Annotated in this window: 89 protein-coding genes, 7 pseudogenes and 1 riboswitch (2 of these 97 running past the window's edge); of the genes and pseudogenes, 52 read left to right on the forward strand and 44 right to left on the reverse strand. The window is 52.1% G+C overall.

Annotated elements, in window-relative coordinates; genetic code table 11:
• The 4 genes from A0V43_RS17750 to A0V43_RS17765 all read right to left on the reverse strand — a co-directional run.
• Nucleotides 1–273, reverse strand: partial view of a LutC/YkgG family protein gene (locus tag A0V43_RS17750; RefSeq protein WP_063193709.1) — the start only. Its footprint begins 450 nt before the window's first position; only the first 273 of its 723 coding nucleotides appear in the window; its start codon is at nt 271–273; its stop codon lies off the left edge, out of view.
• Nucleotides 270–1,700 carry a LutB/LldF family L-lactate oxidation iron-sulfur protein gene (locus A0V43_RS17755; RefSeq protein WP_063193710.1) on the reverse strand — a complete coding sequence of 477 codons (1,431 nt, stop codon included), beginning with the start codon at nt 1,698–1,700 and terminating at the stop codon, nt 270–272. The genes A0V43_RS17750 and A0V43_RS17755 overlap by 4 nt, the downstream gene beginning before the upstream one ends.
• An 18-nt stretch (nt 1,701–1,718) precedes the next feature.
• The gene (locus A0V43_RS17760; RefSeq protein WP_063193711.1) at nt 1,719–2,438 is read right to left on the reverse strand and encodes a (Fe-S)-binding protein; all 720 of its coding nucleotides are present in this window, start codon (nt 2,436–2,438) and stop codon (nt 1,719–1,721) included.
• 110 nt (nt 2,439–2,548) lie between these two features.
• Complete coding sequence (locus A0V43_RS17765) at nt 2,549–3,274, reverse strand: FadR/GntR family transcriptional regulator (RefSeq protein WP_063193712.1); 726 nt, start codon at nt 3,272–3,274, stop codon at nt 2,549–2,551.
• Nucleotides 3,275–3,581: 307 nt separating this feature from the next.
• Between A0V43_RS17765 and A0V43_RS17770 the strand changes: the two genes are divergently transcribed.
• The 3 genes from A0V43_RS17770 (at nt 3,582) to A0V43_RS17780 (ending at nt 8,132) form a co-directional block, all read left to right on the forward strand.
• Entirely contained in the window at nt 3,582–5,255 is a 1,674-nt protein-coding gene (locus A0V43_RS17770; RefSeq protein ID WP_063193713.1) for an L-lactate permease, read from the forward strand.
• A gap of 103 nt (nt 5,256–5,358) precedes the next feature.
• Nucleotides 5,359–6,771 carry a glycolate oxidase subunit GlcD gene (gene glcD / locus A0V43_RS17775; RefSeq protein ID WP_063193714.1) on the forward strand — a complete coding sequence of 471 codons (1,413 nt, stop codon included), beginning with the start codon at nt 5,359–5,361 and terminating at the stop codon, nt 6,769–6,771.
• Nucleotides 6,768–8,132: a (Fe-S)-binding protein gene (locus A0V43_RS17780; RefSeq protein ID WP_063193715.1), complete on the forward strand. Its 1,365-nt coding sequence runs from the start codon at nt 6,768–6,770 to the stop codon at nt 8,130–8,132. The genes glcD and A0V43_RS17780 overlap by 4 nt, the downstream gene beginning before the upstream one ends.
• Nucleotides 8,133–8,246: 114 nt before the next feature.
• Here A0V43_RS17780 and mreBH read toward each other — a convergent pair.
• A pseudogene (gene mreBH, locus A0V43_RS17785) lies at nt 8,247–9,253 on the reverse strand (rod-share determining protein MreBH).
• A gap of 333 nt (nt 9,254–9,586) precedes the next feature.
• Nucleotides 9,587–10,039: a C40 family peptidase gene (locus A0V43_RS17790; protein ID WP_063193716.1), complete on the reverse strand. Its 453-nt coding sequence runs from the start codon at nt 10,037–10,039 to the stop codon at nt 9,587–9,589.
• Nucleotides 10,040–10,387: 348 nt separating this feature from the next.
• On the opposite strand from A0V43_RS17790, the gene A0V43_RS17795 reads away from it, so the two are divergent.
• The 5 genes and pseudogenes from A0V43_RS17795 to A0V43_RS17815 all read left to right on the forward strand — a co-directional run bounded on the left by A0V43_RS17795 (nt 10,388) and on the right by A0V43_RS17815 (nt 15,612).
• Entirely contained in the window at nt 10,388–12,841 is a 2,454-nt protein-coding gene (locus A0V43_RS17795) for a putative bifunctional diguanylate cyclase/phosphodiesterase (protein ID WP_063193717.1), read from the forward strand.
• A gap of 1 nt (nt 12,842) precedes the next feature.
• Nucleotides 12,843–13,214, forward strand: a complete 372-nt coding sequence (locus A0V43_RS17800) for a DnaJ family domain-containing protein (RefSeq protein WP_013144260.1) — start codon at nt 12,843–12,845, stop codon at nt 13,212–13,214.
• A gap of 205 nt (nt 13,215–13,419) precedes the next feature.
• Nucleotides 13,420–13,988, forward strand: a pseudogene (locus A0V43_RS17805) (hypothetical protein).
• A gap of 165 nt (nt 13,989–14,153) precedes the next feature.
• Nucleotides 14,154–14,794, forward strand: a pseudogene (locus A0V43_RS17810) (precorrin-2 dehydrogenase/sirohydrochlorin ferrochelatase family protein).
• Nucleotides 14,791–15,612, forward strand: a complete 822-nt coding sequence (locus A0V43_RS17815) for a PhzF family phenazine biosynthesis protein (RefSeq protein WP_063193718.1) — start codon at nt 14,791–14,793, stop codon at nt 15,610–15,612. The pseudogene A0V43_RS17810 and the gene A0V43_RS17815 overlap by 4 nt, the downstream one beginning before the upstream one ends.
• 180 nt (nt 15,613–15,792) lie before the next feature.
• Here A0V43_RS17815 and bshB2 read toward each other — a convergent pair whose 3' ends face one another.
• Complete coding sequence (gene bshB2, locus A0V43_RS17820) at nt 15,793–16,446, reverse strand: bacillithiol biosynthesis deacetylase BshB2 (protein WP_063193719.1); 654 nt, start codon at nt 16,444–16,446, stop codon at nt 15,793–15,795.
• A 13-nt stretch (nt 16,447–16,459) separates the two neighbouring features.
• On the reverse strand, nt 16,460–16,807 hold the full coding sequence (locus A0V43_RS17825) for a YojF family protein (RefSeq protein WP_063193720.1): 348 nt from the start codon (nt 16,805–16,807) through the stop codon (nt 16,460–16,462).
• Between the two features lie 165 nt (nt 16,808–16,972).
• On the opposite strand from A0V43_RS17825, the gene A0V43_RS17830 reads away from it, so the two are divergent.
• Complete coding sequence (locus A0V43_RS17830; RefSeq protein ID WP_063193721.1) at nt 16,973–17,740, forward strand: arginase family protein; 768 nt, start codon at nt 16,973–16,975, stop codon at nt 17,738–17,740.
• Nucleotides 17,741–17,906: 166 nt separating this feature from the next.
• Here A0V43_RS17830 and A0V43_RS17835 read toward each other — a convergent pair whose 3' ends face one another.
• The 7 genes from A0V43_RS17835 to A0V43_RS17870 form a co-directional block, all read right to left on the reverse strand.
• Complete coding sequence (locus A0V43_RS17835) at nt 17,907–18,191, reverse strand: acylphosphatase (RefSeq protein WP_013146356.1); 285 nt, start codon at nt 18,189–18,191, stop codon at nt 17,907–17,909.
• An 88-nt stretch (nt 18,192–18,279) separates the two neighbouring features.
• Complete coding sequence (locus A0V43_RS17840; protein WP_063193722.1) at nt 18,280–19,026, reverse strand: sirohydrochlorin chelatase; 747 nt, start codon at nt 19,024–19,026, stop codon at nt 18,280–18,282.
• Nucleotides 19,027–19,036: 10 nt separating this feature from the next.
• Nucleotides 19,037–19,813 (reverse strand): uroporphyrinogen-III C-methyltransferase, encoded by a 777-nt coding sequence (gene cobA / locus A0V43_RS17845; protein ID WP_015373929.1) that lies wholly within the window; start codon nt 19,811–19,813, stop codon nt 19,037–19,039.
• 148 nt (nt 19,814–19,961) lie between these two features.
• A complete protein-coding gene (cysC, locus tag A0V43_RS17850) occupies nt 19,962–20,573 on the reverse strand; it encodes an adenylyl-sulfate kinase (protein WP_015373930.1) in 612 nt (203 codons plus the stop codon).
• A 12-nt stretch (nt 20,574–20,585) separates the two neighbouring features.
• Nucleotides 20,586–21,746, reverse strand: coding sequence for a sulfate adenylyltransferase (sat, locus tag A0V43_RS17855; RefSeq protein ID WP_015373931.1), 1,161 nt, complete (start codon nt 21,744–21,746; stop codon nt 20,586–20,588).
• A 274-nt stretch (nt 21,747–22,020) separates the two neighbouring features.
• The gene (locus A0V43_RS17865) at nt 22,021–22,728 is read right to left on the reverse strand and encodes a phosphoadenylyl-sulfate reductase (protein ID WP_063193723.1); all 708 of its coding nucleotides are present in this window, start codon (nt 22,726–22,728) and stop codon (nt 22,021–22,023) included.
• 125 nt (nt 22,729–22,853) lie between these two features.
• A riboswitch (SAM riboswitch) is annotated at nt 22,854–22,958 on the reverse strand.
• A 129-nt stretch (nt 22,959–23,087) separates the two neighbouring features.
• Complete coding sequence (locus A0V43_RS17870; protein WP_011229922.1) at nt 23,088–23,312, reverse strand: DUF1128 domain-containing protein; 225 nt, start codon at nt 23,310–23,312, stop codon at nt 23,088–23,090.
• 348 nt (nt 23,313–23,660) lie between these two features.
• On the opposite strand from A0V43_RS17870, the gene A0V43_RS17875 reads away from it, so the two are divergent.
• A complete protein-coding gene (locus A0V43_RS17875; protein WP_013146347.1) occupies nt 23,661–24,149 on the forward strand; it encodes a low molecular weight protein-tyrosine-phosphatase in 489 nt (162 codons plus the stop codon).
• 51 nt (nt 24,150–24,200) lie between these two features.
• Nucleotides 24,201–25,034, forward strand: a complete 834-nt coding sequence (locus A0V43_RS17880; protein ID WP_063193724.1) for a YihY/virulence factor BrkB family protein — start codon at nt 24,201–24,203, stop codon at nt 25,032–25,034.
• A gap of 345 nt (nt 25,035–25,379) precedes the next feature.
• Here A0V43_RS17880 and A0V43_RS17885 read toward each other — a convergent pair whose 3' ends face one another.
• Entirely contained in the window at nt 25,380–25,526 is a 147-nt protein-coding gene (locus tag A0V43_RS17885; RefSeq protein WP_011229925.1) for a BH0509 family protein, read from the reverse strand.
• Between the two features lie 124 nt (nt 25,527–25,650).
• Nucleotides 25,651–26,784 (reverse strand): MFS transporter, encoded by a 1,134-nt coding sequence (locus A0V43_RS17890; RefSeq protein ID WP_063193725.1) that lies wholly within the window; start codon nt 26,782–26,784, stop codon nt 25,651–25,653.
• A gap of 146 nt (nt 26,785–26,930) precedes the next feature.
• Here A0V43_RS17890 and cax point away from each other — a divergent pair, with 146 nt between their 5' ends.
• Entirely contained in the window at nt 26,931–27,983 is a 1,053-nt protein-coding gene (gene cax / locus A0V43_RS17895) for a calcium/proton exchanger (protein WP_011229927.1), read from the forward strand.
• Between the two features lie 152 nt (nt 27,984–28,135).
• Nucleotides 28,136–28,924 (forward strand): YfkD famly protein, encoded by a 789-nt coding sequence (locus A0V43_RS17900; RefSeq protein ID WP_015373938.1) that lies wholly within the window; start codon nt 28,136–28,138, stop codon nt 28,922–28,924.
• A gap of 29 nt (nt 28,925–28,953) precedes the next feature.
• On the opposite strand, the gene yfkAB is transcribed toward A0V43_RS17900, so the two are convergent.
• The gene (gene yfkAB / locus A0V43_RS17905) at nt 28,954–30,078 is read right to left on the reverse strand and encodes a radical SAM/CxCxxxxC motif protein YfkAB (protein ID WP_015373939.1); all 1,125 of its coding nucleotides are present in this window, start codon (nt 30,076–30,078) and stop codon (nt 28,954–28,956) included.
• A 230-nt stretch (nt 30,079–30,308) separates the two neighbouring features.
• Here yfkAB and A0V43_RS17910 point away from each other — a divergent pair, with 230 nt between their 5' ends.
• The 4 genes from A0V43_RS17910 (at nt 30,309) to rlmD (ending at nt 35,306) form a co-directional block, all read left to right on the forward strand.
• Complete coding sequence (locus A0V43_RS17910; protein WP_063193726.1) at nt 30,309–31,856, forward strand: fumarate hydratase; 1,548 nt, start codon at nt 30,309–30,311, stop codon at nt 31,854–31,856.
• A 180-nt stretch (nt 31,857–32,036) separates the two neighbouring features.
• Nucleotides 32,037–32,828, forward strand: coding sequence for a delta-lactam-biosynthetic de-N-acetylase (pdaA, locus tag A0V43_RS17915; protein WP_063193902.1), 792 nt, complete (start codon nt 32,037–32,039; stop codon nt 32,826–32,828).
• 178 nt (nt 32,829–33,006) lie between these two features.
• On the forward strand, nt 33,007–33,873 hold the full coding sequence (locus tag A0V43_RS17920; protein WP_063193727.1) for a DNA-3-methyladenine glycosylase family protein: 867 nt from the start codon (nt 33,007–33,009) through the stop codon (nt 33,871–33,873).
• Complete coding sequence (rlmD, locus tag A0V43_RS17925; protein ID WP_063193728.1) at nt 33,870–35,306, forward strand: 23S rRNA (uracil(1939)-C(5))-methyltransferase RlmD; 1,437 nt, start codon at nt 33,870–33,872, stop codon at nt 35,304–35,306. Before A0V43_RS17920 ends, rlmD begins: the two co-directional genes overlap by 4 nt.
• Nucleotides 35,307–35,492: 186 nt before the next feature.
• On the opposite strand, the gene A0V43_RS17930 is transcribed toward rlmD, so the two are convergent.
• From A0V43_RS17930 to A0V43_RS20655, 3 genes are all read right to left on the reverse strand, one after another.
• A complete protein-coding gene (locus A0V43_RS17930) occupies nt 35,493–36,389 on the reverse strand; it encodes an ABC transporter ATP-binding protein (RefSeq protein ID WP_063193729.1) in 897 nt (298 codons plus the stop codon).
• Between the two features lie 75 nt (nt 36,390–36,464).
• On the reverse strand, nt 36,465–37,148 hold the full coding sequence (locus A0V43_RS17935; protein WP_063193730.1) for an ABC transporter permease: 684 nt from the start codon (nt 37,146–37,148) through the stop codon (nt 36,465–36,467).
• A gap of 26 nt (nt 37,149–37,174) precedes the next feature.
• Nucleotides 37,175–37,273 carry a helix-turn-helix domain-containing protein gene (locus A0V43_RS20655; protein ID WP_236931044.1) on the reverse strand — a complete coding sequence of 33 codons (99 nt, stop codon included), beginning with the start codon at nt 37,271–37,273 and terminating at the stop codon, nt 37,175–37,177.
• 779 nt (nt 37,274–38,052) lie between these two features.
• On the opposite strand from A0V43_RS20655, the gene A0V43_RS17940 reads away from it, so the two are divergent.
• Nucleotides 38,053–39,720, forward strand: a complete 1,668-nt coding sequence (locus A0V43_RS17940) for an IS1634 family transposase (RefSeq protein ID WP_015374097.1) — start codon at nt 38,053–38,055, stop codon at nt 39,718–39,720.
• On the opposite strand, the gene A0V43_RS17945 is transcribed toward A0V43_RS17940, so the two are convergent.
• The 6 genes and pseudogenes from A0V43_RS17945 to A0V43_RS17960 form a co-directional block, all read right to left on the reverse strand.
• The gene (locus A0V43_RS17945; protein WP_063193731.1) at nt 39,662–41,071 is read right to left on the reverse strand and encodes a hypothetical protein; all 1,410 of its coding nucleotides are present in this window, start codon (nt 41,069–41,071) and stop codon (nt 39,662–39,664) included. The genes A0V43_RS17940 and A0V43_RS17945 overlap by 59 nt on opposite strands.
• 11 nt (nt 41,072–41,082) lie before the next feature.
• The gene (locus tag A0V43_RS17950; RefSeq protein ID WP_063193732.1) at nt 41,083–41,529 is read right to left on the reverse strand and encodes an AAA family ATPase; all 447 of its coding nucleotides are present in this window, start codon (nt 41,527–41,529) and stop codon (nt 41,083–41,085) included.
• Between the two features lie 103 nt (nt 41,530–41,632).
• Nucleotides 41,633–41,811: pseudogene (locus A0V43_RS21080) on the reverse strand (IS1634 family transposase); the annotation flags it as partial.
• Between the two features lie 15 nt (nt 41,812–41,826).
• A pseudogene (locus tag A0V43_RS20660) lies at nt 41,827–42,006 on the reverse strand (IS1634 family transposase); the annotation flags it as partial.
• A 129-nt stretch (nt 42,007–42,135) separates the two neighbouring features.
• The gene (locus A0V43_RS21085; RefSeq protein ID WP_063193733.1) at nt 42,136–42,387 is read right to left on the reverse strand and encodes an ATP-binding cassette domain-containing protein; all 252 of its coding nucleotides are present in this window, start codon (nt 42,385–42,387) and stop codon (nt 42,136–42,138) included.
• Between the two features lie 117 nt (nt 42,388–42,504).
• Nucleotides 42,505–42,717: a hypothetical protein gene (locus A0V43_RS17960; RefSeq protein ID WP_063193734.1), complete on the reverse strand. Its 213-nt coding sequence runs from the start codon at nt 42,715–42,717 to the stop codon at nt 42,505–42,507.
• Between the two features lie 1,365 nt (nt 42,718–44,082).
• Between A0V43_RS17960 and A0V43_RS17965 the strand changes: the two genes are divergently transcribed.
• The 5 genes and pseudogenes from A0V43_RS17965 to A0V43_RS20035 all read left to right on the forward strand — a co-directional run bounded on the left by A0V43_RS17965 (nt 44,083) and on the right by A0V43_RS20035 (nt 47,651).
• The gene (locus A0V43_RS17965; RefSeq protein ID WP_063193735.1) at nt 44,083–44,442 is read left to right on the forward strand and encodes a lmo0954 family membrane protein; all 360 of its coding nucleotides are present in this window, start codon (nt 44,083–44,085) and stop codon (nt 44,440–44,442) included.
• 27 nt (nt 44,443–44,469) lie between these two features.
• Nucleotides 44,470–45,093, forward strand: coding sequence for a PspA/IM30 family protein (locus A0V43_RS17970; protein WP_206501615.1), 624 nt, complete (start codon nt 44,470–44,472; stop codon nt 45,091–45,093).
• A gap of 171 nt (nt 45,094–45,264) precedes the next feature.
• The gene (gene liaF / locus A0V43_RS17975) at nt 45,265–45,996 is read left to right on the forward strand and encodes a cell wall-active antibiotics response protein LiaF (protein ID WP_063193737.1); all 732 of its coding nucleotides are present in this window, start codon (nt 45,265–45,267) and stop codon (nt 45,994–45,996) included.
• Nucleotides 45,993–47,012, forward strand: a pseudogene (locus tag A0V43_RS20030) (sensor histidine kinase); the annotation flags it as partial. The gene liaF and the pseudogene A0V43_RS20030, both read left to right, overlap by 4 nt.
• 6 nt (nt 47,013–47,018) lie before the next feature.
• The gene (locus tag A0V43_RS20035; protein WP_063193903.1) at nt 47,019–47,651 is read left to right on the forward strand and encodes a response regulator transcription factor; all 633 of its coding nucleotides are present in this window, start codon (nt 47,019–47,021) and stop codon (nt 47,649–47,651) included.
• Nucleotides 47,652–47,844: 193 nt separating this feature from the next.
• Here A0V43_RS20035 and A0V43_RS17990 read toward each other — a convergent pair whose 3' ends face one another.
• Nucleotides 47,845–48,345, reverse strand: coding sequence for a DUF1640 domain-containing protein (locus tag A0V43_RS17990; RefSeq protein WP_063193738.1), 501 nt, complete (start codon nt 48,343–48,345; stop codon nt 47,845–47,847).
• Between the two features lie 180 nt (nt 48,346–48,525).
• Here A0V43_RS17990 and A0V43_RS17995 point away from each other — a divergent pair.
• The 8 genes and pseudogenes from A0V43_RS17995 (at nt 48,526) to A0V43_RS18035 (ending at nt 59,483) form a co-directional block, all read left to right on the forward strand.
• Nucleotides 48,526–49,988 (forward strand): annotated as a pseudogene (locus tag A0V43_RS17995) (protein adenylyltransferase SelO).
• A 517-nt stretch (nt 49,989–50,505) separates the two neighbouring features.
• On the forward strand, nt 50,506–51,837 hold the full coding sequence (locus A0V43_RS18005) for a putative bifunctional diguanylate cyclase/phosphodiesterase (RefSeq protein WP_063193740.1): 1,332 nt from the start codon (nt 50,506–50,508) through the stop codon (nt 51,835–51,837).
• The gene (locus A0V43_RS20745; protein ID WP_250637082.1) at nt 51,768–52,220 is read left to right on the forward strand and encodes an EAL domain-containing protein; all 453 of its coding nucleotides are present in this window, start codon (nt 51,768–51,770) and stop codon (nt 52,218–52,220) included. Before A0V43_RS18005 ends, A0V43_RS20745 begins: the two co-directional genes overlap by 70 nt.
• Nucleotides 52,221–52,303: 83 nt before the next feature.
• Nucleotides 52,304–54,010 (forward strand): ABC-ATPase domain-containing protein, encoded by a 1,707-nt coding sequence (locus A0V43_RS18015; protein WP_063193742.1) that lies wholly within the window; start codon nt 52,304–52,306, stop codon nt 54,008–54,010.
• Between the two features lie 158 nt (nt 54,011–54,168).
• Nucleotides 54,169–54,537 (forward strand): Na-translocating system protein MpsC family protein, encoded by a 369-nt coding sequence (locus tag A0V43_RS18020; protein ID WP_063193743.1) that lies wholly within the window; start codon nt 54,169–54,171, stop codon nt 54,535–54,537.
• A 358-nt stretch (nt 54,538–54,895) separates the two neighbouring features.
• Nucleotides 54,896–56,398 (forward strand): NADH dehydrogenase subunit 5, encoded by a 1,503-nt coding sequence (locus tag A0V43_RS18025; RefSeq protein ID WP_063193744.1) that lies wholly within the window; start codon nt 54,896–54,898, stop codon nt 56,396–56,398.
• On the forward strand, nt 56,391–59,015 hold the full coding sequence (locus A0V43_RS18030; protein WP_063193745.1) for a DUF2309 domain-containing protein: 2,625 nt from the start codon (nt 56,391–56,393) through the stop codon (nt 59,013–59,015). The genes A0V43_RS18025 and A0V43_RS18030 overlap by 8 nt, the downstream gene beginning before the upstream one ends.
• Nucleotides 59,016–59,165: 150 nt before the next feature.
• Nucleotides 59,166–59,483, forward strand: coding sequence for a DUF3870 domain-containing protein (locus A0V43_RS18035; RefSeq protein WP_033005473.1), 318 nt, complete (start codon nt 59,166–59,168; stop codon nt 59,481–59,483).
• An 83-nt stretch (nt 59,484–59,566) separates the two neighbouring features.
• Here A0V43_RS18035 and A0V43_RS18040 read toward each other — a convergent pair whose 3' ends face one another.
• The 3 genes from A0V43_RS18040 to A0V43_RS18050 all read right to left on the reverse strand — a co-directional run bounded on the left by A0V43_RS18040 (nt 59,567) and on the right by A0V43_RS18050 (nt 64,392).
• The gene (locus A0V43_RS18040) at nt 59,567–60,766 is read right to left on the reverse strand and encodes an acyl-CoA dehydrogenase family protein (protein ID WP_033009908.1); all 1,200 of its coding nucleotides are present in this window, start codon (nt 60,764–60,766) and stop codon (nt 59,567–59,569) included.
• Nucleotides 60,767–60,877: 111 nt separating this feature from the next.
• Nucleotides 60,878–62,059 carry a CaiB/BaiF CoA transferase family protein gene (locus A0V43_RS18045; RefSeq protein ID WP_015373961.1) on the reverse strand — a complete coding sequence of 394 codons (1,182 nt, stop codon included), beginning with the start codon at nt 62,057–62,059 and terminating at the stop codon, nt 60,878–60,880.
• Nucleotides 62,060–62,379: 320 nt separating this feature from the next.
• Nucleotides 62,380–64,392: a penicillin-binding transpeptidase domain-containing protein gene (locus A0V43_RS18050; protein WP_063193746.1), complete on the reverse strand. Its 2,013-nt coding sequence runs from the start codon at nt 64,390–64,392 to the stop codon at nt 62,380–62,382.
• Between the two features lie 180 nt (nt 64,393–64,572).
• Here A0V43_RS18050 and A0V43_RS18055 point away from each other — a divergent pair, with 180 nt between their 5' ends.
• Nucleotides 64,573–65,403 (forward strand): glycosyltransferase family 8 protein, encoded by an 831-nt coding sequence (locus A0V43_RS18055; RefSeq protein ID WP_063193747.1) that lies wholly within the window; start codon nt 64,573–64,575, stop codon nt 65,401–65,403.
• A gap of 109 nt (nt 65,404–65,512) precedes the next feature.
• On the opposite strand, the gene A0V43_RS18060 is transcribed toward A0V43_RS18055, so the two are convergent.
• From A0V43_RS18060 to A0V43_RS18070, 4 genes are all read right to left on the reverse strand, one after another.
• Nucleotides 65,513–65,698 carry a YfhD family protein gene (locus A0V43_RS18060; protein ID WP_011229952.1) on the reverse strand — a complete coding sequence of 62 codons (186 nt, stop codon included), beginning with the start codon at nt 65,696–65,698 and terminating at the stop codon, nt 65,513–65,515.
• A gap of 89 nt (nt 65,699–65,787) precedes the next feature.
• Entirely contained in the window at nt 65,788–65,916 is a 129-nt protein-coding gene (locus A0V43_RS19585) for a YfhE family protein (protein WP_013146323.1), read from the reverse strand.
• A gap of 279 nt (nt 65,917–66,195) precedes the next feature.
• A complete protein-coding gene (locus A0V43_RS18065; protein ID WP_063193748.1) occupies nt 66,196–66,750 on the reverse strand; it encodes a GNAT family N-acetyltransferase in 555 nt (184 codons plus the stop codon).
• Between the two features lie 153 nt (nt 66,751–66,903).
• Nucleotides 66,904–67,911 carry a TIGR01777 family oxidoreductase gene (locus tag A0V43_RS18070; protein ID WP_128578069.1) on the reverse strand — a complete coding sequence of 336 codons (1,008 nt, stop codon included), beginning with the start codon at nt 67,909–67,911 and terminating at the stop codon, nt 66,904–66,906.
• Between the two features lie 93 nt (nt 67,912–68,004).
• Between A0V43_RS18070 and recX the strand changes: the two genes are divergently transcribed.
• A complete protein-coding gene (recX, locus tag A0V43_RS18075) occupies nt 68,005–68,814 on the forward strand; it encodes a recombination regulator RecX (RefSeq protein ID WP_063193749.1) in 810 nt (269 codons plus the stop codon).
• A 169-nt stretch (nt 68,815–68,983) separates the two neighbouring features.
• Nucleotides 68,984–69,325, forward strand: a complete 342-nt coding sequence (locus A0V43_RS18080; protein ID WP_011229957.1) for a YfhH family protein — start codon at nt 68,984–68,986, stop codon at nt 69,323–69,325.
• Between the two features lie 75 nt (nt 69,326–69,400).
• Here A0V43_RS18080 and A0V43_RS19590 read toward each other — a convergent pair whose 3' ends face one another.
• From A0V43_RS19590 to fdhF, 5 genes are all read right to left on the reverse strand, one after another.
• A complete protein-coding gene (locus tag A0V43_RS19590) occupies nt 69,401–69,562 on the reverse strand; it encodes a YpzG family protein (protein WP_011229958.1) in 162 nt (53 codons plus the stop codon).
• Between the two features lie 67 nt (nt 69,563–69,629).
• Entirely contained in the window at nt 69,630–69,791 is a 162-nt protein-coding gene (locus A0V43_RS18085) for a small, acid-soluble spore protein K (RefSeq protein WP_011229959.1), read from the reverse strand.
• 107 nt (nt 69,792–69,898) lie between these two features.
• On the reverse strand, nt 69,899–70,882 hold the full coding sequence (locus A0V43_RS18090) for a metal-dependent hydrolase (protein ID WP_015373967.1): 984 nt from the start codon (nt 70,880–70,882) through the stop codon (nt 69,899–69,901).
• Nucleotides 70,883–71,393: 511 nt separating this feature from the next.
• Nucleotides 71,394–71,882: a helical membrane plugin domain-containing protein gene (locus tag A0V43_RS18095; RefSeq protein ID WP_063193750.1), complete on the reverse strand. Its 489-nt coding sequence runs from the start codon at nt 71,880–71,882 to the stop codon at nt 71,394–71,396.
• Entirely contained in the window at nt 71,875–74,838 is a 2,964-nt protein-coding gene (gene fdhF, locus A0V43_RS18100; RefSeq protein WP_063193751.1) for a formate dehydrogenase subunit alpha, read from the reverse strand. Before fdhF ends, A0V43_RS18095 begins: the two co-directional genes overlap by 8 nt.
• A gap of 262 nt (nt 74,839–75,100) precedes the next feature.
• On the opposite strand from fdhF, the gene A0V43_RS18105 reads away from it, so the two are divergent.
• The 4 genes from A0V43_RS18105 (at nt 75,101) to mutY (ending at nt 78,988) form a co-directional block, all read left to right on the forward strand.
• The gene (locus A0V43_RS18105) at nt 75,101–75,448 is read left to right on the forward strand and encodes a Na-translocating system protein MpsC family protein (protein WP_063193752.1); all 348 of its coding nucleotides are present in this window, start codon (nt 75,101–75,103) and stop codon (nt 75,446–75,448) included.
• Nucleotides 75,449–75,708: 260 nt separating this feature from the next.
• The gene (gene fdhD, locus A0V43_RS18110) at nt 75,709–76,500 is read left to right on the forward strand and encodes a formate dehydrogenase accessory sulfurtransferase FdhD (RefSeq protein WP_063193753.1); all 792 of its coding nucleotides are present in this window, start codon (nt 75,709–75,711) and stop codon (nt 76,498–76,500) included.
• 16 nt (nt 76,501–76,516) lie between these two features.
• Complete coding sequence (locus A0V43_RS18115) at nt 76,517–77,782, forward strand: L-lactate MFS transporter (RefSeq protein ID WP_063193754.1); 1,266 nt, start codon at nt 76,517–76,519, stop codon at nt 77,780–77,782.
• A gap of 105 nt (nt 77,783–77,887) precedes the next feature.
• The gene (gene mutY, locus A0V43_RS18120; protein WP_015373971.1) at nt 77,888–78,988 is read left to right on the forward strand and encodes an A/G-specific adenine glycosylase; all 1,101 of its coding nucleotides are present in this window, start codon (nt 77,888–77,890) and stop codon (nt 78,986–78,988) included.
• Here mutY and A0V43_RS18125 read toward each other — a convergent pair.
• Nucleotides 78,985–79,209: a hypothetical protein gene (locus A0V43_RS18125; RefSeq protein ID WP_011229968.1), complete on the reverse strand. Its 225-nt coding sequence runs from the start codon at nt 79,207–79,209 to the stop codon at nt 78,985–78,987. The two genes, mutY and A0V43_RS18125, sit on opposite strands and share 4 nt — an antisense overlap.
• A gap of 60 nt (nt 79,210–79,269) precedes the next feature.
• Here A0V43_RS18125 and fabL point away from each other — a divergent pair, with 60 nt between their 5' ends.
• From fabL to A0V43_RS18150, 5 genes are all read left to right on the forward strand, one after another.
• Nucleotides 79,270–80,019 carry an enoyl-[acyl-carrier-protein] reductase FabL gene (gene fabL / locus A0V43_RS18130; protein WP_063193755.1) on the forward strand — a complete coding sequence of 250 codons (750 nt, stop codon included), beginning with the start codon at nt 79,270–79,272 and terminating at the stop codon, nt 80,017–80,019.
• A 58-nt stretch (nt 80,020–80,077) separates the two neighbouring features.
• Complete coding sequence (locus tag A0V43_RS18135) at nt 80,078–80,269, forward strand: gamma-type small acid-soluble spore protein (protein WP_011229970.1); 192 nt, start codon at nt 80,078–80,080, stop codon at nt 80,267–80,269.
• Between the two features lie 228 nt (nt 80,270–80,497).
• On the forward strand, nt 80,498–80,707 hold the full coding sequence (locus A0V43_RS18140; RefSeq protein ID WP_063193756.1) for a YgaB family protein: 210 nt from the start codon (nt 80,498–80,500) through the stop codon (nt 80,705–80,707).
• A gap of 134 nt (nt 80,708–80,841) precedes the next feature.
• Complete coding sequence (ntdP, locus tag A0V43_RS18145) at nt 80,842–81,375, forward strand: nucleoside tri-diphosphate phosphatase (RefSeq protein WP_013146310.1); 534 nt, start codon at nt 80,842–80,844, stop codon at nt 81,373–81,375.
• Nucleotides 81,376–81,451: 76 nt separating this feature from the next.
• Nucleotides 81,452–81,805, forward strand: a complete 354-nt coding sequence (locus tag A0V43_RS18150) for an ABC transporter permease (protein WP_236930870.1) — start codon at nt 81,452–81,454, stop codon at nt 81,803–81,805.
• Nucleotides 81,806–81,818: 13 nt separating this feature from the next.
• Here the strand turns inward: A0V43_RS18150 and A0V43_RS18155 are convergent, their stop codons facing one another.
• Complete coding sequence (locus A0V43_RS18155) at nt 81,819–82,898, reverse strand: FUSC family protein (protein ID WP_013146306.1); 1,080 nt, start codon at nt 82,896–82,898, stop codon at nt 81,819–81,821.
• Nucleotides 82,899–83,026: 128 nt separating this feature from the next.
• Nucleotides 83,027–84,313 (reverse strand): glutamate-1-semialdehyde 2,1-aminomutase, encoded by a 1,287-nt coding sequence (locus A0V43_RS18160; RefSeq protein ID WP_013146305.1) that lies wholly within the window; start codon nt 84,311–84,313, stop codon nt 83,027–83,029.
• 157 nt (nt 84,314–84,470) lie between these two features.
• On the opposite strand from A0V43_RS18160, the gene A0V43_RS19920 reads away from it, so the two are divergent.
• The 8 genes from A0V43_RS19920 to perR all read left to right on the forward strand — a co-directional run bounded on the left by A0V43_RS19920 (nt 84,471) and on the right by perR (nt 90,184).
• Nucleotides 84,471–84,638, forward strand: coding sequence for a hypothetical protein (locus A0V43_RS19920; RefSeq protein ID WP_164834633.1), 168 nt, complete (start codon nt 84,471–84,473; stop codon nt 84,636–84,638).
• Between the two features lie 69 nt (nt 84,639–84,707).
• A complete protein-coding gene (locus tag A0V43_RS18165) occupies nt 84,708–85,712 on the forward strand; it encodes an ABC transporter ATP-binding protein (RefSeq protein ID WP_063193757.1) in 1,005 nt (334 codons plus the stop codon).
• Nucleotides 85,705–86,496, forward strand: a complete 792-nt coding sequence (locus tag A0V43_RS18170; RefSeq protein ID WP_015373977.1) for an ABC transporter permease — start codon at nt 85,705–85,707, stop codon at nt 86,494–86,496. The genes A0V43_RS18165 and A0V43_RS18170 overlap by 8 nt, the downstream gene beginning before the upstream one ends.
• 3 nt (nt 86,497–86,499) lie before the next feature.
• A complete protein-coding gene (locus tag A0V43_RS18175) occupies nt 86,500–87,285 on the forward strand; it encodes an ABC transporter permease (protein WP_011229978.1) in 786 nt (261 codons plus the stop codon).
• Nucleotides 87,286–87,430: 145 nt separating this feature from the next.
• Nucleotides 87,431–88,384 carry an L-lactate dehydrogenase gene (locus tag A0V43_RS18180; RefSeq protein ID WP_063193758.1) on the forward strand — a complete coding sequence of 318 codons (954 nt, stop codon included), beginning with the start codon at nt 87,431–87,433 and terminating at the stop codon, nt 88,382–88,384.
• Between the two features lie 169 nt (nt 88,385–88,553).
• Complete coding sequence (locus A0V43_RS18185; RefSeq protein WP_013146300.1) at nt 88,554–88,958, forward strand: potassium channel family protein; 405 nt, start codon at nt 88,554–88,556, stop codon at nt 88,956–88,958.
• A gap of 65 nt (nt 88,959–89,023) precedes the next feature.
• The gene (bcp, locus tag A0V43_RS18190) at nt 89,024–89,500 is read left to right on the forward strand and encodes a thioredoxin-dependent thiol peroxidase (protein WP_063193759.1); all 477 of its coding nucleotides are present in this window, start codon (nt 89,024–89,026) and stop codon (nt 89,498–89,500) included.
• A gap of 225 nt (nt 89,501–89,725) precedes the next feature.
• Nucleotides 89,726–90,184, forward strand: coding sequence for a peroxide-responsive transcriptional repressor PerR (gene perR, locus A0V43_RS18195; RefSeq protein ID WP_041470400.1), 459 nt, complete (start codon nt 89,726–89,728; stop codon nt 90,182–90,184).
• Between the two features lie 25 nt (nt 90,185–90,209).
• Here the strand turns inward: perR and A0V43_RS18200 are convergent, their stop codons facing one another.
• On the reverse strand, nt 90,210–90,563 hold the full coding sequence (locus A0V43_RS18200) for a YgzB family protein (protein ID WP_011229983.1): 354 nt from the start codon (nt 90,561–90,563) through the stop codon (nt 90,210–90,212).
• Between the two features lie 374 nt (nt 90,564–90,937).
• Between A0V43_RS18200 and A0V43_RS18210 the strand changes: the two genes are divergently transcribed.
• Nucleotides 90,938–91,814: the 5' portion of a nucleotidyltransferase-like protein gene (locus tag A0V43_RS18210; RefSeq protein ID WP_063193761.1), read on the forward strand. It continues 44 nt past the right edge of the window; only the first 877 of its 921 coding nucleotides appear in the window; the start codon lies at nt 90,938–90,940; the stop codon falls past the right edge of the window.

A 91,814-nucleotide genomic window follows, 5' to 3' on the forward strand; every position in this document is an offset into this window, starting at 1 on the left:
GATGACCGGACCGCCGCCGTAGGCGGCCACTTGCCGCTTCAGCGCGCCGGCAAGTCCGGCGCTTGTCGTCTCGATGTAATCAGTATGAATCAGTTTACATTGTTCGCGAAGCACTGCCAACAAGTCGTCTTGGCTATAGCCGGCAAACACTGTCCATTGCGGCGCACAGTCCCATTGCGGCCGGGAGACGCCGGACAGGCGCGGGCTTCTCCCAAGGCGCTGGGCGATGTTTTCTAAAAACGCGTCACGGTTGTGAATAGCACCACGCGTCATGACGGGTTTCCTCCTTTTTGGCGGTCGCGGAACCAGTCACGGAACCGCTCTTTGCTTGGCGCCGGAAATTCGCGGCTTTCCGTCCACGCTTTGAGCGGCCCGGGTCCTTTCGTAATGCGCCCGTCCTCCACAAACGGGGCGAAGGCGCTCGGTGCGAATTTCGTGCCGAAGCGGTAGAACGACGATGAGGCTGTCCCGAGGCGGAACGCTTTCATCGCCAGCTTTTCCGCGACCGGCGCTTTTCCTTCTCGCTCGACGATGATTTGGCGATGTTTGATGAGAAGCTCGTGAAGCGGGATTTTCACCGGGCATGCCTCCGTACAGGCCGCGCAAAGGGAAGACGCGTACGGAAGCTCCTTGTAGTCGTCGTAACCGCCCAACAGCGGCGACAAGACCGCTCCGATTGGGCCGGAGTAAATCGAGCCGTACGAATGGCCGCCGATATGGCGGTAGACCGGGCAGACGTTGACGCAAGCCGCGCAGCGGATGCACTGCAGCACCGGTTGAAACTCCGTGCCTAAAATTGATGAACGCCCGTTGTCGACGATGACGAGATGGAATTCTTCCGGACCGTCAGCGTCTCCTTCGTCGCGCGGACCGGTGAGAACGGTGATGTAGCTCGTCAGTTTTTGCCCGACAGCGCTTCGTGTGAGCATGCTCACCAGCACTTCCATCTCCTCAAACGTCGGCACGATCCGCTCCATCCCCATGACGGTAATTTGCGTTTTCGGCAATGCGGTCACCAAATCAGCGTTGCCTTCGTTCGTCACAAGCGTGATCGATCCCGATTCAGCGATGGCGAAATTGCACCCGGTGATGCCGATGTCAGCGGTCAAATAGTCGCGCCGCAGCATCTCACGGGCATGGCGGGCGAGTTCAACCGGATCGGACGACTTCGTATAGCCGAGCTTGCGGCGGAAGACGTCGCGGATTTGCTCTTTGTTTTTATGGAGCGCCGGACCGACGATATGCGACGGCGGGTCATGGTCGTCAATCTGCAAAATGTACTCACCGAGGTCGGTTTCGACCACTTGACAGCCGATGGCCTCAAGCACCGGATTTAAGTTGATTTCTTCTGTCACCATTGATTTCGATTTGACGATTTTTTTCGCTTGCTTTTCCAAAGCGACGCGGCGGATGTAGTCGTTCGCCTCTTCGGCTGTTTGGGCGAAAAAGACGTGGCCGCCCCGTTTGGCAACGTTTTCACTGAGCTGCATTAAATAAAAGTCCAAGTTTTCGAGCGTATGCTTTCGGATTTGTTCGGCGAGCGAGCGCCACTCCTCCCAATGGCCGAGCTCTTCGATGACGCCAAGCCGCCGCACATAGCCGCGGTCTTGCATGCCGGCGACCGCCCCGCGCATAAAATCATTTTGCAAGTTTTCCTCGACCCGCTTCCAAAACGGACCGTTTTCAATTTTCATCGGCATGTCCGGGATCCTCCTCTCTTACTTTCGTTGATTGAGCACTTCGGCGATATGCATGACGCGAATCGGTTTGCCAAGCCGCCCGATGCGGCCGCCGATGTTCATTAAACAGCCGCAGTCGGCGCCGATTAAATAGTCTGCTTCCACTTCTTCGATATGCCCGATCTTTTCATCGACCATTTGTTCGGAAATCGGCCCCATTTTGACAGAAAATGTGCCGCCAAACCCGCAGCACTGGTGGGCGTTCGGCAACGGAACGAGCTCAAGCCCTTTGACGTTTTTCAATAGGCAAAGCGGCGCTTCTTTGACGCCAAGAAGGCGGGTCATATGGCAAGACGTATGGTACGTCGCCCGTCCGTGGAGCGAGGCGCCGACATCTTCGACTTTCAGGACATCAATGAGAAATTGCGTCAGTTCATACGTTTTCGCCGCGAGCCGCTTCGCCTCGTCTTCCCACTCCGGATCGCCGCGGAAAATATGCGGATATTCTTTCAGCATCGCCGCGCACGAGCCGGATGGGGTGACGACGTAATCAGCGTGGGCGAACGCGCGCATCATCTGTTTCATGGCTTCTTTCGCCTCTTTGACATAACCGCTGTTATACGCCGGCTGGCCGCAGCACGTTTGCGCCTCCGGAAAATCAACCTCGCAGCCGAGCCGCTCGAGCAGTTCGACGGTCGCTTTGCCGGCATTCGTGTAAAAGAGGTCGATGAGGCAAGTGACAAACAACGATACTTTCACTTCTTCTCCCTCCTGTTTTTTGGGGATGGGTGAGCAGGTCATCTGATGACTATATGTCTATTATAAACCATTTTTTCAGATTCGTAGCTCTTTTTTTGCAAAAAACGCACTCAGTTTGGCTGCTGAGTGCGAATGTAGCGGCGCAATACGTTTTCGACATTGGTCAAATGTTCAAGCATGCGCGCCCGGGCGGCGTCCGGGTTTTGTTCGCGAATGGCTTCGAAAATCGCTTGGTGTTCGGCAAGCAGTTTTTCGGTCGTCGTCTGCTTGGAAAACAGCCAAATGCGGCGCGTTTCCCGCATCGTTTCGACGATCATGCCGGAAACGCTGTTCATGATGCTTGTGAGCATCGGATTTTGCGATGCTTCGGCGATGGCCATATGAAACGCCAAGTCGGCTTTTTCGCCAAGCTCATCGTTGCCGATGCCTTCTTTCATTTGTCGGAGCGCTTCCGCCATGGCTTCAAGATCGCGCTCTGTCCGTTTGGCAGCAGCGAGCGAGGCGGCGCCTGCTTCGAGCAGCTTGCGCACTTCAAGCAAGTGCCAAATATCTTCTTTGTTCATTAAGACGGCGATCGACAGCGGAAATGTCATCATCGTCGGATCGAACTCACGCACGTACGTCCCTTCGCCTTGCTTCAATTCAATCAGCCCCATCGCTTTTAACGCGGTGAGCGCTTCGCGGATGGCGGCCCGCCCGACTTGGAACTGCTCGGCGAGCTGCTGGACGGAATCGAGCTTATCACCGGGCTTCAACTCGCCGTTTTTGATCATATCAAAAATCGCTTCGGCCACTTCTTCGTAAATTTTTTTCGTTTTGATCCGTTTAAATGCCAATGGATCCACCTCAATACGATAAAGTACATTTCCGATTGTAGGGGAAATCTCCTGCAATGTCTATTATGATACAGCATCATGGGAAGAGACAAGCGCTTTTTGCAGCTGGGGAGAGGAAGCAGTGAGTGGAAAGTTCAAAAAAATGAAAAAACACCTATTGTCTTTTGGAGAAAACGCTTTTATAATTTGAGACAGACGGCGTTTTTGATCCGGTCATCTGATGACTAGAAGAGTGAAACGAAGCGGATGGGCGGACGATCCATCACAAACGCCGCGAAGTCAGGCACAAAGGGGAGGAGAAAACCGAATGTGGAAGCAGGACTTCACGCCAATCGCCGACCAGCTTTGGTTATCGGCCATTGTCGCACTCATTCCGATTTTGTATTTCTTTTGGGCTTTGGCCGTCAAGCGGATGAAAGGGCATGTCGCCGGGCTGACGACGTTGCTGCTTGCTTTGGTGTTGGCCGTAATCGCTTACAGGATGCCGGCCGGCAAAGCGGTCATGTCGGTGACGCAAGGGGCGGTGTACGGGCTGCTCCCGATCGGCTGGATCATCATTACGTCCGTCTTTTTATATAAGCTGACGGTGAAGACCGGCCATTTTGACATCATTCGCAACTCCGTCGTTTCCCTCACCGAAGACCGGCGGCTGCAAGCGCTGCTCATTGCCTTTTCGTTCGGGGCGTTTTTGGAAGGGGCGGCCGGGTTTGGCGCGCCGGTGGCGATTTCAGCGGCGCTTCTGGCCGGGTTGGGGTTTAACCCGCTGTACGCCGCAGGCATCTGTTTGATCGCCAACACAGCGCCGGTGGCGTTCGGGGCGGTCGGGATTCCGATCATCTCGATGGAAGGGCCGACCGGTGTGCCGGCGATGGAAATTTCGAAAATGGTCGGGCGGCAGCTGCCGTTTTTATCGGTGTTCATTCCGTTCTATCTCGTTTTGATTATGGCAGGATGGAAAAAGACAGTCGAAGTGTTGCCGGCCATTATCGTCTCCGGCGTTTCGTTCGCGCTCACGCAATATTTGACATCGAACTTTTTAGGACCGGAGCTGCCGGACATTTTGTCCTCGCTCGTTTCGATCGTCGCGTTGGCTGTCTTTTTGAAATATTGGAAGCCAAAAAGCACGTTCCGTTTCGCATCGGAATCGGAAGTGGCGGCTGCTGGGCAGGCCGCTCGCGCTGCGCACCGCGGCGGGGAAGTATTCCGCGCCTGGTCGCCGTTTCTTGTGCTGACGGCGTTGATCTCGCTTTGGGGCATCCCGCAGGTGAAAGCGGCGCTCACCGGCCATTATGAAGGAACAAACGGTTTGCTCAAGCTTGTCAATGCCATCGGAGCCCATTTGACGTTTATGCCGCCGGTGCCGGGGCTCAATAACCAAATTTTGAATGCGAGCGGCCAGCCGATTGCGGCGGTGTATAAGCTTGAGCTGCTCGGCGCGGCTGGGACGGCGATTTTGTTGGCGGCGGTCGTCACCAAGTTCATCATCGGCATCTCGTGGAAAGAGTGGGGCCGCACGTTTGTGGAAACGCTTAACGAGCTGAAATATCCGATTGTGACGATCGCTTCGGTCGTCGGCTTTGCCTACATTGCCAACTCGTCAGGCATGAGCACGACGCTTGGGATGGCGTTGGCCAAAACAGGCCCGTTGTTCCCGTTCTTCTCGCCAATTTTAGGCTGGCTCGGCGTGTTTATCACCGGTTCCGATACGTCGTCGAACTTGTTGTTTGGCAACTTGCAAAAAGTGACGGCGACATCGATCGGCATGGATCCGGTGCTGGCGTTGGCGGCCAACTCATCAGGCGGCGTTGTCGGGAAAATGATTTCGCCGCAATCGATCGCGGTCGCCTGTGCGGCCGTCGGTTTGACCGGCAAGGAGTCCGACTTGTTCCGCTTCACGGTCAAACATAGCTTGTTCTTGATTATCTTGATTGGCATTCTCGTTTATTTGCAATCGACGGTACTGTCGTGGATGATTCCGTAACGGCAACGAAGGGGACGAGGCTTGGCCTGGATGGAAACGGGCGCCAAGCCCGGCCCCTTTTCCACTGTCGACGAATGCAGACGATGTGGAAAGGGTGAGACCATTGATTCCAAATGAAGCGAAAAAACGGTTGATTCAAGTCGTGGGAGCTGAAAACTACGATGACACGAAAACGGGGCGGCTCGTCTATTCGTATGATGCCACGCCGCAGTTTCAGTCGCTCCCCGATGCGGTCATTGCGCCGCGAACTACCCAGGAAGTGGCGGAAATCGCGAAAATTTGCAACGAGTATCGCATCCCGATCGTGCCGCGCGGGTCGGGCACGAACCTTTGCGCCGGCACGTGTCCGGTTGAAGGAGGGATCGTTCTTCTGTTTAACCATATGAACCGCATTTTGGAAATTGATGAGGAAAACTTAACCGCGACCGTTCAGCCGGGAGTGGTGACGCTTGATTTGGCGAAAGCCGTTGAAGAAAAAGGATTGTTTTATCCGCCGGACCCGGGGTCGATGAAAATTTCAACGATTGGCGGCAACATCAGCGAAAACTCAGGCGGCTTGCGCGGCCTGAAATACGGGGTGACGCGCGACTATGTGCTCGGGTTGGAAGTCGTCCTAGCGAACGGCGATGTCATCCGCACCGGCGGCAAGCTGGCAAAAGATGTAGCCGGTTATGATTTAACCCGTCTGTTTGTCGGATCGGAGGGGACGCTTGGCATCGTCACTGAAGCGACGCTCAAGCTCATCCCGATGCCGGAGACGAAGCAAACGATGCTCGCCCTTTATCAAGATTTGGAGGCGGCCGCCCGTTCGGTGTCGAAAATCATCGCCAACAAAATCATACCGGCGACGCTCGAGTTTTTGGACCAGCCGACGTTGGAAGTGGTCGAAGATTTTGCCCGCATCGGCTTGCCGACCAATGTCAAGGCCGTGCTGCTGATTGAGCAGGATGGACCGAAGGAAGTGGTAGAGCGCGATATGAAAAAGATGGCCGATATTTGCCGGGCCGAGCAGGCGGTGTCCGTTCAGCTCGCCCGCTCGGAGGAAGAAGCAGAGGCGCTGCGGACGGCGCGGCGGGCGGCGCTGTCGGCGCTGGCGCGTTTGAAACCGACGACGATTTTAGAGGACGCAACCGTGCCGCGCTCGGAAATCGCCAAAATGGTCAAAGCGATCAACGAAATTGCCGAGAAGTATCAGGTAAAGATCTGTACGTTCGGCCATGCCGGCGACGGCAACTTGCACCCGACCTGCCCGACCGACGCCCGCAACCGTGAAGAAATGGAGCGGGTGGAACAAGCGTTTGAAGAAATTTTCGCCAAAGCGATTGAATTGGGCGGCACGATTACCGGTGAACACGGCGTCGGGGTGATGAAAGCGCCGTATTTGGAATGGAAGCTCGGCCCGGCCGGCATTGCCGCCATGAAAGCGGTCAAACAGGCGCTCGACCCGAACAATATTATGAATCCGGGCAAAGTGTTCGCCAAAAGCACGAGAAAACGGGTGGTGGTGACACGATGACAACGAAGACAGAACGAGCGCTCATTCAAAAAGCGTTTCAAGAACGGATGGATGAAAATGAGCTGATGAACTGCATGCGTTGCGGCTTTTGCCTGCCATCATGCCCGACGTATATCGAATCGGGGCGGCAAGAAGCCCAATCGCCGCGCGGGCGGATTGCGTTGATGAAAGCGGTCGTGGACGGTTTGATTGAACCGGACGAGGAAGTGGAACGAGCGCTCCACTTATGTTTAGGATGCCGGGCGTGCGAACCAGTCTGTCCGTCCGGCGTCCGCTACGGCCATCTGTTGGAAGAGGCGCGTGACATTATCGCCCAGCATAAAAAAATGCCGCTTCCGGTTCGCCTCATCCGCAAGCTTGTGTTTGCCGGACTGTTTCCGCATCAAGCACGGATGCGGAAGGCGACGGCGCTTCTCGGTTGGTATCAGCGCTCCGGCTTGCGGACGCTTGCCCGCAAAACCGGGCTGCTTCGCCTGCTTCCGGCCTCGTTCCGGCAAATGGAGCGCGTGTTGCCGGACGTGCCGACCGCAAAAGAGATGAAAAATCGGCCGCATCGCTTCAACCCAGATGATGCGGTGAAAAAACGGGTCGCCTTTTTCGCCGGCTGCTTGATGGATACGATGTTTATGGCGACAAACGATGCGACGCTGCGTCTGTTGCAGCTCGCCGGCTGCGAAGTCATCATTCCGCCGTCCCAAGGGTGCTGCGGAGCATTGCATGGGCATGGCGGGGAGAAGGAGATGGCGAAAGAGTTGGCAAAGCGAAACATTGCCGCTTTTGAGCAGCTCGACGTCGACTACATTGTGACGAACGCCGGCGGCTGCGGGGCGTTTTTGTTGGAATATGAACATTTGCTAAAAGACGATCCCGAATGGCGCGGACGGGCGGCGGCGTTTGCGGCGAAAGTGAAAGATATTTCCGAAGTGCTTGTCGAGCTGGGATTTCATCAACGGCCGCTCCGCGTGGCGCCGCAAACGATCACCTACCAAGATTCGTGCCATTTGCGCAACGTCATGAAAACGGCGGCCGCCCCGCGCCGTTTGTTGCGGGCGATTGACGGCGTCGAGTTCCGCGAGATGAACGATGCTGACCGCTGCTGCGGATCGGCCGGCATTTACAACCTTGTGGAACCGGAGATGTCAATGCAAATTTTAGACCACAAAATGGAAATGGCGAAACAAACGAAAGCGACGACGATCGTCACCGCCAACCCGGGGTGTTTGCTACAAATGAAGCTTGGCATTGAACGGGCCGGGCTGTCAGGAAGCGTCCGCGCCGTCCATATTGTGGATTTGCTGCTTGAGGCCGCCGAGGGAGCACAAGCAACGCAAGGGGAGGAGCGCATTCGGCAGACGTCCTAACACCACAGTGAGCGGCCTCTTGCGCGCCAGGGATGTCCATAGCCGGTCTAACAAGAACCCCCGCGATGACGCGGGGGCTTTGAGTTGCTTCCATGATTGGGAGTTGGAAATGAGCTACAGCGCTGCATCGAGGCGCTTTGGCATCGCCCGAAGCGCCTTCCCTGTGCCGATGGCGACCGCTTCAGCCGGATTGGGCGCGACATGCACGGGCACGTGCAGTTCCGTGCTCAGCCATTGCTCGATGCCATGCAGCAAGGCGCCTCCGCCGGTGAGCACGACGCCGCGGTCGATGATGTCGCCGCTCAGTTCGGCCGGGCATTCTTCAAGAACGGCGCGAATGGCTTCGGCGATTTGCCAAAGCGATTCTTTGATGGCCGTTTGCACTTCAGTTGGGCTCAACGACACCGCTTTGAGGAAGCCGGTGACAAAATCGCGGCCATGGATCGTCACCGACTGCTCCATGACCGTTCCCGGGGCGCTGCCGATTTCGATTTTGACGTGTTCGGCTGTCTGGTCGCCAATTAACATGTTGTAGCGCTGGCGGACGTATTGCATAATATCTTCGTCAAGCCGGTTGCCGCCGATGCGGAGCGAGCGGCAGGCGACGACGCCGCCCAACGGATGATCGCCGCTTCCGTTTTGCCGGCTCCAAGATGAACGACGACGTTGGCGACCGGCTCGCTGACCGGCAAGTCTGCGCCGATGGCGGCAGCGACCGGCTCTTCAATAAAATGGATGTGCTTCGCCCCGCAATGTTGGGCGATTTCATAAAACGAGCGGCGTTCGACCGAGGTGGCGTGAAACGGAACGCTCATCACGACGCACGGCTTTTTGAAGGCGAGGCCGAGCGGGTTACCGACTTGCTTGAATACTTGCTGCAACAGCATTTTGGCGCGGTCAAAATCGGCAATAACGCCGTTTTGCAACGGGTAGGTGACTTCGATGTGGTCGGGTGCTTTGCCGATCATCTGCTTTGCTTGTTGGCCGATCGCCATCAGCTTGCCTGTATGGCGGTTGTAGGCGGCCGCAACCGGTTCGTCAAACACAATCCCTTTTGTTTGGCTGAACAGCCGAACGTTCATCGTGCCTAAATCGATGCCTAGCTCTGAAGAAGCGAACAACGGAAACACCTGCCTTTGTCAAAAATCGATGAACGGACAACCAGTCATCATCTATAACATTCGACAAGAGCCGCGGCTTTATGTCCATATTGTCGAAACGAGAGGGAGAAGCTGTTGCGGCTGGGGATCATAAAAAATTTTTTTGTTTTCATGTATAAAAGACGAAAAGGGAGGAAATGAATAATAGCGTAACGTTTTCCAAGTATTCCCCCGATCCCCTATGAAATATAGCATTGGGCTCTCCAGTTTTGGAGAGCCGCTTTTTTTGGCATAATAAAAACCCCCTGCCTATTAAGCGCGCTTAATATGACAGAGAGCTTTCTTGATCAACCGTTATAGACGCTTGGCTCCGACATATCTTGTTTTCCAATAGCTGCTGTTTAAGCTGTCGATTTTGACGCCGCGGGAGACGGCATGAATCACTTGGTTGTTGCCAATATAGATCGCGACGTGGGAGACCCCTTTCGTCTGTTTGGAAGTGTCGAAAAACACTAAATCTCCCGGCTGCAATTGGGACTTATGTACGTATGCACCTTCTTTGTACATTTCTCGCGAAGTGCGAGGCAGAGTGACGCCCACTTTTTTATGGGTATAGTAGACAAATCCTGAGCAGTCAAATCCTTTTGGCGTCGTGCCGCCATATCGGTAAGGGGTGCCGATCAGCTTTTTCGCTTCGATGATGAGCCGTGTTTTGTTGGCGGCTGCATCTGAATTGGAAGTGCTTACAAAGAAGGAGGAAAATAGAACGATCATGGATACGAACAGGAGAGAACACCATTTTTTCATTTCCCCTAACCCCCGACAAAATCTTTTCCGATTCGACGTCTCACAACTAGAGTATAGCAGAGGAAACACGACTTGTTTTTTACAGTTGGATTAAATAATGTTACAGCGCCGTTACAAATATAGCACCTCATCCTAAAGTCTCATATCATATAGATAGATCTTTTCGTTTCGGCCGACCTGGCTTTATGGTCGTAAGCGTGGAAACGGTGTCTCATACCCGAGTCCTATGACCGGTAGATGAATGTCGTAAGCTGTCGAACAAATAGGAACGGTGGAGGGAGGCAGCGCGAAGAATGGTCGTCTTATAATGAAAGCAAAGCGTCGAAGAATCGATGACGGTGATGGAGGATGTCGAATCAACTGGAATATATCTTGTATATTTTTGGCCTTTTTTTAACGGTCGGCGGTGTCTATGTATACGGCCATTGGATGGCAAAACGGCACTGGGGAGGCATCCCATGGCTGGCGGCGCCGAGACTGACTGTTGTGTTTGCCACCGTTTCCTTGCTTTTTTTAGGGGCAGGGATGATCTATATCCATTATGCTGAAAAACAAGAACATCGTGAATATGAGGAAGCCGCAAAGCAAATCGCCGGCATGATCGCCGGCGATTTGGCCGCCATGGGGCACGAACGGCTCGATGAAAGGGCGGAACATCTGCCTGCGTATCACACGGTGATGGCGGTGCTGGAGCGTTGGCAACATTATGGCCGCGTGTTGAGCGTGTATACGTTAAAAAAGAATGAACACGGTGAGCTATATTTCGTGGCAGCGCCAGCGACTGACTACAATCGGAACGGCCGCATCGACGGCGAAAAGGAACAAGCGGTTCCACCTGGGACAGTTTACCGCCGCCATTTTCCAGAGATCGAAGAGGCGTTCCACGGCCGGTTTGCGATGGAACAGCATCCGACAACGGATGAATGGGGAAGGAGCATCAGCGCGTTTATGCCGATTCGTCAATCGGACGGGACAGTGGATGCGGTTGTTGGCATCGATTTTGATGCCAAAACGTATGAGCAACATTTGCAACGAGGACGGAAAAAGGCCCTGTGGACGATGATGGCCATGTTTTTGGCGTCAGCGGTTGCCTATTTGCTCGCTTTGCATCAACAAATGGAACGGAAGGCGTTGGCTGTCTATAAAAAAACGCTCGCATCCAACGAGCATCGGCTGCGGCGGCTGGAGGAAATGACGATGGAAGGCTTGATCGTCTATGCGGGCGGCAAAATTATCGAAGTCAATGAGGCGGCGTGTCGCTTGCTTGGTTATACAGAAAGTGAATTGGTTCATTTGCCTGTAGATGATCTTGTAGTTCAAGGGTCGATGACAGAAGCTCGCTCGGATGGGGAGCGCAAGCGGTTTGAAATCGAACTGCGCCGAAAGGATGGAACGGTGTTTCCGGCGGAAGTGTTGCAGCGCCGTTACGATTACGAATGGCAAAATGTGATGGTTGCTGCCGTCCGCGACTTGACCGAGCAGAAGCAAAACGAAAGGCGGCTGCAATACTTTGCCAGCCATGATGAACTGACCGGTCTCCCGAACAAGGAAGCGATGTATAAACAGATCGAACAATGCCTCGCCGGCGCTAAACGGAATGGCCAAGAAGCGGCTGTCATGTTTTTGGAAGTGAGCGGCATTAAGACGATCAACGATTTTTACGGCTATGCTGTTGGAGACGAGGTCTTGCTCCATCTGGCCCGCCTTTGGCGAGAGCAGAAAGGGATTATGGTTGGACGTTGGAGCGGAAATGAATTTATCGCTGTGTTGCCGGATAGCGCCAATGAAAAAGCGGAGGAAGCAGCGAAACGGTTGATTGAAGCTGCTGACGAACCGATCGTTGTCAACGGCCTTGAGCTATATGTGACCGTGAACATCGGCATCAGCGTCTACCCAAAAGATGGGGAGGATGCAAAAACGTTGATTCGCAAGGCGGATATTGCCCGCTACGAGGCGCGAAAAAAAGCGGCGAGCGATTTTCTCTTTTTCACGGAGCCGATGGCGATTCGTCTCAATGAAAAGATGGCGATGGAACGCGACTTGCGGCGTGCGCTTGAACATGAGGAATTTGAATTGTACTATCAGCCGCAAATTCGGCTTCACGACCGGCAAGTGATCGGCATGGAGGCGTTGATTCGCTGGCGCCATCCGGAAAAAGGGATGGTTTCGCCGTCATTGTTTATCCCGGTTGCCGAACAGACCGGCATGATCATTCCGATCAATGAATGGGTCATCCGCACGGCTTGCCGGCAAACAAAACAGCTGCTTGACCGGTTTCCGCACTTGTCTGTCTCGGTAAATTTGTCGCCATACGAGTTTGAAAGCCGCCGATTTGTGGATAAGCTCGCCGGCCTGCTCGCCGACACCGGGCTGCCGCCGCACCATTTAGATCTGGAAATTACGGAACGAATGACAATGGATACGGAGCGTGCGCTCGATATTTTGTCAAAGCTGAAGGGGCTTGGTTTGACGATCAGCATGGACGATTTCGGCACTGGTTACAGTTCGCTCAGCTACTTGACGGATTTGCCGATCGATCGGCTGAAGATCGACCGTTCGTTCGTTCAGCATATTCAAGGAAAAAAAGATGTCATCTTGCCGGCGATCATCCGACTCGGGCATAATATAGGTGTAAAGGTGCTGGCTGAAGGGGTCGAAACGGAGACCGAAGCGGCTTATTTGCAAGGAAAACGGTGCGATGAGGCGCAAGGCTATTATTTTTCCCCGCCGCTTCCGTATGACGAGCTCGTCCGGTTCTTAAACGAGCAGCGCGTGAGGCGGCAGGCGCAGGAGCTGACGTAACATGGACGGATTTTGGCGCATCGCCGAGGAGAAAATTCGCGAGGCGATGAAAAACGGCGAGTTCGACAACTTGCCCGGCTTCGGCAAACCGCTTGAGATTGAAGACCTTTCCCGCATTCCAGAGGAGCTGCGGCTCGGGTATTTGTTGCTGAAAAACGCCGGCTATGTGAGGGAAGAAGCGGAGTTGCGCAAAGAACTTTTGACGCTCGAGGACTTGCTTCGTTGCTGCGAGGATGATGAGGAAAAACGGGAGCTGGAGAAAAAGCGGACGGAAAAACAGCTTCGGTTTGCGGAACTGATGAAGAAACGGGGGCAGACAAACTCGAAGGCATTGCGCGACTACGGGCGGCGCATTGAAGAGAAATTTCGCTAGACGATTCCTTCATATCTTGAGGAAACACGATTGTTTTGCGGGTTTCCTCATTTTTTATGCAAAGATGTCCAAAAAACGGGGAAAATAAGGAAGGAGTAAATGATCGGAAAGGAGGCAGCGCAAAGGAGGGAAAATAAAGAATGATTGATCCCAGCTGTCTAGTCGTTGATGGATCGTGAACGAAATGAAAAAAGGAGTGCACATGATGAGAAAATTATGGGTTGCCTTTTTTGCTTCGCTCGTTCTGGCGATGCTGTCATGGGTGTCTGCTCGAAGCCATGCAGGCGGGGGGCCGATGTGCATTTGCCGGTCGGCCATATGTGGAAGCATGAGGGACTTGACGAGCAAAAGTGGATGGAGATGGTCCAAAAATATACGCCTGAGCAGGAAGAAGAATGGAAAAAAGTGCTCAACGAGCGGAACGCGTTGCGTCAGCAGTTGAGCGATGAAAATGTGAAACAGGCCATCAAAGAAAAGTGCAAAAAGATGAAAAAAGAGCGCGAAGCAGCGCTTGACCGGCTCATCGACCAGCTGGCCAATAAAAAAATCACCAAAGAACAGTTTAAACAAGAGCTGAAACAGTTGTATAAAACGAAACGGTGGATGACGAAAGAAGAAAAACAGCAGCTTCATCTGCTTCATGAACAAACGAGACAGGCGATGGAGAACAACGACCAGGAGGCGATGAAAAAGCTGCTTCCGCAATGGCTTGAGCATATGAAAAAGAAAAATGAACGGTTGGCGAAATGGCTTCAGGAAGTGAAACAAGGATGATATAATGAAGAAAAAGGCCGTGTTCAATGCACGGCTTCTTTTTTTACATTTTGGTTGGAAACGCCTTTTGGTTGTCTGCCAAGGCAGGCAGTCCGGGAAGATTGTGCCTGTTTTTGCGCAGAAACCGACTCAGTCTGCCTGATGCTGGAATGGGAGGGTTGCGCCGTGGGGTATCCGATTGTTCTTCATGTGCGCGGCCGCCGCGCGGTCGTTGTCGGCGGCGGGAAGGTGGCGGCAAGGAAAATTCATGGATTGTTAGAGGCAGGGGCGGAAATCGTGATGATTGCGCCTGAAGCGGAGCCGGAGCTTCAAGCGTTGGCCGCGGGGGGATGATCGTTTGGAAGAAAAAGCGGTTTGACCCAGACGATTTGGCGGAGGCCTTTTTGGTGATTGCCGCGACGAATGATCGCAAGGTGAATGAAGCGGTGGCGCAAGCAGCAACACCCGGTCAACTCGTAAATGTCGTGGACGACCCGGAGCGGTGTGATTTTCACGTTCCTGCAGTCATACGCCGCGGCCCGCTCACAATCGCCGTGTCGACCGGAGGGGCAAGTCCAGCGCTCGCCCGCCGCATCCGCCGCGAGCTTGAGGAGAAGTATGGCGAAGAGTATGGGCCGTATCTTCAGTTTTTGCAGAAGGCCCGCGATATCATTTTGCGTGAGGTGGCGGACGATGCCGCACGAAAGCGGCTGTTTCGGGCGCTCGCTGCTGATTCCTTCCAGCAGCGCGACCGATGGGATGAAGAGTTGGCCCAGCTATTGGCGAACGAAAAAGAACGAAATGGGGAAAGAGGGAAAGAGCTATGAACATTCCGATGTATATTGTCGATGCGTTCACTGACCGGCCGTTTGCCGGCAACCCGGCGGCCGTCTGCTTGTTGCCGCAGCCGGCCCGTGATGAGTGGATGCAGCGTGTTGCCGCAGAAATGAATTTGTCTGAGACGGCTTTTTTAGTTCCACATGAGGGCGGCTATCGTCTGCGTTGGTTTACTCCTAAAGCAGAGGTTGACTTGTGCGGCCATGCAACGTTGGCGAGCGCCCATGTGCTGTGGGAGCGCGGGGAACACCGCCGAGATGAAGCGATTGCCTTTTTCACGAACAGCGGAGTATTGATGGCTATAAACAACGATGGTTGGATTCGGCTCGATTTTCCGAACGAAACGCCAGTGCGGGTTGAGTCGCCTCCTGCTGCGCTTGTTGGTGCCTTGCCAGCTGAACCGCTGTTTATCGGGCGCAACCGGTTCGATTATTTGGTGGAAATCGGCTCAGAACAGGAGGTGCGCAGACTGACCCCGGATTTCCGCCTGCTTCAAGAAGTAGATGCGCGCGGCATCATTGTGACAAGCCGTTCAGCGGCAGAAGAAGTGGATTTTGTATCGCGGGCCTTTTTTCCAGCTCTCGGTGTGCCGGAAGACCCGGTTACCGGCTCCGCCCACTGTTGCCTCGGGCCGTATTGGGCGGACAAGCTTGGGAAAACGACGTTAGTCGGCTACCAAGCTTCAGCCCGCGGCGGCATTGTGCGGGTGATGGTGGCAGGCGAGAGGGTTCAGCTCGAAGGAAAAGCCGTCACCGTGCTGAAAGGGGATCTGGCCGCCGAGGCCGCTTTCGGATGGCAAACCCTCTGAAGCATTCCAGCGGAAACCATGCCTGTTCCGGATCCGGTTGGGCGGGCTGGTGTTTTCTTCACTGCCTGCCGACGAAAAAGGCGCCCGAGCCTCACGGGAAAGGCGGGCTGCCTTTTTTCGGCGGCGGGCCGGCCGTGCCGGTTGAGCCAGCTTGGAGGTGCGGCCGGCGTCTGTATACGTTTAGTCATCCCACCGATACGTCCAAAACCGCTCCGTTTTCAGCCAGGCAAGCGCATCGCCGCGCTTGGAGGCTGCCTGCATCAGCCCTTCGGTTTGCGAACGGTGGGCGCGAATGGCGGCCAGCTTCGTCTCGATCACCGAGCTGACATCGCGCACGACATCCGGCTGGCCAAGGTCTTGTTCGCAGTTTTTCGCAAACGCAACGCAATGGACGGTTGGCCGTTCTTCTTTCGGCCAGCGCTTTAAGGCGCGGATGACAGCGGCTCCACACGCGTCATGATCGGGATGGACGCTGTAGCCGGGGTAAAACGTAATGACAAGCGATGGATTCGTTTCCGCCACGATGGCGGCGATCCGGTCAGCAAGCTCTTCTTCATCCTCAAACTCGACCGTCTTGTCGCGATAGCCGAGCAGGCGCAAATCATGAATGCCAAGAATGCGGCATGCTTCCTCCAGTTCTTGCTTGCGGATGTGTGGAAGCGTTTCGCGGTTGGCAAACGGAGGCACGCCCATATTGCGCCCCATTTCGCCGAGCGTTAAGCAAACGTATGTCACCGGCATGCCGTTTTGCGCATGCTCGGCAATCGTTCCCGACACGCCGAACGCTTCATCGTCCGGGTGGGGAAAAACAACGAGCACATGTCGTTCATTCAACGGAACTCCCTCCTTACACAAACGGTTCGTTGCTTAGTTCGAGAGCCACGGCCAATTTCCCTTGATCATCATGGCCTGCTAGCAGCAACTGTCCTTTTTCTGTCCATTCCCAATGGGTCAGCCCTTCGGCGTACACCCAGCCAAGATCAAGCTTCAGTCCGACGCGATATGGCCCAGGGCCGGTGATCTTGCCGCGGGTGAAGCGGATGCAGGCGTTGCGGATGTAGGCGCCGACGGAATAAAAGCCATCGTTATGATGGGAGGCGTATGCTCCGTTCGTCGTTTCCAAATGAATATATACGTCGCGATTGGCAAAACGATTCAGCGCCTCTTGTACGGCGGCCTTGTCGATCGGTTGCAAGCGGCTCCCTCCTTGCTGTTTGTTTTTCTATTATTGTACATGACCGAGGCGTGTGAGCGGAACTATTTCGACTTCTATTGTATAATAAAAAAAGAGACACATCTTGGACTCATCTGCACCTACAAAGCGTTGAATGATGATTCAACGAAAGAAGGGTGATGATCGATGGGGTTTCAAGGCAATGGTGTCACGGTGTTGAATTTTGACGGCGTGTACCGGCCGCAAAAGCGGCTGTTTCAGTTTCCGCACGAATGGGTCGATCTCGCCGACGTGCCGGAGACGAATTTGTATTGCAGCGAAGCGGCGCTTGCTGAAATTGAGCGGCGGCTTGAGCAGCGGCGGAAGCGCGGGGCGGTGCTGATCGGCAGCGGCAACTACCATTATGTCACGTATTTATTGCTTAAAGAAATCAACGAACCGTTTACGCTTGTGCTTTTTGACCGCCATACGGATGCTGAAGGAGGGGATGATGTCATTTCGTGCGGCTCATGGGTCTCCTATGCACTTAAGCATCCGCGGCTGCAAAAAGTCGTGATCGTTGGCCCAACTGCTTCTTCGCATCAACTCCGTTTATCTCCGAACATAACTGTTCTTCCATTTGATGATCATGATGAATGGCCAAAAGCGCTCATCGAGGCCATCCCGACCGGAAGCATCTATATCAGCATCGATAAAGACGCTCTTCGTCGCGAAGACGCGGTCACGAACTGGGATCAAGGAGTGATTCCGCTATCCCGGTTGCTCGCCTGCCTGCGGTTGCTTTTATTCCATAAAAAAGTGCTCGGCGTGGACATATGCGGCGAATACCCGCCCTCCGCTGTCGACATGTTCGACCCGCTTTGTCGCGAAGCGCGGGGAAAAAATGAGCAGGCGAACATGGCCATCTTGGAGACATATTTCCACTATGCGGCGCCGCATTTGCGGCCGGCGTAATCGAGCGGCGAGAAGCGTGGGAAAGGCAGAACCGCTTTTGGTTTGGCGATCAGAAAAGCAAGGAAGACGCTGTCCCTTCGGATTTTGGCCATCGAGCCGGCGCTTCTGCCGGCTCGATGGCCGAAAAAGCCGGGAAGGCCGCTGCTTGAGGGGATGAGCCTAGTTGTCAAAAGCCGCTCCCGTACATAATGCGAAATTGTTTTTCATCGGAGCGGACATCGCGCGGCTCGATGTGCATGCGGGCGACTTTGGCAAACATCGTTCCGGCTTCAATGGTGTCCAAAAAGAGTTGAAGGGCGCTTTCATCCCCCTGAACTTCCATTTCCACTGTTCCGTCATCATTGTTTTTCACCCAACCGGTCAGCTGCCGTTTTAGCGCTTCGTGTTGGACGAAGTATCGAAACCCGACGCCTTGCACGCGCCCTTCCACGATGACATGAACTCTTTTCACGCCGATGAGTCCTCCTTCATCACGGTTGTTCTGTTTCCATCATATAATAGATGAGGCGGAAAGTACATGAAAAGAGGAGCTTGATGGTTCAAGCTCCTTTTTTTACGGATGATAGCGATAATACTTGTTGTTGAATGAGCAGCACAAGCCGCGGGTGATCGCCTAGGTAAGAGCATAAATGCCACTCTTTGTCGGAAACAGAGAACCCCTGCAACTTCCGTTCGATCGTTTTCATTAAGACGCCGGTAAACAATAAGTACGGGACGACAAACACACGCCGATACGCCGATGCATGGGCCCGTTGGAGCCCTTCATCAAGCGTCGGGCGGATGGCAGCGAGAAAACAAACGTCCACGTGCGGCACGTTCGTTTTTTCTTTTAAAAGCGCAGCGATGGCGGACATGTCGCGCTTCGTGTCTGGATCACTGCTGCCGCGGCCGACAAGAAGGATCATCGATTCGCCGTCAAGCGGTGCGGACTGTTCGCTGATGCGGTCGATCATGATGTCGATCATCGCTTCATGGACGCCGAACGGAGCGCCGCAGAGGATATCAACGGACGGATGGCGCCGTCTCGCGATGTCCAATGCCGCTGGAATATCGTGTTTGGCATGCCCTGCAGAAAGAAGGAGAAGCGGAACGACGATGACGCGTGTCGCCCCTTGGGCGACACAACGGTCAACGCCGGTGACAATGTCCGGTTCCGCGAGCTCGACAAAGCATAGCTCTTGAATCGGAATATCGATGGCCCTCCGGCACTGTTCGACGAAACGCGCCGCTTCATGGCGCGCGGCGGCAATGCGGCTGCCGTGGCTGACATATAAAACAGCTTCCATCGCCATCGCCTCACGATGTTGCCTCAGCGGCTGCCGATGACGCAAGCAACCGTTCGAACCATTGAATGTTGGCCCGCAGCCGGACGACGTCTCCGATCATGATCATGCTCGGATTTTGGATGTTTTCTTTGGCGGCGATTCCGGCGATCGTCGCGAGTGTGCCGGTGACGGTGCGCTGAGCCGTTGTCGTTCCCCATTCGATGACCGCCGCCGGCGTCTCCGGCGCTTTGCCGTATTTCATCAGCTGGCCGCAAATGTATGGCAAGTGATGAACCCCCATGTAAATGGCGATCGTATCGATGCCTTTGGCGAGGCTTTCCCATTTGATCTCGTCACGACTTCCGTCGCGCCGATGCCCGGTGACAAAGGCGACGCTTGAGCTGAACGCGCGATGGGTGACAGGGATGCCGGCGTAAGCCGCCGCCGCGATGGCGGAGGTGATGCCGGGAACGATCTCAAATTCGATCCCATGTTTGGCCAGCGCCTCGGCCTCTTCGCCGCCGCGCCCGAACACGAACGGATCGCCGCCCTTTAAGCGGACGACCGTTTTTCCTTTTTTGGCATGCCAGACGAGCGCATGGTTGATCGTTTCCTGCTGCATGGCATGGAAGCCGGGCAGCTTGCCGCAAAAGATGAGTTCGGCGTCCGGCTTGGCATATGAAAGCAACTCTTCATTGATAAGACGGTCGTACAAAATGACATCCGCCTGCTGGATGCATTTTAATCCTTTGACGGTAATGAGTTCCGGGTCGCCGGGGCCGGCGCCGACAAGATATACTTTGCCCATCGTTGTTTCAGCCCCTTCGTGCATGATTCAGCCAGCCGCCGGAAAACGGCATGGATGCTCGGCTGCTTTTATTGTAAATGGTCTGCCTTGGGATGAAAACGACCTTGTCAAATGACCTCCCGTTCTTTTTTGGCAGAGGACGAGGGAATCAGTCTGTTTTCGCATCCGGGATCATTCCTCGCTCGCGCAGGTAGGCGAGCACTTGCTCGACACATTCGTCAACCGAATAACGGTGTGTTTCGATCGTCAGCTCCGGTGCTTCCGGCGCTTCGTACGGCGAGTCGATGCCCGTAAATTCACGGATTTCCCCGCGGCGAGCTTTTTGATACAGCCCTTTCGGATCGCGCTTTTCGCATTCTTCAAGCGGGCAGTTGACGTAAATTTCGATAAACTCGTCTTCTTCGACTAAGCGGCGGACGAGCGCCCGGTCTTCGGCAAACGGCGAGATGAACGCCGTCAGCACAAACTGGCCGCTGTCGACAAACAGCTTTGCCACTTCGCCGATGCGGCGGATGTTTTCCGTCCGGTCGGCGGCGGAAAAGCCGAGATCTTTATTGAGCCCGTGCCGGATGTTGTCGCCGTCTAAGACATAATTCTGAATGCCGAGCTCAAACAGTCGTCTGGAGACGGCATTGGCCACCGTCGATTTGCCGGAGCCGGACAGCCCGGTGAACCAAAGGATGGCGCTATGATGGCCGTTGCGCTTGCGACGATCTTCTTTTGTGACCGATGTGTGATGCCAAACGATGTTCGTGCTCATCGCCATCCTCCTTTAGCGCGCTGACGGGGCGACCGTTTCGCGTTCTTGCAGCCCTTTGATCAAGACGGCGGCCACTTCCGGGCGGCTGAACGTGCTCGGCGGCACTTGGCCGTTGCGCAACATTTCACGAACTTTCGTGCCGGAAAGGACGACATGGTATTTCGCGTCATGCGGACACGTTTTTGTCGATGCCATCCCTTCGCATTTCGTGCAGTAAAAGCTATGTTCGAAAAAGAGCGGCGTAATGCCAAGCTCTTCAGCCGTAAAGTTCAAGAAGATTTTTTGCGCATCATACGTACCGTAATAATTGCCGACACCAGCGTGGTCGCGGCCGACGATGAAGTGCGTGCAGCCGAAATTTTTGCGCACCATTGCGTGGAAAATGGCTTCACGCGGACCGGCATAGCGCATCGCAGCTTGGAAGACGCCGAGGAAAACGCGGTCTTTCGGGTAATAGTTTTCCAGCAGCACTTGATAGCTTTCCATCCGGATGTCAGCCGGAATATCGTCCGCTTTCGTTTCGCCGACGAGTGGGTTTAAAAACAGGCCATCAACGATCTCGAGCGCGCATTTTTGAATGTATTCATGGGCGCGGTGAACCGGATTGCGCGTTTGGAAGCCGACAACGGTGTTCCAGCCAAACTCAGCAAACTTTTTCCGCGTCTCCGCTGGATCAAAATAAAACGCGGCGAATTGGCCTTTGTCGGTCCGTTTGACAAGCGTAATCTCCCCGCCGACATACACATCCGGCTTTTCAAACAGTTTGCGCACGCCTGGGTGGGCAAGTTCATCCGTTTTATAAACGAGCTTCGCTTCTTTCGTTTTGTCCGGGCGGTAAATGTCAGCAATCTCAATGACGCCGTAGACGTCGCCACGATAAACGAGTTTCGCCTTATCGCCGACGGCGAGCTCTTTCGCTTTTTCTTCTGTTACCGCGAGCGTGATCGGAATGCTCCAGACGGTGCCGTCAGAAAGACGCATGGTTTCAACAACCGCGTCGTAATCCGTTTTCGTTAAAAAACCAGTGAGGGGGCTGTAGGCGCCCGTTCCGATCAGCTCCAAGTCGCTCAGTTCGGCTTTGGAGAGCTCGATCGTTTTGGTCGCCTCATCAAGCGGATAGTCCGGATTCCAACGATTGATCAATGTGCCGCCATGCGGGATGCTTACGCTCATGTTCATAACCTCCTAGATTGATAGATGTTGTGAAATGCCGCTGCCATGTTCATGAGGCAAGCGCTCTTTTTTTTAGGCTAATGACGCTAAGCAGACGCTCAAGATGGCGATGACCGTATAGACGTCGCTGTCAAACAGCAGCTTGACGATTCGGAATGGCGTCCGATTCATCAGCGACGCCTATCGAGGCCGCCGCGCCGCTTGCCCCGATGTTCATGGCGAAGAAAAAGGATGCGATCAAAGCAATGGCAAGGAGCATGTCAATGTTCTCTCCTTAGGCGAGATGGAGACCGCATTCCGTCTTTCCTTGGCCAGCCCAGCGCCCGGAGCGCAAGTCGTTCGGATCTGTAGCCGGAGCGGTGCACGGGGCGCAACCGATGCTCGGGTAGCCGCGGTCGTGGAGCACGTTGTACGGAAGGCCGTGTTTATACACGTAATTCCAAACGTCTTTCCACGTCCAGTGAATGAGCGGACAAACTTTAATCGAACGGAACTTGTCGTCTTTGTTAATGTACTCGACATGCCGCCGCGTCGGCGATTGCTCGCGGCGCAAGCCGGAAATCCACGCCGTCACCCCGGTCAGCACCTCGCGCAGCGGAATGACTTTGCGCAGCTCACAGCATTTGTTCGGGTCGCGTTTCCATAACTTGTCGCCAAACTGCGCCTTCTGTTCTTCCAACGTCAAGCGTGGCTGCTTCATCACGATGCGAAGCGACGGATATTTTTCTTTCACTTTCGCGATCGTATCGTACGTCTCTGGAAAATGCAGACCGGTATCCAAAAAGACGATTTCGGCGTTCGGTTTGACCCGAGAGATGAGATCAATCAGCACAATCCCCTCGATGCCGAAGCTGCACGCGTATACGATCTCATCGCCGTATTCGCGATACGCCCAGGCCAGGACGTCAAGCGCCCCTTTTGTTTCATTATCGGACGGAAAAGACGGTTTTTCCGCCGTTTCCCACTGATCATACGTGAGCATCGGTTTCTCCTCCTCACAAAATCAAAGAAAATCCACGTAATTAGTCGGATATATAGCGGCCAAACGGCAATTCGGCGGCAAAAATCCTTCCTTGCATGAATCAGAAAGAGCGGGAGAAAGGGTGCCCCTTATTTTACTAAAGATCTTCTTTAGCTGGAATTGGCACTTTGCTATAGGCGGCAGGTTGTCGGAGTTCATTGAGCCCATTCCTCCCTCACTCTCGAGCAACGTATGCAACGCATGTCATTTAATTGATTAAAATTTTAGCACAATTGACGATAATGTCAATCATAGTTTTTCGATAGGAATTGTTTTTATACGAAACAGCTGCATTGCCTGCCTAACAGCAGATGGGAGCGTTATTTTTTGCGCAGGCTTCCGAGCTCTTCGACAATCGCCTGCATTTCGCTTGGGCTGAACGTCTCGCGTTTCATCACCATCTCGTAAATGTCTCTCAATTCATCGTACCATTCCTCCGAAAAATGGGACGGCTTGATGGCATCCAAGTTCAGCACTTTCAACTTTTGCTTCAACTGTTCGATCATGTAGGCGACGTTTTCCGCCGACCGTTTTGATAAATCCATTCGTTTGCTCCTTTCATGGCAAGTTACTATGTATTGTACCATAGGTGCAGGAAGAATGGGGAGAGATTGCATGGCTTGCTTTTCTGATGAAAAACGGATGATGTGGTAAAATGTAGGTGCACATGCATAGTGCCAGTCTAAAAGGTTGGTGAAACACCGCGTTTTCTTCAAAATGGTTGTCGTGAACGCGCGCGAGAGTTGTTGGCCCATTCGCACACGCTCCCCCGCTGGAGTTGTTTTGTCGTGACATCCCCGTCCTTTTAGGGCCAAAAAGGGCTAGATGAAAAGAAATGAAGGAAAACTAACGGTGGAAAGCACCGTGGACATAGAGAGAGGGTGGCTGTTTGGATGATTAAAGTGCTGTTTGTTTGTCTTGGAAACATTTGTCGTTCGCCGATGGCGGAAGCGGTCTTCCGTCATTTGGTGAAAGAGCGGGGGCTTGACGGTCTGATTGCCGTTGATTCGGCGGGAACAGGCAGCTGGCATGTCGGTGAGCCGCCGCATGTGGGGACAAGAAGGGTTTTGACGGAAAATAAGATCGACTACTCCGGCATCCGCGCCCGGCAAGTGAACCATCGTGACTTGGAAGAATTTGATTACATCATCGCCATGGACGCAGCCAACTTGAACGATTTGCGCCGATTGGCTGGCTCCCGTTCGAAAGCGGTGCTCGCCCGGTTGCTTGACTTTGTTCCCGACCGGGAAAAAGACGATGTGCCTGATCCGTATTATACCGGGAATTTTGCCGAAGTGTATCGCCTCGTCCGCTCAGGGTGCGAGCATTTGCTTGAGAGGATCATCCGCGACCATCGACTTGGTGTGGAGGAAACAAAATGACTTTGAGGGCGGCGCACCCGTCTAGGGAAAAACGGGGAAGGAGGGCAGCCGATGGTCGTAAATTTGGCGTTCATCCGTGAGTTGGCCCGCCGTTTTACGGAAGATGAAATCCCGCGCTTGTCGGCGGAATTGGCATATTACTTTCTTCTGTCGCTCTTTCCGTTTTTGCTGTTTTTAATGACGCTGTTGGCGTATTTGCCGATTCCGCATGAAGATGTGCTTGCGCTCGTGCGGCAATACGCCCCGAAAGAGGCGCTTCACCTCATTGAGACGAACGTTCATCGCCTCATCGATGAGCAAAAAGGAGGATTGTTGTCGTTTAGCATCATCGCAGCGATTTGGTCAGCGTCTAATGGCATGAGTGCCATTATGAGGGCATTCAACCGCGCTTATGATGTGCAAGAAGACCGGCCGTTTTGGATCGTACGCGGGCTGTCGATTGTGTTGACGCTCGGCATGATCATGGTCATCATCGTTGCCCTCGTGCTTCCGGTCTTCGGGCGGATAATCGGGCTGTTTTTGTTCTCTGCTCTCGGGTTGTCGCAACAGTTTTTGAATGTTTGGAATGCATTTCGTTGGGTGACGAGTTCGCTGTTATTGTTTGCTGTCTTTACTGCCCTTTATTATTTCGCGCCGAACAAACAGCTTCGCTGCGTCAACGTCGTGCGCGGTGCGCTGTTTGCCACCGCCGGCTGGATTGCGGCGTCGCTGGCGTTCGCGTATTATGTCAACAACTTTGCCGATTACACGGCGATGTACGGCAGCCTTGGCGGGATGATCGTGTTGATGGTTTGGTTTTATTTGTCCGGCATGATTCTTGTCTTAGGCGGGGAACTCAACGCCATGTTTGACTGTGAGCGCGAAGGGAAAAGACGGCAGCGTTAGCGTGCATAAACGGTGCCGAGGCGGGATATCGTAACAATGCAAGGGATCTTGGCATAGGGGGGATCAAGATGACGAAACATACGAAAAAAGACGGGGGCACGAAGCAAAAAGGAAAAAACAGACCAAAGCATAAGACGAGTGGCAGCGCCAACGGCCAAAACGGCTATCATTGAAAGAAGCCTGTCTCAAAAGGTGGTTCTTCGTTCAACATACCACAACATATTGTAATATTGTGCCCCGGCGGTCGTTTTATGTGTATAGATGGAAATCAAAAAAAGGTGCCCTTCCTTTTTGGAGGGCACCTTTCCTTTCATGCAAACACAGGCACATCGAGCCGCTGCCGCTTTATTCAACGATTTCTTCGTGATGGTGGTAATAGCGCTCATAAATGTATTCAATTTCTGCATCAGTCATATAGGCGAGTTCCTCGCGCGACAATCCCCGCACTTTTTCGATAAACTCGATCATATTTTTCCGTTCCGTTCTGCTCATGATCGCCACTCCTTTATACTGTTTTAAAACAGAAACTTGATATCTTGGTTTTATTATATAACAGAGGGAACAAAATGGTCAACGATTTTTTTGAAAAAATAAAAAATAAAAAACAAAAAAACGGTCAAGCCGCTGTTTCCTGTTCCCGGCGGCTGACGAGGCAAATGGCCGGAACGAGGAGGACAGCGCTGACCGCAAGGAAAAAGGCGCGACTAGAGAGATCCACCACGCTGCCGGCAAGCGGCGGGCCTGTCATGCTGCCGAGACTGTATAGCATCCCGCACAACAAATTGCCGGCGGGAAGCAGCTCTTTCGGCAACAGGTCGGTCATATAGGCGATGCCGAGCGAGAAGAGCGAACCGGTAAACATGCCAGCGGTGAACAAACAGGCAGCCAACCCAACCATGGACGCACCGACAGTGAGGGCAATCAAAAAACAACCGGCGCCGGCCAAGAGTGCACCGGTGATGATCTCGCGCCGCCCGAACCGGTCGCTGAGCGCTCCGAGCGGAAGCTGAAAGATGATGCCCCCAAGCGAGAAGCATGGCAAGATGAAGGCGATCTGCTCAGCGCTCATCCGCTCACGCAAGGCGTACAGCGGGAAGATGGAATGAACAGCCGCTTCTAAAAAACCGTACGCAAACGGCAACAAAAGCGCTGGCCATGCCTGTTTCCAAGCGCCAATAAACCGACCGGCCGCCGACGAAGAGCGTTCAAGCGGCTTTGGTTTTTCGTTCGGCAGCCAAAAGACGCCGATCCAACCGGCGAAACTAAGGAGAGCAGCTAAATAAAACGGAAGCGCCTTCTCGACCGAAGCGAGTGAAGCCAACAGCGGGCCGATGGTGAAGCCGAGGCCGAACGCCCACCCATACAGCGACAGCCGCCGTCCGCGCTCCGCCGGCGGCGAAAAGTCCGTAATCCACGTTTGCGTCGCAAAATGAAGCATATGATCGCCGATGCCGATGGCAAAGCGAAGAACGAGCCAAACGAAAAACGATGGAAAAAGTGGAAAAAGGATGAGTGCGCATATTACAATAGAAGCGCCAAGGAGAATCATCGGCTTATATCCATATTTGCTCAGCGGCCGTTCCAAAAATGGCGAAATGGTCAAGACACCGATATACAGGGCGGCGGCGTGCGCCCCGTTAACGGACGAAGAGACGCCGTTTTCATCAAGAAGCATCGCCAGAAGCGGCAGCAACATCCCTTGCGACAGACCAGAGACGGCGACAATCCCGGTTAAGATGGCAAAACGCATCGTGCATCCCCATTTCAGTTGAAATCGCCGGCCGATCAAACAAGCGAGGCCGGATGTTTCCCAGGGCGAATGAATGCCCTTATCCATCGTACATAGAAACGGCGGTCAATGCAACGAAAACAATCAAGAGGAAAGGTGGAAGAGAAATGAACAAGGTGTTTGCTTGGATGACATGGATTGGCGTGCCGGTGTCGGTCATCGGCGGGTTTCTTCATTGGCCGACTGTCTTGATGTTTGTGTTGTACTGTTTGACGATCATTGCGCTCGCCAGCTACATGGGGCGAGCGACGGAAAGCTTGGCGATCGTCGCCGGACCGCGCATTGGCGGGCTGTTGAACGCGACGTTTGGCAACGCGGTCGAGCTGATCATTTCCATTTTTGCCTTGCAGGCTGGACTCGTTGACGTCGTGCTCGCTTCCTTAACCGGTTCGGTGCTCGGGAACTTGCTTTTGGTGGCTGGGCTATCATTTTTTGTCGGCGGACTAAAATATAAGCGGCAAGAATTCAACATTTATGATGCTCGTCATAATGCCGGGCTGCTGACTTTTGCCATCTTCATCGCTTTTGTCATTCCGGAAGTGTTTACCATGCATATGAATCACAGCGAACAAGTCGCGTTGAGCGTTGGCATTTCGATCATCATGATCTTGCTTTACGCCGCTGCCCTTTATTTCCGGCTTGTCACCCATCGCGGCGTATATCAGCATAAATCAGAAGAAGTGGAAGAACATGAAGAGCCCGAATGGGGCAAAGGGAAAGCGACCGCCATTTTGGCGCTGGCGACGGTTGCGGTCGCCTATTTATCGGAACGGCTCGTTCACACGTTTGAAACGGTCGCCGAGTCATTCGGCTGGAGCGAGCTGTTTATCGGGATCATCATCGTGGCCATCGTCGGCAATGCGGCGGAGCACGCTTCCGCGGTTATTATGGCGTACAAAAACAAAATGAATGTCGCGGTGGAAATTGCCGTCGGCTCGACATTGCAAATCGCCATGTTCGTTGCGCCGGTGCTTGTGCTCGTTTCGCTTTTGTTTCCGGAAAAAATGCCGCTTGTCTTTTCACTTCCTGAGCTGGTGGCGATGGCTGCTTCCGTCCTTTTGATGATCGTGCTGTCAAATGATGGTGATACGAACTGGTTTGAAGGCGCAACATTGCTCGCTGCCTATACGATCATGGGCATCGGTTTTTACTTGCTGTAAGTGACTGCATCCGGGCGTTCGCCGTCCGGGTGTTTTTTTTGCGGGTGCGGGAAGTGGGGCGTCAAACGGGGAAAATTTTCGCCGCCGCGGATAAACGGCGCATTTTGAAAGAAACTAACAGTGAATAACGTGGGAAGAAAGGAGTGAAGACGATGAAAAAGTGGGCTGTTTCGCTGTTTGGGAGCGTGCTTCTTCTTTATGCGGCGGCGTTTTCGGCGCTGGCGGCTGCCGGCAAACCGGCGCCCGGTGCGGTGATGGATATATCGAAGGAAAATACGTATCCGAACCCGACGCAAGATTTGCCGCATTTGGAACCGAGCTCGTTTACAAAACAGCTGTTAAGATCGGCGAATGTGAAAATTGAGAATCCCGAATTGATCCATCTCTTTAATGAATCTTCGGCGACCGACACGCCATGGGCCATTGGCTTCAGGGCGACGATTTATTTAGGCCAATGGCCGCTCAATTACCAGTCGATCGAAACGTCGACGAACTGGGAATATCAAAAGGTCAACACGAATTTCCTTGATAACCGCGGCGGCGATACGGCGCAAAAGTTGTACTATAAACAAGAAATGCAAAAATACGTCCGCGGCGGGTTGACGGTGAAAGTGCCGAATGAAGACGCGGTTAAGCGGATGATGTTAAACAAAGCGATGGAAAAGACGAACTTGCCGCTCTCTTTCAGCACGGTTGTCGGCCTTGGCACGAAAAAAGACCAACCGTACAACGTACCGGCGAAAAAAATAGGTTATTTGTACGCGTACGCTCCGGCGGTGAATGAAAAAGGGAAAGTAACATACGGGGAAGTGTACGTCGTGCTCAAAGGAAACAAAAAGAAAATTGTCGTCAAAAACGTGACGACAAGGGGGGTTGGGGCGTGGATTCCGGTGCAGGATCGCCTGTACATGTCATATGTGGTGAGTGAACAGCCAAGATAAAACGTCAAGGAAAAGCTCCTTGACGTTTTTTATCGGCCAATGCGCGCGGACCGCTTCGTAAAATCGACGCCGCGGTAATACGTCTGCTTCACAAGGACGTTCGGTCCGAGGCAGCGTGCCGACGGGCAGTGGCAAAGAAGCTCCCTAGCAAGCTTTGAGCGCCGCCATTTGTCATACACGTCTGGCAGCGAATCGTGAATGATGTTGCCAAGCGGCGGTTCATCACCGAAATCGGTGACGATGACATCGCCGGTGAAAATATTGACATTGAGCCGTGAACGTCCGTCTGGATCGTTGCGCACGGTGACGTTTTTGCTTTCATACAGCCGCTTCAATAGGCGCACATCTTCTTCGTTGTCGCTGCACGGGTAAAACGGCAGCGTGCCAAACAGCATCCAGACGTTTTCGTCGCGAATGTCAAGCAAATGGTGAATCGCTTCGCGCAATTCGTCCAAGCTCAACGTCTCTAAAGCGCTGGCAAAATCGCTCGGATACATCGGATGGATTTCATGGCGCCGACAGCCCATTTCCTCGACAACTTGGCGGTGGATCGCTTCTAAGTGGCGGACGGTCCGTTTGTTTAACATCGTTTCCGCGGATACCATCACGCCGGCATTTGCCAGCGCTTTTGCATTGTCAAGCATGCGCTGGAAGTATTTCTCGCGTTGGGCGCGCGTCGGCTTCCGCTCCATCATGGCAAAACCACCTTCGACAAAGTCGTCGACCGTCCCCCAGTTGTGCGAGATATGGAGCACATCCAAATACGGAATGACTGGTTCATAGCGAGACAAATCCAACGTCAAGTTCGAATTCAGCTGCGTCCGCACCCCGCGCTCGTGCGCGTAGCGGAGAAGGGGAACGACGTATTGTTCGACGGATTTTAATGACAGCATCGGCTCGCCGCCGGTGATGCTTAATGACCGCAAATGCGGAATTTCCTCGAGCCGGCGGAGCAACATATCAAGCGGCAGCGCCTCGGGATCTTTCATTGTCAACGTATAGCCAACAGCACAATGCTCACAGCGCATATTGCAAAGCGTCGTTGTGGTAAACTCAATATTCGTCAGTTGTAGTTGTCCATATTCTTCAATATCGACGTACGCTTCCCAAGGGTCATACGCCGGCGTAATGGCCGGTATGGTCGATGAACGCATCACTTTCTCCTCTCTCCATGACAAAGTCCTATCGTTCATTATTAGCCGCCTTAGCAGCGCTTGTCAATCGTTTTGGATGTTTTGCATCTACCCCATTCGTATGATGAGGATGGAACAATCATGAGATCGAAAAGAAAGATTTTTTACACAACGCTGGAAAACGGAGTATAATAGGAAAAGATGGGACAACTGCATATGGACGATAAACAGGGGAAGGGGCGTTTAGACAAATGGAAAAATTCCAGCAAAGCATGTATGACTTGATTGTGGAAACATCTACGAAGCTGCCAAAGGATGTCCGTCGAGCGATCGCTCGGGCGAAAGCGCGCGAAAACGCCGGCACGCGGGCGGCCATGGCGCTCAATACGATCGTCGAGAATATTCAGATGGCGGATGAAAACGTGTCTCCCATTTGCCAAGACACCGGCTTGCCGACATTTAAAATCAAAGTGCCGGTCGGCGTCAATCAAATCGAAATGAAAAAAGCGATTCGGGCCGCCATTGTCGAAGCGACGAAAAACGGCAAACTGCGCCCGAACTCGGTCGATTCGCTCACCGGCAAAAACAGCGGCGACAATTTAGGGGAAGGCGTGCCGGTCATTAAATTTGAGCAGTGGGAAAACGATTACATTGACGTTCGCCTCATTTTAAAAGGCGGCGGCTGTGAAAACAAAAACATCCAATACAGCCTTCCGTGTGAACTCGAGGGGCTCGGCCGCGCTGGCCGCGATTTGGACGGCATCCGCAAATGCATTTTGCATGCGGTGTACCAAGCGCAAGGGCAAGGATGCAGCGCCGGCTTCATCGGCGTCGGCATCGGCGGCGACCGCTCATCCGGCTATGAGCTCGCCAAAGAACAGCTGTTCCGTCCGGTTGATGACGTCAACCCGATTGAAGAATTGCGCCAGCTGGAAGAATACATTATGGAAAACGCCAACAAGCTCGGCATCGGCACGATGGGCTTTGGCGGCGAATCGACGCTGCTTGGCTGTAAAATCGGCGTCATGCACCGCATCCCGGCGAGCTTCTTCGTTTCGGTCGCCTACAACTGCTGGGCGTTCCGGCGCATGGGCGTGAAAATCGATCCGGCGACCGGTGAGATCATCGAATGGCTGTACCAAGACGGCGAAGACGTCGATTTTGCAAAAGAATTGGAAAAAGCGGAAGCGGCCGCGGCGCTTGAACAAGGAGAGGCGCGCGTCATCGATCTCGTTCCGCCGCTGTCGGAAGAACAAGTGCGGAAGCTCCGCGTCGGCGACGTCGTCCGCATCAGCGGCGTCATTTACACCGGCCGCGATGCCATTCATAAATATTTGATGGATCACGATGCCCCCGTCGATTTGAACGGGCAAATCATTTACCATTGCGGCCCGGTCATGCTAAAAGACGAAGACGGCCGCTGGCACGCCAAAGCCGCCGGCCCGACGACCAGCATCCGCGAAGAGCCGTATCAAGGCGACATTATGAAAAAATTCGGCGTCCGCGCTGTCATCGGCAAAGGCGGCATGGGCGCAAAGACGCTGCAAGCGTTAAAAGAACACGGCGGCGTGTACTTAAACGCCATTGGCGGCGCGGCGCAATATTACGCCGATTGCATCAAATCCGTGGAAGGCGTTGATTTGCTGGAGTTTGGCATCCCCGAAGCGATGTGGCATTTGCGCGTCGAAAACTTCACCGCTGTTGTTACAATGGACTCGCACGGCAATAGCTTGCATGAAGATGTGGAAAAATCATCGTTGGAAAAACTGGCCCAATTCAAAGAACCGGTGTTCAAGTAAGAGGGAGAGCTGAATTTCAAGCACATGGCTATTGGTATTCACAAGCTGATCCCGTTTTCTTCTCTGTCCCCAAAGCGCTCGCTTTTGGGGCTTTTTTTTGCAAAAAATGGCGCGCGTAAAGCGGTCAGGGGTGAAAACAATAAGAAAGAGGAAAAGATGGCGGCCAAGGAGGAACTAGGCATGAGATGGCTCATTTCTCTCGTTTTAGCGCTCGCGCTTTTTCCCGCCCCTGCTTTTGCCATAAGCAATGCGCCGATCCATTGGGGATTGAAGCGAAGCGAAAACCACGAGCCCCCATCGGCGGGAAAAGAGCTCGATGAGCTGCTTGCCAAATATGACGCGTTTTATTTAGGCGATACGAGTGAAAAAACGATTTACTTGACGTTTGACAACGGCTATGAAAACGGCTATACGGCGCAAATTTTGGACATCTTGAAAGAAAAACATGTGCCGGCCGCCTTTTTTGTCACCGGCCATTATTTGCAAACCGCGCCCGATTTAGTCAAACGGATGGCGGCGGAAGGGCATATCATCGGCAACCATTCGTGGCATCATCCCGATTTAACAACTGAAAGCGATGAGCAGGTGCGCGAAGAGCTGGAAAAAGTCAAGGAAAAGACAGAAGAGTTGACCGGGCAAAAAGGGATGATGTACCTTCGCCCGCCGCGCGGCATTTTCAGCGAACGGACGTTATCTCTCGCCCGCGAGCTCGGCTATTACCACGTCTTTTGGTCGCTGGCGTTCGTCGACTGGCAAACCGACCGTCAGCGCGGCTGGCAATATGCCTATGACCAAATCATGAAACAAATCCATCCGGGGGCGATTTTGTTGCTGCACTCTGTATCGAAAGACAACGCCGACGCGCTGCCAAAAGTGATCGACGACTTGCGCAAACAAGGGTATACGTTCGCCAGCCTTGATGACCTTATGGCCAAAAAGGCCGGCCTTCACCCGTGGGTGTTTCGCCCGTAAGCCGCTTTCATCACTTGAGCACAAAAGCGGTACGAAACGTTTTATGTCGGACCATTCGAAAACCCGCCTCGTTCTGTCAACCGAACCATATGCCGCTGCCTCGTCCTGCCAACAAGTTGGTTCGACGGGGCGTTTTTCGTTATAATAGGGGCACGGACAAATGAGAAAGGTGAGAACGATGTGGAAACGAACGATCATCGTGCCGGCGCCGTATGATTTCGTCCACGCGCTTGAACGGCTTGCATTGGATCCGCTCCTGGCGGTCGATTTAGAGCGGCGGCGCATCACCGTGCCGCTTCATCTCGATGGTTTAAAGGTGCCGGTCGTGATTGAAAGCATCGGCACAAAAGACGATCCTCGCTTTGTCGTCTCGGCGCCGCATCCCAAGCGGCAGGAAGACATCATCGAGCGCGTCTCTCATTTATTTCAATGGCGGACGCCGCTCGTTCTGGTGTATGATCATTTTCGCGCGACCGAGCTGGCGCCGTTGTTTGCCCAGTATGAAGGGATGCCGCTCGTGCTCGATTTTGATCTATATTTTTGCCTCATCAAATGTTTGATCCATCAGCAGCTTCATCTCAAAGTCGGCTATCGGCTGACGGAGCGGTTTGTGAAAACGTTCGGAACAGAAGTGGATGGCGTTTGGTTTTACCCGCGCCCGGAAGAAGTGGCCGCCCGTTCGTACGATGACTTGCGCGCCTTGCAGCTGAGCGGGCGGAAAGCCGAATATATCGTCGATGTGTCGCGCCTCATTGCCGAGGGGAAGCTGCGGCTTGATGAACTCGAGCAGATGGAAGACGGCGAGGTGATGGAGAGGTTGACCGCCGTGCGCGGCATCGGTCCGTGGACCGTGCAAAATTTCCTCCTCTTCGGCCTCGGCCGTCCGAACGTCTTTCCGCCGGCGGATATCGGTTTGCAGCGGGCGGTCGAAAAATGGTTCGGGCTTCCGAAGCGGCCAACTGTCAAAGAGATGGCGGCGCTTAGCGAGCGGTGGAAGCCGTACGCCAGCTATGCGGCGCTTTATTTATGGAGAAGTATCGAATGAGAGGGACCGATATGGCAAAGCAACAAATGAACATCAAAATCAAAAAAGGCGAGCAATTTCTCGTGACGATTCAACGGATCGGCATTAACGGCGAAGGGGTCGGTTATTTCCAAAAACAAGTCGTCTTCGTCCCCGGTGCGTTGCCGGGGGAAGAAGTCATCGTTGAGGCGACGGACATCCACCCAACCTACGTCGAGGCGAAAATCAAGCGCATCCGCAAGCGCTCGCCAAACCGCATCAAGCCGCCATGCCCGCTCTATGACCAGTGCGGCGGCTGCCAGTTGCAGCACTTATCGTACGAGGCACAGCTCGAGGCGAAGCGCGACATTGTCATCCAGGCGCTCCGCCGCCATGCCCGGCGCCTCGATGTCGACAAGCTTGACATCAGCCCGACGATCGGCATGGACAACCCGTGGCATTACCGAAACAAAAGCCAGTTTCAAGTTGGAATGAAGGAAGGGAAGGTGCTCGCCGGGCTGTACGGCATCAACTCCCACCGGCTCATCGATTTATCGGAATGCCGCGTCCAGCATCCGCAAACGACGCGCGTCACGAACATTGTGAAAACGATTTTGCAAGACTTGCGCATCCCGATTTACAATGAGCGGACAAGAACGGGCGTCGTGCGGACGATCGTCGTCCGCGTTGGCTTCCATACGGGCGACATCCAGCTTGTGCTGGTGACGGCGACAAAAGACATCCCGCGCAAACAGCTGCTCATTGACGAAATTCGCCGCCGCCTCCCAGAAGTGAAATCGATCGTGCAAAACATCAACGGCGAAAAAACGTCGCTTATTTTCGGCGACGAGACAGAAGTGCTCGCCGGCGACGAATATATTCAAGAAACGCTCGGCGATTTGTCGTTTGAACTGTCGTCGCGTGCTTTTTTCCAGCTTAACCCGATCCAAACGGTCAAGCTGTACGACGAAGTGAAAAAAGCGGCCGCCCTCACCGGAACGGAGCGGATCGTTGACGCTTACTGCGGCGTCGGCACGATCGGGCTGTGGCTCGCCCGCGATGCGAAAGAAGTGCGCGGCATGGACACGATCCCCGAAGCGATTGAAGACGCCAAGAAAAACGCGAACAAACATGGCTTTACGAACACGCACTATGTCGTCGGCAAAGCGGAATATTGGCTGCCCAAATGGGTGAACGAAGGCTGGAAGCCGGACGTCATCATCGTCGACCCGCCCCGCGTCGGCTGCGACCGGGCGTTGCTTGAAACGATTCTCCGCGTCCGCCCGAAAACGGTCGTCTACGTCTCGTGCAACCCATCGAGCCTCGCCCGCGACCTCGACGCCTTGGCGGCACAATACCGCGTCGACTACATCCAGCCGGTGGACATGTTTCCGCACACGGCGCATGTGGAAGCGGTGGCGAAGTTGTGGATGATTGTGGAAACGCCCAATAAACTCGTTCCACTTGGAACATGACCGTCTCACAGAGAGAATGAGGGAAAACTTTTTACTCCTTCGGGTTTTCCCTCATTCCCTAATGAAAACTCCATTCTCCATCATAAGTTCTGCCGGAAAAATGGAGAAACGATTCGTGCGTGACTTTATTTTAAACGACAGTGTCTCCGTTTGCCGCCATTGCTGCGTTGAAATTGAAGAAATCGACTATTCGCTTAAAAAAATCTCTTCTAAAGAAGGTTCATGCACATGAATGCGATAAATATCAATATTTTGCTCCGTCAATGCTCTCACGATGCTAGGAATTTTTTCCTCTGAGTCTACAACGAAAGATGTAATCCGTTCGCTTGTTTTGATTTCCTTGCTGATCTCATGAAGCATACTCTCCATCCATGATGGGTCTGATACGAACGAATGCTTGATTTGGACATGAAGAGCTGACATGTGCTTGGATTTTAGCTCCTCTAATGTTCCTTCGCTGAAGATGCGTCCATCTTTCATAATGGCAATCCTTGTGCAAATTTTCTCTACTTCATGTAGATTGTGGGAAGTCATAAAGATTGTTTTTCCTTCATTATGTAAATCTTTGATGAGCTTATGGATTTCCAAGCTTGATTCTACATCAATCCCTGATGTCGGTTCATCTAAGAAGATGAGCTCAGGGTCATGGACAATCGCTTGAGCGATGCCCAATTTTTTCTTCATTCCAAACGAAAATTTCCCAACCTTTTTGTTTGCATGCTCCGATAACCCGACTTTTTTTAAGACTTGCTCGCAACGTTCTTTTGACATTTTATAACCAATGATGCTTGAATAATATTTCAAATGATCGACAGCCGTCATCGAGTCATAAAAGGAGGAGTAGTCTGGCAATACTCCAATGCGGTGTTTCACGTTCTCCAAATTTGGCTCGTTCAATAGTTGAAACGTTCCCGTCGTGGGATGGACAATCCCTGTGATAATATTAATAAATGTCGACTTTCCAGCCCCGTTTCGTCCTAAAAACCCGTAAATCTCGTTTGATTTCACTTCCAAATTTACATGATGGATGACCGTTTTGGCTCCATAAACTTTTGTAATTCCTCTCGCTTCAATGGCATTCATTCTTGTTCTCCCCTCGGCGGCATGGTTAATTCGTTTTGCATTTCGTAGGCTGATGCCTATTATGTTAAACGGATATCACAAATCTTTCTTGTTAAACAATATGATCCCAATCCCTATTATGAAAATGGCGTATATAACATTCATGAGCGTATAAAAGTGTCCTAACAGTGCGTAGTAGTAAGGCGTAAAAAATTTCAGCCAATTCACAGCTTGATTGCTTGAATTGATAATCCAAAGGCTGAATGCAGGGAAAAGCAAGGAGAATACAACGCCGAAAAACATGGTGGCGGTCGGTTTAGGAATGATAATGGAAAAGAGAAGGTTGTAAGCAATGGCCACCGATATAAATGATATGCATTCTAAAAGCCCCCACCACAAGAAATTTTTGGATACAAGGAAAATCAACATAAAAGATACAAAAATGCAAAAAAACCAAAAAAGCCACATTCCGATATACTTTCCAATTACGATATTGGTTCGGGAATTTTTCGTTACGAGAAATCTGATTGTTCGTGTGCTGATTTCTCGGTTCATAATATCATGCGATAAAGCAGCAATAAAAAGAAAACCTAATAAAAATACGATAGAGGCAATCCCTGCCCCAGATCCATTCTCCGCATCATGAACATCAAATCGATTTGCGATTGTTCCCATCAGACCAGCCGTCCAATAGCTGATTCCGAAAATAATGGCAATAATGACAAGCGCTTTGATACTTTTAAAGAGTGACTTAAACTCATGCCAACCAATCGCCCACATACCCAATCTCCTCTCTTGTTCTCATGTTATTTCAAAATTTTTAATCTGTACGCTTTAGAGACAATCCCCACTCTTGTTTTCACACCCATTTTTTGAGCGATATTACTTATGTAGTATTCAACCATTCTTTGGGAGTAATTTAATTTTTTAGCGATTTGTTTATTGGGAAGGCTCTTCACCACAACATGTACTTGACAAGCAATACGGTTTCCTGCACAAAGATGTGCAAAAATCACTGATTTGTTGATTTTCCCTCACAAGCGTAAATAGAGTATGTTCAGAAAAAATCAAGTACAACTTTTGGTGAAGAGCCATTGGGAATCTCGTTTGCGATCATCTTAATAATTTGATATTCGACTTCTGTAAAAATGGGTGTATCACTGTTTTCCATTTTCCTCCCCCCACAGCAGGCTATATAGATGCAATTTGAAGCTTTAACATTTGTAGCTTTTACCGAGCATTTGATCGACTGTCGAAGGCAAGCCACAGGCTTGCCTTCGACAGTCGAAAAATGGATAAGCGACTTTTCCATCAAGGATATGTTAAACTTTTTCGTTGCATCGATATAAATCCAAATATAACAACCTCATTTTGTTCGTCCGTCCTTAGTGGAACCGACTTCTTTTTCAAGGTGGCATTTTTGATACGATCGTCGATACATGAATACGAAACAAAGGAATAAGACTGTCAACTTTATCGGCCAGATGACATGAATGTAAAAAAGCGTTTCTATAACCCCGAGTTCGACAGTTTTGAGGCCATTTTAGGCAAATGAAAATGGTTAAAATGCTGTAATATCAAGGATTTCACGATGCGGATCCTAGAAAAAAACGCTGAATTTCATAGGCACACGACTTGATGATTTAACCTTTTAAAATAGCCGAATATCGTTTATAATATAGGCATGTACATACGGAGAGTCACACGCAAAAACAAAGATGGAACGACTGTTGCATATCTTCAGCTTGCTCACAACGAATGGGATCCGAAGGCCAAATATGCGAAAGCGAAGGTGATTTATTCGTTTGGGCGCGAAGACGAGGTGGATCGCGCTGTCTTGGAGCGTCTGGCCAAAAGCATTTCGCGATTCCTTTCTCCTGAGCAGGCTTGGGAAATCGAGACGTTGACAGGAGAAGTGTCGGATGACTTTCAGTTTCAATCAAGCAAACGCCTTGGTGGCGCTTGGCTTTTGGATCAGCTCTGGAGACAACTGGGATTGGGAGAGATTCTCCACTCCTTGTTTGCCTCCCGACATCATCAGATTCCGTTGGAACGGCTCATTTTTGCCATGGTGGCGAATCGTGCCCTTCATCCGTCAAGCAAGTTGGCGATGGAGGAGTGGGTGGAGAAGGACGTGCATATCCCTCATCTTCCCCAAGTCGCCAGCCACCAGTTATACCGGGCGATGGATGAGCTGCTGGCTGTGCAGCCGGAATTGGAACGCCAAGTGTTCCATGCCGTGGCCGATTTATTGAACCTGGAAGTCGATTTGATTTACTTTGATACGACTTCGTCGTACTTCGAAGTGGATCCCTCTGAAACACCGGAAGGAGAATCGCTTCGAAAGCAGGGGTTTTCCAAAGATAAGCGTCCTGATTTGGTTCAAATCGTCATTGGGCTGGCTGTCACCCGGGAAGGAATCCCGATTCGCGCTTGGGTATGGCCTGGCAATACCATGGACATGACGGTCATCAAACAGGTGAAACAAGACTTGATTGGCTGGAAGCTTGGACGTGTGATCAGCGTCATGGACCGCGGCTTTTCCTCTGAAGAGAATTTGCGAATCTTGCAACAGGCCGGGGGACACTATATTGTCGGCGAAAAAATGCGATCCGGCAAAGCCGCCGTCGAAGAGGCCCTAAGCCGTCGCGGGCGCTACCAACAAGTTCGCGAGAACTTGCATATCAAAGAAATCATCGTGGGCGACGGAGAAGCGCGTCAGCGCTATGTTCTCGTGTACAATCCCAGCGAAGCCGAACGCCAACGCAAGGAACGGGAAACGCTGCTCGAATCGCTGAAAGAGGAGTTGGAGGGGCTTCGCCAACTCCCCAATGAAGCTCATCATAAGGCCACCTGCCGGCTGCGTTCCCATCCGTCCTACGGAAAATACTTGCGCCAGTTGAAGGATGGAACGCTTCGCATCGACAAGCAGGCGGTTCGTGAAGCGGAAAAGTATGACGGCAAATATCTCATCCGAACATCCGACGATACCTTGTCTGCGGAAGATGTCGCCATCGGGTATAAGCAGCTGGTGGATATCGAGCAGGCCTTTCGGACGTTGAAATCGACACTTGAGCTGCGTCCCATGTATCATCGCTTGGAAGACCGCATCCGGGCGCATGTGCTGCTCAGTTGGCTGGCTCTCTTGTTAGTTCGGATCGTAGAGATCCGGACTCATGAATCGTGGCCGAAAGTAAGGGATGAATGTGAGCGTCTTATGCTTGGACATTTTTCTTCCAAAAACGGCGACCTTTATCAACGAACCGAGCTGACGGCCAAACAAGCGCAACTCTTTACGGCTCTAGGGCTGGAGCCTCCTCCGAAGATCCTAGGCATCCATCCTCGCGCCTAGATACACGCCCGAAGTGTGCCCAAATGTCTCTCGTCCCTTTTGCATCAAGGGGCGAGAGGCATTTTGTTTGCCTAGTCACTGTCGAACTCGGGATAACTATACTAAAAAAGATAAATTTGAAATAGAACGGAGCCTTTTCCCTATATCGATTCGACTGCAGCTTAGCTGGTTGGATGCCGATACCTAACAAATAAAAACATGTAAAAGCCATATATCCGTCAAGGAAGACATGATGGCTCAGCTTGCCTATGGCTAGCTGTATGAAAAAGAGAAAAGTAAGTAGCGTATAAAGAAAAATGCCATGAGCAATATCAATGCTTGCTCTTACACTTTTCAAAGGTATCGGAAGATGTTCCAGTTGATACTTATATCTCAACTGATAATCTAATGTGATCGTTGAAAAACTTAAAAAAGAAACAAGGAAAGCTGTATAAAGAATATGAGATAAGTCTCCCGTTTGATATGCCTCATCTCTATGTATTACTGCATCACTGATGAGAGAAAAAACAAAGTATGTTATGCCAATGCCCAATATTTTTTGGGTGTATTCATGACTTCTCATCATACGCAGAAGTTGAAAGGAAATAGCTTTACGTAAAGTACAGTTAAATTGAAACAAAAAGGATATCAACTTGCTTAGAAAGCGAGTGAGTTTGTAAAACCAAACGAAATTTCCTGAAGGAAGATCTCCCGAGAGCAATGCTTTTATAACGATACGGTAAGTTCCGATAGAAAAAAGGGAAAAGACACTAAAAAGAGCGACAAAAAAGGAAAACGACCACTCAAGACGATGAAGATTGCCTTTTTGAGCAATGATATATAAACATAGTGTTAAGGAGAAAAACACATATGCTAAAACAGGAATCTGCTTTTGACGACTCTTCGATAAAACCAACAAAAATTCCAAATAGGTTCGAACAATCTTAATGTTAATAATGCTGATCAATAAAAAGACGATGTTGATCCATGTCGCTTTACATACAGTTAGGTAAATGGCGATTATGATCAGTTCTGTGATAGAATGGAAACTCCATCCAGATACGGCAAAATGGAAAAGGAAAATCTTTGTTTCTGTGACCGGAACATTTCTCAGAAAATAAACGATGAACTGAGGGCTCTCATATAACTGTGTGACACTAAATAAAAATAACAATTCAAGTATCAAGTATACTATACAATAATAGAAAGAAAATTGGTCGGGATTTAGATTAAAGGTAACGAAACAGAAAAAAAAGATCAAAGACCAAAACAATACCGCCAAAATAGTTTGAATGATGATTTCTTGAAAACGGTGTTCCTTTCTTTCATCTATAGAAATACGATACAATTTTTGATAGGTTCTATATTTCATAACAAACACCCTTATTGATGAGCTTCTTCGAATAAGCAGCCGCCTTCTAAACGATAAATCTGATCAGCAATGTCCAGAGCATGTTGAAAAATATGCGTAGTAAAGAGTGTTGTTTTATTTTCATGTTTTCGTTTTGTGAATAAACGTTTCACCCATTCTACAGCTTGAGAATCTAATCCTTCGAATATTTCATCGCAAACTAATAATGGCGGGTCATGAAGAACAGCTCCGATGAGTTGAACCTTCTTTTTCGTGCCGAATGATAAGTTTGAAAAGCAGACGCTTATTTCTTTGGTAATATTCAATTCTTTGGAAAGTTGATGATAAATTTGGGTAGTGCGATCTGCAGGCAATTCATATATATCAATAATGAATTCAAAATACTCTTCTGGTGTTAATTTTTGTAAATGATCTTGATGGTCTGAAGAAACAAAAGCGCTGTTTTTTCTTAAAAACATTCGATCATCGACCCGAGTTCGACAGTGACTAGGCAAACAAAATGCCTCTCGACCCTTGATACAAAAGGGACGAGAGGCATTTGAGCACACTTCGGGCGTGTATCTAGGGGCGAGGATGGATGCCTAGGATCTTCGGAGGAGGTTCCAGCCCTAGAGCCGCAAAGAGTTGCGCTTGTTTGGCCGTCAGCTCGGTTCGTTGATCAAGGTCTCCGTTTTTGAAGAAAAATGTCCAAGCATAAGACGCTCGCATTCGTCCCTTACTTTCGGCCACGATTCATGAGTCAGGAGAAAGGATCACGAAATGCTTTTGGCCAGACGCTCCAAGACAGCGCGATCCACCTCGTCTTCGCGCCCAAACGAATCCATCACCTTCGTTTTCGCATATTTGACCTTCGGATCCAATTCGTTGTGAGCAAGCCGGAGATACGCCACGGTCGTTCCATCTTTATTTTTGCGTGTTACTTTCCGCATGTACATGCCTATATTATAAACGATATTTGGCTATTTTAAAAGGTTAATTTGTCAATTCGTGTGCCTATGAAATTCAGCGTTTTTTTCTAGGATCCACATCGTGAAATCCTTGATATTACAGCATTTTAACCATTTTCATTTGCCTAAAATGGTCTCAAAACTGTCGAACTCGGGATCGATATTGCGATTGAATATTCTTATTTCTCCACAATCGTATTTCATGAAATTTAACATACAATGAAGAAAGACAGTTTTGCCAACCCCATTATTCCCCACGATCGAAACAATGGATGGCTTCTCAACGATGAAATTGATGTTGTCCAACACTATATTTTTTCCAAAGCTTTTGGATAAATTTTGGATGGAAATGGGTATAGCATGCAACATATTTGCTCATCCCTCTAATTCATGTTAAAATGGAATTGGGAGAGAAGGATATTATAGGGAGGAGACAAAGCAACGGGGATTTTTAATCGGATTGTTAGGTAAATCAATACATTTACATTAGTCAATCAAACCTGCTGCCTTAAGGGCTTCGTAAACAATTTGAATAATCCATGAATGATCTAGAAACCACTTTACTAGTGCAGCAAATCCCTGTTTATAAGCCGCAATAAATGAATCGTAAAGCGATCCGAGTGCATTCTTAATTGCTTGGATAGCTTTTCCGCCGTATTTAAAAATTGCATTTACAATTTTATAAATTAGGTTCAACATTTCTTTTCCTCCTCTCCTATTCTCCCTTCATTGCTTTGTCTCCCAGTTTTTATGTTAACAAATATATAAATTTGTAATCAATAGGATTTTATGTATATTTCGGAAACACGAAAAATGAGTGCTGATTATCCAAAAATCCCCCTTCCATAAATTTGAGCATACTCAAACAAAGCGACAGCCATCGCGAATTTCCAGTTGAAAGAAAGCTGCCCGAATACAAAGTGGCGAGTGAATTGAAGTTTTGCGGATATCCGCAAAACTCCTTTAATGCATATTGAAGAAACAGTTCAGATATACTATCATGGAATTGTATGTTAATTTTAGATGATGGAGGGCCTCCATGAAAATTTTCTTAGATATCATGTTTTATATAGGAGGATTGGGGACCGTTTGCCGATATATTGGGTGGGAGTTTTTTAGAGAACACTCAACGTGGTTTCTCATTCCGTTTATAGGAGGGGCTTAGGCAGACTCATTCTTTCGACGAGAGAACAAAAACATTCTGAAGAGTAAATAGGACTTATGGCTTTGCCAGTGCATTTCCGTGAAAATGCACGCGTCTTGATGGGGCATTTTCATGCCTAAAAGGCCGGTGAAAAAGTACACTCTGAGGCAGGGATTTAGAAGACTGGTGATGTAATCAAAAAAAACCGTTCAACAGCCCTCCTTCTTAAGTTAAGAAACCTTGTAAAATCGGCTCTTTTCTCCCGATGAACTTCCATCGATTTGACAAAAATAATCGTTTTTGGCTCTTCACCACAAAGTGTACTTGACAAAGAAAGACGATTATGATAAAGACAATCAAAATAGCATTTTTCCTTTTTATACCACACATCTCTTTGAGCAACATTGCTATCATGTTTATCTTTAAAAGTCAAGTACATCTTTTGGTGATGAACCTCGTTTTTCACCGGCCTTCTCGGATTGATTGGAAATCACAGGTGAAGACCCCAATATATTAAGTTGCAATATCAGTTGAATTTCTTCATCCGAAACAAGTTTTTGCATCAAATTCGGGAGAGTGTGGTATGCTTGTTCATAGAGAGCACGTCGCTACTCACATTCTACAGGAAGGTGCTCTTTTTTCTATACCCTTTGGATTTTACTGGATAATCAACACGCCTGGTCCGTCAAGACTTTCTCTATTACCTTAACATGAAATCCCTTCTAACAGGGCTCGCCGTTAGAAGGGATTTTTTATTTGGAACAATTAAGATGCTTACCGATTCGAATTCAGCAAAGGGGAAGTTGAGGCATTATATCTTGGCAAAAATACGCCTTGAGTCGTAAACAAAATATATCTCTGGAACATGATAGGATTCGAGTTGTCTACGGTACGATAGAATAACGAAAGGAGGCGAAACAATGGGAAAAAAGATCGGGCTGTTCGTTGCCGGCGCGGTGGCGTTGCTTGTGCTGCTGTTTCATCTTGGGCCGCTTGTCGGGTTGGCAATCACGCTGGTGGTGCTGTACTATGCGTTCAAGAAATGTTTGAAAGCCCCGTCGACATTCGGGAAAGTGGTGTGGGCGCTCATTGGCTGTGCGGCGTTGGCGGCCAGCGCTTCGAATGTGCCAGCGCTCATCGCGCTTGTCGCGGCGTATGTGCTGTATGTCGTGTATAAAAAATGGAACGGGGTGAAAGACGAGCGCGTCGTTCCAGAAGCAGACGACCCGTTTGTCAACTTTGAAAAACAATGGGCGGAGCTGCAAAAGCATTATTCATGAAATCAATGGAAAAGGAGCGAATCGATGATGAGTGTGTTCTCTCGCTTGAAAACGATCATTGAAGCCGATCTCCATGAATGGCTTGACGAAAAAGAAAAGAAAAACCCGATCGCGCTTCTCAATCACTATTTGCGTCAATGCGAACAGGAAGTCGAGCGGGTGCGGCAGCTGCTCGAGCGCCAATATGTGCTGAAAGAGCAATTTGCCCGCGAACATCGCGAAGCCGAACAGATGGCGGAAAAGCGAAGCAAGCAGGCGGAGGTGGCGACGCAAGCCGGGGAAATGGAGCTGGCCGAATTTGCGCGGCGTGAACAAGCGCAATATGCGGAACGCGCGGCCCGCTTAAAACAGCTGCTCGAGCAAACGAGCCGCGAGCTGTTTGAGTTAGAAGCGAAATATGAAGAAATGAAGCATAAGCTGAAAGATATGCAAATGCGGCGCATGGAGCTGATGGGGCGGGAGAATGCGGCTCGGGCGCACTACCGCATCCATCGGGTGGTCAACGGGGACGCCGGCCCGGCGTTGGCGGCGTTTGCTGATGCGGAAGTCTACCTTGACCGCCTTGAGCAGCAAGTTCGTTCCGATTATTACCGAAACACGATCGATGCGCGCATCGCTCAGCTGGAAAAGCAGTTGCAGGAAGGAAAATAACCGGATATGCTAGAAGGTGTCCCGACAATCGAATGGGGCACCTTCTTTCATACGTATGTGTGCGCATGAAACATGCCCAATCCATAACATCTTGTGCCTTGGTGAGAAGAACAGAAAAACCATCTTTTGAGACAACGGTTTTTCATTTTAGACAACAGGTGGGATCCCCGCATGCTCGATCAACGGAAGAAAACGGATTATGTCAGTTGGGTTGCGTTGATGACTCTGCTTCTTTTTGCGATTGAAATTTCGTTTTTTCACCCGGGCGTGCTGTTTTCGTTAAGTATATCGGTCTGTTTGATTTATGTTGGAAGGAAACAATGGCATCGACGGAAAGGAAAATGGCTGTTTTGGCTTGGCTGCATCATGTTGGCCATTCATGTGTTCACGATGATGGCCGCTCGTTTTGTCATGGTCGCGCTGTTGGGTTATGCCCTTTGGCAATGGTTCCAGTCAAAGCGCCATCCGACGGTGATCCGCCCGACTATGGCCGAGAACTCGTATGGGGGAGAGGAAATCGTGCGCCGTCAACCGCTATTTCAAAATGTATGGGTTGGCCGGCAAGCGACCCCAGAACGGGCGTATGAGTGGAATGATGTCAATATCCAAACGGGGATCGGGGATACGGTCATTGATGTCAGCTATACTGTGCTTCCGAAAGGGGAAGCGGTCATTGTCGTGAGAGGATTGATCGGCAACATTCGAATTCTCGTTCCGTATGAAATGGAAACACGGCTCGTTCATTCCGCCATTTTCGGTGTTGCCTCGCTGTTTGGCAAGGAACAGGAAAAAATGTTCAACGAGACGCTCATTTATCAAACTTCTTCGTATGATCAAGCGGAGCAAAAGCTCAAAATCGTCACCTCGATGATCATTGGCAATGTCGAGGTGACACGCGTATGAGCCGACCGATGCTCGCTTCTGTTTTGCTTGCGCTTGTGCTTGCTGTGGCGTTGCTCATTTCCTTTCTCTATTTCCTTCCGCCTGGAATGTGGTCGTCTTTGTGGGATCAAACTGTGATGGGGTTGCCGTTTTTGTTGTTTGTGTTCGCTGTAAGCCTGTGTATGGGGATTGCTGTTGGACTTATGCTTGATTCCTTCTTTCGCAAGCAATGGCAAGCGGTTGTGCAGGCGCTTCGGCACATTGAACAAGGAGAAATGGGGGAGTTGCATCGGGAAGGGCCGCCGCCGGAACTGCAAGACGTTTGGCAACAAATCGCCAAGCTGCAAACGCAATGGCTCGAGCAAACGAAACGCGTGCAAAAATTGGCAGCGGAAAAGGCCGAACAGGAAGAACGACTCGTTGAACGCATTCTGTCGGAAGAACGCACGCGGCTGGCGCGGGAACTGCATGATTCCGTAAGCCAACAATTGTTCGCCGCTTCGATGATGATGTCAGCCGTCATGGAAACGATGCCGCCCGATGATGAACGCCATCGGCAGCAACTGAAAATGGTCGAACAAATGATTCACCAGTCGCAATTGGAAATGCGGGCGCTGCTTCTGCACTTGCGGCCGGTGCAGCTGAAAGGAAAATCGCTCCAAGAAGGGATGAACGAACTGCTTACTGAACTGGCGGGGAAAGTGCCGCTCGAGATGAAATGGAAAATCGAAGACATTCCGCTGGATAAAGGAGTCGAGGACCATCTGTTCCGCATTTTGCAAGAGTCGCTTTCCAACACGCTGCGCCATGCGAAAGCGAAGTCGTTGGAAGTATTGCTCATCGAACGGGACGGGTTTGCCATTTTGCGCGTCACCGACGATGGCGTTGGCTTTGATGTGGAACGTTCGAAAAGCGGCTCGTACGGGTTGCAGCACATGTATGAGCGGGCGGCGGAAATCGGTGGGATGTTGAAAATTGTCAGCTTAAAAGGTCAAGGAACGAGGTTGGAAGTGAAAGTGCCGCTTTTGCACAGGGGGATGACCGTGATTAAGGTGCTGCTTGTCGATGATCATGAAATGGTGCGGCTTGGCGTGTCGGCGTATTTATCCGCCCAACCAGATATGGAGGTGATTGGCGAGGCGGAAGATGGTAAAAAAGGGGTGGAGCTCGCCCTCCAGTTGCGTCCGGATGTCATTTTAATGGACCTCGTGATGGAACCGATGGACGGCATTGCCGCGACGCGCGAAATCATCGGCGCGTGGCCGGAGGCGAAAATCATTGTCGTGACGAGTTTTTTGGATGATGAAAACGTGTTTGCCGCGCTTGAAGCAGGGGCGACGAGCTATTTATTGAAAACATCGAAAGCGAGCGAAATTGCCGACGCCATTCGCGCCACGTTCCACGGGCAATCGGTGTTCGAACCGGAAGTGGCTGGAAAAGTGATGCGAAACTATCGGAAACAAGAAGAGCGCCTGCCGCATGAGCAGCTCACGAGCCGGGAGATGGAAGTGCTTTTGTTGATGGCGCAAGGGAAAACGAATCAACAAATCGCAGATGAATTGTTCATTTCACTGAAAACGGTGAAAGTACACGTAAGCAACATCCTCGCCAAACTTGGCGTCCAAGACCGGACGCAAGCGGTCATTTACGCGTTTCGGCATGGCTTGGTGAAATGAAGAGCATGTGAGCGGCACAAGCGCTATGCATGGAGAGTATGCTATGTCGAACGCGATTCATTTTTTTGATAGGGAGTAGGTGTTCGGTGAACACCAAAACCGCTCCGTTTCATCAAGATCAACATGGAAGATGAAACGAAAGCGGTTTTTGACGTGCGGTGGACAGGGAAAATGGCTGGCTAACTGAGAGGGGTTACGCTTGCTTGGTCAGTTGGCGAAGCTTCCGGTCGTGGTGGAGCACTTTTGTTGTCAACACTTCGACCGAGGCTTGTGTGTCTGTCAGTTCTTCTTCTAAGCGGTCGATTCGCTCATTCAGTTGTTGGTTCATCTGATGCATTTCTTCGCGAAGGGCGTCGATTTTGGCCTCAAGCCGAGTTTCAACAGCGTGGATTTCCGACCGCAGCTGCTGCCCCATTTCTTGCATCTCACTGCGGAGTTGTTGCCCCATTTCTTGCATCTCATTGCGCAGCTGTTGTCCCATTTCCTGCATCTCGCCGCGGAGTCGTTGCTCCATTGTTTGCATTTCATGGTGAAGTCGTTGCTCCATTGTTTGCATTTCATGGTGAAGTCGCTGTTCCATCGTTTGCATTTCATGATGCAGTCGTTGCTCCATTTCCTGCATTTTCGAGCTGATTTTGTCAGAATGTTGTTCGAGCGCGTGGAGCACGGCTTGAATGATCGTGTTTTCTTCCATTTGTTTCACCTCCTTATGGCCATTATAGGAGAAACAGAACGGGAAGGAAAGAGAAAAGATGGCGGTTTTGGTCGAAGGAAGGTGACTGGTTTGTTGTTGAAAACGCACGTTTTTGATTTATGATGCTGGCTGTCTTGCTGTACAATAAACGTAAAAGAACGGGCGTTGGCCGTAAAGGAGATGACGGTGTTGGACGCAGGATGGAAGTTCGACAACAGTTATGCAAGGCTGCCGGAGCGCTTTTTCAGCAACGTCCTCCCCACGCCGGTGCGCGCGCCGAAGCTTGCGGTGTTGAATCATTCGCTGGCCGCAGAGCTTGGGCTGAATGAGGAAGCGTTGCGAAGTGAAGAGGGAGTGGCTGTGTTCGCCGGAAACCAAATTCCAGACGGAGCAGAACCGCTGGCGCAGGCGTATGCAGGGCATCAGTTCGGTTATTTTACGATGCTTGGCGACGGACGGGCGGTGCTGCTTGGCGAGCACGTCACCCCAAGCGGCGAGCGGGTGGACATTCAGCTGAAAGGTTCGGGCCGGACGCCGTATTCTCGCGGCGGCGATGGGCGGGCGGCGCTTGGGCCGATGCTGCGGGAGTACATCGTGAGTGAGGCGATGCACGCGCTTGGCATCCCGACGACGCGAAGTCTGGCGGTCGTCACAACGGGAGAGACGATTGTGAGGGAGACGGAATTGCCTGGGGCGGTGTTGGCCCGCGTCGCCTCAAGCCATTTGCGCGTCGGGACGTTCCAATACGCGGCGCAATGGGGAACGGCCGAGGAGCTGCGCGCGCTGGCTGACTACGCGCTCTGGCGCCATTTTCCCGGTTTTGAGGAAGCTGAGAACCGCTATTTGTTTTTGCTTGAACAAGTGATCGAACGGCAAGCGGCATTGATCGCGAAATGGCAGCTCGTTGGTTTCGTCCACGGGGTGATGAACACCGACAATATGACGATCAGCGGGGAAACGATCGACTACGGGCCGTGTGCATTCATGGATACGTATGACCCCGCGACGGTGTTCAGCTCGATTGATACGCAAGGACGGTATGCATACGGAAACCAGCCGTATATCGGGGGTGGAATTTGGCAAGGTTTGCGGAAAGCTTGCTGCCGCTGTTCGATGCCGATGAAGACAAAGCGATTGCGCTTGCTCAAGAGGCGCTTGATGAGTATCCGAAGCAGTACCATCGCCATTGGCTTTCCGGAATGCGGGCGAAGCTCGGCCTTGCCGAGGAGCAGGAAGGGGATCAGGAGCTGATTGCGGATTTATTGCGGCTGATGGAGCTGCATCGCGCTGATTATACGAATACGTTCCGGGCGTTGACGTTAGGCGAGTATACGGGAATGGCGCTCTTTGACGCTTCGGAGTTCCGCGAGTGGCATGAGCGCTGGCAAACAAGGCTCAGCCAAGAATCGGCGTCAAGGGAAGAAGCGTATGAGCGGATGCGTCGCCATAATCCGGCTGTCATTCCGCGCAACCACCGGGTTGAAGAGGCGTTGGCCGCTGCGGTCAACGGCGGCGATTACAGCGTGATGAATCGTCTCCTTCAAGCTCTTTCCGACCCGTACGCCTACTCGCCGGAGCAAGAGAAATACGCGGAACTGCCGCCGCCGTCCGACCGCCCGTATCGGACGTTTTGCGGGACGTAATGAAGGGGGCTTTGCGGCATACCCGTCAAGTTAGCGGTATAAAATTTTTTAGGATGATACGCATGTTCGAAAAATCAATCAAAGGATGAAGAGAAAACCAAATGCTGGTCATGCCAAATAACCCTCAAGAAGAGGGTTATTTGGCATTTATATCCATAACCCACACTACCATATCCCCAAAAAAATAATCCTTTCCAACGATGATTTTCGTTAGAAAGGATACCATGTTTTTGGCACTGAAAAAAGATCAAATTCTCAACTTGATGGCTATGGTTAGCCGCCTCCTCCTACTCGATGGATGTCTGCCTTTGATGATGTTGCCTATTCCCCAGTGCACAATCGAATCCTTTCTGTGCGGCATCGCGTCAGCGATTGGAAAGCAATGTTTTCAAACAGAAGCGTTTCATGCAACACAATTTAGGACGATGACGTATTTCAGCGCTATGCCATTGAAATGGTCATACGTTATCATTAAAATTTGGAGCATAAGAATTCAAAGTACAATGAGGTGAATGGTATGCCTTCTCTTCCGGAAGAGTTGAAAGATCTAGAATCCAAACTGCAACATACATTAAGAAAATTAGAGTCAATTCAAAAAGCGTTGGATGAATCGACGATTGTTGTGATTACCGACCAGACGGGAAAAATTACATATGTGAATGAGGCTTTCTGCCGCATCTCACAATATAGCCGTGAGGAACTGATTGGAAACACCCATCGCATTGTCAATTCAGGATACCATAGCCGAGAATTTTTTAAACATATGTGGAAAACCATCGGGAAAGGGAAGATATGGAGGGGAGAGATCAAAAATAAAGCGAAAGACGGGAGTTACTACTGGGTTCAGTCTACCATTGTCCCCTTTTTGGATGAACGAGGAAAGCCGTATCAATACGTGTCGATTCGAACGGATATTACCCGTTTGAAACAGTATGAAGAGCAAATCAAATATATGGCCAACCATGATGATTTGACGGGCCTTCCCAATCGCCGTTTTTTAAGAGAGCAGTTTTCTAAATTGCTGAAAGAGACGAAAGAGGAGGAACGACTGCTGGCCGTTTATTTTATTGATTTAGCGCGGTTTAAAAACATTAATGATTCATTGGGGCATTCGGTGGGAGACGAAGTGTTGAAACAAATGGCTGCTCGTTTTCGAACAGTATTAGATCAAAAGCTGTTTTTGACTCGCGTGGGCGGTGATGAGTTTGTCGCTGTGGCGCCGCGGGTGAATTATCAGTCTATCCTTGCGTATGTGCGGACAATCCAACAAATGTTGGCCCGACCATTGGAGATTGAAGGAAGAGAGTTTATTCTCTCCGCCAATATCGGAATCAGCGTTTTTCCTTTTGATGGAGAAGATTTAAACACGTTGCTCGGCAATGCGGACATGGCCCTGTATCATGCGAAAGAGGAAGGAAAATTTTATCAATTTTATCATCGAACGATCAATCAGCGCTTAATTAGGGAAACGATATTAGAAAGCCATTTGCATCGTGCTATCGAAAGAGATGAATTTATTCTGTATTATCAGCCGCAGTACGATTTGTTCACTGGGGAACTGATTCGCCTAGAAGCGCTGATTCGTTGGTATAATTCAGAGCTTGGATGGATCCGCCCTGATCAGTTTATTCCTTTAGCTGAAAAAATAGGATTGATGCCAAAACTCGATGAGTGGGTGCTGTCTACGGCATGCCGGCACAGGAAAATGTGGAAACAAAGAGGGGGATCGAAGCGGATTTATCCATCAACCTGTCTGCTTCCCATTTCCAAATACCAGGCATGGCTAAACGGCTCCTTTCCATTATTGAAAGCAATGGAGATGATCCATGTCGATGGGAATTTGAAGTGACTGAACATATTATGATGCAAGATAGTGCGGTCGTGTACGAAAACATAAGTCAGTTAAAAGAGGCAGGCGTTAAACTGGCGATTGATGATTTTGGCGTAGGATATAGTTCATTAGGATATATAAAGAAGTTAAAAGTGGACCGTTTAAAAATCGATCGTTCGTTTATCAAAAACTTACCGCAATCCGCTGATGACCAAGCCATTGTGGCTGCTGTGATCACGATGGCTCATCAATTGTCGATCGATGTCGTTGCAGAAGGAATTGAAAATGAGAAGCAAATTCAAATATTAAAGGAAATGGGGTGCAACGGAGGGCAAGGGTATTTTTGGAGGCAACCTGTGTCGGAAACGGAGATTGGATCGTTGTTGCAATGCAATGAGTGAACAGTTCAAAATGGCAATACAGGTTGTCTTGCCATACTCGGGTATGTTGAGGCAACGAATGAAGAGGAAAAGGAGCTGGTTTCATGGAAACGCTCAGACAACGGCTGCGATCCATTGATCAAAAGGGATATAAAGCGTATAAAACGATCGAAGGGACGTATTCGTTTCCACTGTTTACGCTCGCGATTGACCACGTGCAGGGCGATCCGTTCGCTGAGCCGTCCAAGGTGCGGGTGATCGTGCCGCGGGTGAAAACGGCGTTGGCAGCGGAGTGGACGAATACGAAACCGCGGCGCGTCCGCTGTGAAGATGTGCTAGCGCGCCGTATCCATCATGCATTGCGGCAATGGCCGCTGCGGGTGCGTGGATCGGGAAAAAGCGGGCTCGTCTTGATTGATGCGCCGGGGCAAAAAGTGCTCGAGCGGACGGCGGTGCAAGTGGCTGACGAGACGATTACGGTTTGTTTATCGGTCGGTTTGCCGGCGAATGGACGGCGCATTTTGGCGAAAGAAGCCGAGGCCATCTTTTTCGAGCAAATTCCATCCGTCATTGAGCGAGCGGTGTACGGCCTTCGGGAAGAAGACATCCGCCCGGCGGTGGAGCTGGCCGATCAGCAGCACGCCATTCGCCGTTATTTGCGCGAGCATGGTTTGGTGGCGTTTGTCAAAAACGGCGCGGTTTTGCCGCGGGAGAGCGGAGTGAGCGACAAGCCGCTGCAACGTGGAGCGGTGCCGTTTCAAAGCCCGCCGGAGCTGGAGATCGCGATCCCCGTTCCGCATCGCGCTGAACCGATCAAAGGCATGGGCATCCGAAAAGGCATTACGCTTATTGTCGGCGGCGGGTATCACGGCAAATCGACGCTGCTTCAGGCGTTAGAGCACGGCGTGTATGACCATATCGCCGGCGACGGGCGGGAGTTTGTCATCACCGACAGCGGGGCGGTGAAAATTCGCGCCGAAGACGGCCGGAGCGTCGCCAGTGTTGACATTTCGCCGCTCATTGGCGCGTTGCCGTACGGCAAAGAGACAACGCAGTTTTCGACGGAAAACGCGAGCGGCAGCACCTCACAGGCCGCGAGCATGATCGAAATGATTGAAGCCGGGGCATCGGCGTTTTTGATTGACGAAGATACGAGCGCGACGAATTTGCTCATCCGCGATGCGCGCATGCAGGCGCTCGTGGCGAAAGAAGCCGAACCAATCACGCCGTATATCGACAAGGCGCGTCAACTATTTCACGATTACGGCATTTCGACGGTTCTTGTCGTCGGCGGGTTGGGGGATTACTTGGACATCGCGGATTGCGTGATCAAAATGGAGCAGTACGTCCCGTTTGATGTGACCGGGGAGGCAAAACAAATCGCCTTGCAGATGCCGTCGGGACGGAAAGCGGAAGGCGGCGAGTCGTTCGGCCGCATTCGCGAGCGCATTCCGCTGCCTGGGAGTTTAAACAGCCAAAAAGGAAAAAAAGAAAAAGCGGTCGCGCGCGGACGGCACGTCATTCAATACGGGCAAACCGATCTATTGCTTTATGCGCTTGAGCAGCTGGTCGATGACAGCCAAACGCGGGCGATTGCCGCGGCGCTGCTGTATATGGAACGAAAAGGATGGTTCGACGGAAAGAAAACCGTCCGCCAACTGCTCGATGCGATCGAAGAACAATGGGATCGCCAAGGCTTGGGCTCCGTTTCGTTCCGAAAAGGGCATCCGGGTGAACTTGCCCGCCCGCGCCGATTCGAGCTGGCGGCGGCGCTCAATCGGCTGCGGACGCTCCGTTGCCGCCAATGCTGAACCATTGCGGGCGGAAGCGGATTGAACCCGCTTTCGCTTTTCGTTTCCGTTGATTTTGTCTAGCGTCCCCTTTCGATTATCGTTATAATTATGTTTATCAGTGCAATGAAACGGCTGGCGGCGGGGAGGCCGCGGTTTGGCTGAAGGGGGATCGAGGCATGGGCAAATCAAAAGGTTCGATTGAATCGGAAATCAGCAAAGCATTGACAAAATGGGAAAAAGATTTTCTTGGCCGCGGTTCGGTATCGGTGAAAACCGATATTTTGCGCGATATGATCATCGTTTCTTTGCACGGCATCCTGACGCCCGCCGAGTACGCGCTTTGCGAATCAAAAGAAGGAATGTTATCGGTGAAGCGGTCGCGGACGAGTTTAGTGGAGTCTGGAGTCGATGACTTGAAAGAAATGATTTTTGAAATCACCGGCGAGAAGGTGAAGAGCTTCCATACGGATTTAAGCACCCGAACGGGCGAGCGGGTGATCGTCTTTAAGCTGTTCAACGATTTAGAAAAACAGCTGACGAGCTAAATGTTCGCCCGCATCGCCATAAAACGGCGCTCCGGACGAAGAAGGCATTTTTTCATAAAGTTATTGTATAATTGAAACAACTTTTGTATAGTAAGTATAGGATAAACATAAAGGACAGCATGTCGGGAGCCCTTCAAAAAACTTACGCCAGTGTAAGTTCGTTGAAGGGAAACCGACCGGTGTCTGTTGCACAGCGGGAGATCTTCAAACAATCGCCTCACGATTGGTTGAAGGTAAACCGGCTATGGGCAATCTATAGGCAATGGTGCGGCCTTTTTGGTCGCGTTGCCTGATTGACATAGCCGGTTTTTTCTTTTTTCTCCCGAACGAAGACAAAGGACGAGGGGAGGAGAATGTGATGGCAGCACACTGGTTCATATGGGGATGGCTCGCCGCAGTGGCCATCGTTTTCATCAGCGCAGCCGCATGGCTGCATCCGCGCATGCCGGAGCGGTATGTGCATGTGCACGTCTGGCTGTTGCTTCTTCCGGGAGCGGCGGCTGCCGCCGGATGGATCGGCGCCGGCAACGCAGAGGCCGGGCCGTGGCGGTTTGATGCGGTCAGTTGGTTGGTGGCCGTCTATATTTCACTTCTCAGTTGGGCGATTCAACGGTTTGCCGTTCGCTATTTGCATGGCGACCGCGCTTACCGGCGCTATTTTTCCTTGTTGACGTGGACGGTGTCGGCCGCTTCTCTGACATGGGCAAGCGGCGACATGCGCCTCGTTGCCGTCTGCTGGGGGCTTCCATTGATGGGCCTTGTGGCGTTAACGGCATTGAAAAAAGAATGGAGGCCGGCGCAGTTTGTCGCCCGGCAAATGGCGGTCGTGTTCAGCCTGAGTTGGCTGGCCGTCGTCATCGCTGCCGTCTGGCTCGGAACGGCGGCCGGCGAATGGCAGCTTGCTTCTGCGCTGTCGGCGGAGCGCCTTGCCCGCCTAGACGCCTGGGAGAAGGCGGTGATGAACGGACTGCTTATTTTGGCCGCCATTATCCCGGCTGGACAATGGCCGTTCCATCGTTGGCTGATGGAATCGGCGGTGACGCCGACGCCGGTGTCGGCGGTGATGCATGCGGGGCTCGTCAATGCCGGCGGGCTGTTGCTTTGGCGCTTTTCCCCGCTCTTTAGCGGGACGGGGGCGCATATCGCATTGTTTGTGATCTCCTTTTGCTCGATTTTGATTGGTATGGGCATTAGTTTGGTGCAGGCGGACTATAAACGCCAGCTGGTCGCGTCCACGATGGCGCAAATGGGAGTTATGCTTGTGCAATGCGCCCTCGGCGCCTACGGGGCGGCGGTCGTGCATTTGGTGCTGCACGGGCTGTTTAAAGCGACGCTTTTTCTGCAGTCCGGTTCGGTTGTTCCGAGGATCGGCCGGCCGGGATTCCAACGAGGAAGCGGGTCATGGCAGGGAGGTCTTCTCCTTGGCGTGCTGCTTGGGGTGTCTTTTTGGTTCGCTTCCCCGAATGAACAGGCCCGCCTGCTGAGCGCGCTTTTGCTTGGGGCCTCGGCGGCGGTCGCTTGGGGACGGCTAGCCGATTTCCGCGAAGGCCGCTGGATGGGCCTGGCGGCGGTGGCTGTGTTGGCGTTTGGTTCGGAAACGGTGCGCCATCAGTTTTTGACGCTGCTCGGCCAGGGGGAAGCGACGGTTTTTGTGCCGCCTGCCGCGTTTGAATGGACAGTAGGCGTCTTGTTTGCGATGGCGGCATTGACCGCTGCCTGGCTGGTAAACCGGCGCACATCGGCGCTTGCCGTTCGGGTGTATATGCATCTCGTTCATCTCGGGGAGCCGCGCCCAGCGGCTATGGAGGCGCATCCCCGTTATTTGGCATCCTATCTGAAGGAGGGAATGGCTCATGAGTAAAAGTGCAATGCCGCTTGAACGGCTAACGGGGGAATCGAAGCCCACCGGCGCAGAAGCCCGCCCGCTTGCTATGCTTGTCAGCGAAGCGGCAAAGGCGGTTGCGCCGCTTTGGCCGATTTCCGCCTTTATCGCCCGCCATCCGTGGATGGGGCTTGAAGAGCAGACGTTTGCCGATGCAGCCGACCGCCTGCAGCAGGCGCATGGAATTGATTTGTATCCGCCGATGGCGGTTTTCCATGCGGCGATGGCAAAAGGGGAGATTGACCTTGTATTCGTCGAGCGGCGGCTGCAGCGTTGGCTTGACAACAAGCCGCTCCCGGTGCGGCGCCAAGAAGCAGAGCGAATGTGCCGCGCCCTCCTTTGGAATGAGACGGTGCCCAACGAGGCGCTTCGTCTGCCGGAACTGGCGGAGCTGGCGCATGCGGCGGCATGGCGTCCGGCGGCTGTTCGGACGGCGGGCGCCGCGTTGCATGGCGTAAGCCAACGCCTTGACCAACAAACCGTCAAATGGTGCAAACTGTTTTATGGTTCGAACACGGCGCCATGGGCGCTTCCACATCGTGAGCTGGGGTTTTACGGAGCATGGCGCCGGCTCATCGCCGCCGACCCGGCGCTCTCGAAAGAGGAACGGAAGCGGCTTGCCGATTGGCCGCACGACGGGGAAGAGGCGCTGCGTCAAGCGTTGATGAAGCTTGGCGTACAGGAGGAAGAGACCGCCGCTTACTTGGAGGCGCATTTGTTGGCGTTGCCCGGCTGGGCTGGCATGGTTGTATGGCAGTCGCGCCGGACGGGCGACGAATTGCGGGGATTGATTGACTATTTGGCGGTCCGTCTGTCGCTTGAATGGACGCTTGTGGCGCCATATTTGCCGCTTGAACGGGAGGATCATGCGGACATCGGCGCTGCTCTTTCACTGTTGGCCGCTTGGCTGCATTGGGGAGGGATGACGCTGGAAGACTGGCGGAACCTGTCCGGCAAAGAGCAGCGCGCCCGGTTGGCGTTTATCGATCGGTTTTGGCGAATTGACCGGTGTCATCTTTGGCTTGAAGCGTGGGAAGATACGTATGAAGCGAAATTGAAAGAAGCGGTATTGGCGCATCAGCCGATGGATGAGACGAAGAAGGCGGCGGCGCAGCTATTGTTTTGCATCGACGTCCGTTCCGAGCCGTTCCGCCGCCATTTGGAAGCGGCCGGACCGTTTGAAACGTATGGCTGCGCCGGCTTTTTCGGCTTGCCGATTCAAACGCGCGCACTTGACAGCGATGACGCTCACCCGTCATGCCCGGCGATCGTCGCGCCGCAGCATGAAATCAACGAAACCGCCGCTTTGGAAGCGGCGCGTCCGTACCGTCGCCGGCGCGATGCATTCCGCTTTGTCGGCCAGACGTTTAAAAAGATCAAACAGCATATGTTGGCCGGCTTATTGCTTCCGGAAATGAGCGGACCATGGCTCGGCCTTCATACCTTCGCCCGCAGCGCCGCGCCGGCTTGGGCTGGCCGGGTCGTCCGCCAGGCGGAAGCGGCAGCCGAACATAAGCCGAAGACGGACTTGTCGCTCCACCGCCATGGAAAGGATGAATCGTCTGGACTGCCGATCGGCTTTACAACCGAGGAACAAGTGCAATACGTGAAGCAGCTGCTCGTCAACATTGGCTTGACGTCTTCGTTCGCTCCGCTTGTGGTTGTTTGCGGCCATGAAAGCGAGACGGCCAACAACCCGTACGCTTCGGCGCTCGATTGCGGGGCGTGCGGCGGTGCGGCCGGGGCGTTCAACGCCCGCGTATTCGCCGCGTTGGCCAACTTGCCGGAAGTGCGCGCTGGACTGGCGGCTGAAGGGATCAACATTCCGGATGAAACGGTGTTTGTCGCTGCGGAACATATTACGACCGTCGATGAAGTCCGCTGGCTTGATGTGCCGCCGTTGCCCGCAGCGGCTGAGGCGGCGTTTCGACAGCTGAAGCAGGCGCTTGGCGAAGCGAGCCGCCGTGCGAACGCTGAGCGGATGGCAAAGCTCCCCCATGTCGGACAGACGCCGCGCGATCCGGTGGCGGAAGCGCAACGGCGCGCCGTTGATTGGAGCGAGATCCGTCCAGAATGGGGATTGGCCCGGAACGCTGCGTTCTTGATCGGCCGCCGCAAGTTGACAAAAGGAAAGGACTTAAACGGCCAGGTGTTTTTGCATAGCTACGATTGGCGCGAAGATCCGACCGGTGAGGCGCTCGCCGGCATTATCGCCGGGCCGGCGACCGTCGGACAATGGATTAACTTGCAATATTACGCTTCAACAGTCGCACCGCACTACTACGGGAGCGGCGATAAAACGACCCAGACGGTGACCGGCGGCATCGGCGTCATGCAAGGGAACGGGAGCGACTTGTTAGCCGGCTTGCCATGGCAGTCGGTCGCCGCGTCCGATCGCGAACTGTTTCATGCTCCGCTTCGGTTGCTTGTCATCATCGAAGCGCCGTCCTATTATATCGAGCAGCTGCTCGACAGAAATGAAGAGTTTCGTCGCAAAGTGCAAAACGGTTGGCTCCGTCTCGCCTCGATTGACCCAGACAGCGGGGCGTGGGTGAACTGGGAGGCAGGCCGTCTTGCGTCAATGCAGCAACACTAAAAAGCAACGATTTGCCGCTTGCCGAGTTTGCTTGGCGGGCGGCTTTTTTTGCTGCCTGCCAAACGAGGCAGGGAAAATGGATGTACGCCGCGAAACAAGATAATAGTTGGTATAACAGCAACAAGAAAGACGAGGAAAGAGGGAAAGCGGATGAAAACGCAGTTTATCGCCGGCCATGCGCGGCTGCCGGCCGGAATGGCGGCCAAAAGCCTTTACGATACGCTGACGATTACGGCGGAAATTGATAAAAAGTACGGGGTGATCGTGGAGGCATCATGCACACTGGCTACTGAACACGGGCGCGATTATGTCGCCCGGCTGCTGCGCGGCCATTCACTGCGCGACGGCATTGACGAGCTGTTGGCGGAGCTTGACGAAGGGTATTTAGGGAAAGCCCATTCTGCTCTGTGCGCGGCGCTGAAAGATTTGTACAAACAATATTGCAAAATGGAGGAGAAAGAGCCATAAGCCGCTGCCCCCTCATCGGTTGATGGGGGCAGCGGCGTTTTGGTGCGGCTCAGCGGTTTGGCCCCCATGATTTCGTTCGTGATTCAGTTTTCAGCTGGCCGCCATGCCGGCAGCGTTTTGCGCAACGGTTTGTCTTGGCGGTAACCGAGCACATATTCGGCCTGCATGATCGTATGAATTTCCCGTGTTCCTTCGTAAATGACCGGCGCTTTCGAATTGCGCAAGTAGCGCTCGACCGGATATTCGTTCGAGTAGCCGTAGGCGCCGTGGATTTGGACCGCATCGTCAGCCGCTTTGTTGGCGTAATCGCAGGCGATCCATTTGGCGAGCGATGTTTCCCGCGTGCAGCGGCGGCCTTCGTTTTTCAAAAAGCCGACTTTGTACACGAGCAGGCGGCTGATTTGCAGGCCGGCTTCCATACGGGCGATCATTTGCTGGACGAGCTGATGGCGGCCGATTTCTTTGCCGAACGTTTTTCGTTCATGGCAGTATTTGACGCTGGCTTCCAAGCACGCCATAATGAGGCCGACGGCGCCGGCGGCGACGGTGAAACGGCCGTTGTCAAGCGCGGACATGGCGATTTTGAATCCTTCGCCTTCTTCCCCGAGCAAGTTTTCTTTCGGGACGCGGACGTTGTCGAAAAACAGCTCGCCAGTGTTTCCGGAACGAATGCCAAGCTTCCCTTTGATCGGGCGCGACGAAAAGCCGGGCATCGTCCGTTCGACGATAAAGGCGGAAATACCGCGATGTTTTTTCGATTTGTCCGTATAGGCGAACACAAGGAAGTGGTCAGCGATATCAGAGAGGGAAATCCACGTTTTTTGTCCGTTTAAAATATAGTCATCGCCATCGCGGACAGCGGTCGTCTGGATCGAAGCGACGTCCGAGCCGGCGTTTGGTTCAGTGAGGCCGAACGCGCCGATTTTTTCCCCGCGGGCTTGCGGGATAAGGTATTTTTGTTTTTGTTCCTCAGTTCCCCATTGCAAAAGAGTGAGGCTATTGAGTCCGGTGTGGACCGACACGGCGGTGCGAAACGCCGTATCGCCGCGCTCAAGCTCTTCGCAGACGATGGCGAGCGAGTTGTAGTCCATGCCCATGCCGCCGTATTCTTCCGGGATGCACACTCCCATTAAATTGAGCTCGGCGAGCCGTTTGAAAATGTTGCGGTCGAATTCGCCGCGTTCGTCCCATTCTTTGATATACGGCATGATCTCTTTGTCGACGAATTTGCGCACCGTTTGCCGGAGCATTTCTTGTTCCGGTGTAAAGTCGAAGTTCATCATCGTTTCCATCCCCCTATGCATCCGTTGTTGTGTAAAGGCGGTTGCCATTGCATGCCAGTGCACTGGCGGGCGTTCAGCCGGCCGTTTCCAGAAACTTTGTCTTCGCGTTGGTTATGGCGATTCGTTATCGTTGCCTTCGGCTTCTGGATCGTTTTGCCACCTGGTTTCGGCTTCGTTGTTATGTTCGCCGGCGAGCGGCGGCGGCAGCCGGTAGGAGACCGGTGTCCCAGACAGCTTGAGCGGGCTGGCGACAAGTTTCAGCGGACCGACGGTTGGGTGGTGCATGGTGACCGTCATATGACGCGCGTCGGTTTGCGGATGGCGAAACAGTTCGTCCATCGTTTGCACCGGGCCGCACGGGATCCCTTTTTCAGCGAGAAGGCGCTGCCATTCGGCGCGCGTCCGCCGCTTGATTTCTTCATTCAGCCGCCGGTTTAGTTCGTCCCGATGGGCGACGCGGCCTGGGTTTGTCTGAAAACGCGGGTCAGACCCGATCGAGCGGTCGGACAATAGCGAGCAAAGCGCCTGAAATTGCCGGTCATTGCCGACGGCGATGACGATCGGACCGTCGCTTGCCTCGTACGTTGAATACGGAACGATGTTCGGATGCTCATTGCCAAGCGGCTGCGGAATGTCACCTGACATTAAGTAGTTCGCCGCCACATTCACCAATGCACTGACAGCGCAGTCAAAGAGCGATAAATCAATTTTTTGTCCGCGCCCCGTTTTTTCACGAGCCAAAAGCGCCGCTTCGACGGCGATGGCCGCATACAACCCTGTAAACACGTCGGTGACGGCCACTCCCACTTTGAGCGGGCCGGTGTCCGCGGTGCCGTTGATGCTCATCCAGCCGCTCATCGCCTGAATGATGTAGTCGTAGCCGGGAAGCGAAGCGAGCGGACCGGTTTCGCCGAACCCGGTGATCGAGCAGTAGATGAGGCGCGGGTTGAGGCGGGACAGCGCTTCATAGTCAAGCCCCCATTTGTCCATCGTCCCGGTTTTGAAATTGTGGATGACGACATCGGCTGTCTCCGCCAGACGGCGAACGGTTTCCCGCCCTTGTTCTGTTTTTAGATCGACGGTTACACTTCGCTTGTTGCGGTTGACGGCCGTGTAGTAGGCGCTCATCCCATTTTGGAACGGCGGCCCCCAAAACCGGGTGTCGTCCGACCCGCCCGGCGCTTCGATTTTGATGACATCGGCCCCTAAATCGCCTAAAATCATCGTCGCATACGGGCCCGCCAATACGCGCGACAAGTCAAGGACGCGCACGCCATCAAGCGCTCCCGCCATTCGTTTCCCCCCTTTCCTGACATGCAAAAAGCCGGTTCCCAGGCAAGGTAAAGACAGGAACCGGCTTGAACGGACTGAGAAGGCATTCCGGCGCGGAAATGCCGTCAGGCCGCACAGTTCTTTTTCAATAATATGGAAGGCAAACATAGCGATGAATGCTGCCGTGACGGATAGCGAAGTCAATGAACAGTGATGCCAGCCGTCTGATCTGCCGGGCGGTGAAGCGGGCAGGAGACGACTCGATACATTTATTATAAAATATTGTTTGATAATTGTAAATAATCTAACTTGTATAAAAAACATCCGCCAGCCTTAATCGGCTAGCGGAGGGAAGTAAAGATGCGCTTCGCTGCGTTGACGGCGTAGCGGCTGCCGCCGTCGTTTTCCACCCCTTCGATCAACAGGGCAAGCAACAGATCACGGCGGTCGGCCGGGTAGGCAACGAACAAACCATTTTCCTTTCCTTGTGTTCCTTTTTCCTGCTTCAGCTCGGCGGTCCCGGTTTTGCCGGCAAGCGGAATAGATTTGATGTAAGCATCATGAGCCGTTCCGTTCGGATCAGCGACAACACGGACTAAATCGCCGGCGACGATGGCGGCTGTCTGGCTGGAGATGACGCCTTGTTTCCAGACGGTTTTCGGTTGGCCTTTTTCGAGCACCGGTTGAAGCAAATCACCTCCCGTTACAAACGGGGTGTAGGCAGCGGCAAGGTGAAGAATGCTCATTTGCATTTCCCCTTGTCCATAGGCAGTATCGGCCAGTTGTGGTCCCGTTTTCAAGCTCCCGCTATTGGAAAAACGCGACGCCGGAATTGGGTACGGAAATGGTGGCTTTTCTCCAAACCCGAATGAGCGAAGGCCGGACTCCATCCGTTCCGGGCCGAGCTCGAGGCCGGCCATGGCAAAGTAGATATTATCAGAGTAAACAAGGGCTTTGGTCAGGTCGACGCGCTCCGGTCCATCGTGGACGCGGGTGATGAAATAGTTGCCCCATGAACGATCCGGCTGCCAACGTCGGCCGTGAATCGTTTTTGTTTCTTTTGGCGTGATGGCGCCTTGTTCAAGAGCGATGGCGGCAATAATTGGTTTGATGGCTGATCCCGGTGCATAGGTCGCAGCAAAGCGGTTAACGAGCGGGCGGAGCGGGTCATTTTGCCATTTTGCGTATTCCGATGATGAAAGGCCGAGCACGAACCGGTTTGGATCAAACGACGGGGAACTGACAAGTGCCAAAATTTCTCCCGTTTGCGGATGGATGGCCGCCGCTGTGCCGGCGCGACCTTTCATTTCGCGGTAAATGGCCTGCTGGACTTTGGCGTCAATCGTTATCGCAATCGTTTCGCCGTCTCTCGGCTTTGTTTCTGCGATGGTCACGGTCGATCCGTCCGCTTTTTCGATATAAAGGCGGACTCCGTCATGGGCGCGCAGTCGCCCTTCCCAAAGCTCCTCAAGACCGCGTTTCCCAATCCGGGAGGTTGGTGAGTAGCCTTCATCTTTCTTTGCCTCCCATTCTTCTTTCGTGATCGTGCCCACATACCCGACTAAATGAGCGGCTGCTGCGCCAAGCGGATATTCCCGTTCGGGCGTTTCTTTAACGGCGACGGCTTGGATGCGGCGAGCTTCCTCAACCCGCTTATCAGTTTTCGACACCTTTTGAATCGGTACGAAATAATCGGGACGCACCCAAGGCGCGTTTAGCTTTTCTGTAATTATTTCGGGCGAAACGCCAAGCAGCGAGGCAAGCTTCTGTTTGATGGTTTCCGCATTGTCGCCCATTTGCCCTGGAATTACTCCGATCTCATATGCCGTACCGTTCATGGCAAGCGGCTGGCCGTTGCGGTCGATAATTTCTCCCCGTTTTCCCGGCGTGATGTTCAGCCGCACTTTGTCATTGGGGCCAAGCTGTGGGAAAATATAAGACGGATCCCACTTTATGCGCCATTGTTCTTTGTCATTGGATTGTTCTTTGACAAGCTTTGCCTCGTGGCGAAACTGCACGGGCCCGGCGACTGTGTCCATTTTTACGGAAAACGGCAAGGAGATTTCCGTTTTGTCACCGTCTTTTTTATCAGTTTGAACAGGGACTGGGGCAACGGATAAGTGAGACACCTGGATGTCGCCGTAAATTTTTTTATAGCGGTCAACAAATTGCTCTTTGCCGACTGTTTTTTTCGTTTCTTCTGAGAGCATGTCGTACATTTTCGCAAATTGCTGTTTCGTCCAGTAGGAGGTGTACGTTTTTAATGCATCGTGCGGCGATGGCGGTTTGCTGCAGGAGAAAAGTGTGATTGCTAAAAACGAAATGAGAGCCAACACCCAACGAACATTCCCCATATGTTTCCAATCCCCCTTTTTCTGTTCTCTTTCCACTATATCATGGACAGGAAATATGATCCAACGAAAAGGATGATAGGAAAACATTGCTGTCCAAGGCCAAAAGGGGGCAACATTTGCCTGCGTTCAGATATAATTGTAGAGAAAGGGGAAACGATGAAGCAAAGGAAGTGATGGTGCATGTTCCGCATTTTAGTGACGGCAGACGCCAATTATCTTCCACCGCTGAAAGTGCTCATGCATTCGTTATTTTGCAATAACCGGCGCCCGTTTACATTTTATTTGCTTTATTCGCGCATTGCGGAGGAGGAGATCCGGGCGCTTAGTGATTTCGTTCGCAAGCAAGGGCATGAACTGGTGCCAATTTATGTCGACCCGCAGCTGTTTCATGACGCTCCGGTGTTTCGCCACTATACGGCCGAGATGTACTACCGGCTGGCGGCGCATTTGTTTCTTCCGCCCGATGTCGACCGGGTGCTGTACTTGGATCCGGACATTGTCGCCATCAATCCGATCGATGAGCTGTATGAGATGGACTTTGAGGGGAACTGGTTTATCGCCGCCGAGCATACGCATTCGACCAAAGTGGCCAATTTGTTCAACAAACTTCGCTTGAAAACGCCGAACGCGAAAGGCTATTTCAACACGGGTGTGATGATGATGAACATTGCGATGATGCGCGAACACGTGCGGCTTGCGGACATTTACCAGTTCATTCGCGACAACCGGTTCAAGCTTGTTCTTCCTGACCAAGACGTCTTAAACGGGTTGTACTGGGACAAAATTAAACCGGTCGACTGCTACCGCTACAACTACGACGCACGCTATTATGACTTTTTGCAGCTTTTGCCCAACCCGAAACACGATTTAGCTTGGATTGAGGAAAACACCGTTTTTATCCATTATTGCGGCAAGGAAAAACCGTGGAAAGACCATTACAAAGGGGAGTTGGGGCGGTTTTACAAACGGTACAGCCAAGTGTTGGAGCTCGAGGGCGAGGCGACGGTGTAGCGTGGCTTGAGAGACGCGTTGAACAAAGAAAGTCTCTCACTCCAAGCAAAGCGAAGCGGAAGCGGTTCACAGGAAAAAGGCGCCCCATCAAAGCGGGCGCCATGTTCGATTACTGTTTGCGCTCTTGCCGGCGGATGCCGGCTGCCGCAGCGCGTGCCTGTGCTTCAAGGTCTTCATGGTCGGCAAATTCTGCCGAGTATTCCACATCGATGCCGTCAGATTTCAGCTGTTTCGGCACTTGCGGCAAAGTCGCCTTGTTTTTGTCGCGTGTTCGTTGTCCGCGAGAACGGCCCATCATCCATGCCCCCTATAGAGAAGTGTGAATCGTACGATTCAATCATTAGGATGGCATGGACGGCGCCAGCGTATAAATAGCAATCGTTTCTAGTGGCGCGCCTTTTTGGCCGTATAGCCGCCCGCTTGGTCCGCCATTTTAAAATCGCGGGCATAGCTTACTTCTTGGGCGCTTGTCAGCGTATGCTTCGCTTTTTCGCGTTTTCGTTTTTCCGCCATCGCTTGTTCCCTCGCTTTGCATCCATATTCCTTTAGTTCCATTTTGCGCAAAATCAGCCGTTTTTATGCTTGACACTCCACACGGCTAAAGCCGTGGGATTCTTGGGTCGTTCGCGTCCTCCTCCTTGTAGCAATGACAGGATGCCATTTCCATATGAAGAAAACGGCTCACTTTCATCCCACGCCTAAAGAGCGTGGGCTTTCTCGTTCGCGAATCTGTAAAAAAGAGGATGTCCGTTTGGACAGCCTCTTTTTGCATCAGATGCGCTCTCCCGCGGCTTATGCCTCTTTGCGCTGTTCTTCATTGTGGGCAAAGGAAGGATGGCGCATTGTATACAGCGTGTAGTTGTCTTTTGTAATTTCGTACAAATTGTATACATCCGCGCCGATTTGCTCGAGCAACGTCCGCCGCGTTTCATTGGCCGGCGTGACGTACGGCAGTTTTTCCGCCGCTTTGATCGAGCGGACGTTGACTTTGCGAATGCGCAAAAACACGGTTTCGATCGACAGCTCATAAAACAGCTCATGGAAAAACGCTTCTTTGGCGCGCCGATTGTAACCGAGCCCGTGATACGGCTTGCCGAGCCACGTGCCTAAAAAGCCGGCGCCATCTTGGATATCAAAGAGGCTGATTGTGCCGATCGGGTTTCCCCATTCGTCCAAAATCGTGCGTGAAATCAATTCGCCACGTTCTTCCGCCTCGATGAGCTGTTTTGTCATGAATAAAAACTCTTCGTACGAGCTGGCTTTTTGGCGCACGAAAGGGAAGACGTCCGGATGCACCATCAGCTCGTACAGCGCATGGCAGTCTTGCAGCTCGCGTTTTTTCAACATGGCCAATCCCTCCTTTGGATGCCGAGGGCAGCCTCCCAGCGGGAACCCACCCTCGAAATTTTTTTATTAAAACTTCATTAAAAAAATTTCGGGGTGGGAATCGAACCCACTAGGACCAGCGCGAGCGCTGGTGGCGCACCATTTGCCTTCCCCTTATCTCAGCCCGTATGCGATTATGACGACAACTAGCCTAAGGTCTCCTTTATCATACACGATCGGAGGCGAAAAGGGAATTGTTTTTTTGTTAATTTTTTTGGATATTTTTTGTCCGTCATGGGGCAAAAGCAAATCGGTGAGACAGCTTTCCAACGTTGGAAACGAAAAGCGGAAGCCGGCTTGCAGCAGCTTTTCCGGAATGACGCGCTGTCCTTCGGCAACGAGCATGCTCATTTCGCCAAGGAGAAGGCGAAGCGCCCAGGCGGGAACCGGAAGCCAGTGCCGGCGGCGAAGCAGGCGGGAGACTATGCGGCCGAACTCGTCCATTTGCACTGGATCGGGCGCGGTGAAATTGATCGGGCCGGACAATTCCTCGTGTTCGATGATATACGAGGCCGCGCGCACGACATCTTCAAGATGAATCCATGACAGCCATTGCCGTCCGCTGCCGACCCGGCCGCCCGCAAACAAACGATATGGCATGATCATCATCGGCAAGGCGCCGCCGTGGCGGGCGAAGACGACGCCAAACCGGGCGTAGACGGTGCGGATGCCGAGCTGTTCGATGGGGCTCGCTGCTGCTTCCCACGCCTGAACGGTCTTAGCGAGAAAATCGCTGCCGTAATCGGTTGTTTGTTCCGTAAATGTCACGGAGTCCGAGATGCCGTAAATGCCGACGGCGCTGGCATTGATGAATAAGATAGGCCGTTCGGACAGCGAGCGAATGTAGTTCACCATTGCCTCCGTTGCCTGGAGGCGGCTGTTAACAATCATCTCTTTTTGCCTTGCCGTCCAACGTTTTCGATTGAGCGGCTCCCCGGCTAAATTAATGGCGACATCGACAACTTCAGGCTTTCGGTGGTTGTCGAAGGAAAGGTAATGAATGCTGCCTTCGGAAGGTTTGGGAGAGCGGGTAAAAATGTAGATCTCATGTCCTTGCTTGGAAAAATGGCGGGCGAGCGCCTGGCCGATCAGCCCAGTGCCGCCGTTGATGGCGATGCGCATCTTGATTCCCCTTCCATTGGTTTATATTATGACTTCGCTTTTGGTGTCAGAAGTTCCTGCTTATGATACGATAAAAGATAAGGGGGACAAACAATGGGAACGATTGCCGACATTGTCGCAACCGAACAAAATGCTGAACGATTTTGGATTGTCGTGCACCGTGACGGCGCACCGTCGTTGAGATTGACAGTTGATCAAGATGTATTGCTTCAATTCCGCTTGAAAAAAGGGATGGAGATCAGCGACGACCTGCTTCAACATATTGTGTATGCCGATGAGGTGAAAAAGACGTATCAACAGGCGCTTTACTTTTTGGCGCACCGGATGCGTTCGGAGCATGAGGTCGCCGCACACTTGCGAAAAAAAGGCGCTCCGGATTCGGTGATTGATGAAGTGCTCAAAAAACTTCGCGCCGAGCGGTATGTCGATGACGAGGCGTTTGCGGCGGCTTATGTGCGCACGCAAAAAAAGACGGCGGCGAAAGGGCCGCTTCTCATCCGTGCCGAACTGGAACGGCTCGGTGTTTTGGGCCGCTTGATCGAGCAGAGTTTGGCGGAGTATACGTTGGATGAACAGGTGGCCATCGCCCGCTCGCTTTACGAAAAAGCGAAAAAACAGCGCCGGGCTGAATCGGCTCGCGCGTTTTTGGAACGGGTGCGGCAGCAGCTGATGCGCAAAGGGTTTCCGCATGAGGTGATTGCCGCCGTTTTGGCGGATGGCAACGCTCATACTGAACAAGAAGAACGGGAGGCGCTCCGTGTTCAGGCGGAGAAAGCGCACCGCCGTTATGCGCACCACCCGCGGCCGCTTTATGAGCAAAAGATGCGCCAAGCCCTGTACCGAAAAGGATTCGCACTTGACTTGATCAATGAATGGCTGCGCATGCACGGTAATGACGAGTGATCTCGAATGAAAGGATTTGAAAAGATTAGGGGATATTATCAGTTTTGTCGTTGAATGTTGATCACAAAATCGTTCCAGTTCCATAAATCAAGAGATGTTCTGAGCCTTTTGCCGAGTTCCATGTGGATGAAAACGATCCATCCGGAATGCTCAAAAAGGAGGCTTGCCTATGATTAAAGGAGAACAAAAACGGTACAGCGAAATGACGAAAGAAGAACTGCAACAAGAAATCGCCATGTTGACGGAAAAGGCACGCAAGGCGGAGCAGATGGGGATGGTGAACGAATACGCCGTCTACGAGCGGAAAATCGCCATGGCGAAGGCGTATATGCTTAATCCAGCTGATTTTCATCCTGGGGAGATTTATGAAATTGAAGGGGCGCCCGGAGAGTATTTTAAAGTGCGCTATTTAAAAGGAGTGTTTGCCTGGGGATGGCGGTTGAAAGGAAACGGAGAGGAGGAGGCGCTGCCGATTTCACTGCTTCGTAAACCGAATTTGCCTCAATCATGACGGGCGGGACAAGTTCACAGTCGGACGGAAAGAGAGCCTAAAAACCTAGGGAGGGTGTCTCCCTAGGTTGTTCCGCTACGACTGCTTGCGCGTCTGCCGCTCTAAAATGATGAGGTCAAGCGTTTGCTGCGTTTCGCCGTTCACTTGCGAGTGGGCGTGTTTTGGATTGGCCCACGGCTGCTGAAACGGGTTCGAATAAAAGTTGTCATAAAATTTCTTGTGCCGATGGTGACCCATGATTGTTCACCTCGCTGCGGAATGTGCCGGGGGAGTGCGGCGAACGATGCCGTGCTCCCCCTTCATGTTAAAAGAAATCGCTTCGTTCGCCGGAGGCGCGCATCCGTTCTTGCGGGTGGGTGTTGGTCGTGCCGTCGGCCCGCTTCGAGGCGTACTCGGCCTTGGCGCGCGGTTCGCCTTCGAGCTTGTTGTTGTTTTGGTTCGGGAAGTTGTGCGCTTTGTTCCGCACGGCACATTCCCTCCTTAACGGCGTGCTCGTGTTGGATGGCCAACACGTATTTTTATTATGGGACACCCTGTAGCGCTTATGTGTGGCAATGATTGGGGCGGAGCCCATCAGCCGTTTGGAGCAAGTTCGAGCTTTTTGCGCAGTTTGCCTTCGCTGAAAATCCAGCCGGTGTATGAGCTGACAATATTGAGATCGCGGTCGAGCTGGACGACAGCGACAAACGGGTAATACCCTTTGCTTCGATAGCGTAAATCAGTAAAGCGCACTTCATAGTAATCATCGTATTCGTTCATTTCCCAACGGTAAACCGGGGAAAAAGATAAGAAAGCGGCGATATTTTCGTCGCGTTTGGCGGCGTTCATCACCGGATGGTCGGGAAGCGCACGCTTTTGGAAGCGGTCAAGGATGATGAGCTCGCCGCGTTTGACGCGGGCGACGTAAAATTCGTCGCAGGTTGAAATGGCTAAATGCCATTCGCGCGGCCGCCATGTCGGTACGGTGATGATCTCGGTCACCCCGGCGATCGAGGCGTGCACGAGCCGTTTGATGTTGGCCTGCTGGCGGAAGCGAAGCCCATAATACGCAGCGATAAGCACGTAGACGACAAGAAACGTATAACCGGGATGGGCGCCGAGAAACAAGCCGCCGACGCCAACCAAATGAAGCCCAAAAATGACCGGATCAAACGTATGAATCACGCCAAGGGCGATCCATTTTTTTGTAAACGGGCGCAACGCCTGGGTTCCGTAAGAGTTAAAAATGTCAACAAATACGTGCAAGGCGACGGCAACAAACGTCCAAAGCCAAACGCGAAGCCAATCCGTTTTCGGATAGATGGCGGCCATCACGCTGACGATGAGCAGCGGCCAAAGAACGACGGCGGGAATCGAATGGGTGATGCCGCGATGGTTGCGAATATATTGGGCGTTGTTGCGCAATTTGAAAATCGTGTCGATATCCGGCGCTTGCGAGCCAGCGAGCGCGCCGATCAACACAGCGTGGGATAAGAGCGGATCGTGGGCGATCGCAGGGTCAAGTGAAGCAAGACTGCCGAGCGCCACCCCCATCAAAACATGTGTGCCTGTATCCAACGTGAAGGCGCCTCCTTCTTGCAGCATCGTTGCATGTTCGGATGGAAACTGTCTGTTGTCTCTCGGCCGGAGCACATCTTTCTTTTTCATGCAACTATTAGTATGCCCCACCTTGTGTTCAGCCAATAACCGTTTGAGGCATTGGCCGAAAGGAGGCGAGAGACAAACAAGGTTATGGCTAGTGTATCATAGGGCGACAATCGTTGGCGAGAGGCGGAACGACCAATTTCACAAAGATTCAAAAAAGGAAACGATTGATAGACAGTGGAGTGAGAAAAAGAAACAGGAAGCAAGCCGTTCGTCAGACGAAAAGGGAAGCGCTTCAACCAAAAACGAAAAGCGCCCCGCATGAGGCGGGACGTTTTGTTGATCATCTCGAACCGAGAAGCTCCCCACTTCAACGTCTATATAGGTGTAAGTGGGAGCATTCCATTTTGATGGAAGATCGGTTCACCATCCGTTCTTTTGGCGGCTCATTGGTCAACTGTCCTTTTCTCTGCCAGCCGATCGATTAGCCGTCATTTCTGAACCGTTTGCCGATCGCTTTGAGAGCGGACAGGAAAAAGCGGATCGCGCGGTTGATGTCCGGGTCATTGAGCGCTTTAAGCAAATCAAACAACCCGATTTTTTTTGTTTCGGCGGAGTTTTGTTCGTACGCCTCCAGCGCGCCGGCGGCGATGTGCCCAAGCAGTTTCGCCGTTTTCTCCGGATCAAGTGAAGCAGCAAGGCCAGCTATGGCGAACGCATGGTTGATCATCGTTGTCACCGGTTTTTGGTTGAGCTGGCCGACGACGATTTTCGCCACGTCTTCCCGCGCTTTTAACAAGGCGTTGGCCGCTTCAAGCAGGCCGCTTTCATGGAGCTGCTCGATGAACTCCAAGAGCTCGCGGACCGCCTCTTCACTGTCGCCGACAGCGGCTTTTAGCTTGGCCAGCGCTTCAGTTCGTTTTTCTTCCTCCGTCATTTGGCGCTTTTGAATGGTGGTAATCGGCTTAGCCACCGATCGTCACCCCCTTGTTTTCCTCGGTGAGCGGCACGTAGTCGCTTCGCCGCCACTTCCGCTCCACCTCGACGCCGTTTTGCGGATGCCGCTTTTTAAAGCGCGGATTTGTGCGCGGCAGCGGCGTCTTGCCGGACCGTTCAATGACTTCCATGCGCACGCGGGCTTGTTTGTAAGCCGGCGTGTTCGTGCGATGGTCGGTTTGCGGGCCGGTCAGCATGTTAATGGCGCTCTCATTGGCTGTGGAGTGCATCGGCAAGAACAGTTCATTGCCTCTGACTCGATCGGTGACGAGCACGCGCACTTTGACGCGGCCGTACGGCGAGATGAGCCGAACGAGCGCCCCATCTTCAATGCCGCGTTCTTTGGCGAGTTCAGGGGATACTTCGACAAACACTTCTGGGAATTTATGCTCGATGCCTTTGGATTTGTACGTCAAGTTTCCTTCATGGAAATGTTCGAGCAATCGGCCGTTGTTCACAAGCAAATCGTACTCTTTTGGATATTGCACCGGTTCGACCCAATCGGCTAACGCAAAGCGGGCTTTGCCGTCCGGGAAGTTGAACCGCTCTTTGTACAACAGCGGCGTATCGGCGCCATCATAGCTGCCCCAGCAAAGGCTGTTCCAGCCCTCGAGCCGGTCGTAATGCGCTTGTGAGTACAGTGGAGCGAGGCTGGCGATTTCATCCATGATTTCTTTCGGACCGGCGTAATGCCAATCGGCGCCAAGCCGCTTCGCGATTTCTTGAATGATCCACCAGTCTGGCTTGGAGTCGCCAAGAGGCTGCAGCGCTTGATAAAACCGTTGGATGCGGCGCTCGGTATTCGTGAATGTTCCTTCTTTCTCCAAGTTCGGCGCCGCTGGCAAGATGACATCCGCAAATTGCGCTGTTTTGGATAAGAAAATGTCTTGGACGACGACAAAATCAAGTTTCGCCAACGTCTCTTGCACGTGGTTGGCGTTGCAGTCGACGAGCGCCATGTCTTCGCCGACGATGTACATCGCTTTCAGTTCGCCGCGCTCGGCCGCTTCGAGCATTTGGATGTTGTCAAGGCCTGGTTTCGCATCGATGCGGACGCCGTACGCTTTTTCAAACTTCGCTCGCGCCTCATCATCGGTGACATGTTGGTAGCCAGGCAGCCAGGCAGGAAGCGAACCCATGTCGCAGGCGCCTTGGACGTTGTTATGGCCGCGCAATGGGAACGCGCCCGCCCCCGGACGGCCGTAGTTGCCGGTTGCCAAAAGCAAGTTGGAAATCGCCGCCGATGTATCGCTGCCGCCCGTGTTTTGCGTGACCCCCATGCCCCAAAGGACGCACGTGCCGTCCGCCTCATGGATCATTTCGGCGATGCGGATGAGGTCGGCTTTGGCGACGCCGGTGACTTGTTCGGCATAATCAAGCGTATATTTTTCCAGCAATTGTTTAAACTCTTCAAAGAAATGGACGCGCTCGCGAATGAATGCCTCATCGTGCCAGCCTTGGTCGATGATGTATTTCGTCACGGCCATCAGCCATACTTGGTCGGTGCCTTGTTTTGGGCGGATGAACAGGTCAGCCCGCTCGGCCATTTCATTGCGGCGCAAGTCCGCGACAATGAGTTTTTGCCCAAACAGTTTATGCGCCCGTTTGACGCGGGTGGCGATGACCGGGTGCCCTTCCGCTGGGTTGGCGCCGATGATGATGACAAGGCCGGCTGAAGCGATGTCATGAATCGTGCCGGAATCGCCGCCCATGCCGACCGTGCGGAACAGGCCGTCCGTCGCCGGCGACTGGCAGTAGCGTGAACAGTTGTCGACGTTGTTCGTTTCAAATACTTGGCGTGCCAGTTTTTGCATTAAATAGTTTTCTTCGTTGGAAATTTTTGACGATGAAATAAACCCGATGGCGTTGCCGCCGTATTGCCGCTTGATCGCGCCCAATTTTTCGGCAACGAGGTCGAGCGCTTCGTCCCATGTCGACTCGACGAAGACGTCGCCTTTGCGGATGAGCGGTTTCGTCAGGCGCTCTTGGCTGTTGACGAAATCCCAGCCGAATTTCCCTTTGACGCATGTCGAAATGGCGTTGACCGGCGCTTCGGATACCGGCTGGATTTTTAAAATTTTCCGCCCTTTCGTCCACACTTCAAACGAACAGCCGACGCCACAGAACGTGCAAACCGTTTTCGTCTTTTTGATCCGTTGTTCGCGCATGGCGGCTTCAATTTCGGAAACGGCGAAAATGGCGGTGTAATTCGGCTCCACTTCTTTGACGAAATCGATCATCGGATTGAGCACGTCTTTGTCCAGCCCCGTCATAAATCCGGCCTCGCCGAGCATCGATTTTTCCATTAACGCGTTGCACGGACAGACAGTGACGCAATGCCCGCAGCTGACGCATGACGACTCGTTGATCGGCACGCCGCCGTCCCAGACGACGCGCGGCCGCTCGGCGCTCCAGTCAATGGACAGCGTCTCATTCACTTGCAAGTTTTGGCACGCTTCCACGCATTGCCCGCAGGCGATGCATTGATTCGGGTCGTAGCGGTAGAACGGATGCGACATGTCCACCTCGGACGGGTCGACTTTCGGCCGGTACGGGTATGTTTGATGTTCAATTTGCATCATTTCCGCCGTGTTGTGCAGCTTGCAGTTGCCGTTGTTGTTGTCGCACACCGTACAGTAGAGGAGATGGTTCTCCAACAGGCGGTCCATCGCTTCTTTTTGCGCTGCCTTTGCCCGCGGCGAGCCGAGCTCGACGGTCATGCCGTCCGCAACCGACGTCGCACAGGCACGAAGCAGCGTTCCATTGACTTCAGCGATGCACGTGTCGCATGTCTGAATGGCGCCAAGCTCCGGCGTATAACAAACTTGCGGATGCGGAAGACCGTGTTCATTGACGACTTCTAAAATGGTCATCCCTGGCTTGGCGTGGTAGGTACGCCCGTTGATGGTTACCGTCACCATTTGCGCTCCCATCATCGCTCCCCCTTTGTTAAAATAAAAAACTCCACCAGCGACGAGACGAATGCTTCATCGCGGGTGGAGTAGTTCTTTAGCATAACGATACTAAACAACCAATCCAAACTTTTTATATTTAGTAGAAAAATAACAAGGCCGCTTCTTGCCTTATTATTTTTCCACTATGTATACATTTGCTATAGTTTATTATAGTACGGCGAAAGGAAGAACACAACGGATGGGCCGGAAGTTTTTCTGCTGACCGCAAGGAGGGATGAGAATGTCCAAAAAAGAAGCCGCTTTCAACGATATTGTGCGCAAAGTGCGCAAACAGCTGTTTGGGAAAGGGCCGGAGCGGATCAAAACGTATTTTGTTGACAATTTGGCGATCACCATTTTGCACGGCAATTTGACGCCGACGGAAAAATTTATCGCCCGCACGCCGGAAGGGCGGGACATAGTGCATGCAGCGAGAACGAAAATGATCCAAGATGTGTACGCCCAGCATGTGCCGGACGGCATGGAAGAGCTTGTCGGTTCGAAGCTTCTTTATTTGTTCAGTGATATTAAAGTGGAAGAGGATATGGCTGTTTCCGTTTTTGTATTTGAAAAACCGATTGAATTGTGACGATTTTGTGAACAGAAACAATTGTTTTTCGTTACTGTTCGTGGTATGCTTATGAATAGTTAGCACGATGAAAATAGTAGAAGCCTTGCCGGCTAAACGGTTTTGCCGCTTGGCAGGCAGGTTTCGGAAACGGATGTGCGTTGGTTTCGCTGCAGAAGTGCTGGGCGCAAACTACCGCCGCTTTTCGCTGACAGGGGCGAGTTTGTCCTCTTGTCCGGAAGGCGGCGGTTTTATTTTGCATGGAAAGGGGGAATGGCAAGGTGAGCGGGTTTGCGGCGAAACGGCGACCGATTGCGAAATACCGGAACGGGCGCTTTGTTGAGGAAGAGGACGAGATCGCGCTCGAGTTTCCGTTGACCATAACGGTCAATGGCGAGGAGTTTGCGACGATCGTTTGCACGCCGGCGCATCTAGATGAATTGGTAATCGGATTTTTGGCCTCGGAAGGAGTCATTCGGACGTACAGCGACATCAAAGGAATGAGCATTGATGGGGAGCGGGGCTTTGCTTATGTTGAGCTCGCCGCGGGCGGACTGCCGGCCAAACAGTTTTATGCCAAGCGGTTCATCGGCTCGTGTTGCGGAAAAAGTCGGCAGTTTTATTTTTACAATGATGTGAAGACGGCGAAAACGATCGTCGGCGGCATCGCCGTGAAGGCGGATGACTGCATTCGCCTCATGAAAGCGCTGCACGAGCAGTCGACGGACTTTGCGGCAACCGGCGGTCTTCACAACGCCGCGCTCGCCACACCGGACGGGATCGTCGCCATCCGCTCTGACATTGGGCGTCACAACGCGCTTGATAAGCTGTATGGCTATTGCCTGCGTCATCAAGTTGCGGTGAAAGACAAGCTTATTGTATTCAGCGGCCGCGTTTCATCGGAAGTGCTGTTAAAGGCGGCGAAAATGGGAGTGAGCGTCCTGCTCTCAAAATCGGCGCCGACGACGCTAGCCTTAGATTTGGCGGATGAACTCGGCATAACCGTCGTTGGCTTTTTGCGCGGGCAGGCGTTTAACGTGTATACGCATGAGAGTCGGATCATCATCGGGTAAAAGGGGAGGAGAGGCTGTGAAAAACCGTTGGCTCATTGCGTTATCGGCTGTCGGCATTCATATTTCGATTGGGTCTGTTTATGCGTGGAGCAATTTCACCAATCCGTTAAAACAATTGTTTGGATGGTCCGATCAGGAAGTGGCGCTCACGTTCAGCATTGCCATCTTATTTTTAGGTTTGTCGGCTGCGTTCCTTGGCCATTTTGTGGAAAAGCACGGGCCGCGGAAATCCGGGCTATTGGCCGCCGTCTTCTTTGGCCTCGGGGTGACGGGGTCTGGTTTGGCCGTGGCGCTTGGTTCGAAATACTTGCTGTATTTGTTTTACGGGGTGTTGGGAGGAATTGGGCTCGGCGTCGGATACATTGCGCCGGTGTCGACGCTTGTGAAATGGTTCCCGGACCGGCGCGGGTTGGCTACAGGGCTGGCGATTATGGGGTTCGGGTTTGCTGCGGCGATTGCGAGCCCGGTGATGAACAGTTTGATTGCCTCCGTCGGCGTCCGAAATACGTTTTTCATTTTAGGGATTGCGTATTTTGTCATTATGACGTTATCTTCTCTTTATTTAGAAAAACCGCCGGAAGGATGGCTGCCGGAAGGATTTCAGGAGAAAGTGAAGGCTGGAAAAGCCAAACCTTCGCTTGATTTGGCGCAATTGACGGCCAACGAGGCGGTCAAAACAAGACGGTTTTGGTATTTATGGTTGATGCTCTTTATCAATGTAACGTGCGGGATCGCCGTTTTAGCGGTGGCGAAACCGTTGGCGGTGGAAAGCATCGGCATCAGCCAAACGGCCGCCGCGGCGCTCGTTGGCGCTATTGGGGTGTTTAACGGGTTAGGGCGCATCGGTTGGGCATCGGCTTCTGATTATATTGGACGGCCGAATACGTATACGGCGTTTTTCGTTTTGCAAATTGTGATTTTCTTCCTGTTGCCGAACGTGTCCATCAAATGGCTGTTTGTGGTGATGCTGACGATTGTGTATACGTGCTACGGCGGCGGATTCGCCTGTATCCCGGCGTATATCGGCGATTTGTTCGGCACGAAGCAGCTTGGCGCCATCCATGGTTATATTTTGACCGCTTGGGCTGCAGCGGGCCTTGTCGGACCGATGTTTGCCGCGTATATTAAAGACACGACCGGTTCTTATGAAGGAAGTTTGGCCTTTTTTGGCGGATTGTTTGTCATCGCTTTCATCATCTCGTTGCTCGTGCGCATTGATATTCGCCGATTGCGTGCTCGACATGAATCGATCGCCTATGTTTCTGCGGCTAAGGAAAGTTGAGAACGATTTCCTTCCGTTTCCCCTCGGCGTGCGGCAAGCCACGCCGGGGGTTTTTTGATATAATAAAATGGATATGGATAATAGGCATCATGGGGGAAACGTTGAATGACAAGAGAAACAGAGCGATTTCCAGCGCGCGAGTTTCAGCGCGATTTGCTTGACTGGTTCGCCCGCGAGCGCCGCGACCTGCCGTGGCGGAAAGACCGCGACCCATATAAAGTATGGGTGTCGGAAGTGATGCTGCAGCAAACGCGCGTCGAGACGGTCATTCCGTATTTTGAACAGTTTATCGATCGGTTTCCGACGCTGGAGGCGCTTGCTGACGCTGATGAGGACGAGGTGCTGAAGGCGTGGGAAGGGCTCGGCTATTACTCGCGCGTGCGCCATTTGCACGCGGCGGTGAAAGAAGTGAAAACGCGCTATGGCGGCAAAGTGCCGGACGATCCAGATGAATTTTCTAGGCTGAAAGGAGTCGGACCGTATACGGTCGGGGCGGTGTTGAGCCTCGCTTATGGCGTCCCGGAGCCGGCTGTTGACGGCAACGTAATGCGTGTCTTGTCGCGTCTGTTTCTCGTGACAGACGATATTGCCAAACCATCGACGAGAAAACGATTTGAACAAATCGTCCGCGAAATTATGGCGTACGAAAACCCGGGAGCGTTTAACGAGGCGCTGATTGAGCTTGGCGCTCTTGTTTGCACACCGCGCCGCCCGTCGTGCCTACTTTGTCCGGTGCAAGCCTACTGCCAAGCGTTCGCCGAAGGGGTGGCGGAAGAGCTGCCGGTGAAAATGAAAAAAACAGCGGTCAAACAAGTGCCGCTTGCAGTAGCGGTGCTGGCCGATGATGAAGGCCGCGTTCTCATTCGCAAGCGCGACAGCACCGGTTTGCTTGCGAACTTATGGGAGTTCCCCAGCTGCGAAACGGACGGCGCAGATGGAAAAGAGAAGCTCGAGCAAATGGTTGGGGAGCAATACGGTTTGCAAGTGGAGCTTACAGAACCGATCGTTTCGTTTGAGCATGCGTTTTCCCATTTAGTCTGGCAGTTGACCGTGTTTCCCGGCCGTTTGGTTCATGGCGGACCGGTCGAGGAGCCTTACCGGCTTGCGCCGGAAGACGAGTTGAAGGCGTACGCCTTTCCGGTGTCCCATCAACGTGTTTGGCGCGAATATAAAGAATGGGCGGGCGGAGTACGCCGCCCCGATTAATCAGGCACCGGCATCGTGCCGTGTGTATACGTTGCTTCACGGCGCCCAAGGCCGCCGCGCGCTTCGATTTCCTCGATGATTTCGCGGTGAATCGTCTGCCCTTCAACGTTTAAATATGGAGCGATTTGTTGGAACGAATGATGAAAATAAGCGAGTTCGTCATCGGTCCATTCCGTTTTCGGAATCATCGACAGCTCCGTCATATCGCGGCCGACGTACATAGGCAGCCCCTCCCTCATCTATGGAATTCGGCTATATTATATGTATAAGGAGTGAAAAACATGAGCGGAAAAGTAGCAGTGGTCACCGGCAGCAGCCGCGGCATTGGCAAAGCGATCGCTTTGCGGCTGGCCAAGGAAGGATATGATATTGTCGTCAATTACGCCCGCAACAAAACAGCCGCCGAAGAAACGGCGCACGAAATTGAAGCGCTCGGGAGAAAAGCGCTCATCGTCAAGGCGAACGTCGGCGACGTTGAGAAAATTCACGCCATGTTTGCCCAAATCGATGAGGTGTTCGGGCGGGTCGACGTGCTCGTGAACAACGCCGCATCCGGCGTCTTGCGCCCGGCGATGGAATTGGAAGAAACGCATTGGAACTGGACGATGAATATCAACAGCAAAGCGCTTTTGTTTTGCGCCCAGGAAGCGGCCAAAAGAATGGAGCGGGTCGGCGGCGGGAAAATTGTGAGCATCAGCTCGCTCGGGTCGATCCGCTATTTGGAAAACTATACGGCGGTCGGCGTCTCGAAGGCCGCGCTTGAAGCGCTGACCCGCTACTTGGCTGTCGAGCTGGCGCCGAAAAACATCGCCGTCAACGCCGTATCCGGCGGGGCGGTCGATACCGATGCGCTGAAGCACTTCCCGAACCGTGAAGAGCTGCTCGCCGACGCGGCTGCGAACACGCCGGCTGGCCGCCCGGTCAAACCCGATGATATCGTCAACGCGGTTTTGTTTTTGCTCTCGGATGCAGCCGAGATGATTCGCGGGCAGACGATCATTGTCGATGGTGGAAGATCTTTACTTTTGTGACGTCAGCGGATAGAACGATCACCCCCGGGGCATAGTAAAGCACGTGGAGGTGAGAACAATGGCCAAACAACCGAACAAAACAGCAGCTGGCACAAACATTCAAGAAGTAAGACAACAAAATGCCCAATCGGCTCAAGCCGCTCAAGCTGGCCAATTTGCGACGGAATTTGCGGCTGAGACGAATGTGCAACACGTAAAACAACAAAATGCGCAAGCGGAAGCCCGCAAAGCGCAAAATGTCAATCAATAACCAACGATCATCCACGGCTGACGCCTGGCGGTTGTGACGACGGCGTATGTTGCTGCAAGAGCGCAGGCGATAGGCCGAAGATGGAAGGCAAAAGCAGGGGCGGCGCGCCTCTGCTTTTTTTTGTCGACAAAAGCTGTCATCTCTTTACAAGATTAGTGAAAGGGATTTGTGGGTGCGGACGCGAAATGATGAAAGGAAATCACACGGCAAAGGGGAAGGGAGAACGGAATGGCGATGGAGCACGCATGGACGAATGTAGGCGAAGAGGCGCTGTTTTTGCAACAGGAGATGGAGCGTTGCGAGGAGATCACCCGCCAGTTGGATGAACTTGAACGTGAAGCGCCGACCGCCGCCTTGCGCGAGGAAGTGCGGCAAATGAAACGTGAGGTGGAAGCCATCCGTCGCGCATTTTTAGGGCAGATGGCATCCGGTGTCTGACGGACAGGATGCGTCCTTGAGCCAACGCGCCAGTTGCCTTTTCCTCAGTAAGGCGGCCTGCTTTTCTTTCCTTTTGCAAAAGGAACAGGGTATAATATAACGAAGAAGCTCCCATCGGAAAGTAGGGAAGAATGATGCCAGCTTACCCTCGGGAAGGGAAAATCATTCAAATCCATAGCTACAAACATAATGGGACGATTCACCGGATTTGGCAGGAAACGGTCGTATTAAAAGGGACGCCATCGTATGTGATCGGCGGCAATAACAAAACACTCGTCATGGAAGCGGACGGCCGGACGTGGGTGACGCGCGAACCGGCGATTTGTTTTTTTCATGCTAAGCATTGGTTTAACATTATCGCCATGATTCGTGAGGACGGGGTGTACTACTATTGCAATTTAAGCTCGCCGTTCGTTTGGGATGAAGAAGCGCTGAAGTACATCGATTATGATTTGGATATTAAAGTGTTTCCCGATATGACGTACATGCTGCTGGATGAAGATGAGTATGAGCGGCATCGCCGCGAAATGCACTATCCCGATGTGATCGACCGCATTTTAAAAAACAACGTTCAAAAACTGATCGGCTGGATTAAGGAGCGGAAAGGGCCGTTTGCGCCCGAGTTTATCGACAAATGGTACGGAGTGTTTCAGGCGTACCAAACGTAAATAGCGGCATGAAAAAAGCCTGTTCGGCATTGCGGTCATTAATGTACCGAACTTTGGGCGGCTCATTCGTTCTCGCGTGCTAAGCATTAAGCAAGAAGAATACATTATGGCAGCGAAAGCGATCGGCATGAGCGACTGGCGCATTTTACTCCATCATATTTTGCCCAACAGCCTCGCGCCGATCATCGTTCAAGGGACACTGGCGATCGCCACAGCCATTATCGAAGCGGCCGCACTTGGCTTTTTAGGCTTGGGGCGCAGCCGCCCAATCCGGAGTGGGGGAAAATGCTATCCGGACGCCAAAGATTTCTTGACTCAGGCGCCGTGGACGATGATTTTCCCTGGATTGGCGATCATGCTGACGGTGCTTGGCTTTAACTTAATGGGCGACGGACTGCGCGACGCGCTTGACCCACGGATGAAAAATTGAAGCAGGCGGTCCGCTACGAGCGGCCGCCTGCTGACTTTTCCAGCTCTTTTTCCAGCGTGTCATCGTAATGGTAATGATGGTAACTGTCAATCAGTTTATCTAAATGTTCAAGGCGATCCCCATAATCCATGATCGCTCCGATTAAAGAAAACAACCGATAATCGCCCGGCGGCTGGCCGTCCGCATAAAAGGCGGAAGTGAGCCGCTCGCGCTGATGATGAATTTCCTCGGCCCGTCTGCTGTGAGGGAGCGGCTTTGCCTTATGGATAAATTTCAGCAACAGTTGTTCATGGTAGTCAAGCAAGCAGCCAAGGTGCAGGCAGACGGCTTGACGAAGCTCGGCGGGCAAGCGGCTGAACTCGTTTTCGAGCCGGTGCAGCCATTTTAAGACAGATAAAGCCCGATCGGCCGCTGCTATCATTTGCCGGTACAACACGAGTTTGCGAGATTTTTGGAAGCGTTGGCGTCGAAAATATGTGCGTTCTTCTTTGTACATAAAATATAGATGCTCGAGTTTGGTCATTTCTTCGTGTCGTGCTTCAATTTCTTCCTTCAAATGGTGATGGTCGGCTGCCTGCTGTTTATGCAGGCGGATCCATTTTAAAATGGCCTCTGTTTCTTCGCTGATTTTTTCATATACCTTTTTTTCGTATTTCGGCGGCAAGAAAATCAAGTTGACGACAAAGGCGGCGAAAATACCGAGCATCATCGTTAAAAAGCGAATGGCCGCAAATTCAATGAACTGGCGGTCTGTATATTCCATAATGGCAATGACGGTGACAAGCGCTACGGAAATCGTCGATGATTCAAGGCGCATTTTCAGGCAAAGGGCGATGACGATCATCAGCGTCAAACCGACGACCAACGGATCGCGCCCAAGAATGAAAACCGCCGCGATCGCGAACAAGGCGCCGATCACATTCGCTTGCACTTGCTCGATCAGCGATAAATAGGAGCGGTAAATGGTCGGCTGCATGGCGAACACAGCGGAAATGCCGGCGAATGACGGCGATGGAAACTGGAAGAGTGTTGCTAAGAACAAGGCGAGCGCCACTGCGATCCCCGTTTTGAAAATGCGGGCACCGAGTTTCATCTATGATCAAAACTCTCCTTTTTGTTTTGGTGAACCATTCAGTACTATACACAGTTTCATCCTATGTGCGCAAGGAAAAAATATAACGCCCCGCCGATGAAGGCGGGGCGTTGGGAAATTTCTGGTGTTCAAAGCTGCCGGAACGCCTTGCCGACCGCGTCGATCGTGTAGGCGATGTCGTCTTCCGTATGGGCGAGGGTGATAAACCATGCTTCGTATTTCGACGGCGCGAGATTGATCCCTTGTTTGAGCATGAGCTTGAAAAATTTCGCAAACAACTCGCCGTCGCTGCGCTGGGCTTGCTTGTAGTTTTCCACTTTTTCGTCAGTGAAGAAGACGGTGAGCGCGCCTTTTAAGCGGTTGACGGTCACCGGCAGGCCGCATTGGCGAGCATGGGCAAGGATGCCTTCTTCCAGCATTGCTCCCAATCGGTCGAGATGCTCATAGACGCCCTCTTGTTTCAACACTTCAAGGCAGGCGATGCCAGCGAGCATCGACGCCGGGTTGCCGGCCATCGTCCCGGCCTGGTACGCTGGTCCGAGCGGAGCGACTTGTTCCATAATGTCTTGGCGTCCACCGTACGCCCCGATCGGCAAGCCCCCGCCGATGATTTTCCCCATCGCCGTCAAGTCGGGCTCCACACCGAGCAAGTTTTGCGCTCCGCCGTACATAAAGCGGAAGGCGGTGATCACTTCGTCGTAAATGACGAGCGCCCCTTCCTTGTGGGCAATCTCATTGATCGCTTCTAAAAAGCCCGGTTTTGGCAGGACGATGCCGAAGTTGCCGACGATCGGCTCGACGAGGACCGCTGCGACTTGCTCGCCCCAAACGTTCATCGCTTCGCGGAACGATTCGACATCGTTGTATGGCACGGTAATGACTTCTTGGGCGATGCTCGGCGGCACGCCGGCTGAGTCCGGCGTCCCCAACGTCGATGGCCCCGAGCCGGCGGCGACGAGCACAAGGTCCGAATGGCCATGGTAGCAGCCTTCGAATTTGACGATTTTGCTTCGTCCGGTGTAGGCGCGGGCGACGCGGATCGTGGTCATCACCGCCTCTGTTCCCGAGTTGACAAACCGCACTTTCTCGAGCGACGGGATCGCCTCTTTTAACATTTTGGCAAACGTGATCTCATGCGGCGTTGGCGTGCCGTACAACACACCGGTCTCGGCGGCGCGGCGGATGGCTTCCGCGATGTGTGGATGGGCGTGCCCGGCGATGATCGGTCCGTAGGCGGCCAAGTAGTCGATGTACTTGTTTCCATCCACATCCCAAAAGTAGGCTCCTTGCGCCCGCTCCATCACGACTGGCGCACCGCCGCCGACCGCTTTGTATGAGCGGGACGGGCTGTTCACTCCACCAACAATGTGCTGGAGCGCTTCTTCATATAATTGTTCTGATTTGGTCCACTGCATGGTTTGATCCTCCTGTTTCCGCTGACTGCCTCTTTATATAGTAAACCGAGAAGACTCAAACTTCAATGCTATAGGTGTAAAGCGGGAGACGGATCGGTTTCTCCCATCATTGACGTGCCGATTCGAAAAAATCCGACAGGAAATCGTTTGTTTCCGTATGGGCGGAACTGACATCCAACTGTTGCCGACGGTCGATCGGCGAGTGGGCATTGACTTGGGACAAAAGCATTTTGCCGTTCTTTCCAAATCGGCGGCGGCGCCTAACGCAATGGCGTCAACAGACTGGAAAACAAAAAAGATGAAAATGGCGGCGATTCATGTATAATGCAACATAGGGAGAAGGGCGCAAGCCGCCTTTTTCATTTGACGCCAAGGAGAGGTCAGGAGGAGAACGATGAACGCGATTGAAGTAGAACATTTGCGCAAAGAATTTAAAGTGCACAAAAGCCGCTCCGGCCTTGTCGGAGCGTTTCGCGATTTATGGACGCGCCGTTATACGCTCGTTCGAGCGGTTGATGACATTTCGTTTGCTGTTAAGCAAGGGGAAATCGTCGGCTATATCGGCGAAAACGGCGCCGGCAAATCGACGACGATCAAAATGTTGACCGGCATTTTAACGCCAACGTCTGGGCGCATTGTCGTCAACGGGATGAATCCGCATAAAGAACGGGAAAAATTCGTGCGCACGATCGGCGTCGTGTTCGGCCAGCGTTCGCAATTATGGTGGGACATCGCTGTTCAAGAGTCGTTCCGGCTGTTGAAAAAAGTGTACCGCGTCTCGGACGAGCAATATCGCCGCCATATGGCCGAGGTGATTGACATGCTTGAGATCGGCCCGCTGCTTGATAAGCCGGTGCGCAAGCTGTCGCTTGGCCAGCGGATGCGCTGTGAGCTTGCCGCCGCGCTCATTCACAACCCGCCGCTATTGTTTTTGGATGAACCGACGATCGGCCTTGATGTGCTTGTCAAACTCAACATCCGCCAGTTTTTAAAGCAATTGAATGAACGGTATGGCACGACGATCCTGCTGACGACGCACGATATGTCAGACATTGAAGCGCTTTGCGAGCGGGTCATTATGCTCGATGAAGGGAAAATCATTTACGACGGGTCGCTTGAGCGCCTGAAAGAAAGATGGGGGCAAGGAAAACGGGTCGCCTTTACGTTCGCTGAAGCGGTGACGGCCGCTTTTTTGCAACAGTTGACTGAAGGATTGGAGGTTGTTTGGAAAAAAGGTGAACAGCCAAACGTTTGGGTCTCGCACGTCCCATCAGGAGGCGTGCCGGAAGTTGTCAGTCGCGTCGCTGCCCGTTGTGCGTTAAACGACATCCATATTCACGAAGTGCCGACGGAGGAGATCATCCGCAATATTTATGAGGAAGGTGCGGTTCATGGGTAAGTATGTCGAAATGGTCCGCATCCGCTTTTTAATGATGCTCGCCTACCGGACAAACTATTACACTGGCATTTTGATTTACGCCATTAACATCGCAGCGTATTACTTCCTTTGGTCGGCTATTTATGGCGGCAAATCATCGATGCAAGGGATGTCGCTTGGGCAAATGACGACGTATGTCGCCATTTCCTGGCTGGCGCGGGCGTTTTATTTTAACAACCTTGACCGTGAAATCGCCATGGAAATCCGCGATGGAAAAGTAGCGATTGAACTGATCCGCCCGTACAGCTATTTAGGGATGAAAGCTGTGCAAGGGCTTGGCGAAGGGTTGTTTCGCCTTTTCTTTTTATCGCTGCCTGGGCTTTTTTTCGTATCGCTTTTTTTGCCGCTTCAGTTTCCGGGACACGCCAAAACGTGGCTCGCTTTTGGCTTGTCGCTTCTATTCAGCTTTATCATTTTTTCGGAGCTGAACTTGCTTGCGGGGGTTGTGACGTTTTTTACGTTCCGAAATGAAGGGTTGCTTAGGGCGAAACGGTTTATTATCGATCTATTTTCCGGTCTTATTTTGCCTTTGTCGTTTTACCCGGATTGGGCGCAGCAGCTCATGGCGTATATGCCATTTCAAGCCATTAGCTATATTCCAAGCATGATCATTACGGAAAGCTTCCAAGGCGCCGCTGTAAGCGATGGATTGTTCACGCAGGCGGCGTGGTGCGTGCTGTTATTGTTTCCGATCGCGCTGCTATGGCGGGTGGCGAAAAAGCGTCTTGTTGTGCAAGGGGGGTAAACGTTGTTTTACGTATCGGTTTTTTTTCAATACATGGCGCAATATATGAAGACAAAGCTGCAATATCGAGCCGATTTGTTCGTGGAGTGGCTGTCTGACTTTATGGCTCAGGCGGTCAACTTGGTATTTTTGCTGGTTGTGTTCGGCCATACGACGCTGCTTCACGGCTGGTCGCGCGATGAGATTTTGTTTATTTACGGTTTTTTTCTTGTTCCATATGCCGTATTTGGCGCCTTTTTTAACCTTTGGGATTTTAATGAACGATATATTGTGCAGGGGGAAATGGATCGCGTGTTGACGCGCCCGCTAAACAGCCTGTTTCAAATTGTTTTGGAGCGGATGGAGCTCGAATCGTTGCTTGGCGCTGTGCCCGGGCTGATCATTATGCTGTATGCCGGCAGCCGCTTGTCTCTTTCATTTCATTGGTATGATGTCTTCGTGTTTATTTTGTTTGTCATTGGCGGTGCATTGATTTATGCCGGCATTTTCATTTCACTGGCGACGATCAGTTTTTTTGCCGACGCCCGCACATCCATCATGCCGATGATGTACAACATCAGCAGCTATGGCCGCTACCCGATCGATATTTATCATCGCGTCATCCGCTATATTTTAACGTGGGTGCTGCCGTTTGCCTTTGTCGGCGTTTATCCAGCTGCTTATTTTCTTGATAAAAAGGAATGGTACAGTTATGCCTTTTTCACCCCAGTGGTCGGCATGGTTTGCTTCACCGTTTCGGTCATGCTTTGGAACGCCGGGGTGAGACGATATCGCGGGACGGGGAGCTAGGCGCCCCGCCCGTTTTTGTTCATTTGCCATCAAAATGACAAACAATGGTCAAGCAATCGACACAACCTTGTCTGTATCGTTAGCATGTTATGGCGTAAAATAAAATGTGAATATATTCACAAAAAGGAAGAAGAGGTGAATAGTGATGAAAAACGGGAGAGGAAATCGGGTGGCGGTCGTCGGCACCGGGTTTGTCGGCGCCAGTTATGCGTTTGCCTTAATGAATCAAGGGATTGCCGATGAGATCGTGCTCATCGATGCAAATGAAAACAAGGCTGAGGGCGATGCGATGGACTTAAACCATGGGAAAGTATTTGCGCCGAAGCCGGCTGACATTTGGCACGGCGATTACGATGATTGCCGCGATGCCGATTTGGTTGTCATTTGCGCCGGCGTCAACCAAAAACCGGGCGAGACGCGGCTTGATCTTGTGGACAAAAACATTGCCATTTTCCGCTCGATCGTTGAGTCGGTCATGGCATCCGGATTTCAAGGACTGTTTCTCGTCGCCACCAATCCGGTCGACATTTTAACGTACGCGACGTGGAAATTCAGCGGCCTGCCGCAAGAGCGAGTAATCGGATCGGGCACGATTTTGGACACGGCGCGGTTCCGCTTTTTGTTGGGCGACTATTTCGCCGTCGCCCCGACGAACGTGCACGCCTATATAATCGGCGAACATGGCGACACTGAACTCCCGGTCTGGAGCCAGGCTGATATCGGCGGTGTGCCGATCCGCAAGCTGGTCGAGTCCAAAGGGGAAGAAGCGCAAAAAGAGCTCGAGCGCATTTTTGTCAATGTGCGCGATGCCGCCTACCAAATTATTGAGAAAAAAGGAGCGACGTACTACGGGATTGCTATGGGGCTTGCCCGCGTGACGCGCGCCATTTTGCATCATGAAAATGCCATTTTGACCGTTTCCGCTTACTTGGACGGCCCATACGGCGAACGCGATGTCTACATCGGTGTGCCTGCTGTGATCAACCGAAATGGCATCCGCGAAGTGATTGAAATTGAACTTGACGAGGAGGAGAAAAAATGGTTCCACCGTAGTGCTGCGACGTTAAAAGGTGTATTGGCGCGCTATTTTGCTCAGTAAAGCGCAACGATTGGCTTCGTCTGACGGGACGCTGGCTTGTCAAATGGGTCGGGCGATCCGGTGGAATACAGGAGTGCTGCCGATTCAAGCAGGGTTCGGAGGGTCATGCGGTATAATCGCCCGGTTGTCCGCGTATATATGAACGACGGACAAAAATGGGGGGAACGTGATGGATTACGCCTTCCTTGGCGTTGTTGCCGCCGTACTGCTCGGCAGCATCACCTCGCTTTGGACAGTGCGCGTGCAAGCGACGCATCGCATGTCACTCGATAGCTTATGGGTTCTCGTCCAATGGTATTTAACGATGTTGCTCGGTTTTGCCATGATTTATATGATTTTGCAAGTAAACGGCCATGCCGTGTTTACCCCATCCCCAAATAGCGCATCGAAAGATCGTTTGTCGCTGCTTGAAGACAGCTTGTATTTAAGCGGTATGACGCTTTTGTCGGTCGGATACGGTGATGTCACTCCGATCGGCGTCGGGCGGTGGATCGCCATTGCCGAAGCGCTGCTCGGCTACATTATGCCCGCTGTCATCGTGACGCGCACCGTGTTTGACTGGGATCATCGCTGATATGAGTTGCAATTTCCCTTCGTCTTCGCTACGCTAAAAGAAAATGAAGAAGACGGGGGAACGACATGACGATTGCCATTGGCCAGCCAGCTCCAGATTTCACCTTGCCGGCAAGCAATGGGAAAATGGTTTCGCTGTCTGATTTTCGCGGCCGGTATGTGGTGCTTTACTTTTATCCAAAAGACATGACCCCGGGGTGCACAGCCGAAGCGTGCGACTTTCGCGATCGCCATGCGCAGTTCGCCGAGTTGAACGCCGTCATTTTAGGAGTGAGCACCGACCCGATGAAGCGGCATGAGGCGTTTATCGAAAAATATGAGTTGCCATTTTTGCTTCTTTCTGATGAGCGGCATGAAGTGGCCGAGCTGTATGGGGTATGGAAGAAAAAGAAAAATTTCGGCAAGGAATATATGGGCATTGATCGCTCGACATTCATTATCGCCCCCGACGGAACGTTGGTTCAAGAATGGCGCGGGGTGAAAGTGAAGGGGCATGTCGATGAGGTGCTTGCGGAAGTCGCCCGACTAGCGTCATCTAGGTAAGCATCCAGACAATGTACATCGTTTTGCGTATGATATATAGTAACCTCCTCAAATGAATGACATAAGAGGCGGAAACAATTTCCGCCTCCTTTTTTTTGTTAAAATGGCGTCTGAGCCCATATATTAATGGCATCTATATTGACAAATGGCATGTATTCTTTGTAGACTAATTATAAATATTATAAAGTGATAATTTTTTTTACCTTTGAACAGAGAGTGAGGTGCATGACGGTGTCTGACAACGAGCAACTGAAGGAAGCGCTTGACATGCTGAAAAAGACTGGCATACGCATCACGCCGCAGCGTCATGCGATATTGGAGTATTTGATCAGCTCGATGTCCCATCCGACGGCTGATGAAATATACAAAGCGCTGGAAGGGAAATTCCCAAACATGAGTGTAGCTACCGTCTACAATAACTTGCGCGTCTTTAAGGAAATCGGGCTTGTCAAAGAGCTGACGTACGGCGATTCGTCAAGCCGGTTTGACTTCGTCACTTCCAATCATTATCACGTCATCTGTGAAGAGTGCGGCAAAATTGTCGATTTCCACTATCCAGCGCTTGATGAAGTCGAGCAGCTTGCCGCTCACGTCACCGGCTTTAAGGTCGACCATCATCGCATGGAAGTGTACGGAGTCTGCCCTGACTGTCAAAAAAGCAGGGCGCCGGCGCATTCGCATTAAAAAAGCTGATAGCACAAGGCGGCTATCAGCTTTTTCTTTTTTTGTTGTACTTTTCGTCAAACTCTTTTCCTTCCAGTTCGCGGTCTAACGTCAACGGTTCACGGCAAAACATGCATAAATCGACGCGTCCGAGCATTTTTGTCACTTTGCCGCACGACGGGCAAACAACTTGGACGGCTCTCGTCGAGAGTGTGCCGATCCAAAAATATACAATGCCACTGGCGACAAGAAACAACATCCCAAACAACATAAACAACGTCATGATGACCGGGGACGTACGAAAAAACAGCCCAAGATACATGACAATGACACCGATAAAAATCAAGCTTAAGGCGAAAGTGCGAATTTTGTTGATTTTGCTCGAATATTTGATGCTCATCACAGTCCCTCCTACATAGACCACTATACCATAAAACGGGGTCCCATCGCGAAGAAGAAATCAACAAAATCGACGTTTTAAAGAAAGGAATTCCTCGTTTTTTGTCGAATAACGAATGACGGCAACAAACGACAGCTTCATGGATGCAAGCATTCTGGTCTTTCTGAAATGAAACAAGCGTTGACAGCATTGTTTGAACATCTGCACAAATGCAATGTGATGATTGATGACGGTGGAAGGGAGGAAAAAACGTTGCAGAAAAAACAGCCGGCTCAAAATGGGAACGTATGGTTGTCTGTCAATCGATATGTTGGGATATCTGAGGGATTTGTCCGCCGGATATCGCGGCCGGCTTTCTGCAACGGACGCGAGGTATGAAAGAATTGCTGCATCCCATCTGTCACGAATGGGCAAACCGCTGCAACACGCACGGAATTTTAATGATTGAAAAAACGGCTTGCCATGCAGCAACAACGGATACGTTTGATGTCGTGCTGCTCGTCATTGTCGACCCGCAAAGCGAGCCTATGCTTCTCAGACAGTATTCACTAAACGAGAAAAAGGCGGTGCTTTATGCAGTCAGTGAACGGCAGTTAAATGAATGGCTTGTTCTCGGGTCACATCGAAAGGCGGTCGACTGGGTGTTCAACGGAAAGGTCGTGTTTGACCGAAACGGCTATGTTCAGCAGTTGCGCCAGCGCCTTGAGCAATTCCCGCCTAAAGAACGGCGATTGAAAATGGGACTCGAGTTTGCCAAACTGATCCGCCGCTATACAGATGGCAAGGCGCTGTTTGCCGCCAAGCATTGGCTCGACTCATACAACCATATGGTGCAAGCCCTCCATCATTTGGCGCGATTGACCGTGATCGAGCACGGACTTTACCCGGAAGTGACCGTATGGAATCAAGTCAAGCGAATGGATGGAAGGATTTATAAACTGTATGAAGAACTCGTCGGAAGTGAAGAACCGCTTCCGAAACGGCTGGAACTTTTGTTGCTGGCCAGTGAATTTTTGATTCATTCTTACGTAGAATCAGGTTCCTCTCATTTATGCGAAGCGCTGAAAGAAAAAAATGGTGCTTGGAGCATTGAGGAAATGACCGGTCATCCGCAGTTTGCGCCTTACTCGGTTGATCTTGTCATCATGCTTGAGTATCTTGTCGAAAGGAAAGTGCTAACCGTCGTGGAAATGCCGACAAAAGGAAATACAATGTTCGAACGGTATTACACATTGCAAAAAAAGAATTTTG

Source organism: Geobacillus sp. JS12 (assembly GCF_001592395.1).
In the GTDB taxonomy this organism is placed as follows: domain Bacteria; phylum Bacillota; class Bacilli; order Bacillales; family Anoxybacillaceae; genus Geobacillus; species Geobacillus zalihae.

Coding starts and splice junctions, on each gene's coding strand:
- A0V43_RS17755 (WP_063193710.1), bottom strand. CDS start 1,700: ATGCCGATGAAAATTGAAAACGGTCCGTTTTGGAAGCGGGTCGAGGAA.
- A0V43_RS17770 (WP_063193713.1), top strand. CDS start 3,582: ATGTGGAAGCAGGACTTCACGCCAATCGCCGACCAGCTTTGGTTATCG.
- A0V43_RS17780 (WP_063193715.1), top strand. CDS start 6,768: ATGACAACGAAGACAGAACGAGCGCTCATTCAAAAAGCGTTTCAAGAA.
- A0V43_RS17790 (WP_063193716.1), bottom strand. CDS start 10,039: ATGAAAAAATGGTGTTCTCTCCTGTTCGTATCCATGATCGTTCTATTT.
- A0V43_RS17795 (WP_063193717.1), top strand. CDS start 10,388: ATGTCGAATCAACTGGAATATATCTTGTATATTTTTGGCCTTTTTTTA.
- A0V43_RS17800 (WP_013144260.1), top strand. CDS start 12,843: ATGGACGGATTTTGGCGCATCGCCGAGGAGAAAATTCGCGAGGCGATG.
- A0V43_RS17815 (WP_063193718.1), top strand. CDS start 14,791: ATGAACATTCCGATGTATATTGTCGATGCGTTCACTGACCGGCCGTTT.
- A0V43_RS17830 (WP_063193721.1), top strand. CDS start 16,973: ATGGGGTTTCAAGGCAATGGTGTCACGGTGTTGAATTTTGACGGCGTG.
- A0V43_RS17840 (WP_063193722.1), bottom strand. CDS start 19,026: ATGGAAGCTGTTTTATATGTCAGCCACGGCAGCCGCATTGCCGCCGCG.
- cobA (WP_015373929.1), bottom strand. CDS start 19,813: ATGGGCAAAGTATATCTTGTCGGCGCCGGCCCCGGCGACCCGGAACTC.
- cysC (WP_015373930.1), bottom strand. CDS start 20,573: ATGAGCACGAACATCGTTTGGCATCACACATCGGTCACAAAAGAAGAT.
- sat (WP_015373931.1), bottom strand. CDS start 21,746: ATGAGCGTAAGCATCCCGCATGGCGGCACATTGATCAATCGTTGGAAT.
- A0V43_RS17865 (WP_063193723.1), bottom strand. CDS start 22,728: ATGCTCACGTATGATCAGTGGGAAACGGCGGAAAAACCGTCTTTTCCG.
- A0V43_RS17870 (WP_011229922.1), bottom strand. CDS start 23,312: ATGGATTTATCAAAACGGTCGGCGGAAAACGTCGCCTACATGATCGAA.
- A0V43_RS17875 (WP_013146347.1), top strand. CDS start 23,661: ATGATTAAAGTGCTGTTTGTTTGTCTTGGAAACATTTGTCGTTCGCCG.
- A0V43_RS17880 (WP_063193724.1), top strand. CDS start 24,201: ATGGTCGTAAATTTGGCGTTCATCCGTGAGTTGGCCCGCCGTTTTACG.
- A0V43_RS17885 (WP_011229925.1), bottom strand. CDS start 25,526: ATGAGCAGAACGGAACGGAAAAATATGATCGAGTTTATCGAAAAAGTG.
- A0V43_RS17890 (WP_063193725.1), bottom strand. CDS start 26,784: ATGCGTTTTGCCATCTTAACCGGGATTGTCGCCGTCTCTGGTCTGTCG.
- cax (WP_011229927.1), top strand. CDS start 26,931: ATGAACAAGGTGTTTGCTTGGATGACATGGATTGGCGTGCCGGTGTCG.
- A0V43_RS17900 (WP_015373938.1), top strand. CDS start 28,136: ATGAAAAAGTGGGCTGTTTCGCTGTTTGGGAGCGTGCTTCTTCTTTAT.
- yfkAB (WP_015373939.1), bottom strand. CDS start 30,078: ATGCGTTCATCGACCATACCGGCCATTACGCCGGCGTATGACCCTTGG.
- A0V43_RS17910 (WP_063193726.1), top strand. CDS start 30,309: ATGGAAAAATTCCAGCAAAGCATGTATGACTTGATTGTGGAAACATCT.
- pdaA (WP_063193902.1), top strand. CDS start 32,037: ATGAGATGGCTCATTTCTCTCGTTTTAGCGCTCGCGCTTTTTCCCGCC.
- A0V43_RS17920 (WP_063193727.1), top strand. CDS start 33,007: ATGTGGAAACGAACGATCATCGTGCCGGCGCCGTATGATTTCGTCCAC.
- rlmD (WP_063193728.1), top strand. CDS start 33,870: ATGAGAGGGACCGATATGGCAAAGCAACAAATGAACATCAAAATCAAA.
- A0V43_RS17930 (WP_063193729.1), bottom strand. CDS start 36,389: ATGAATGCCATTGAAGCGAGAGGAATTACAAAAGTTTATGGAGCCAAA.
- A0V43_RS17935 (WP_063193730.1), bottom strand. CDS start 37,148: ATGTGGGCGATTGGTTGGCATGAGTTTAAGTCACTCTTTAAAAGTATC.
- A0V43_RS20655 (WP_236931044.1), bottom strand. CDS start 37,273: ATGGTTGAATACTACATAAGTAATATCGCTCAAAAAATGGGTGTGAAA.
- A0V43_RS17940 (WP_015374097.1), top strand. CDS start 38,053: ATGTACATACGGAGAGTCACACGCAAAAACAAAGATGGAACGACTGTT.
- A0V43_RS17945 (WP_063193731.1), bottom strand. CDS start 41,071: ATGAAATATAGAACCTATCAAAAATTGTATCGTATTTCTATAGATGAA.
- A0V43_RS17950 (WP_063193732.1), bottom strand. CDS start 41,529: ATGTTTTTAAGAAAAAACAGCGCTTTTGTTTCTTCAGACCATCAAGAT.
- A0V43_RS21085 (WP_063193733.1), bottom strand. CDS start 42,387: ATGTTGCATGCTATACCCATTTCCATCCAAAATTTATCCAAAAGCTTT.
- A0V43_RS17960 (WP_063193734.1), bottom strand. CDS start 42,717: ATGTTGAACCTAATTTATAAAATTGTAAATGCAATTTTTAAATACGGC.
- A0V43_RS17965 (WP_063193735.1), top strand. CDS start 44,083: ATGGGAAAAAAGATCGGGCTGTTCGTTGCCGGCGCGGTGGCGTTGCTT.
- A0V43_RS17970 (WP_206501615.1), top strand. CDS start 44,470: ATGAGTGTGTTCTCTCGCTTGAAAACGATCATTGAAGCCGATCTCCAT.
- liaF (WP_063193737.1), top strand. CDS start 45,265: ATGCTCGATCAACGGAAGAAAACGGATTATGTCAGTTGGGTTGCGTTG.
- A0V43_RS17990 (WP_063193738.1), bottom strand. CDS start 48,345: ATGGAAGAAAACACGATCATTCAAGCCGTGCTCCACGCGCTCGAACAA.
- A0V43_RS18005 (WP_063193740.1), top strand. CDS start 50,506: ATGCCTTCTCTTCCGGAAGAGTTGAAAGATCTAGAATCCAAACTGCAA.
- A0V43_RS20745 (WP_250637082.1), top strand. CDS start 51,768: ATGGCTAAACGGCTCCTTTCCATTATTGAAAGCAATGGAGATGATCCA.
- A0V43_RS18015 (WP_063193742.1), top strand. CDS start 52,304: ATGGAAACGCTCAGACAACGGCTGCGATCCATTGATCAAAAGGGATAT.
- A0V43_RS18020 (WP_063193743.1), top strand. CDS start 54,169: ATGGGCAAATCAAAAGGTTCGATTGAATCGGAAATCAGCAAAGCATTG.
- A0V43_RS18025 (WP_063193744.1), top strand. CDS start 54,896: ATGGCAGCACACTGGTTCATATGGGGATGGCTCGCCGCAGTGGCCATC.
- A0V43_RS18030 (WP_063193745.1), top strand. CDS start 56,391: ATGAGTAAAAGTGCAATGCCGCTTGAACGGCTAACGGGGGAATCGAAG.
- A0V43_RS18035 (WP_033005473.1), top strand. CDS start 59,166: ATGAAAACGCAGTTTATCGCCGGCCATGCGCGGCTGCCGGCCGGAATG.
- A0V43_RS18040 (WP_033009908.1), bottom strand. CDS start 60,766: ATGATGAACTTCGACTTTACACCGGAACAAGAAATGCTCCGGCAAACG.
- A0V43_RS18045 (WP_015373961.1), bottom strand. CDS start 62,059: ATGGCGGGAGCGCTTGATGGCGTGCGCGTCCTTGACTTGTCGCGCGTA.
- A0V43_RS18050 (WP_063193746.1), bottom strand. CDS start 64,392: ATGGGGAATGTTCGTTGGGTGTTGGCTCTCATTTCGTTTTTAGCAATC.
- A0V43_RS18055 (WP_063193747.1), top strand. CDS start 64,573: ATGTTCCGCATTTTAGTGACGGCAGACGCCAATTATCTTCCACCGCTG.
- A0V43_RS18060 (WP_011229952.1), bottom strand. CDS start 65,698: ATGGGCCGTTCTCGCGGACAACGAACACGCGACAAAAACAAGGCGACT.
- A0V43_RS19585 (WP_013146323.1), bottom strand. CDS start 65,916: ATGGCGGAAAAACGAAAACGCGAAAAAGCGAAGCATACGCTGACAAGC.
- A0V43_RS18065 (WP_063193748.1), bottom strand. CDS start 66,750: ATGTTGAAAAAACGCGAGCTGCAAGACTGCCATGCGCTGTACGAGCTG.
- A0V43_RS18070 (WP_128578069.1), bottom strand. CDS start 67,911: ATGCGCATCGCCATCAACGGCGGCACTGGGCTGATCGGCCAGGCGCTC.
- recX (WP_063193749.1), top strand. CDS start 68,005: ATGGGAACGATTGCCGACATTGTCGCAACCGAACAAAATGCTGAACGA.
- A0V43_RS18080 (WP_011229957.1), top strand. CDS start 68,984: ATGATTAAAGGAGAACAAAAACGGTACAGCGAAATGACGAAAGAAGAA.
- A0V43_RS19590 (WP_011229958.1), bottom strand. CDS start 69,562: ATGGGTCACCATCGGCACAAGAAATTTTATGACAACTTTTATTCGAAC.
- fdhF (WP_063193751.1), bottom strand. CDS start 74,838: ATGGGAGCGCAAATGGTGACGGTAACCATCAACGGGCGTACCTACCAC.
- A0V43_RS18105 (WP_063193752.1), top strand. CDS start 75,101: ATGTCCAAAAAAGAAGCCGCTTTCAACGATATTGTGCGCAAAGTGCGC.
- mutY (WP_015373971.1), top strand. CDS start 77,888: ATGACAAGAGAAACAGAGCGATTTCCAGCGCGCGAGTTTCAGCGCGAT.
- A0V43_RS18125 (WP_011229968.1), bottom strand. CDS start 79,209: ATGTACGTCGGCCGCGATATGACGGAGCTGTCGATGATTCCGAAAACG.
- fabL (WP_063193755.1), top strand. CDS start 79,270: ATGAGCGGAAAAGTAGCAGTGGTCACCGGCAGCAGCCGCGGCATTGGC.
- A0V43_RS18135 (WP_011229970.1), top strand. CDS start 80,078: ATGGCCAAACAACCGAACAAAACAGCAGCTGGCACAAACATTCAAGAA.
- A0V43_RS18140 (WP_063193756.1), top strand. CDS start 80,498: ATGGCGATGGAGCACGCATGGACGAATGTAGGCGAAGAGGCGCTGTTT.
- ntdP (WP_013146310.1), top strand. CDS start 80,842: ATGCCAGCTTACCCTCGGGAAGGGAAAATCATTCAAATCCATAGCTAC.
- A0V43_RS18155 (WP_013146306.1), bottom strand. CDS start 82,898: ATGAAACTCGGTGCCCGCATTTTCAAAACGGGGATCGCAGTGGCGCTC.
- A0V43_RS18160 (WP_013146305.1), bottom strand. CDS start 84,313: ATGCAGTGGACCAAATCAGAACAATTATATGAAGAAGCGCTCCAGCAC.
- A0V43_RS19920 (WP_164834633.1), top strand. CDS start 84,471: ATGGGCGGAACTGACATCCAACTGTTGCCGACGGTCGATCGGCGAGTG.
- A0V43_RS18165 (WP_063193757.1), top strand. CDS start 84,708: ATGAACGCGATTGAAGTAGAACATTTGCGCAAAGAATTTAAAGTGCAC.
- A0V43_RS18170 (WP_015373977.1), top strand. CDS start 85,705: ATGGGTAAGTATGTCGAAATGGTCCGCATCCGCTTTTTAATGATGCTC.
- A0V43_RS18180 (WP_063193758.1), top strand. CDS start 87,431: ATGAAAAACGGGAGAGGAAATCGGGTGGCGGTCGTCGGCACCGGGTTT.
- A0V43_RS18185 (WP_013146300.1), top strand. CDS start 88,554: ATGGATTACGCCTTCCTTGGCGTTGTTGCCGCCGTACTGCTCGGCAGC.
- bcp (WP_063193759.1), top strand. CDS start 89,024: ATGACGATTGCCATTGGCCAGCCAGCTCCAGATTTCACCTTGCCGGCA.
- perR (WP_041470400.1), top strand. CDS start 89,726: ATGACGGTGTCTGACAACGAGCAACTGAAGGAAGCGCTTGACATGCTG.
- A0V43_RS18200 (WP_011229983.1), bottom strand. CDS start 90,563: ATGAGCATCAAATATTCGAGCAAAATCAACAAAATTCGCACTTTCGCC.